This window comes from Bacillus sp. FSL R5-0576 (genome assembly GCF_038004765.1).
Lineage (GTDB): Bacteria > Bacillota > Bacilli > Bacillales > Bacillaceae > Bacillus > Bacillus subtilis.
Map to the genome: position 1 here is coordinate 305,685 of NZ_JBBORU010000001.1, position 115,343 is coordinate 421,027.

119 protein-coding genes, 3 pseudogenes and 1 riboswitch (2 of these 123 cut by a window edge) are annotated in these 115,343 nt (G+C 45.2%); of the genes and pseudogenes, 91 read left to right on the forward strand and 31 right to left on the reverse strand.

Annotation, left to right across the window (positions count from 1 at the left end):
* The 4 genes and pseudogenes from bsdC to NX903_RS01535 form a co-directional block, all read left to right on the forward strand.
* Positions 1-1,038, forward strand: partial view of a phenolic acid decarboxylase BsdC gene (gene bsdC / locus NX903_RS01520; protein WP_086343450.1) — the 3' portion only. The gene continues 384 nt to the left of window position 1, outside the view; 1,038 of the gene's 1,422 nt are visible here — the last part of the coding sequence; its start codon lies off the left edge, out of view; the stop codon is at positions 1,036-1,038.
* A gap of 16 nt (positions 1,039-1,054) precedes the next feature.
* On the forward strand, positions 1,055-1,282 hold the full coding sequence (gene bsdD, locus NX903_RS01525) for a phenolic acid decarboxylase subunit BsdD (protein WP_010886405.1): 228 nt from the start codon (positions 1,055-1,057) through the stop codon (positions 1,280-1,282).
* Positions 1,279-1,743: a pyridoxamine 5'-phosphate oxidase family protein gene (locus tag NX903_RS01530; RefSeq protein WP_080010607.1), complete on the forward strand. Its 465-nt coding sequence runs from the start codon at positions 1,279-1,281 to the stop codon at positions 1,741-1,743. The genes bsdD and NX903_RS01530 overlap by 4 nt, the downstream gene beginning before the upstream one ends.
* A 65-nt stretch (positions 1,744-1,808) precedes the next feature.
* Positions 1,809-2,655: pseudogene (locus NX903_RS01535) on the forward strand (alpha/beta fold hydrolase).
* 40 nt (positions 2,656-2,695) lie between these two features.
* Here the strand turns inward: NX903_RS01535 and NX903_RS01540 are convergent.
* A complete protein-coding gene (locus tag NX903_RS01540; protein WP_086343451.1) occupies positions 2,696-4,174 on the reverse strand; it encodes a peptide MFS transporter in 1,479 nt (492 codons plus the stop codon).
* Between the two features lie 279 nt (positions 4,175-4,453).
* Between NX903_RS01540 and NX903_RS01545 the strand changes: the two genes are divergently transcribed.
* Complete coding sequence (locus tag NX903_RS01545; RefSeq protein WP_086343452.1) at positions 4,454-6,208, forward strand: right-handed parallel beta-helix repeat-containing protein; 1,755 nt, start codon at positions 4,454-4,456, stop codon at positions 6,206-6,208.
* 14 nt (positions 6,209-6,222) lie between these two features.
* On the opposite strand, the gene NX903_RS01550 is transcribed toward NX903_RS01545, so the two are convergent.
* Positions 6,223-6,444 (reverse strand): hypothetical protein, encoded by a 222-nt coding sequence (locus NX903_RS01550; RefSeq protein WP_015252828.1) that lies wholly within the window; start codon positions 6,442-6,444, stop codon positions 6,223-6,225.
* Positions 6,445-6,569: 125 nt separating this feature from the next.
* On the opposite strand from NX903_RS01550, the gene gerKA reads away from it, so the two are divergent.
* From gerKA to gerKB, 3 genes are read left to right on the forward strand one after another with little or no spacing between them, the layout of a single operon-like run.
* Positions 6,570-8,204: a spore germination protein GerKA gene (gerKA, locus tag NX903_RS01555; protein ID WP_086343453.1), complete on the forward strand. Its 1,635-nt coding sequence runs from the start codon at positions 6,570-6,572 to the stop codon at positions 8,202-8,204.
* The gene (gerKC, locus tag NX903_RS01560; RefSeq protein WP_049141361.1) at positions 8,194-9,417 is read left to right on the forward strand and encodes a spore germination protein GerKC; all 1,224 of its coding nucleotides are present in this window, start codon (positions 8,194-8,196) and stop codon (positions 9,415-9,417) included. Before gerKA ends, gerKC begins: the two co-directional genes overlap by 11 nt.
* Positions 9,418-9,441: 24 nt before the next feature.
* Positions 9,442-10,563, forward strand: a complete 1,122-nt coding sequence (gene gerKB / locus NX903_RS01565; protein ID WP_049141363.1) for a spore germination protein GerKB — start codon at positions 9,442-9,444, stop codon at positions 10,561-10,563.
* 104 nt (positions 10,564-10,667) lie between these two features.
* Here the strand turns inward: gerKB and NX903_RS01570 are convergent, their stop codons facing one another.
* Complete coding sequence (locus NX903_RS01570; protein WP_015382762.1) at positions 10,668-11,348, reverse strand: ABC transporter ATP-binding protein; 681 nt, start codon at positions 11,346-11,348, stop codon at positions 10,668-10,670.
* A gap of 15 nt (positions 11,349-11,363) precedes the next feature.
* Entirely contained in the window at positions 11,364-12,824 is a 1,461-nt protein-coding gene (locus NX903_RS01575; protein ID WP_015382763.1) for an ABC transporter permease, read from the reverse strand.
* 212 nt (positions 12,825-13,036) lie between these two features.
* On the opposite strand from NX903_RS01575, the gene yclJ reads away from it, so the two are divergent.
* The 4 genes from yclJ to phrC all read left to right on the forward strand — a co-directional run bounded on the left by yclJ (position 13,037) and on the right by phrC (position 16,546).
* Positions 13,037-13,720 (forward strand): two-component system response regulator YclJ, encoded by a 684-nt coding sequence (gene yclJ, locus NX903_RS01580; protein ID WP_003246532.1) that lies wholly within the window; start codon positions 13,037-13,039, stop codon positions 13,718-13,720.
* On the forward strand, positions 13,707-15,128 hold the full coding sequence (gene yclK, locus NX903_RS01585) for a two-component system sensor histidine kinase YclK (protein WP_086343454.1): 1,422 nt from the start codon (positions 13,707-13,709) through the stop codon (positions 15,126-15,128). The genes yclJ and yclK overlap by 14 nt, the downstream gene beginning before the upstream one ends.
* A gap of 163 nt (positions 15,129-15,291) precedes the next feature.
* Positions 15,292-16,440, forward strand: coding sequence for a response regulator aspartate phosphatase RapC (gene rapC / locus NX903_RS01590; protein ID WP_086343455.1), 1,149 nt, complete (start codon positions 15,292-15,294; stop codon positions 16,438-16,440).
* Entirely contained in the window at positions 16,424-16,546 is a 123-nt protein-coding gene (phrC, locus tag NX903_RS01595) for a phosphatase RapC inhibitor PhrC (RefSeq protein WP_003224994.1), read from the forward strand. Before rapC ends, phrC begins: the two co-directional genes overlap by 17 nt.
* A 97-nt stretch (positions 16,547-16,643) precedes the next feature.
* Here the strand turns inward: phrC and NX903_RS01600 are convergent, their stop codons facing one another.
* From NX903_RS01600 to NX903_RS01610, 3 genes are all read right to left on the reverse strand, one after another.
* A complete protein-coding gene (locus NX903_RS01600) occupies positions 16,644-16,733 on the reverse strand; it encodes a YjcZ family sporulation protein (RefSeq protein WP_015482794.1) in 90 nt (29 codons plus the stop codon).
* A gap of 81 nt (positions 16,734-16,814) precedes the next feature.
* Positions 16,815-16,928: a YjcZ family sporulation protein gene (locus NX903_RS01605; protein ID WP_014478831.1), complete on the reverse strand. Its 114-nt coding sequence runs from the start codon at positions 16,926-16,928 to the stop codon at positions 16,815-16,817.
* A 152-nt stretch (positions 16,929-17,080) separates the two neighbouring features.
* Positions 17,081-18,445: an aspartate kinase gene (locus NX903_RS01610; RefSeq protein WP_086343456.1), complete on the reverse strand. Its 1,365-nt coding sequence runs from the start codon at positions 18,443-18,445 to the stop codon at positions 17,081-17,083.
* Between the two features lie 384 nt (positions 18,446-18,829).
* Between NX903_RS01610 and yclN the strand changes: the two genes are divergently transcribed.
* Genes yclN through yclQ form a run of 4 tightly spaced genes read left to right on the forward strand, consistent with a single transcriptional unit; the run spans position 18,830 to position 22,447 of the window.
* Positions 18,830-19,780 carry a petrobactin ABC transporter permease YclN gene (gene yclN, locus NX903_RS01615; RefSeq protein WP_014475804.1) on the forward strand — a complete coding sequence of 317 codons (951 nt, stop codon included), beginning with the start codon at positions 18,830-18,832 and terminating at the stop codon, positions 19,778-19,780.
* On the forward strand, positions 19,773-20,720 hold the full coding sequence (gene yclO, locus NX903_RS01620) for a petrobactin ABC transporter permease YclO (RefSeq protein ID WP_003246705.1): 948 nt from the start codon (positions 19,773-19,775) through the stop codon (positions 20,718-20,720). Before yclN ends, yclO begins: the two co-directional genes overlap by 8 nt.
* On the forward strand, positions 20,714-21,472 hold the full coding sequence (yclP, locus tag NX903_RS01625) for a petrobactin ABC transporter ATP-binding protein YclP (RefSeq protein WP_086343457.1): 759 nt from the start codon (positions 20,714-20,716) through the stop codon (positions 21,470-21,472). Before yclO ends, yclP begins: the two co-directional genes overlap by 7 nt.
* Positions 21,473-21,493: 21 nt before the next feature.
* Entirely contained in the window at positions 21,494-22,447 is a 954-nt protein-coding gene (yclQ, locus tag NX903_RS01630) for a petrobactin ABC transporter substrate-binding protein YclQ (protein WP_014478834.1), read from the forward strand.
* 46 nt (positions 22,448-22,493) lie between these two features.
* Here the strand turns inward: yclQ and NX903_RS01635 are convergent, their stop codons facing one another.
* The 4 genes from NX903_RS01635 to NX903_RS01650 all read right to left on the reverse strand — a co-directional run bounded on the left by NX903_RS01635 (position 22,494) and on the right by NX903_RS01650 (position 26,028).
* Complete coding sequence (locus NX903_RS01635) at positions 22,494-23,912, reverse strand: MDR family MFS transporter (RefSeq protein WP_086343458.1); 1,419 nt, start codon at positions 23,910-23,912, stop codon at positions 22,494-22,496.
* A gap of 19 nt (positions 23,913-23,931) precedes the next feature.
* On the reverse strand, positions 23,932-24,810 hold the full coding sequence (locus NX903_RS01640) for a TetR/AcrR family transcriptional regulator (RefSeq protein WP_003246592.1): 879 nt from the start codon (positions 24,808-24,810) through the stop codon (positions 23,932-23,934).
* A 164-nt stretch (positions 24,811-24,974) separates the two neighbouring features.
* Positions 24,975-25,724: an oxygen-insensitive NADPH nitroreductase gene (gene nfsA, locus NX903_RS01645; protein WP_003234479.1), complete on the reverse strand. Its 750-nt coding sequence runs from the start codon at positions 25,722-25,724 to the stop codon at positions 24,975-24,977.
* A 16-nt stretch (positions 25,725-25,740) separates the two neighbouring features.
* Positions 25,741-26,028 (reverse strand): putative quinol monooxygenase, encoded by a 288-nt coding sequence (locus tag NX903_RS01650; protein ID WP_003234477.1) that lies wholly within the window; start codon positions 26,026-26,028, stop codon positions 25,741-25,743.
* Positions 26,029-26,167: 139 nt separating this feature from the next.
* Here NX903_RS01650 and NX903_RS01655 point away from each other — a divergent pair, with 139 nt between their 5' ends.
* On the forward strand, positions 26,168-26,482 hold the full coding sequence (locus tag NX903_RS01655) for an ArsR/SmtB family transcription factor (protein ID WP_003234476.1): 315 nt from the start codon (positions 26,168-26,170) through the stop codon (positions 26,480-26,482).
* A 1-nt stretch (position 26,483) separates the two neighbouring features.
* Here the strand turns inward: NX903_RS01655 and gabR are convergent, their stop codons facing one another.
* Positions 26,484-27,923 carry a MocR-like transcriptional regulator GabR gene (gene gabR / locus NX903_RS01660; protein WP_086343459.1) on the reverse strand — a complete coding sequence of 480 codons (1,440 nt, stop codon included), beginning with the start codon at positions 27,921-27,923 and terminating at the stop codon, positions 26,484-26,486.
* Positions 27,924-28,028: 105 nt separating this feature from the next.
* On the opposite strand from gabR, the gene gabT reads away from it, so the two are divergent.
* From gabT to gdh, 4 genes are all read left to right on the forward strand, one after another.
* Positions 28,029-29,339, forward strand: a complete 1,311-nt coding sequence (gabT, locus tag NX903_RS01665; RefSeq protein WP_046160059.1) for a 4-aminobutyrate--2-oxoglutarate transaminase — start codon at positions 28,029-28,031, stop codon at positions 29,337-29,339.
* A gap of 68 nt (positions 29,340-29,407) precedes the next feature.
* Entirely contained in the window at positions 29,408-30,796 is a 1,389-nt protein-coding gene (gabD, locus tag NX903_RS01670) for a succinate-semialdehyde dehydrogenase (RefSeq protein ID WP_015382777.1), read from the forward strand.
* Between the two features lie 122 nt (positions 30,797-30,918).
* On the forward strand, positions 30,919-31,782 hold the full coding sequence (glcU, locus tag NX903_RS01675; RefSeq protein WP_026009827.1) for a glucose uptake protein GlcU: 864 nt from the start codon (positions 30,919-30,921) through the stop codon (positions 31,780-31,782).
* A 19-nt stretch (positions 31,783-31,801) separates the two neighbouring features.
* Positions 31,802-32,587 carry a glucose 1-dehydrogenase gene (gene gdh / locus NX903_RS01680; protein WP_014475815.1) on the forward strand — a complete coding sequence of 262 codons (786 nt, stop codon included), beginning with the start codon at positions 31,802-31,804 and terminating at the stop codon, positions 32,585-32,587.
* A 44-nt stretch (positions 32,588-32,631) separates the two neighbouring features.
* Here gdh and NX903_RS01685 read toward each other — a convergent pair whose 3' ends face one another.
* The 3 genes from NX903_RS01685 to ycnK are packed head-to-tail and all read right to left on the reverse strand — an operon-like array spanning position 32,632 to position 35,491.
* Positions 32,632-33,246, reverse strand: coding sequence for a YcnI family copper-binding membrane protein (locus tag NX903_RS01685; protein WP_014475816.1), 615 nt, complete (start codon positions 33,244-33,246; stop codon positions 32,632-32,634).
* Between the two features lie 12 nt (positions 33,247-33,258).
* Positions 33,259-34,884, reverse strand: a complete 1,626-nt coding sequence (gene ycnJ, locus NX903_RS01690; RefSeq protein ID WP_003246637.1) for a copper transporter YcnJ — start codon at positions 34,882-34,884, stop codon at positions 33,259-33,261.
* Between the two features lie 34 nt (positions 34,885-34,918).
* Positions 34,919-35,491, reverse strand: a complete 573-nt coding sequence (gene ycnK, locus NX903_RS01695; RefSeq protein WP_086343460.1) for a copper uptake transcriptional regulator YcnK — start codon at positions 35,489-35,491, stop codon at positions 34,919-34,921.
* A gap of 164 nt (positions 35,492-35,655) precedes the next feature.
* Between ycnK and NX903_RS01700 the strand changes: the two genes are divergently transcribed.
* From NX903_RS01700 to sipU, 6 genes are all read left to right on the forward strand, one after another.
* Positions 35,656-36,009, forward strand: a complete 354-nt coding sequence (locus tag NX903_RS01700) for a hypothetical protein (RefSeq protein WP_003234445.1) — start codon at positions 35,656-35,658, stop codon at positions 36,007-36,009.
* A 172-nt stretch (positions 36,010-36,181) separates the two neighbouring features.
* A complete protein-coding gene (locus NX903_RS01705; RefSeq protein WP_038428364.1) occupies positions 36,182-37,618 on the forward strand; it encodes a PTS mannitol transporter subunit IICB in 1,437 nt (478 codons plus the stop codon).
* A 24-nt stretch (positions 37,619-37,642) separates the two neighbouring features.
* On the forward strand, positions 37,643-38,074 hold the full coding sequence (locus NX903_RS01710; RefSeq protein WP_003246714.1) for a PTS sugar transporter subunit IIA: 432 nt from the start codon (positions 37,643-37,645) through the stop codon (positions 38,072-38,074).
* Position 38,075: 1 nt separating this feature from the next.
* Positions 38,076-39,197 carry a mannitol-1-phosphate 5-dehydrogenase gene (locus NX903_RS01715; protein WP_086343461.1) on the forward strand — a complete coding sequence of 374 codons (1,122 nt, stop codon included), beginning with the start codon at positions 38,076-38,078 and terminating at the stop codon, positions 39,195-39,197.
* Between the two features lie 90 nt (positions 39,198-39,287).
* Complete coding sequence (locus tag NX903_RS01720) at positions 39,288-40,352, forward strand: tartrate dehydrogenase (RefSeq protein ID WP_003234436.1); 1,065 nt, start codon at positions 39,288-39,290, stop codon at positions 40,350-40,352.
* Between the two features lie 133 nt (positions 40,353-40,485).
* Positions 40,486-41,049 (forward strand): signal peptidase I sipU, encoded by a 564-nt coding sequence (gene sipU / locus NX903_RS01725; protein ID WP_024573243.1) that lies wholly within the window; start codon positions 40,486-40,488, stop codon positions 41,047-41,049.
* Positions 41,050-41,117: 68 nt separating this feature from the next.
* Here the strand turns inward: sipU and NX903_RS01730 are convergent, their stop codons facing one another.
* Positions 41,118-41,726, reverse strand: coding sequence for a dienelactone hydrolase family protein (locus tag NX903_RS01730; protein WP_086343462.1), 609 nt, complete (start codon positions 41,724-41,726; stop codon positions 41,118-41,120).
* Between the two features lie 85 nt (positions 41,727-41,811).
* On the opposite strand from NX903_RS01730, the gene NX903_RS01735 reads away from it, so the two are divergent.
* A complete protein-coding gene (locus tag NX903_RS01735) occupies positions 41,812-42,204 on the forward strand; it encodes a 3-hydroxyacyl-ACP dehydratase FabZ family protein (RefSeq protein ID WP_003246580.1) in 393 nt (130 codons plus the stop codon).
* Positions 42,205-42,236: 32 nt separating this feature from the next.
* Here the strand turns inward: NX903_RS01735 and NX903_RS01740 are convergent, their stop codons facing one another.
* Positions 42,237-42,401, reverse strand: a complete 165-nt coding sequence (locus NX903_RS01740) for a hypothetical protein (RefSeq protein ID WP_032678934.1) — start codon at positions 42,399-42,401, stop codon at positions 42,237-42,239.
* Between the two features lie 132 nt (positions 42,402-42,533).
* Between NX903_RS01740 and NX903_RS01745 the strand changes: the two genes are divergently transcribed.
* From NX903_RS01745 to NX903_RS01785, 9 genes are all read left to right on the forward strand, one after another.
* Entirely contained in the window at positions 42,534-43,283 is a 750-nt protein-coding gene (locus NX903_RS01745; protein WP_003234424.1) for a phosphoglycolate phosphatase, read from the forward strand.
* A 205-nt stretch (positions 43,284-43,488) separates the two neighbouring features.
* On the forward strand, positions 43,489-44,262 hold the full coding sequence (gene pxpA / locus NX903_RS01750; protein ID WP_003234423.1) for a 5-oxoprolinase subunit PpxA: 774 nt from the start codon (positions 43,489-43,491) through the stop codon (positions 44,260-44,262).
* A gap of 14 nt (positions 44,263-44,276) precedes the next feature.
* On the forward strand, positions 44,277-45,491 hold the full coding sequence (locus NX903_RS01755; RefSeq protein WP_003234422.1) for an NRAMP family divalent metal transporter: 1,215 nt from the start codon (positions 44,277-44,279) through the stop codon (positions 45,489-45,491).
* A gap of 23 nt (positions 45,492-45,514) precedes the next feature.
* On the forward strand, positions 45,515-46,288 hold the full coding sequence (locus tag NX903_RS01760) for a putative hydro-lyase (RefSeq protein WP_010886407.1): 774 nt from the start codon (positions 45,515-45,517) through the stop codon (positions 46,286-46,288).
* 44 nt (positions 46,289-46,332) lie between these two features.
* Positions 46,333-47,055 carry a 5-oxoprolinase subunit PxpB gene (gene pxpB, locus NX903_RS01765; protein ID WP_086343463.1) on the forward strand — a complete coding sequence of 241 codons (723 nt, stop codon included), beginning with the start codon at positions 46,333-46,335 and terminating at the stop codon, positions 47,053-47,055.
* A gap of 2 nt (positions 47,056-47,057) precedes the next feature.
* Entirely contained in the window at positions 47,058-48,065 is a 1,008-nt protein-coding gene (gene pxpC / locus NX903_RS01770) for a 5-oxoprolinase subunit PxpC (RefSeq protein WP_080351493.1), read from the forward strand.
* 15 nt (positions 48,066-48,080) lie between these two features.
* On the forward strand, positions 48,081-48,833 hold the full coding sequence (locus NX903_RS01775) for an IclR family transcriptional regulator (RefSeq protein ID WP_014478857.1): 753 nt from the start codon (positions 48,081-48,083) through the stop codon (positions 48,831-48,833).
* 63 nt (positions 48,834-48,896) lie between these two features.
* On the forward strand, positions 48,897-49,538 hold the full coding sequence (lipC, locus tag NX903_RS01780; RefSeq protein ID WP_024572562.1) for a spore germination lipase LipC: 642 nt from the start codon (positions 48,897-48,899) through the stop codon (positions 49,536-49,538).
* A 172-nt stretch (positions 49,539-49,710) separates the two neighbouring features.
* The gene (locus NX903_RS01785; RefSeq protein WP_003240256.1) at positions 49,711-49,956 is read left to right on the forward strand and encodes a YczI family protein; all 246 of its coding nucleotides are present in this window, start codon (positions 49,711-49,713) and stop codon (positions 49,954-49,956) included.
* Between the two features lie 5 nt (positions 49,957-49,961).
* Here the strand turns inward: NX903_RS01785 and NX903_RS01790 are convergent, their stop codons facing one another.
* Positions 49,962-50,249, reverse strand: a complete 288-nt coding sequence (locus tag NX903_RS01790) for an antibiotic biosynthesis monooxygenase family protein (protein ID WP_003234413.1) — start codon at positions 50,247-50,249, stop codon at positions 49,962-49,964.
* A 150-nt stretch (positions 50,250-50,399) separates the two neighbouring features.
* Between NX903_RS01790 and pbpC the strand changes: the two genes are divergently transcribed.
* The 4 genes from pbpC (at position 50,400) to NX903_RS01810 (ending at position 57,402) form a co-directional block, all read left to right on the forward strand.
* The gene (gene pbpC / locus NX903_RS01795; RefSeq protein WP_086343464.1) at positions 50,400-52,406 is read left to right on the forward strand and encodes a penicillin-binding protein 3; all 2,007 of its coding nucleotides are present in this window, start codon (positions 50,400-50,402) and stop codon (positions 52,404-52,406) included.
* Between the two features lie 100 nt (positions 52,407-52,506).
* Entirely contained in the window at positions 52,507-53,409 is a 903-nt protein-coding gene (locus tag NX903_RS01800) for an aldo/keto reductase (protein WP_024572564.1), read from the forward strand.
* Between the two features lie 185 nt (positions 53,410-53,594).
* On the forward strand, positions 53,595-55,679 hold the full coding sequence (gene mtlR / locus NX903_RS01805; protein WP_032726506.1) for a mannitol operon transcriptional activator MtlR: 2,085 nt from the start codon (positions 53,595-53,597) through the stop codon (positions 55,677-55,679).
* Positions 55,680-55,890: 211 nt separating this feature from the next.
* Positions 55,891-57,402: a class I adenylate-forming enzyme family protein gene (locus NX903_RS01810; RefSeq protein ID WP_021481731.1), complete on the forward strand. Its 1,512-nt coding sequence runs from the start codon at positions 55,891-55,893 to the stop codon at positions 57,400-57,402.
* A gap of 19 nt (positions 57,403-57,421) precedes the next feature.
* Here NX903_RS01810 and NX903_RS01815 read toward each other — a convergent pair whose 3' ends face one another.
* Positions 57,422-58,018, reverse strand: coding sequence for a class I SAM-dependent methyltransferase (locus tag NX903_RS01815; RefSeq protein ID WP_172401332.1), 597 nt, complete (start codon positions 58,016-58,018; stop codon positions 57,422-57,424).
* Positions 58,019-58,173: 155 nt separating this feature from the next.
* Between NX903_RS01815 and NX903_RS01820 the strand changes: the two genes are divergently transcribed.
* The 5 genes from NX903_RS01820 to amj all read left to right on the forward strand — a co-directional run bounded on the left by NX903_RS01820 (position 58,174) and on the right by amj (position 62,005).
* Positions 58,174-59,034, forward strand: a complete 861-nt coding sequence (locus NX903_RS01820) for an SDR family oxidoreductase (protein ID WP_086343465.1) — start codon at positions 58,174-58,176, stop codon at positions 59,032-59,034.
* 15 nt (positions 59,035-59,049) lie between these two features.
* Positions 59,050-59,553: a D-lyxose ketol-isomerase gene (gene lyxE, locus NX903_RS01825; RefSeq protein ID WP_003234400.1), complete on the forward strand. Its 504-nt coding sequence runs from the start codon at positions 59,050-59,052 to the stop codon at positions 59,551-59,553.
* 85 nt (positions 59,554-59,638) lie between these two features.
* A complete protein-coding gene (locus NX903_RS01830) occupies positions 59,639-60,190 on the forward strand; it encodes a GNAT family N-acetyltransferase (protein WP_086343466.1) in 552 nt (183 codons plus the stop codon).
* Between the two features lie 77 nt (positions 60,191-60,267).
* Positions 60,268-60,690 (forward strand): pyridoxamine 5'-phosphate oxidase family protein, encoded by a 423-nt coding sequence (locus NX903_RS01835; protein WP_003234396.1) that lies wholly within the window; start codon positions 60,268-60,270, stop codon positions 60,688-60,690.
* Positions 60,691-61,195: 505 nt separating this feature from the next.
* Complete coding sequence (amj, locus tag NX903_RS01840) at positions 61,196-62,005, forward strand: lipid II flippase Amj (RefSeq protein WP_003234394.1); 810 nt, start codon at positions 61,196-61,198, stop codon at positions 62,003-62,005.
* A 44-nt stretch (positions 62,006-62,049) separates the two neighbouring features.
* On the opposite strand, the gene NX903_RS01845 is transcribed toward amj, so the two are convergent.
* A complete protein-coding gene (locus tag NX903_RS01845; protein WP_014478869.1) occupies positions 62,050-62,340 on the reverse strand; it encodes a DUF3817 domain-containing protein in 291 nt (96 codons plus the stop codon).
* A gap of 184 nt (positions 62,341-62,524) precedes the next feature.
* Between NX903_RS01845 and lrpC the strand changes: the two genes are divergently transcribed.
* From lrpC to NX903_RS01910, 13 genes and pseudogenes are all read left to right on the forward strand, one after another.
* Complete coding sequence (gene lrpC, locus NX903_RS01850; protein WP_003246585.1) at positions 62,525-62,959, forward strand: transcriptional regulator LrpC; 435 nt, start codon at positions 62,525-62,527, stop codon at positions 62,957-62,959.
* Positions 62,960-63,023: 64 nt separating this feature from the next.
* Positions 63,024-65,207: a DNA topoisomerase III gene (locus tag NX903_RS01855; protein WP_086343467.1), complete on the forward strand. Its 2,184-nt coding sequence runs from the start codon at positions 63,024-63,026 to the stop codon at positions 65,205-65,207.
* Positions 65,208-65,409: 202 nt separating this feature from the next.
* A complete protein-coding gene (locus NX903_RS01860) occupies positions 65,410-66,498 on the forward strand; it encodes a lipoprotein YdaJ (protein ID WP_086343468.1) in 1,089 nt (362 codons plus the stop codon).
* A complete protein-coding gene (gene epsK / locus NX903_RS01865) occupies positions 66,479-67,330 on the forward strand; it encodes a cyclic-di-GMP receptor EpsK (protein ID WP_086343469.1) in 852 nt (283 codons plus the stop codon). The genes NX903_RS01860 and epsK overlap by 20 nt, the downstream gene beginning before the upstream one ends.
* Positions 67,331-67,340: 10 nt before the next feature.
* Positions 67,341-69,050, forward strand: coding sequence for a DUF2334 domain-containing protein (locus NX903_RS01870; RefSeq protein WP_086344566.1), 1,710 nt, complete (start codon positions 67,341-67,343; stop codon positions 69,048-69,050).
* Positions 69,043-70,305, forward strand: a complete 1,263-nt coding sequence (locus NX903_RS01875; RefSeq protein ID WP_003246697.1) for a glycosyltransferase family 2 protein — start codon at positions 69,043-69,045, stop codon at positions 70,303-70,305. Before NX903_RS01870 ends, NX903_RS01875 begins: the two co-directional genes overlap by 8 nt.
* A gap of 5 nt (positions 70,306-70,310) precedes the next feature.
* The gene (locus NX903_RS01880) at positions 70,311-72,422 is read left to right on the forward strand and encodes a cellulose biosynthesis cyclic di-GMP-binding regulatory protein BcsB (RefSeq protein ID WP_086343470.1); all 2,112 of its coding nucleotides are present in this window, start codon (positions 70,311-70,313) and stop codon (positions 72,420-72,422) included.
* A 134-nt stretch (positions 72,423-72,556) separates the two neighbouring features.
* A riboswitch (cyclic di-AMP (ydaO/yuaA leader) is annotated at positions 72,557-72,700 on the forward strand.
* A gap of 192 nt (positions 72,701-72,892) precedes the next feature.
* A complete protein-coding gene (kimA, locus tag NX903_RS01885; RefSeq protein WP_021481720.1) occupies positions 72,893-74,716 on the forward strand; it encodes a potassium transporter KimA in 1,824 nt (607 codons plus the stop codon).
* A 58-nt stretch (positions 74,717-74,774) separates the two neighbouring features.
* Positions 74,775-75,215: pseudogene (locus tag NX903_RS01890) on the forward strand (NUDIX hydrolase).
* A 63-nt stretch (positions 75,216-75,278) separates the two neighbouring features.
* Entirely contained in the window at positions 75,279-77,003 is a 1,725-nt protein-coding gene (locus NX903_RS01895; RefSeq protein ID WP_086343471.1) for a pyruvate oxidase, read from the forward strand.
* A gap of 234 nt (positions 77,004-77,237) precedes the next feature.
* A complete protein-coding gene (locus tag NX903_RS01900; protein WP_014478873.1) occupies positions 77,238-77,603 on the forward strand; it encodes a hypothetical protein in 366 nt (121 codons plus the stop codon).
* A gap of 44 nt (positions 77,604-77,647) precedes the next feature.
* Complete coding sequence (locus NX903_RS01905; RefSeq protein WP_128737519.1) at positions 77,648-78,241, forward strand: DUF5819 family protein; 594 nt, start codon at positions 77,648-77,650, stop codon at positions 78,239-78,241.
* An 8-nt stretch (positions 78,242-78,249) separates the two neighbouring features.
* Positions 78,250-79,212 carry a hypothetical protein gene (locus tag NX903_RS01910; RefSeq protein WP_063336086.1) on the forward strand — a complete coding sequence of 321 codons (963 nt, stop codon included), beginning with the start codon at positions 78,250-78,252 and terminating at the stop codon, positions 79,210-79,212.
* Positions 79,213-79,627: 415 nt separating this feature from the next.
* Here NX903_RS01910 and NX903_RS01915 read toward each other — a convergent pair whose 3' ends face one another.
* The 4 genes from NX903_RS01915 to NX903_RS01930 all read right to left on the reverse strand — a co-directional run bounded on the left by NX903_RS01915 (position 79,628) and on the right by NX903_RS01930 (position 82,268).
* On the reverse strand, positions 79,628-79,894 hold the full coding sequence (locus NX903_RS01915; RefSeq protein WP_009966591.1) for a hypothetical protein: 267 nt from the start codon (positions 79,892-79,894) through the stop codon (positions 79,628-79,630).
* 103 nt (positions 79,895-79,997) lie between these two features.
* Positions 79,998-81,275, reverse strand: a complete 1,278-nt coding sequence (locus tag NX903_RS01920; RefSeq protein ID WP_003234364.1) for an Nramp family divalent metal transporter — start codon at positions 81,273-81,275, stop codon at positions 79,998-80,000.
* A 229-nt stretch (positions 81,276-81,504) separates the two neighbouring features.
* On the reverse strand, positions 81,505-81,762 hold the full coding sequence (locus NX903_RS01925) for a GlsB/YeaQ/YmgE family stress response membrane protein (protein WP_003246519.1): 258 nt from the start codon (positions 81,760-81,762) through the stop codon (positions 81,505-81,507).
* Between the two features lie 77 nt (positions 81,763-81,839).
* On the reverse strand, positions 81,840-82,268 hold the full coding sequence (locus NX903_RS01930) for a DUF2188 domain-containing protein (protein WP_144486924.1): 429 nt from the start codon (positions 82,266-82,268) through the stop codon (positions 81,840-81,842).
* Between the two features lie 117 nt (positions 82,269-82,385).
* Here NX903_RS01930 and NX903_RS01935 point away from each other — a divergent pair, with 117 nt between their 5' ends.
* The 4 genes and pseudogenes from NX903_RS01935 (at position 82,386) to NX903_RS01950 (ending at position 84,531) form a co-directional block, all read left to right on the forward strand.
* Positions 82,386-83,204: an EcsC family protein gene (locus NX903_RS01935; RefSeq protein ID WP_086343472.1), complete on the forward strand. Its 819-nt coding sequence runs from the start codon at positions 82,386-82,388 to the stop codon at positions 83,202-83,204.
* Positions 83,205-83,332: 128 nt separating this feature from the next.
* Positions 83,333-83,704, forward strand: a pseudogene (gene gsiB, locus NX903_RS01940) (glucose starvation-inducible protein GsiB).
* A gap of 132 nt (positions 83,705-83,836) precedes the next feature.
* Positions 83,837-84,178 (forward strand): cupin domain-containing protein, encoded by a 342-nt coding sequence (locus tag NX903_RS01945; protein WP_017697014.1) that lies wholly within the window; start codon positions 83,837-83,839, stop codon positions 84,176-84,178.
* Complete coding sequence (locus tag NX903_RS01950) at positions 84,172-84,531, forward strand: YdbC family protein (RefSeq protein ID WP_024572056.1); 360 nt, start codon at positions 84,172-84,174, stop codon at positions 84,529-84,531. The genes NX903_RS01945 and NX903_RS01950 overlap by 7 nt, the downstream gene beginning before the upstream one ends.
* Before the next feature lie 36 nt (positions 84,532-84,567).
* Here the strand turns inward: NX903_RS01950 and NX903_RS01955 are convergent, their stop codons facing one another.
* Positions 84,568-85,389, reverse strand: a complete 822-nt coding sequence (locus NX903_RS01955) for a manganese catalase family protein (RefSeq protein WP_024572055.1) — start codon at positions 85,387-85,389, stop codon at positions 84,568-84,570.
* An 84-nt stretch (positions 85,390-85,473) separates the two neighbouring features.
* Positions 85,474-86,526: a C4-dicarboxylate TRAP transporter substrate-binding protein DctB gene (dctB, locus tag NX903_RS01960; protein WP_086343474.1), complete on the reverse strand. Its 1,053-nt coding sequence runs from the start codon at positions 86,524-86,526 to the stop codon at positions 85,474-85,476.
* Positions 86,527-86,595: 69 nt separating this feature from the next.
* On the opposite strand from dctB, the gene dctS reads away from it, so the two are divergent.
* The 8 genes from dctS (at position 86,596) to NX903_RS02000 (ending at position 95,125) form a co-directional block, all read left to right on the forward strand.
* Positions 86,596-88,203: a two-component system sensor histidine kinase DctS gene (gene dctS, locus NX903_RS01965; protein ID WP_086343475.1), complete on the forward strand. Its 1,608-nt coding sequence runs from the start codon at positions 86,596-86,598 to the stop codon at positions 88,201-88,203.
* Positions 88,193-88,873 carry a two-component system response regulator DctR gene (gene dctR, locus NX903_RS01970; protein ID WP_014478888.1) on the forward strand — a complete coding sequence of 227 codons (681 nt, stop codon included), beginning with the start codon at positions 88,193-88,195 and terminating at the stop codon, positions 88,871-88,873. The genes dctS and dctR overlap by 11 nt, the downstream gene beginning before the upstream one ends.
* Positions 88,874-88,993: 120 nt before the next feature.
* Entirely contained in the window at positions 88,994-90,259 is a 1,266-nt protein-coding gene (gene dctP / locus NX903_RS01975) for a C4-dicarboxylate transporter DctP (protein ID WP_014475862.1), read from the forward strand.
* Between the two features lie 148 nt (positions 90,260-90,407).
* The gene (locus NX903_RS01980) at positions 90,408-91,460 is read left to right on the forward strand and encodes an AI-2E family transporter (RefSeq protein ID WP_003246523.1); all 1,053 of its coding nucleotides are present in this window, start codon (positions 90,408-90,410) and stop codon (positions 91,458-91,460) included.
* A 276-nt stretch (positions 91,461-91,736) separates the two neighbouring features.
* A complete protein-coding gene (locus NX903_RS01985; protein ID WP_024572052.1) occupies positions 91,737-92,663 on the forward strand; it encodes an ABC transporter ATP-binding protein in 927 nt (308 codons plus the stop codon).
* Positions 92,656-93,423: an ABC transporter permease gene (locus NX903_RS01990; RefSeq protein ID WP_015715273.1), complete on the forward strand. Its 768-nt coding sequence runs from the start codon at positions 92,656-92,658 to the stop codon at positions 93,421-93,423. Before NX903_RS01985 ends, NX903_RS01990 begins: the two co-directional genes overlap by 8 nt.
* A gap of 94 nt (positions 93,424-93,517) precedes the next feature.
* Positions 93,518-93,853: a hypothetical protein gene (locus NX903_RS01995; protein WP_003225151.1), complete on the forward strand. Its 336-nt coding sequence runs from the start codon at positions 93,518-93,520 to the stop codon at positions 93,851-93,853.
* A 129-nt stretch (positions 93,854-93,982) separates the two neighbouring features.
* Positions 93,983-95,125, forward strand: a complete 1,143-nt coding sequence (locus NX903_RS02000; protein ID WP_086343476.1) for an acyl-CoA dehydrogenase family protein — start codon at positions 93,983-93,985, stop codon at positions 95,123-95,125.
* A gap of 27 nt (positions 95,126-95,152) precedes the next feature.
* Here NX903_RS02000 and fbpB read toward each other — a convergent pair whose 3' ends face one another.
* Both fbpB and NX903_RS02010 read right to left on the reverse strand, forming a co-directional pair.
* Positions 95,153-95,332 carry a Fur-regulated basic protein FbpB gene (gene fbpB / locus NX903_RS02005; protein WP_072592579.1) on the reverse strand — a complete coding sequence of 60 codons (180 nt, stop codon included), beginning with the start codon at positions 95,330-95,332 and terminating at the stop codon, positions 95,153-95,155.
* Positions 95,286-95,450, reverse strand: coding sequence for a Fur-regulated basic protein FbpA (locus NX903_RS02010; protein ID WP_014478893.1), 165 nt, complete (start codon positions 95,448-95,450; stop codon positions 95,286-95,288). The genes fbpB and NX903_RS02010 overlap by 47 nt, the downstream gene beginning before the upstream one ends.
* A gap of 246 nt (positions 95,451-95,696) precedes the next feature.
* Between NX903_RS02010 and NX903_RS02015 the strand changes: the two genes are divergently transcribed.
* A complete protein-coding gene (locus NX903_RS02015) occupies positions 95,697-96,569 on the forward strand; it encodes a cation diffusion facilitator family transporter (protein WP_086343477.1) in 873 nt (290 codons plus the stop codon).
* A gap of 14 nt (positions 96,570-96,583) precedes the next feature.
* Here the strand turns inward: NX903_RS02015 and NX903_RS02020 are convergent, their stop codons facing one another.
* Positions 96,584-96,904 carry a thioredoxin family protein gene (locus NX903_RS02020; protein ID WP_003234326.1) on the reverse strand — a complete coding sequence of 107 codons (321 nt, stop codon included), beginning with the start codon at positions 96,902-96,904 and terminating at the stop codon, positions 96,584-96,586.
* Positions 96,905-97,057: 153 nt separating this feature from the next.
* Between NX903_RS02020 and NX903_RS02025 the strand changes: the two genes are divergently transcribed.
* The 5 genes from NX903_RS02025 to NX903_RS02045 all read left to right on the forward strand — a co-directional run bounded on the left by NX903_RS02025 (position 97,058) and on the right by NX903_RS02045 (position 103,597).
* Positions 97,058-98,143 carry a D-alanine--D-alanine ligase gene (locus NX903_RS02025; RefSeq protein ID WP_086343478.1) on the forward strand — a complete coding sequence of 362 codons (1,086 nt, stop codon included), beginning with the start codon at positions 97,058-97,060 and terminating at the stop codon, positions 98,141-98,143.
* 71 nt (positions 98,144-98,214) lie between these two features.
* Complete coding sequence (locus tag NX903_RS02030) at positions 98,215-99,588, forward strand: UDP-N-acetylmuramoyl-tripeptide--D-alanyl-D-alanine ligase (RefSeq protein WP_086344568.1); 1,374 nt, start codon at positions 98,215-98,217, stop codon at positions 99,586-99,588.
* 401 nt (positions 99,589-99,989) lie between these two features.
* Positions 99,990-101,474, forward strand: a complete 1,485-nt coding sequence (gene cshA, locus NX903_RS02035) for a degradosome RNA helicase CshA (protein ID WP_003246685.1) — start codon at positions 99,990-99,992, stop codon at positions 101,472-101,474.
* A 172-nt stretch (positions 101,475-101,646) separates the two neighbouring features.
* The gene (locus NX903_RS02040) at positions 101,647-102,126 is read left to right on the forward strand and encodes a PH domain-containing protein (RefSeq protein ID WP_003234318.1); all 480 of its coding nucleotides are present in this window, start codon (positions 101,647-101,649) and stop codon (positions 102,124-102,126) included.
* Positions 102,116-103,597, forward strand: coding sequence for a PH domain-containing protein (locus NX903_RS02045; RefSeq protein WP_017697005.1), 1,482 nt, complete (start codon positions 102,116-102,118; stop codon positions 103,595-103,597). Before NX903_RS02040 ends, NX903_RS02045 begins: the two co-directional genes overlap by 11 nt.
* Before the next feature lie 196 nt (positions 103,598-103,793).
* Here NX903_RS02045 and NX903_RS02050 read toward each other — a convergent pair whose 3' ends face one another.
* Positions 103,794-104,393: a rhomboid family intramembrane serine protease gene (locus NX903_RS02050; RefSeq protein WP_042977090.1), complete on the reverse strand. Its 600-nt coding sequence runs from the start codon at positions 104,391-104,393 to the stop codon at positions 103,794-103,796.
* A 94-nt stretch (positions 104,394-104,487) separates the two neighbouring features.
* Here NX903_RS02050 and acpS point away from each other — a divergent pair, with 94 nt between their 5' ends.
* From acpS to NX903_RS02120, 14 genes are all read left to right on the forward strand, one after another.
* On the forward strand, positions 104,488-104,853 hold the full coding sequence (gene acpS, locus NX903_RS02055) for a holo-ACP synthase (RefSeq protein ID WP_014475874.1): 366 nt from the start codon (positions 104,488-104,490) through the stop codon (positions 104,851-104,853).
* Between the two features lie 165 nt (positions 104,854-105,018).
* Positions 105,019-106,035, forward strand: coding sequence for a LolA family protein (locus tag NX903_RS02060; RefSeq protein WP_003234282.1), 1,017 nt, complete (start codon positions 105,019-105,021; stop codon positions 106,033-106,035).
* A 114-nt stretch (positions 106,036-106,149) separates the two neighbouring features.
* Complete coding sequence (gene alr, locus NX903_RS02065; protein WP_017697002.1) at positions 106,150-107,319, forward strand: alanine racemase; 1,170 nt, start codon at positions 106,150-106,152, stop codon at positions 107,317-107,319.
* A gap of 115 nt (positions 107,320-107,434) precedes the next feature.
* Positions 107,435-107,716 (forward strand): type II toxin-antitoxin system antitoxin EndoAI, encoded by a 282-nt coding sequence (gene endB, locus NX903_RS02070; RefSeq protein WP_003225183.1) that lies wholly within the window; start codon positions 107,435-107,437, stop codon positions 107,714-107,716.
* Positions 107,717-107,720: 4 nt separating this feature from the next.
* Positions 107,721-108,071, forward strand: a complete 351-nt coding sequence (gene ndoA, locus NX903_RS02075; protein WP_003156187.1) for a type II toxin-antitoxin system endoribonuclease NdoA — start codon at positions 107,721-107,723, stop codon at positions 108,069-108,071.
* Positions 108,072-108,185: 114 nt separating this feature from the next.
* The gene (rsbRA, locus tag NX903_RS02080; RefSeq protein ID WP_009966610.1) at positions 108,186-109,010 is read left to right on the forward strand and encodes an RsbT co-antagonist protein RsbRA; all 825 of its coding nucleotides are present in this window, start codon (positions 108,186-108,188) and stop codon (positions 109,008-109,010) included.
* A gap of 4 nt (positions 109,011-109,014) precedes the next feature.
* Positions 109,015-109,380: an RsbT antagonist protein RsbS gene (gene rsbS, locus NX903_RS02085; RefSeq protein WP_003225190.1), complete on the forward strand. Its 366-nt coding sequence runs from the start codon at positions 109,015-109,017 to the stop codon at positions 109,378-109,380.
* A 3-nt stretch (positions 109,381-109,383) separates the two neighbouring features.
* Complete coding sequence (gene rsbT / locus NX903_RS02090) at positions 109,384-109,785, forward strand: serine/threonine-protein kinase RsbT (protein ID WP_003246640.1); 402 nt, start codon at positions 109,384-109,386, stop codon at positions 109,783-109,785.
* Between the two features lie 11 nt (positions 109,786-109,796).
* Positions 109,797-110,804 (forward strand): phosphoserine phosphatase RsbU, encoded by a 1,008-nt coding sequence (gene rsbU / locus NX903_RS02095; RefSeq protein ID WP_003234295.1) that lies wholly within the window; start codon positions 109,797-109,799, stop codon positions 110,802-110,804.
* Positions 110,805-110,872: 68 nt separating this feature from the next.
* Positions 110,873-111,202 (forward strand): anti-sigma factor antagonist RsbV, encoded by a 330-nt coding sequence (gene rsbV / locus NX903_RS02100; protein WP_014475877.1) that lies wholly within the window; start codon positions 110,873-110,875, stop codon positions 111,200-111,202.
* The gene (rsbW, locus tag NX903_RS02105) at positions 111,199-111,681 is read left to right on the forward strand and encodes an anti-sigma B factor RsbW (RefSeq protein ID WP_021481702.1); all 483 of its coding nucleotides are present in this window, start codon (positions 111,199-111,201) and stop codon (positions 111,679-111,681) included. The genes rsbV and rsbW overlap by 4 nt, the downstream gene beginning before the upstream one ends.
* Positions 111,647-112,435, forward strand: coding sequence for an RNA polymerase sigma factor SigB (gene sigB / locus NX903_RS02110; protein ID WP_003246715.1), 789 nt, complete (start codon positions 111,647-111,649; stop codon positions 112,433-112,435). Before rsbW ends, sigB begins: the two co-directional genes overlap by 35 nt.
* Positions 112,435-113,034: a phosphoserine phosphatase RsbX gene (gene rsbX / locus NX903_RS02115; protein ID WP_003234303.1), complete on the forward strand. Its 600-nt coding sequence runs from the start codon at positions 112,435-112,437 to the stop codon at positions 113,032-113,034. Before sigB ends, rsbX begins: the two co-directional genes overlap by 1 nt.
* 108 nt (positions 113,035-113,142) lie before the next feature.
* Positions 113,143-115,302, forward strand: coding sequence for a Tex family protein (locus NX903_RS02120; RefSeq protein WP_024572530.1), 2,160 nt, complete (start codon positions 113,143-113,145; stop codon positions 115,300-115,302).
* 9 nt (positions 115,303-115,311) lie between these two features.
* Here NX903_RS02120 and cmpA read toward each other — a convergent pair whose 3' ends face one another.
* Positions 115,312-115,343 carry the 3' end of a cortex morphogenetic protein CmpA gene (gene cmpA, locus NX903_RS02125; protein WP_003225207.1) on the reverse strand. It continues 82 nt past the right edge of the window, so the window shows 32 of its 114 coding nt (coding positions 83-114); its start codon lies beyond the right edge, outside the window; it ends in the stop codon at positions 115,312-115,314.

Sequence of the window (115,343 nt, forward strand, 5' to 3'; positions counted from 1 at the left end):
TTCAGAATTAACCAAGGTGATGGAGGCTACTATTTAGACAAAGCGTGTGTCATTTCCCGTGATCTTGAAGACCCTGACAACTTCGGCAAACAAAATGTCGGCATTTACAGAATGCAGGTCAAAGGAAAAGACCGTCTCGGCATTCAGCCTGTCCCGCAGCACGATATTGCAATCCATCTGCGCCAAGCTGAAGAACGCGGCATCAATCTTCCGGTCACTATTGCGCTCGGCTGCGAGCCGGTCATTACAACGGCGGCATCGACTCCGCTTCTCTATGATCAATCAGAATACGAAATGGCAGGTGCGATTCAAGGCGAACCATATCGCATCGTCAAATCAAAGCTGTCTGATCTGGATATTCCGTGGGGCGCTGAAGTGGTGCTTGAAGGTGAGATTATTGCCGGAGAGCGCGAATATGAAGGGCCGTTCGGTGAATTCACAGGCCATTATTCCGGCGGACGCAGCATGCCGATTATCAAAATTAAACGCGTCTATCACAGAAACAATCCGATCTTTGAACATTTATACTTAGGCATGCCTTGGACAGAATGCGATTACATGATCGGCATTAACACATGCGTGCCGCTTTATCAGCAGTTAAAAGAAGCGTATCCGAACGAAATTGTGGCAGTGAACGCCATGTACACACACGGTTTAATCGCGATTGTTTCCACAAAAACCCGCTATGGCGGATTTGCGAAAGCGGTCGGCATGCGCGCACTCACAACGCCGCACGGACTCGGCTACTGCAAAATGGTCATTGTCGTTGATGAGGATGTCGATCCATTCAACCTTCCGCAGGTCATGTGGGCGCTTTCGACCAAAATGCATCCGAAACACGATGCGGTCATCATTCCGGACTTATCTGTCCTGCCGCTTGATCCGGGATCCAATCCATCAGGAATCACTCACAAAATGATTCTTGACGCCACTACACCGGTTGCGCCGGAAACAAGAGGCCATTATTCACAGCCGCTTGATTCTCCGCTAACAACGAAAGAATGGGAACAAAAACTAATGGACTTAATGAATAAATAAGGAAAGGATGTTCGAAATGCATACATGTCCTCGATGCGACTCAAAAAAGGGAGAAGTCATGAGCAAATCGCCTGTAGAAGGCGCATGGGAAGTTTATCAGTGCCAAACATGCTTTTTTACATGGAGATCCTGTGAACCGGAAAGCATTACGAATCCCGAAAAATACAATCCAGCGTTTAAAATAGATCCAAAGGAAACAGAAACAGCAATTGAAGTTCCGGCGGTGCCGGAACGAAAGGCTTGATCCGCGTGAACAGTATGTCAGACCGTCTCTTTGAGCTGCTTGACGGGAGATGCCTGAGTGAGAAGCAGCATGAGGCCTTCGTTCTGCAAACAGTATCAGAGGATGGCTGGCCGCATGCCGCTATGATCAGTGCAGGTGAAATTATCGCGCTGAGCCGAACTGATATCCGAATCGCTCTGTGGAAAAACACAATGACTTCGGCCAACATCCTTCGCACAGGAAAAGCACAGTTCACGGCATGGTGGAAGGGAGCGGCCTATTATGTAAAGCTTGAATGCGCGCCTTTACCGCCTTTGAAAGATGCCGAATATGAAAGAGACCGTTTTTCCTGCCGCATCGTTTCAGTGAAGGAGGACGTTGCGAAATACGCTGATTTGACTTCTGGTGTCCGTATACAGCTTCACAGCCCTGAAGAGGTGCTGAGCAGATGGGAAAAGACCCTGGAAGATTTAAAGCGGTAATATCGATAGCCTGACGCCATGCGTCAGGCTTTTTTTATATAATGAAAACAAAGGGGGCGTGAGAAATGGAACGTGCGGGGATCTGTCACTCGGACGGCTTTGATTTAGCTTATCGAATTGAGGGCGAGGGCGCACCCATCCTTGTGATCGGGAGTGCGGTTTACTATCCGCGCCTTTTTTCCTCAGATATCAAACAGAAATATCAATGGGTCTTTGTCGACCATAGGGGATTTGCTAAGCCTAAGCGGGAGCTTCGTGCGGAGGATTCGGGGCTTGATGCCGTCTTGGCTGATATCGAAAGGATGAGAGCATTTCTTCAGACTTGAGGATGTTACTATCCTGGGACATTCCGGGCACGCTTTTATGGCTTTAGAGTATTCCAGGACATATTCCAAACAAGTTCGGAAGGTGGCGCTCTTCAATACTGCGCCTGATAACAGTGAAGAAAGACAGCGAAAAAGCGAATCATTTTTCATGGAAACAGCCAGTCTTGAGAGAAAGAAACGCTTTGAAAAAGACATCGCGAATTTGCCGCAGGACATCGAAAAAGATCCTGAAAGGCGCTTCGTGCACATGTGTATCCGCGCTGAAGCGAAAAGCTTTTATCAAGAGCGGCCGCATGCTGCTGCCTTATGGGACGGTGTATTCACGAATATGCCGATCATGGATGAATTATGGGGCAAAACATTTGCCCGGCTTGATCTTATTCAGCGGTTAGCTGATGTTCGTATGCCGGTGTATATCGGATTAGGGAGATATGATTATTTGGTTGCGCCTGTTGCGCTATGGGATGCTGTTGACGGTTTATATCCCCATGTGGATAAGGTTATTTTTGAAAAGAGCGGCCATCAGCCGATGCTGGAAGAACCGGAAGCCTTTGATCAAAGCTTCAGCAAATGGCTGGATCAATAAAAAAACAGCCCGCAGATCAAAATCCGCGGGCTGTTTCTGATTATAAGACCCCTTTCATCGCGCGTTTGATAACCGGCGAGAGCAGCAGGAGAATGCCGCCAAGAACGATAGAAATCAAACCGATGGTGCCGAAGTACATTGTTTCAGGAATTTTATCAAACAATCCGGCTACTTGGGCATTGATCGCTTGGGCTGCTGCGTTCGTCAGAAACCACATACTCATTGTCTGTGCAGAGAAGGCAGCTGGGGCCAGTTTCGTTGTCACGGATAAACCGACTGGAGACAGGCACAGCTCTCCAAGCACGACAAGCAGGAAGCTGAGAACGAGCCAAAGCGGGCTTACGAGTGCTTCTTTTCCTTGCATAGCAGGGAATACCATAATGATAAATGACAATCCGGCTAAAATAATTCCGATTGAGAATTTAACTGGTGTAGACGGCTGGCGTTTGCCAAGCTTCATCCAGAGCCATGCGAATATTGGCGCAAAAATGACGACAAACAATGGATTTAATGATTGGAACCAAGATGACTGAAGTTCGAATCCGCCCAATGAAAGTTTTATGCGTTCATCAGCGTATACCGCAAGAATGGTCGCTCCCTGTTCCTGAATGGCCCAGAACATGACAGCACCGATAAACAAAGGAACGTAAGCGGCAAGACGGGATTTTTCTGTTTTGTCCGCTTTTTTGCTTGTAAACATGATGATGAAATAAATGACAGGAATCAAAATACCGAGAATACTTACAAGGTCGATAAAACGCTTGATCGTCAGCACGCCTGTTTGTACAGAGATCATCACTGCGATCGCCACGATGATAACACCGATTCCGGTGCCAATCGCAGATTTTTTAGACAGCGGATTCGGCACATTGGAACCTGCAAGCCCGAGGTTTTTCTTTCTTGTCAAAGCAAATACGATAAGTCCGAGAAGCATTCCGACCGCGGCAGCTCCGAAGCCGAGATGATAGTTGTACTTCTGTCCGAGTGTTCCGACAATTAACGGCGCAAGTAAACCACCGAGGTTAATCCCCATGTAGAAAATACTGAAACCTGAGTCGCGGCGCGGGTCTTCTTTCGTGTAAAGATCCCCAACCACGCTTGAAACGTTTGGTTTTAATAAGCCTGTTCCGACAATGATAAGCACCATGCTGATATAGAATGCGATCGCGCTGCCCGGATAGGCGAGTGCAATGTGGCCGAACATAATGAATATGCCGCCGTAAAACACGGTGTTTGCGGTACCGAATACCCGGTCAGCGAGCCATCCGCCAATAATGGTGGACATGTATACGAGTGATCCGTAAATCGACATAATGGCAACCGCAGTGCCCTTGTCAAAGCCGAGCCCTCCGTTTACCGTCTCTGTATACAAATAGTAAAGTAAGATTGCTCTCATTCCATAGTAAGAGAAACGCTCCCAAAATTCGGTGAAAAATAGTGTAAATAGTCCTCGCGGGTGACCAAAGAACCCTTTTTGCGGGACGCTTTTAATGATACTTTCGTTATCAATCGAAGCCATGTCAGCCAAACCCTTTCTAAAAAAAGTGTATTATAAAAATCATATTCTTATATAATACTTGTGTCAATATAATTTATACTCATTTCAAATAGTTCCATAATGGAAAAATTATAAATACCTAAAAATAGTGATTTTCTCCTAATTTTTATACTCTTTATCGTGAGATTTTCTTACACAACTATTCCTTTATATTTTTTTAATAAAATTTTAGAGAAATGTACAAGCAGATCGGGCCTTTGTGAGTAACATGATAGTAATCATAGAGAAGGAGGCTCGCAATTGGCTGAATTCATATTAAATGCAGCGGATTTCGGTGTTCCTGGAGATGGTAAAACGGATTCGACAGAACGGATTAATCAGTGCCTCAGTACAGCTGTTTCGAAAGGCTATCATACTGTCTGGTTTCCAAAGGGAACATATTTAATAGACGCAACGCTTGGCGGAGATCTTAATCAGAGGTTTCGAAACGCGGGGATCATTGTTCCCGGCAACCTTGAGATTATGATGGACCCCGAATGTATCATGAAAGTGATACCGAATAGTTCGTGGGGTTATTCCGCATTTTATGTAGGCAAGCAAGAGAATATAACTATTTCCGGAGGACAAATTATCGGCGAACGGGATGAGCATACGTATGTCTCGGCGGGGATAAGGTCAACCCATGAATGGGGCTTTGGCATATGTATTGAAGGATGCTCGAATGTTGTCATTGATGATGTGAAAATTTCCGATTTTACCGGCGATGGGATCATAGTCAGCCCAAGGGGATTAAAGACCAATCAAGATTATCGAACGTCAGAGCAAATTATCATCCGCCGCTGTGAGGTTCGGCGGTCGAGGAGAAATAACATTTCCATTACCGGATGTGACATGGTCACGGTGGAGGAATGCTTGATTGAAGATGCCGGAACGGGGAATGGAACAGCCCCGAAATTCGGAATTGACATTGAAGGATATGGCGAAGGTGACGTTGATTATGAGGAACCGATTAATGTATCAATTCGCAATAACCACTTTGTTGGAAACGTTTCAAGTTCTGTGACCAATTTTAACGGGTATGGCATTTTAATAGAAGGAAATCACTCTGACAATACAATCAGCTACGGATATGGGACGCAAACAGTGATCAAGGGAAATATACTGAGGCGCCCTGAAGACGCGGCGGCTGCGCCAAGAGTCGGGATAACCGGACTCGGTGTATCACAAGGAAAAGAGACCAGTGATGCAGTGATCGCTGGCAACCTCATTACCGGATTTTCAACTGGAATTGATGTCAGGGGAAAGAGCGTTCTTGTGACGAACAACAAAATCAGCAACTTTGAAAACACAGGGATATTGGTTTATCAGTCTTCCGACGTAAAGGTAGACGGAAACCAAATTCAAAACGGACTGTCTGAAACAAGGCGCAGCATCGGTCTTCGCGCAGTGCTGTCAGATGACATCGCTTTTCTGAATAACTGTCTCATTCAAGTCGTTGACGGTGTGAACGTTTCCGGCGGAAATATGATCATTAAAGATAATCTCCTGAGAAAATTCAGCCGGGGCATTTGGATTGCTCAAGGGAACGCGGTGATTGAAGGGAATATACTGAATCCTGACGCGTTTGAAGCAGTGCCGGAATCATATTCTGTTTCCGTCACAAACAATGCCGGCGCCATCATCAAAAACAATACATTTAAAGAGTTCAAAAATTACCCCATTTATTGCTCCACAAGTGCGAAAACCTCAATTATCGGCAACCACTTAGAGAGATCTCCGCTTTTGGTCACCATCTATATCAGCGCCGGTGTGCATGAGATTTTTGATAATACCATTTCAGTCAACAGAACAGCCGGGAATCCGATTGTGATTTATATCAATGGCTCTGCAGGCTCTATCGTCTCAGGAAACACCATCAATAACCTCTCCGCGGGCACTGCGACAGCTATTCAAACAAACACGTCAACCAACTCCAAAATCATCGGCAACCGCATTTTTAAAGGGACAATCAACAAACACAGCAGTGATGCAATAGACGGCAATATTATCGTCTGAAAAAAGCGCCCCCTCTAGGGGTTCTTTTTTTTCGATTTATAGATCACGTACATTTCTCTCACAAGTACTAAAACAAAAAATAAAATTACAACCCATTCCGCAAATGTTGTCATCTTAAAGCTGGACATATTGTTATAAACGGCTTTTGTTAAACTGAACCCTTGAAGCATGTCCATCAATACAGAAATAGCTAATAAACAAATTAATATGACTCCAGTCACGCCCAATATCTTCATGCTTCATCATCCTCCGCTTTTAGTGTCTATCGTTGGCGGAGAAGTTATACCGCATCTAACCCTAATGCATAATCTCAATTTTAAAAGGAAGAATATGAGAAAACGACAAGGAAAGGTATTTGTGTATGCCTTTATTTTCTAAGCGAAAGAACAATACCGATTCAAAAGACAAGCAGAATACAGACGAAAGGAACCAGGAACAGCAGCAAGAAAAAGAAAGGCCGGTTCTCATTTCTCCAAGTTTGGCAAAGAATATAGCGGAAACGAAAAAGGAAGTCGGAAGCAGCTCTGACGTCATCATTCGCGAGATTAAAATCGGGGAGCAGGATCATGTCCACCTAGCTGTTATCTATATTGCTGGGCTGGTCGATAATAACACGATCCATGAGTCGTTAATTGACCCATTGGTACAGGATGAGTCTATCCAGAATACTCATGCGATCCAGCAAATTCTTGAAAAAACGCTCCCGCTGGGCGGGGTGAAAGCGGAAAAGAGCTGGGACAAGCTTTTTTCCGAGTTAATGCTCGGCAATGCGCTCATTTTTGCTGATGGCCATGATGAAGCTTTGATTTGCAGCACTCAAGGGGGAGAGCAGCGCTCCATCCAAGAGCCGAGCACCCAGGTGTCATTCCGCGGTCCGCGCCAAGGGTTTACAGAGTCTCTGCAAACCAATATTTCCATGATCCGGCGATACATTAAAAATCCGAATTTATGGGTTGAAAAAATGAAAAAAGGTTCTGTTACGAATACGGATATCGCTCTCATGTACATTCAAGGAATATGCGATGAAAAGGTGCTGAAGGAAGTGAAGCAGCGCCTGGAAAAAATAGATATTGACAGTATTTTGGAATCTGGATATATTGAGCAGCTGATTGAAGATGAAACCTTTACGACGTTTCCGACTATGTATCATACAGAACGCCCTGATGTAGTAGCGGGTAATCTGTTAGAAGGAAGATTCGCGATTATTGTGGACGGAACACCGTTTGTGCTTATTGCCCCGGCCTTATTTGTCCAGTTTTTTCAGTCTGTTGAGGATTATTATTCGCGTTTTGACATTGCGACAAGCATAAGAATTCTTCGTGTTTTAGTCTTTTTCATTTCGCTTGTGGCTCCGGCTGTATACGTGGCAGCCACGACGTTTCATCAAGAAATGATACCGACTCAGCTGTTAGTGGTCATTGCGGCCCAGCGGGAAATTGTCCCGTTTCCGGCTGTTGTGGAGGCGCTGACGATGGAGGTTGCTTTTGAGATTCTGAGGGAAGCGGGATTCAGGCTGCCCCGGGTTGTTGGCTCGGCAGTGTCAATCGTAGGCGCGCTCGTAATCGGCCAGGCTGCCGTACAGGCTGGTATCGTCTCTCCGGCAATGGTGATTATCGTGGCACTCACCGCGATTGCGAGCTTCGCAACACCGGCGTTTGCAATGGCGATTTCAGCCCGGCTTATTCGGTTTATTTTTATTATTGCCTCAGCTGTTATGGGTTTTTACGGGCTGATTTTAGGGATCATTATGATGTTTGTCCACTTATGCAGTCTTCGTTCATTCGGCGTTCCATATATGTCGCCGCTTGCACCCTTTTCTTCACAAGGCGTAAAGGACGCGCTTTTCCGGGTTCCGTGGTGGGCCGATGAAAAAAGGCCGGAATCGGTCAGCAAGGAAGATAAGGTGCGGCAGGGGCAAGATCAACGCCCAGAGCCGGCCGCTTCACGAGGAATGGTGAACAAAGATTTGGAAGAAGGGGATCAGAATGGTACGTAAATGTCTATTAGCCGTTCTCATGCTTTTGAGCGCCATTGTGCTGCCCGGCTGCTGGGATAAGAGGGAGCTGACGGATCTTGCGATTATCTCGGCGATTGGCATCGATCGGACAAACGACAGCAACTACGTGCTGCATCTTCAAATTATCAATCCAGGAAATGTTGCCGGCGGCCTTCAGGGAGGCGGTGCTGGAGACAGGCCGCCTGTATATGTCTATTCGATTGAAGGTAACAATATAACGGAAGCACTCAGAAAAGCCTCCATGAAGGTATCACGGCGGCTTTATTTTGCCCATACCAATCTAGTCGTGATCAATGAAAAGCTGGCAAAAGAAGAAGGTTTGGATTTTGTATTAGATAATCTTGACCGGGACACAGAATTCAGGACAACAGCAACCTTCGTCGTTGCCCATAAAACAAAAGCAGAAAATATTGTGAAAATCCTGACGCCAATTGATAAAATTCCATCAAATAAAGTCAATAAAACCTTGGATTTCACGGAGGCGCAATACGGGCGGGTGGTCAAAACCAATATTCAGGACGTTTTGAAAACACTTGCCGCCAACACTATGGCACCGGTCATCCCCGGATATATGATGATTGGTGACGATAAAAAAGGAGTCAGCATGGAAAACACGCAGGCGACTGACCCGAAAGCCATTCTTCAGGCAGATGGTCTGGCGGTTTTTGATAAGGCAGGATATTTAAAGTATTGGCTGGAAGATGATGAAAGCGTGGGGGCAGTCTGGCTTATGAATAAGATCCAGCATACGTTTATTAATGCTGACTGGGGCAAGACGAAGGATGCGGTCAGCTTGCAGGTTACCCATCAAGATACAAAGCTGGTACCGAAAATGCGGAACGGACGTCCGTACATCCATGTGAAAGTGTCGGTTGAAGGTATTATTGATGCTGTCAAATACCCTTTCCAATTGTCTGATCCCAAGGTGCTGGCCGCTATTGAAAAAGCGCTCAACAAAGAGCTTGAAAAGGAAATCAGCCATACTGTGAAAAAGATTAAGAAGAATAAAATAGATTTTATCGGTTTTGGTGACACGATATATAGAAAGTATCCGGAGCAGTGGGAGAAAATGAAGGACACATGGGACAAAGAATATTTGCCCGAACTGCCCATCGATGTGAAGGCCGAGACGTATATCAGAAGGACGGGATTGCGAAACGATCCGATCAAACACCAGTTTAAAGATGATTAGGTCTGAAGAAAGGGGAAGTGACAGATGGAAAAAGCCAGAATAAGCATAAGGCAGCTGTTTGTCATGATTATCATTTTTGAACTGGGCAGCTCCTTATTGATTACACCGGGATCAATGGCGGGCAGGGATGCTTGGATAGCAGTTTTATTAGGCTGTGCGATCGGACTGTTTCTTTTCTATTTGTATCAAGGCATTTATCAATGTTATCCGAATTCTTCTCCGAAAGAATATATGGATGATATGCTGGGAACCAAGCTGAGCTGGCTGTTTTCATTTCTCTATATATTGTACTTTGCCTATATTGCCGCAAGGGTGCTGCGTGACTTTGGAGAAATGCTGCTGACGTTTGCTTATCATGATACACCTATCATTATTGTAAATGCTTTATTAATGGTAGTAAGCATATATGCCGTAAGAAAAGGAATTGAAGTACTCGCACGCGCTGCCGAACTTCTTTTCGGGGTCATGTATTTACTGGGCGCGATCGGGCTCGTGCTGATTATTGTCTCAGGCACTATAGACCCGCACAATTTAAAGCCGGTTTTGGCAAACGGTATTTCTCCTATCCTTCACTCTGTTTTCACGCAGACCATGTACGTCCCATTTGGTGAAGTCGTTTTATTTGTGATGATTTTCCCTAACCTGAATGACAGAAAAGATGTGAAAAAAATGGGGATGATTGCCATGGCTATTAGCGGATTGGTTGTGGCGCTCACCGTGGCGATTAATATCATCGTGCTTGATGTTGATCTTACACTCAGATCCCAGTTCCCGCTTTTAAGTACGATTCAGACAATCAAGGTCGAAGAATTTTTAGACCGGCTCGATGTCTTTTTTATGCTGGCGCTGATCATCGGCGGCTTCTTTAAGGTCAGCCTCTACTTATATGCCACTGTGGTTGGGACATCTACGCTCTTTAAGGAAAAGAATCCCTCTCAATTGGCTTATCCGATGGGATTGGGCATCTTAATCCTTTCTTTAACGATCGCAACTAACTTTTCAGAGCACTTGAACGAAGGCTTGAACGTGGTGCCGCTGTATATTCATTTGCCTTTTCAATTATTGTTTCCGCTCTTTCTGTTTATTGTGGCTGTTTGGAAAAAGAAACGAAGAGAGAAGTCAAAAGGGACAGGAGCAAAGGAATGATAAAAAGAGCGGGGGGATGCAGCCGCCGCTCTTTTTATGTTCACTTCTATATAAAAGGGGGATATAGGGTGCGCCCCTGTCTGCACTGGCAGAGGCGCGTTTTGTTATACCACTGCGACGTTTTCCTTCACAGTAAAGCTTCCTCTTGAAAGTCTGATATTGATGTCTGACACTTTTGCAATTTGTTCATCGTGCGTCACCATAATGACGCATTTATTTTCCTTGTGCGCCAGATCCTGAAAGAGCCGTACGATCTCTTTTGATGTGTCCTCATCAAGGTTTCCGGTCGGTTCATCGGCTACGATAAGATCCGTGTCACAGCAGAAAGCCCTTGTAATTGATACCCGCTGCTGCTGTCCGCCGCTCAGTGTGAGCACTTTTTGCCGGGCTTGTTTTTCGTTGATGCCAACCTTCTGCAGCATGTCAAGCGCATATGATTCTTTGTTCTTTTCTTTAGATCCTGTGATTTCCATAGCGGTTGTGACGTTCTGCAAAGCCGTCATATACGGGAGCAGGTTGTACGCCTGAAAGACGATTGATACATATTGATTTCTGAAATTGGTTAAGCCGATTTTAGAAACCGCTTTTCCGTCGTAAAGGATGTTTCCTTCTTTTGGTGCGTCAAGTCCGCCTGCCAGAGACAGGAAAGTGGTTTTCCCCGTCCCTGATGTGCCGACGATTGTGTAGAATTTTCCTTTTTGAAAGCTGATGTTAATATCCTGAAACAATGGCTGGCTTTTGTCTTTATACCAGTAGCCGACTTGTTGAAATTCTAATAAGCTCATAGGTTCCGCCTCTTTCTATTCCTGTTTTGTCAATATCGTTTTCGGATGAAGCCGCAGTACTGAAATTGACGGCAGCAATGTTGCAATGATTGCGATTAGGATGCCGATCCCGCCCAGAATAAGCATGTCGTTCATAGAAACCGCGACGTTCAGTGAATCGATAACGTCCACGTTTGATGAACTGTGGCCGAACATTCCGCCGCCCATGCCGCCACCGCCGCCGGGCATTTGTCCGCTTGCGGTTTGCGTTGAATCGGTTGATGAACTGATTTGCTGGGATAAAAGCTGATTTCCAAGCTGATTTGCGACGAGATTTCCCGTCACAGATGCAAGGCCGATAGCGATAACGGCCACAATCAGAATCTCAGTCAAGAACTGTCCAATCAATTTCCATCGTTTTTCACCGATGGCCATTAACACGCCCATTTCGTATTTGCGCTCCCTGATTGACATCATGACAATCAGGCCAAGAATGACGGCGCCTGCCACTGATACAAGATACACCACGTTTTTAGAGAAAGAAGCCACATTTTCAATCGGTCCGACCATTTGCTGGTAAAGCTGATCGTTTGTATTCAGTGTGTACGTATCGAAGTCTATTGATGTTTTCTTCGCTGCTTTTACGAAAGCATCCATATTTTTCGCGTCGTCCATATAGTAAACAGCTGAGTCAATCGTATTTTTATAGTCGTCGCCTTTCAGCGCCGCTGTTGCTGTGTAAGGCGTATAAAGCTTGTTATAAGGGTTTAAGAAAGAGAAATTTTGGGCTTGGTCATCGCCTGAAGATGTTGTTTTATAAATACCGACGATCTTCAGCTTTACCGTCGTATCTTCATCTGTTGCTGATTCAATTGTGATCGAATCGCCAACGCTCAAATCATTTTCTTCCGCTAAAGTTTCGTTGATCACTGTTACTTTTTTGCCGACATCTGATTTTGTAATCGCGCGTCCGTCTGTGATTTTTGAATCTCCGTCAGAGAAATCATCGACTAACGCTGTGCTGATGACACCTTCAATCGAAAGATCGGCTTGAACCATTTGCGGTCCGCCTTGTCCGCCGCCTTGGCTGTTTTTAGCGTTTGAGCTTGAACTGCTGGAGCTGGAATCACTTGAACTAGAGCTTTCAATCGCATCAAAGTTTCCCGCGTTGGCTGAAGCTGATGTGGTGTAATTGTAGCTCTTCACATGATCAAGCGCTGCAAGCTTATTCGCATCAGACACTTTGATCGGTGTGGATTCGAAGCTGCGTTTTTCACCGCTGTCCTGCTGTTTTTCCATTTGCTTTTGGCGGTCAACCTGTAGTGTCACGCTTCCGCCGAGTTCCTGTCTGGCCAGTTCGCTTGATTTTTGTGCTGCCGACTGGATGGTGAGGCCTGATAGAACAAAGACACATATGACTGTAAACACAAATAATTGCAATAATGTTTTTCCCTTTTTAGCCTTCATATTCCAAAAGGCCCGTTTGATAAAGTTCATTTATGTTCCTCCGTATAGGTACTTTGATTGATAAGGCCGCCTCTGGGGCGGGCTTGCTTGTTGATAAATTAATAGTAGTCCAAAGGTATGAAAAAAATATGAACAATCTATTTCTAGTTGATGAAATAAAAACTAACAATTGTGAAACGCAAAACCTTCTGTTTAAAATGGTGCTATTATATAAAAAAGCATCAAAACAATCGGAGGATATAATGAAAATATTAATGATAGAAGATAATGTTAGTGTATGTACGATGACGGAGATGTTCTTTTTTAAAGAAGGTTTTGAAGCGGAATTCGTTCATGACGGGTTAGAAGGGTACCAGCGTTTTACGGAAGAAAATTGGGATCTGATCATTTTGGATATCATGCTTCCATCTATGGACGGCGTGACCATCTGCAGAAAAATAAGAGAGACAAGCACGGTGCCGATTATCATGCTGACTGCCAAAGACACTGAATCAGATCAGGTCATCGGCTTTGAGATGGGGGCGGACGATTATGTCACAAAGCCGTTCAGCCCGCTGACATTGGTTGCCCGCATCAAAGCCGTCATCAGAAGATATAAGGCGACAGGCAAAGCGGTTATTGATGAAGATATGATCGAAACGGAATGCTTTACCATTAATAAGAAGACGAGAGAAGTATTATTAAACGGAGAGCCTGTAGAAAATCTCACGCCGAAGGAATTCGATCTGCTTTATTACCTTGTCCAAAATCCGCGGCAGGTGTTCTCAAGAGAACAGCTGCTTGAGCAGGTATGGGGCTATCAATTTTATGGAGATGAGCGAACAGTTGACGTTCATATCAAACGGCTGCGGAAAAAGCTTGCCAGCGAAGACAAGCCTTTCTTGTATACTGTGTGGGGAGTAGGGTATAAATTTGATGAAGATTAAATATTTATATCAGCTGCTGCTAAGCCACATCAGCATTTTGATTTTAGCGTTTGTCATTATCATTTCTCTGTTTTCCCACTTTGTGAAAGAATTTGCCTATCAAAACAAAGTAGAGGAATTGACGTCATATGCGGTGCAGATCGCAAATGAATTCCAAGCCGGCCAGGTGGACATGCGCAGGCTCTATCCTTATCAGGACATTTTAAGCACAAGAAAGACGCAATTTATCATCTTTAATGAAGAGCAGCAGCCTTATTTTCTTCCTGAAGGCTTTCATCACCCACCAAGGGAACAGCTGAAGAAATCAGAATGGAATAAGCTGAAAAAAGGGCAGACTGTCATGATCAGGGCAGATGGCCGTTTTGATGATGAAGTGTCCCTTGTGGCGCAGCCTATATTTGTTCAGAACGAATTTAAAGGCGCCGTTCTGCTGATTTCTCCGATCAGCGGTGTTGAACAGATGGTCAATCAGGTCAACCTCTATATGTTTTACGCTGTGATCAGCACGCTTGTGATTACGATTCTTGTGAGCTGGCTTCTGTCCAAATTCCATGTCAAGCGGATTCAAAAGCTGAGAGAAGCGACAGATAAAGTGGCTTCCGGCGATTATGACATCCATTTGGAAAACAGCTACGGGGACGAAATCGGCGTACTGGCGTCTGACTTTAATATCATGGCGAAAAAACTAAAGCAGTCAAGGGATGAAATCAATCGCCTTGAGAAGCGGAGAAGGCAGTTTATCGCTGACGTGTCACATGAATTAAAAACACCGCTGACGACGATCAACGGTTTGGTTGAAGGGCTGAACAGCCATACGATTCCTGAGGATAAGAAGGATAAATGCTTCTCGCTGATCAGTGAGGAAACGAAGCGCATGCTGCGGCTCGTAAAAGAAAATCTGGATTATGAAAAAATCAGATCCCAGCAAATTACCTTGAACAAGCTAAACGTTCCTCTGATCGAGGTGTTTGAAATCGTGAAAGAGCACTTGCAGCAGCAGGCGGAAGAAAAACAAAACAAGCTGATGATCCAGGTAGAGGATCACGTCATCGTACATGCCGATTATGACCGGTTCATTCAAATTCTCGTCAACATTACGAAAAACAGCATCCAATTTACGAAAAACGGTGACATTTGGCTGCGCGGAATGGAAGGTTATAAAGAGACGATTATTGAAATTGAAGACACGGGTATCGGCATTCCAAAAGAGGATATTGAGCATATTTGGGAGCGATTCTATAAAGCAGATATTTCAAGAACGAACACGGCATACGGTGAATACGGACTCGGTCTCTCGATCGTCAAGCAGCTTGTTGAAATGCACCAGGGCACAGTAGAAATCAAGAGTGAAGAAGGGAAAGGCACAAAGTTCATCATCCGCCTTCCTTTAACGGCAAAACAGCAATAGCATACAGGGCGGCGGCATCATCTGATGGAGCCGCCTTTTTTGCACACCGCTTCGGTTTATTGCGTGCTCCCGAAAACAAAGATTGCGTGTTTTTCGGGTTGGGACGGTCTATAAACATGATAAAATATGACATAAACAGTTTTTGATGGGAGAGGGTGAAGGAATGAAGAGCGGGGTAATTCCTTCTTCAGCGGTCGGTCAAAAAATTAACGAGTGGTACAGATATATCCGGACATTCAGCGTGCCGGATGCCGAAGTGTTAAAAGCTGAAATCCAGCAGGAACTGAAACACATGCAGCATGATTCCAACTTGCTGCTTTATTATTCACTAATGGAATTCCGGCACCAGCTTATGCTGGATTATCTTGAGCCGTTAGAGAAATTAAATATCGAAGACCAGCCAAGCCTGTCTGAATTATCAAGAAACATTGACAGCAACCAGGCAGATCTCAAAGGGCTGCTCGACTATTACGTGAATTTTTTTCGCGGGATGTATGAGTTTGATAAGCGGGAATTTATTTCTGCCATTACATACTATAAACAGGCGGAGAAAAAGCTCTCCTTTGTCGCAGACCATATTGAACGGGCTGAATTCTATTTTAAAATCGCGGAAGCTTATTATTATATGAAGCAAACGTATTTTTCATTGATTAATATAAAAAACGCCTATGAAATTTACGTGGAGCAGGAAACCTATAATGTGAGAATCATTCAATGCCATTTCGTGTTCGGGGTCAACCTGATGGATGAAAGAAATTTCGAACAAGCCGCACGCCATTTCAAATTGGCGCTCAATATGGCCCAAGCGGAACAAAAAGCCCAGCTGGTCGGAAGAGCATACTACAATCTCGGATTATGCTATTACAATCAAGACCTTCTAGGCCCTGCCATTGATTACTTTGAAAAAGCGGTCTCCACGTTTGAAAGCAGCAGGATCATCAATTCTCTCCCGCAAGCCTATTTTTTAATCACCCTGATTTATTATAAACAGGGAAAACATGATAAAGCTTCGGAATATCACAAGCGGGGCTATGAATATGCTAAAGAAACAGACGATGCAGACTATGCCGTAAAATTCGAGTTTTTGCAATCCCTATATCAGGATCAGCCCAATGAAGAAGGAATCGAACGATGTTTCCAATACTTAAAAAATAAAAATATGTACGCTGATATAGAGGATTTAGCCCTAGAAGTAGCAAAATATTACTATGAACAGAAATGGTTTAAACTGTCTGCTTCCTACTTTCTACAAGTTGAAGAGGCAAGAAAACAAATACAAAGGAGTGAAGGTTTGTATGAAATTGAAATCTAAGTTGTTTGTTATTTGTTTGGCCGCAGCCGCGATTTTTACAGCGGCTGGCGTTTCTGCTAATGCGGAAGCACTCGACTTTCATGTGACAGAAAGAGGAATGACGTAAGAACAAGCCCCTTCTCATTTGCGAGAAGGGGTTTTTCTTTTCAAAAACACCGCAAGACATAGTCTTGCGGTGCCGCCTTCATGGAGATTACGTTTATTTAGTAGCCTCCTACAAATGCAGTTCCCACAATGATCAAGAGGATAAATAACACAACAATCAAAGCGAAAGAAGTTCCGTAACCTGACATTTTGTGCACCTCCTTGCGAGATTGCTTCAGCAAATGCTGCAAAACCGTGGCGGACAGGGTCCCGCAGAGACGGTCAGCAGCTTAGTAGCCGCCAACAAACGCAGTCCCTACGATAATTAAAAGAATAAACAATACAACGATTAAAGCGAAAGAACTGATGCCGCCGTAACCGCCGCCGTTAGAGTATCCTGACATAAGGTTTCACCTCCCTATGAAGGATACTATAAGATATGCTGAACCGATCCATTTGGCAGGGATAATAGTGGACAAGAGAAAAAATGAACAATTCGGCTATATGAAGGTGATATAAAAAATAGCGGGCGCTGCCGCCCGCTATTTATGTACGATTAAGAGATTAATACGCCCGCGAAAAATTCCTGGTATAACGCTTGAACGGCTTTTCTTTCTTCGGCTTCTTTTACGCCAAACATCATGCTCACTTCAGAAGACCCCTGATTGATCATTTCGATATTCACCTGTGCCTCTGATAATGCTTTGGCGGCTCTTGCCGTTGTACCGACATTGTGGCGCATCGCTTCCCCTACAACCATAATCAGGGCGAGATGATGCTCCACGATGACTTCATCGGCATGCAAATCCTCTTCGATCCGTTTGATGACGCTGCGTTCAGTGGCGGCATTCATTTGCCCCTGCCGTAAAATGATCGTCATGTCATCGATTCCCGAGGGAACATGCTCATACGTCAAACCATGCTCCTCCAGGATTTGAAGGGCTCTGCGGCCAAAACCGATTTCTCTGTTCATGAGATATTTGCTGATATAAATGCTGCAAAAACCGGTGTCGCTGGCAATGCCGACGACAGGCCCGTTTGTGTTATCCCGCTTGCTGACGACGCGGGTGCCTTCGGCTGAGGGGTTGTTCGTATTTTTGATCTGAACAGGAATCCCCGCTCTGAATGCCGGAATGAGCGCTTCATCATGAAACACTGAAAAACCCGCGTAGGACAGCTCCCGCATCTCTCTATATGTCAGCTCGCTGATTTCCTTTGGATTCTCAACGAAGGACGGATTGACAGAATACACAGCGTCTACGTCTGTAAAGTTTTCGTACAAATCGGCTTGTAGTCCGTTGGCAAGAATCGAACCGGTAATATCAGAACCGCTCCGTGAGAATGTGATCACATCGCCATCCTTGCTGAATCCGAAAAAACCGGGAAAAATGATGAGTCCGTCACGTTCCCGAAGACGATAGAGGTTTTGATAGGATTCAGGAAGAACTTGCGCGTTGCCGGGTTCATTTGTCACAAAGAGGCCGGCATCCTTCGGGTTTACATACTCCGCTTTGACGCCTTTATAGCGGAAATAAGCGGCGATCAGCTTGGCATTGTTATCCTCTCCGCTGGCCTTGACTGCGTCAAGGTATTGTTCGGGATTGCTTTTATCTCCTTCTAAAAGCGTAAACAGATCATCTCTGATTTTTTCGATAATGCCTTGCCCCAGCTGAAGCTCAGTGGCGATGAGAGCGTACCGTTCCACAACCGCTTCCGCCAGTTCAGGTGCGCTGCCTGATGCCAAATATTGTTCTGCACATGCGATTAAGAGATCAGTCACTTTCGTATCCTCGGCATAGCGTTTTCCCGGAGCTGAAACGACTACAGCTTTCCGTGCCGGGTCTGAGGTAACGATGTGAAACACCTTGTCAAGCTGGGCGCCTGAAGCAAGTGAGCTGCCTCCGAATTTAACGACCTTCATGTTTACATCTCCTAATGTTTAAAATTTTCACACAAATTTAGTATTTATTATCTCTCTTTCAGTACTGTAAATCAAGGGGGAATTTCTTTCTGGAGAGAACATTTGTATTTTTCACAAGGAATAATGTCAGGTTTGCTGACCGTATGCCTGCGTTATAAAGATAAATATGGTAAACAGCCTAACGTTTTGGGATGGAAAATGGTTAGAATGATTAGTAAAATGGATAAATGACTAGGTTAATATTTTTAAAGAATATTGACTAACCCTAGAAAAATGGTAATATGTAAATGATAATGATAATCAATTACTATATGGCCATATTGTTTTGAGTCCTTGCGGAGTAGGAGATACGTTCTTTTTGCTGTAAGGATGTAAGGAGGCAGCATGAAGCTACGTTACTTATTTATTCTACTTATCATATTAGCAGTCACATCTGTATTTATCGGTGTAGAAGATCTGTCGCCGCTTGATCTCTTCGATTTAAGCAAACAAGAGGCGTCAACGCTGTTTGCAAGCCGTTTGCCGCGATTGATCAGCATTGTCATCGCGGGATTAAGCATGAGCATCTGCGGTTTGATTATGCAGCAGATTAGCAGAAATAAATTCGTGTCACCGACGACGGCGGGCACGATGGATTGGGCGAGGCTCGGCATTTTAATTTCCTTGCTGCTGTTTACATCCGCCAGTCCTTTAATCAAAATGCTGGTCGCGTTTGTCTTTGCCCTTGCAGGAAATTTTCTGTTTATGAAAATCCTTGAAAGAATCAAGTTTAACGACACCATCTTTATTCCGCTTGTCGGTTTAATGCTCGGGAATATCGTCAGTTCAATCGCGACATTTATCGCATATAAATATGACTTGATCCAGAATGTGTCATCATGGCTGCAGGGAGACTTCTCTTTAGTCGTGAAAGGAAGATACGAGCTTCTTTATCTGAGTATTCCGCTCGTCATCATTGCCTATGTGTATGCGGATAAATTCACATTGGCCGGTATGGGTGAAAGCTTTTCTGTCAACCTCGGCCTCAAGTACAAACGGGTTGTGAACATCGGGCTCATTATCGTGTCCCTGATCACGTCTCTTGTCATTTTGACTGTCGGTATGCTGCCGTTTCTCGGTTTAATCATCCCGAATATTGTATCGATTTACAGAGGAGACAATCTGAAGAGCAGCCTGCCGCATACTGCGCTGTTAGGAGCGGTGTTTGTGCTGTTTTGCGATATACTGGGCAGAATCATTATCTTCCCTTATGAAATCTCGATTGGCCTGATGGTCGGAATCATCGGCAGCGGCATTTTCCTGTTTATGCTGTTAAGGAGAAAAGCCTATGCGTAACCAGATGAAAATAGCTTTGCTCGTTGGTTTAGCCATTGTATGTATTGGCTTGTTTTTGTTTTATGACTTAGGCAATTGGGATTACACCCTGCCGAGACGAATCAAAAAGGTCGCAGCCATTGTGCTGACTGGGGGAGCGATTGCGTTTTCGACCATGATCTTTCAAACGATTACGAACAACCGCATCCTGACGCCGAGCATTTTGGGCCTTGATTCTCTCTACATGCTGATTCAGACTGGCATTATCTTTTTGTTCGGTTCTGCGAATATGGTCATCATGAATAAAAACATCAACTTTATCATCTCTGTTCTGCTGATGATACTGTTTTCTCTTGTTTTGTATCAGATCATGTTCAAGGGTGAGGGGAGAAATATCTTTTTCCTTCTGCTTATCGGAATCGTGTTTGGCACGCTGTTCAGCAGCCTGTCTTCTTTTATGCAGATGCTGATTGATCCGAACGAGTTCCAAGTTGTGCAGGACAAGATGTTTGCCAGCTTTAACAATATCAATACGGATTTGTTATGGCTCGCGTTCATCATCTTCCTGCTGACAGGCGTTTATGTCTGGCGTTTTACAAAATTTTTCGATGTGCTGTCGCTCGGACGCGAGCACGCCGTGAATTTGGGCATTGACTACGACAAAGTGGTGAAGCAGATGCTGATCGTGGTTGCGATTTTGGTTTCTGTTTCAACAGCGCTAGTCGGGCCGATTATGTTTTTAGGCCTTCTGGTCGTCAACCTGGCGAGAGAATTCCTGAAAACATATAAGCATTCATACTTAATCGCAGGCTCCGTTTTCATCAGCATCATTGCGCTGGTCGGAGGGCAGTTTGTGGTTGAGAAAGTGTTTACCTTCTCAACGACGCTGAGCGTCATTATTAATTTTGCCGGCGGGATTTATTTTATCTACTTGCTGTTAAAGGAGAATAAATCATGGTAGAGGTCAGAAATGTAAGCAAACAATATGGCGGGAAAGTTGTTCTTGAAGAGACGTCAGTCACGATTCAAAAGGGCAAAATCACCTCGTTTATCGGTCCTAACGGCGCCGGCAAAAGTACGCTGCTGTCTATCATGAGCCGCCTGATCAAAAAGGATTCCGGCGAGATTTACGTAGACGGACAAGAGATTGGAGCATGTGACAGCAAAGAGCTTGCCAAGAAAATGAGCATTTTGAAGCAGGCGAACCAAATCAATATCAGGCTCACGATCAAAGACCTCGTTAGTTTTGGCAGGTTTCCGTACTCACAGGGCCGGCTGACAGAGGAAGACTGGGTTCATATCAACCAGGCGCTCAGCTATATGAAGCTGGAAGACATTCAAGACAAATACTTGGATCAGCTGAGCGGCGGACAGTGCCAAAGGGCATTTATCGCCATGGTCATTGCCCAGGACACAGATTATATTTTTCTGGATGAGCCGCTGAACAATCTGGATATGAAACACTCAGTTGAAATTATGAAACTGCTGAAACGGCTGGTAGAGGAGCTTGGAAAAACGATCGTCATCGTTATTCACGATATCAATTTTGCTTCAGTCTATTCTGACCATATCGTCGCTTTGAAAAACGGCCGAATCGTAAAAGAAGGACCACCTGAAGAAATGATAGAAACATCAGTGCTTGAGGAAATCTACGATATGACCATCCCGATTCAGACGATTGATAATCAAAGAATAGGTGTCTATTTTTCTTAATATATAGAAGAGGTGAAGAGCATGAAAAAGTTCGCATTACTATTCATCGCTTTGGTGACGGCAGTTGTGATTTCTGCATGCGGAAACCAAAGTACAAGCAGCAAAGGTTCTGATTCTAAGGAAGAACAAATCACGGTGAAACACCAGCTGGACAAAAACGGAACAAAAGTACCGAAGAGCCCTAAAAAAGTTGTCGTATTTGACTTTGGAAGCTTAGATACATTAGATAAACTTGGACTTGATGATAAAGTAGCGGGACTGCCGAAACAAGCCCTTCCTAAATATCTGTCCAAATTCAAGGATGACAAATATGCTGACGTCGGAAGCTTAAAAGAGCCAGACTTCGAGAAAGTGGCAGATTTAGATCCTGACTTGATCATTATCTCAGGAAGACAATCTGAGTCTTACAAAGAATTCTCTGAAATTGCGCCGACAATTTACCTTGGCGTAGACACAGCGAAGTATATGGAATCATTTAAGTCTGACGCAGAAACAATCGGTAAGATCTTCGATAAAGAAGATGAAGTGAAGGATGAACTCGCAAAAATCGATCATTCAATCGCAGATGTAAAGAAAACGGCTGAAAAGCTTAACAAAAACGGTCTCGTCATCATGGCGAACGACGGGAAGATCAGCGCATTCGGTCCTAAATCAAGATACGGCCTGATCCATGACGTGTTCGGCGTCACACCGGCTGATAAAAACATCAAAGCGTCTACTCACGGACAAAGCGTTTCTTACGAGTACATTTCAAAAACAAACCCGGATTACCTGTTTGTCATTGACCGCGGTACAGCGATCGGTGAAACATCATCTACTAAACAAGTCGTTGAAAATGATTATGTGAAGAATGTAAACGCAGTGAAAAATGATCATGTCGTCTACCTTGATTCTGCTACTTGGTACTTATCAGGAGGCGGTCTTGAGTCTATGGCACAAATGATCAAAGAAGTGAAAGACGGTTTAGAAAAGTAAAACCAAAAAGAGCCTCCGCTAAATAGCGGGGCTCTTTTTTTGTTAATCAGCGTGCCGGCTGCTGTTCGGCAGGGCGCTGAGGTTTCTTTAATGTGAATGAGAGAAGGAAGCCGACAAGTGCAATGACGGCAGCCACTATAAAAGCGGCGTTCATGCCGTGCAGGGCGGCGTGCTTCACATTTGTCGTGCCTGCATGTGCGGCCTGGTTGCTCATCACGGAAACCAATAGTGCGGTTCCGATCGAGCCGCCGACTTGGCGAATCGTGTTGTTCATCGCAGTTCCGTGCGGAATCAAGTGGCGCGGCAGCGCGTTGATTCCGGCTGTTGTCACTGGCATCATGATCATGGCGGTACCTAAGAGACGAACGGTGTATAAAACGACAATCCAAGCGAGTGACGTATGGTCAGTCAGCTGCATAAACGGCAGAGATGTCAGGAAGATGATGCAGAAACCGGCAATCGCCAGCCCTCTTCCGCCGACACGGTCAAAAATTCTGCCGATAATCGGCGACATAAAGCCCATCACAACGGCTCCCGGAAGGAGCATAAGCCCTGTATCAAAAGCTGTGACGTCTCTGACATTTTGTGTATAAAGCGGCAGGATGGTTTCCGTACCGATCAATAATGCAAAGACGAGGGTTCCCAGCAGTGTTGTTAAGCTGAAAACGCCAAACGTGAAGACGCGGAATTCCAGCATCGGTTTTTCAAGCTTCATTTGTCTTGTGATAAACAAGAGCAGCGCGATGACACCCACCAGCAGTGAAATCAAGACGGTTGAACTGGACCAGCCATAAGAGCCGACGCTTGAGAAGCCGTACAGAAGGCCGCCGAACCCAAATGTTGAAAGGATGACTGATAAAATATCAATCTGTGTTTTTCTTAAAGTCGTCACGTTTTTCATCAGGATGCTGGCAAGAATCAAATCAATCACAGCAAACGGAAGAATAATATAAAACAATGATCTCCAAGAGAAAGCTTCGACAGCCCATCCGGAAAGAGTCGGTCCGATCGCAGGCGCGAATGAGATGACCAATCCGACCATACCCATAGCCTGGCCGCGTTTTTCAATCGGAAAGATTGTCAGGAATACAGTCTGCATGAGCGGCATCATAATGCCGGCTCCAGCCGCTTGAATGATACGCGCTGTCAGCAGAACCGGGAAGTTCGGCGCGAACGCTCCGACGACTGTTCCGGCAGTGAAAATGCTCATTGCTGTGATGAGCAGCGCCCGGCTTGTGAATTTCTCAATTAAAAACGCGGTAATCGGAATTAAAATCCCGTTAGTTAACATAAATGATGTGGTCAGCCATTGTGCTTGGTTGGCATCGACATTGAAATCCCTCATGATATGGGGAAGTGCGGTAATCAACAATGTCTGGTTCAAAATCGCCACAAACGCTCCGGCTAACAAAATGCCGACAATGACAGAACGGTTAAAAGGTTTTTGTTCAATACTTTTGTTCAATACATATCCCTTCTTTTCTCTAAGTAATTAACAGTGTTTTTAACATGGAAACGGGCTGTGTTAAAACACCGGTTTGTTCCAGATAGCCAATCAGTGATTTGAGTAAAAAAGCGCGGGGTTCTTCCTTCTTCGCTTCTTCCTCCAGCATGGCAGCTGCGGATGTCAGTTCATCTACGTCATAGTCCGCGGCGGACAGGGAAGAGATGCCTTTATGTAATTCCTTCAGGCTTTCCGATAATAGGACTGATTTATCCTTTGGCTTGTAGGAGGATGCTGAATGAATATAAAGCTCGATGGCTTCGGGCGGAAGAAGAGACTGGCGGGTTTCCCTGTTTTTGATAATCTGATTGAGGGTGCTGATGATAAACTCTGCGATCGGGTCAAGCTCAAGCGGTTTTTCCTCGATTTTGATCAGCATTAAAAACTCACGCATCATGCCGTGAAGAATGATAACCAAATCCCACACAAACGGGAGAATGGTTTCTCCATACGCCTGGATCAGCGAATCGCGGTGCCAGCAGATAATCGTCGATCTGGTCTGATGGATATGCTGTTTGACCCGGTCATTGTGCAGCTTGGGGTTTCCGTAGGTCAGCATATTGAAAAACTGCTGATTCCGCCTGAAGCCCTCCAGTTCCATTTTGACCTTTTGCGTCAAACGCTCCTCCGGTGTAAGTGCGGTATTTTCCTGAAGTCTTGAGGCCGCGGCCACCATTTGCTTCTGGTTAAATGACAGCAGCTCCAAAAGCAGATCTTCTTTAGATTGGAACAGCTTATATATCGAAGCTTTTGACATCTTACATTCTTCTGCGATCGCCTGCATGGAAACCGACGTAAAATCCTTTTCCGAAAAAAGCTTTCGCGCGGCTAACAAGATATCTGTTTTTTTATCAAGCATCTCATGGCTTCCTTCTTTCTTGAACATTAGAAAACCCATTGGTTCACAGAAAACCAATGAGTAACTATGAAAAAAATTTTACCAAATAAACAAAATAGAAGTCAATGGATTTTAACCGGGTAAATGAAAGGCCTGCCGGAAAATCCGACAGGCCGAATAAGAGCTTATTTTTCAACTTTAAATCCTTGTTTTTCAAGCATTTCACGGATGTGCGGATAGTACAGGCGCTCATAGTAGGAAGCGATGCTCTGTGACCAATTTCTTGTTTCTTTTCCGTTTGTCCGTTTATTCATGTATTCAGACATCTGTTCGTCGTATGCCTGAATGTGAGACGTCAGCTCATCCTGATTCAAATAAGTTTCCTGATGATTGACAGCTTCCTGCGGCAAGCGCGGTTTTTTCGCTGAACGGTCGGCAGGATGCCCAATGACAAGGCCGGATAAAGGGAACACGTATTTTGGAAGCTCAAGCAGTTCGATCAGCTCTTGAGGGTTTCCGCGAACCGCACCGATCGGAACTGTGCCAAGTCCGAGTGACTCAGCCGCTGCTGTTGCTGTGCCGAGGGCAATACCAGCGTCTACTGCGCCGACAAGAACAGATTCCAATCCATTTGTGATTTCCATTTTGAAATCATGCAGATCTTCAAGCGCAATTTTGGCCCGGTTGAAATCTGCGCAGAACAGCAGGAAAACAGGAGCTTGATCGATCCATGGCTGGCCGCCTGCCAGTTCGGAGATTTTCTTTTTGCGCTCTTTATCCTGGACTGTGATCACAGTCACTTGCTGTCCGTTGATAGAAGAAGGGGCTGATTGCACCGCTTCAATGATTTGGTCCAATTGCTCCTGAGCTACAGGCTCATCTGTGTAGCTGCGAATCGAGCGGTGGTCTGTTAAAGATTTAATCACTTCATTCATATGAGACACCCTTCCTTTACTCGCTAAGCTCTGTGCGGACAACATCAAGAGGAGCGCTCAGCAGTTCTTTTCCTTTTGCGACAAACCCTTGGAAATGTGCAGTTTCGTTATGGAATTTCATTGCCGCTTCATCTTTCCATTTTTCAAGCATGACAAATGTATTTTCTTCGCCTACTTTTTCGAATAGGTCGTATTGCGCGTTGCCTTCCTCAGCTCTTGAATGCTGAACAAGTGATTGAGCCTCGCTCAAAAATTCCTCGCGTTTTTCTGGTTTTACTTTGATGTAAGCTTGTAATACGATCATGTAAATCTCCTCCGTCGTTATGCGAATTTATTGTTCGAATTTCATCGAACTAAATGTAACATGTATTCTAAATGAGGTAAAGGAAAAACCCTTAAATAGTAAAATTGTCATTCTAATTGTTGTGTGATACATTTGTGTCATGAACATTCCAAACCATCCAGAAACAGAAACATTGCAGCTGACAAAGGTTCTTCATGCACTTAGTGATCCGCTTCGTTTAGAGCTCGTCAAGCAATTAGCTGAAGCAAAAGAAAAAACGTGCAGCACCTGTGCAGATGTGCAGGTTGCCAAATCGACTTTGTCGCATCATTTTAAAGTTTTGAGAGAATCAGGCATCGCTCAAGTTCGGATAGAAGGAAAGCGCCGGTATTATTCGCTTCGCGCTGAAGACCTTGAAAAGGCATTTCCGGGCCTGCTTGAAGCCGTGCTGAATGTAGACCAGGACCGCTGGTGAATCAATCCCCTGTAACGGGGATTTTTTTATGTCCGTAAACAGCTTTGAAAAGCCGCTGCACACCCTCCTGAATATCTTCTTCCTTCAGCCGTGCAAAGCCGATAATGAGAGCAGGCCTGCCCGTTTGCCGCTTGTTTTCCTTCAAGTTAAATCGGCTCATTCCGAATATTTCAAGCTGCAGCCCGGCAGCATGTGACAGGATGTCTTGTTCGGTGCGCCTGGTATCAAATTCGGTAACAAAATGCAGCCCCGCATTTGCCCCTTTTACGGTAACCTCTCCGCTGAACTCTGCTTCTAAAGCGGTGATCAGGCGTTCTCTCTTTTCTTTATAATGCTGCATCATTTTTTTTATATGCTTCTGATATTCACCAGACTCGATAAATTCCTGCAGGGTGAGCTGTGTAAGTGATGAGCAAGTCTGCAGATCATAGCCCCGCTGTTTGTATGCCCTCAACAGCTCAGGCGGCAACACCATATAGCTGATCCGCAAGCCGGGGAGAAGGGACTTTGAAAAGGTTCCCATATAGATGACATTTTGAAAACGGTCGAGGCTTTGCAGCGCCGGAATACTGTCTACATCATATGTGAATTCACTATCATAATCGTCCTCAATGATATATCGGCGCGGCTCCTCGGCTGCCCAGTTCAGCAGCTGAATTCTTCTGGATACAGGCATAATCGTTCCGGACGGAAACTGATGCGACGGGGTGGTCACCAGCACATCTGGCTGCTGTCTGGTGATTTCAGCAATCGACATGCCCTTTTCATCCAGCATGATCGTCTTGACTTGTTTTCCGGCATTCTTCAAAAGCTGATACATGCGCCTGTAGCCAGGCTCCTCCATCGCATACACGGCTTCATTGGGTAAAAGCTCAGTCAACAGCTGCATGAGCACCTGTGTGCCTGCCCCTATGATCATTTGTTCCGGCCTGCATTTTACACCCCTCGTCAGGGAAATGAGCCTCGTAATGGCCGCTCTCACTTCATATATCCCTTGCGGATGTGACATATCGCCGAGCGTGCGGTATGAGCGGGAGGCCGCTTTTTGCTCGCAGCGGAACCAGCTTTTGATCGGAAAATGGTCTGTATCGGAACTCATGTGTGAAAACGATATCCAATCGCTCTGGTCGATGTGAATCTCTTTTAGATCATCCGGCAGTGCAAATGGAGGGTGCTCCTCGGCGGAAAACATGTCTAGTTCCTCCACGAAGAAACCCTTTCGTTCAATGGCGTACAAATACCCCTCAGCCAGCAGCTGCTGATAGGCTGAATTCACTGAATTTACGCTGACCTTGAGATTTTCAGCCAGCTCCCGCTTGGAGGGAACCTTCGAGTGCGGCAGCAGATTGCGGCTGAGGATTTCTTTTTTCAGCTTTTGATAAATTTGCTGATAGATATAATCGGCTTGTTCTGAACGATCGAGTGTAATCGTGATATCCATTTGTATTTTCTCCTTCTGATACCATCAAAAAGTTATAATTGGTACTTTTCATCATACCAAAGAGAAGTCAGAATGATAAGAAAATACCGACAGGGGGATATTCACATGAGTCAAACAACAGCAAGCATCACAACTGCACAATGGCAGCAAAAACGGGATCAATTTGTGTCAAAAGGTGTGAGCAACGGCAACCGCAGTCTGGCGGTCAAAGGAGAAGGGGCCGAGCTGTACGATCTGGACGGCCGGAGATTTATTGATTTTGCAGGCGCCATCGGCACGTTAAATGTCGGACATTCGCATCCGAAGGTGGTTGAGGCTGTGAAGCGGCAGGCAGAGGAGCTGATTCATCCTGGCTTTAATGTCATGATGTACCCGACTTATATCGAGTTAGCCGAAAAACTGTGCGGCATTGCACCGGGCAGCCATGAGAAAAAAGCGATTTTTCTTAACTCAGGGGCAGAAGCGGTCGAAAACGCTGTGAAAATCGCCAGAAAGTATACAAAGCGCCAAGGCGTTGTCTCGTTTACACGCGGGTTTCACGGGCGCACGAATATGACGATGAGCATGACAAGCAAGGTAAAACCTTATAAATTCGGTTTCGGGCCTTTTGCGCCAGAGGTTTATCAAGCGCCGTTCCCTTATTATTATCAGAAGCCGGCCGGCATGAGTGATGAAAGCTATGACGATATGGTCATTCAAGCATTCAATGATTTCTTTATCGCTTCAGTGGCGCCTGAAACGGTGGCGTGTGTCGTGATGGAGCCGGTGCAGGGAGAAGGCGGGTTTATTATTCCTTCGAAACGGTTCGTACAGCACGTCGCTTCATTCTGCAAAGAACACGGCATTGTTTTTGTTGCTGATGAAATCCAAACCGGCTTTGCCAGAACTGGCACTTATTTCGCAATTGAGCACTTTGATGTAGTGCCCGATCTGATCACGGTTTCTAAATCGCTTGCGGCAGGCCTGCCATTAAGCGGTGTGATCGGGCGTGCGGAAATGCTTGATGCGGCAGCGCCAGGGGAGCTGGGCGGCACGTATGCCGGCAGCCCGCTCGGCTGCGCGGCGGCTTTGGCAGTCTTGGATATTATCGAAGAAGAAGGACTGAATGAGCGATCTGAAGAAATTGGCAAAATCATTGAAGACAAGGCGTATGAGTGGAAACAAGAATTCCCGTTCATCGGTGACATCCGCAGACTCGGGGCGATGGCCGCAATCGAAATCGTCAAGGATCCAGACACGCGTGAGCCTGATAAAGCAAAAGCAGCAGCGATCGCGGCCTATGCGAATCAAAACGGATTACTTTTGCTGACAGCGGGAATTAACGGTAATATCATCCGCTTTTTGACACCGCTCGTCATTTCAGACAGCCTTTTAAATGAAGGGCTCAGCATCTTGGAGGCTGGCCTGCGAGCTTAATCATTGGAAAGAAAACGGCTGGGTCTGCTATCATTTTAAGTAATCATGAAAAGAAAGGAATGTTCAATATGCCAGATCAATTAACGGTCTACAACCCGGCTACGGGCGAGGAGATCAAAACGATTCCTCAGCAATCAGCCACAGAGGTAGAAGAAGCCATTGAACGTTCACATCAAGCGTTTAAAACGTGGTCTAAAACATCAGCGAACGAAAGAGCGTCTCTTTTGAAAAAATGGTATGAACTGATTGTTGAACATAAAGAAGAGCTTGCAGATTTAATTACGAAGGAAAACGGAAAACCCTATCAGGAAGCAGTCGGCGAGGTACTATACGGCGCAGGCTATATCGAATGGTTCGCAGAGGAAGCGAAGCGTGTGTACGGAAGAACGGTCCCGGCCCCGACAACTGGTAAACGAATTGTTGTCACACGCCAGCCGGTCGGCCCCGTTGCTGCTATCACGCCCTGGAATTTCCCGAATGCGATGATTACACGCAAAGCGGCGCCTGCTCTTGCCGCCGGCTGTACATTTATCATCAAGCCGGCGCCGGACACACCGCTGTCTGCTTATGAACTGGCGCGCCTAGCATATGAAGCGGGCATTCCGAAGGATGTTCTTCAGGTTGTGATCGGCGATGGAGAAGAAATCGGAAATGTGTTCACAAGCAGTCCGAAAATCCGCAAAATCACGTTCACAGGCTCAACACCTGTAGGGAAAATCCTTATGAAAAACAGCGCGGACACCGTAAAGCACGTCTCAATGGAGCTCGGCGGACACGCCCCGCTGATCGTAGATGAAGATGCGGACATTGACCTTGCCGTTGAACAGGCGATGGCGTCCAAATACCGAAACGCCGGCCAAACCTGCGTATGTGCCAACCGCCTGATCGTTCATGAATCCATTAAAGATGAATTTGCTGCGAAACTGAGCGAGCAAGTGTCTAAGCTGAAAGTCGGAAATGGACTTGAGGAAGGCGTCAATGTCGGCCCGATTATCAACAAACGAGGCTTCGAAAAAATCGTCAGCCAAATAGATGATGCGGTTGAAAAAGGCGCGAAAGTTATTGCTGGGGGCACATATGACCGAAACGATGACAAAGGGTGCTACTTTGTGAATCCGACAGTGCTCACCGATGTCGATACGTCCATGAACATCATGCATGAGGAAACATTCGGCCCGGTCGCCCCGATCGTCACGTTTTCTGATATTGATGAAGCGATTCAGCTTGCCAACGATACACCGTATGGCTTGGCTGCTTACTTCTTCACAGAAAACTACCGCCGCGGCATCTATATTTCCGAGAATCTAGAGTATGGCATTATCGGCTGGAATGACGGCGGACCGTCAGCTGTTCAAGCGCCATTCGGCGGAATGAAAGAAAGCGGCATCGGCCGTGAAGGCGGTTCAGAAGGTATCGAGCCGTACCTTGAAACAAAATATTTGTCCATCGGTTTATAAAAGAATGCACGCTCCTGAGAGCTGCCGGATTTTCCGGCAGCTCTTTTTGTGTTCCGGCGAATAATCACAACAATTCCAGCCAAAATAACAGCAAATACATTTTGAAAGAAGGTTCCCCAACAATGGATTTATTATTGGCTCTTCTCCCGGCTTTGTTTTGGGGGAGCATTGTTCTCTTCAATGTGAAATTAGGCGGCGGGCCGTACAGCCAGACACTGGGAACGACGATCGGGGCGCTCATTGTTTCTATCGTTATTTACTTTTTTGTTCAGCCCGTTCTGTCCCTTCGCATTTTTATTGTTGGAATCGTATCCGGCTTATTTTGGTCACTTGGACAGGCCAACCAGCTGAAAAGCATTCAATTGATGGGCGTGTCGAAAACAATGCCGATTTCCACAGGAATGCAGCTCGTTTCCACCTCGCTGTTCGGTGTGATCGTGTTCCGCGAATGGTCAACACCGATTGCGATTACGCTTGGCGTTCTCGCTTTGATCTTTATCATTGTGGGAATCATTCTCACGTCCTTGGAAGATAAGAATGATAAAAAAGAGGGCGAGCCAAGCAATTTGAAAAAGGGCATTTTGATTCTCCTTGTTTCGACTCTTGGTTATTTGGTTTATGTAGTCGTGGCTAGATTATTCAATGTGTCCGGCTGGTCCGCGCTGCTGCCACAGGCAATTGGCATGGTGGTCGGGGGGGTAGTTTTAACCTATAGGCACAAACCCTTTAACAAGTATGCGATCAGAAATATTCTCCCAGGGTTAATCTGGGCAGGCGGAAATATGTTTTTGTTTATTTCTCAGCCGCGAGTCGGCGTTGCAACGAGCTTTTCCCTTTCACAAATGGGAATTGTCATTTCTACGCTCGGTGGCATTTTCATCCTGCGTGAAAAGAAAACGAAACGCCAGCTTATAGCAATTGCGATCGGGATTATCCTGATTATTGCCGCCGCCGTATTCTTAGGAATCGCCAAAACAAATTCATAACAAATGGAGGAGGATGTATATGTATCCGGATTTAAAAGGAAAAGTCGTCGCTATTACAGGAGCTGCTTCAGGGCTCGGAAAGGCAATGGCCATTCGTTTCGGCAAGGAGCAGGCAAAAGTGGTCATTAACTATTATAGTAATAAGCAAGATCCGAACGAGGTAAAAGAAGAGGTCATCAAGGCGGGCGGTGAAGCTGTTGTCGTCCAAGGAGATGTTACGAAAGAGGAAGATGTAAAAAATATCGTGCAAACGGCAATCAAGGAGTTCGGCACACTCGATATTATGATTAATAATGCCGGTCTTGAAAATCCTGTGCCGTCTCACGAAATGCCGCTCAAGGATTGGGATAAAGTCATCGGCACGAACTTAACAGGTGCCTTTTTAGGAAGCCGTGAAGCGATTAAATATTTCGTAGAAAACGATATCAAGGGAAATGTCATCAACATGTCCAGCGTGCATGAAAGGATTCCGTGGCCGTTATTTGTCCACTATGCAGCTAGTAAAGGCGGAATTAAGCTGATGTCTGAAACGTTGGCTTTGGAATACGCGCCGAAGGGCATTCGCGTCAACAATATCGGGCCAGGTGCGATCAACACGCCAATCAATGCTGAAAAATTCGCTGACCCTAAACAGAAAGCAGATGTAGAAAGCATGATCCCGATGGGCTATATCGGCGAACCTGAGGAAATTGCCGCAGTGGCAGTGTGGCTTGCTTCGAAGGAATCCAGCTATGTTACAGGCATCACGTTGTTTGCGGACGGCGGAATGACGAAATATCCTGCTTTCCAGGCAGGCCGCGGTTAAACATAAAAAGCGACCCAGACATGACATCTGGATCGCTTTCTTTATTAGGCACGCTTTTTCTTTACAAGTGCTGCTACAGATAAAATAATGGCAGCCGCAGACAGCACAATCGCTGTAATGTCTAGAGCTGAAGAACCTGAGTTTTCGGAATCGTCTTCTGTTTTCGTGGCCCCGTGCTCATCTGTCACTTGTTTTGCAGACGTGATGTTTGTAATGGAATGAGGTGTATCGGCATCCTCGTCACCTGTCCACTCAACAATGCTGCCGTCTTTGTAATATTGGTATGCGTCCCAAGCAGCTTCCTCCGCTTTGTCAGGGTTTTTGGCAACAAAGGTAAACTGCTGGAACTGTCCTTCCTGAATGCCTCCGTCAGTCGCCTCCCATGTCACGGACACTGATTTGTCATCATGTTTTTGAGTGGAAACCTTCCAGCCCGGAATTGGCTCATATTGCTGGAATTCAACATCCTTCGGCATTTTGAGGACAACCTTCGTTGTCGGCAGATTTTTCTCTGAAGGAACCTTCATTGTATACGTTTCCCAAGAGCCTGCAGCAGACTCAGCCGGTTTTACAGAAACATGCGCGCTGGCAGGGGCCGTAAAGAATAAGAGGGAGCCGACAATAGCCGGACATAGTGTCAATGCGATTTTTTTCAACAACGTAAACACTCCTTAATTGGTCTTTGTAAACATGATATTGATTTCGTTAAAGTCGCCGGTCAGGCCGTGGACTTTGATCTTCCAGTTTCCTTTTTCATTAATCGACAGGTTTTGATCCTGGAAGACGCCTTTTGTTTTTTCTTTTAATGTAAAGGTGCTTTTGTTTTCGCTGCCTGACAGACCTGTTTTATAAACGGTTAACGTGATTTGCTGGATGTTTTTCACGGGATCTCCGTTATGGTCGGTGACACGCAGCTCAAAAACATTTTTTCCGGGCTGGTTTGGGCTGATGCTGAGAGAAACGCTTTGTCCGTTCTCAATTGCTTTGGTTTGGTAGAACGGTTCCGGCGCTGGCTCAGGCGGGCTTGGCAGGCTTGTAAACACGGCCGCTGTGATCAATACAGCGATGCCGATTGCCCACTCCGCTTTCAACGTTCGGCTGATTCCTGTGCGGCGCTGCTTTCTGGTAAGCAGAAAATGAATTGCGCCTAAGACCAGCATGAAAACAAACAGCCCGCTTTTCACTAAAAGAGCTTGGCCATACGCTGTATGGAACAGTGAATCCATTGAACGAATGATGAAAAATCCATTGAGCAAGCCTGAAAACAAAATGACGCCGACTGCAGTGAGCGCCCATGGAGAGAACCGTCTGACCGTCTCCCACGCGAGCGTTTTGTCAGGCTGCCTCCATTCTTTTGAGAGCAGCAAAACGAGTGCCGCTATTCCGCCGACCCAGATGGAAGCGGAAGTTAAATGAAGGAAATCCATCAAAATGCCGACCGTTTTTTCTTCAACGACAGCAGCATGCCCGGTAAACGCCTTGGCAAGCAGGAGACCGAAAAAGAAAATGAGCGGCGCTGTCCAATAGCCAAAGGATGAAAAGCGGTTTTTCCGTATCGCAGGAATTACAGACAGTGCGAGCAGCACGAACAGCGCGGCCTGTATGATCCAAATGGAGCCGCCTGCTGTCTCAAACAGTGTTTCTCTGATGTAGCCCGGCTGGAATGCGCTGCCCCAGCCGCCGCCTGCGTTCGCTTTTGTCTGAATCGGAAGCTGAAGCAAAAGCGCCAGCCCCAATGCTGCGATCGAGCCGGTCAGGATACGTCTCGTCCGTTTGACGAGCTGTTCTGATTTCCCTTTATACCAGAAAAGATGGAAGAAAACCGTTCCGATAAACAGAGATAAGGCTGTATACAGAATCGCGCGATCTGCTGCTGTTCCCGGATTCAGAGCTGAATCGGCTGCTTTTTGGCTGCTGAATCCGCCATCCGCTTTCCCGATACTGAATGGAATGACGCCGGAAACAGGATGCCCGTCCGCGGATACGGCATTCCATTCCGCTCTGTACACATCTTTAGGCAGATTCTTCTTCAGCTTCACTGTCATGATGTGATGATTATCTTTTTTGATTTCAGTCTTGTCCGTATCCACACGGTCGCCGTTTGAATTATAGACTTTAATGTAATGAAACCCTTCTTCAACCGGTTCATTAAATTCGATTTCCACCTGTGCAGGGGCGCTTTTTAATTCGCTGTTTTCCCCAGGTGAAGATTTGACAATATAGGCGTGAGCAAAGCTTGTTTTCGGCAGGAAAACAAGAAAAAGCAGAAGGATGATCCACCATCTGTTTCGCTTCATCACTCAGACACCACCTTCCGCTGTATGTGTTGTGTTATTTCTTGGTGCAGGTGCAGCGTTTCTTTCGGTCTTGAAGCATGTCTTCCAGCGCTTGGTCGAAAGTGCGGACGGCTCCGCCGAATCCTTTTTGAAATCGTTCGGCATGGTCAAGTGTCGCAAACGGAATGGCCTGCGGCTGGCAGCAGTGCAGGTTTAATTCAGCATTTACGACGAAATAAGCCGAACCGGCACTGACGGTTGTCTGTAACAGAAAATCTCTGCAAATCAAGTGTGAAACCTCTTCCGTTTTATCCGCGTAACGCAAAAACGCGCAATGTGCGCAGCATAGCTGTTCAATGTCTTGGTTTACCGTAATCAGCTGAACCGAATGAGCTTGATTGACGGGCTTCAAGCAATAGCTGCACATATGATCCGTTTGAGGTGTTCGGGCGGGGAGCGTGATGCCGCCGGCCGTTTTAATGACCTCATTTGACTGAACCAGCTGATTGACATCTCTGTATACCGTCATTTCCGAAACGCCAAACCTTGCGCTGATGTCAGAAATTCTGAGCGCGCCTTCTTCTTTCAGCCACTTCAGTATGTGTTGTTGTCTATTAATCGGAAGCATTCATACACCCTCTTCATTAAGATCTATTTAAGCGTAGAGGATTTTAGAGACAGAGACAAGTAAGCTGATGATAAAAAATGTGAAAATATGTTGAACAGCAACAAAACGAAACAGAAGGGACTCTGGTATAATAGACATATGGAATAGAAAGTGAGGAATACCCTATGAAAGAAACACCATGCCCGAACTGCGGCAAACCTTTGACAGGCGACATGGTCAGATCATCAAATGTGCCTTGTCAATTTCGCTGCGGACACTGCCGGGAACGGCTTTATGAATATAAAGTATCAGCTCCGATTATGCTGGTATCATTAGCGGCCATCGTGCTGCTCATTTATCTTTTGCTGCTCCTCCGCAATGCGGCAGGTTCAATGCTGCCGGCTGTACAGCACGTGCCAATGGCTGTTTTTGCGCTTGTGTGCGCCTATCCCGTTTTTATTGTGAGTGAGCGAATGATCGCAAAGTACGTGATTCAAAACGGCAACATTATTTATAGAGGAAAGAGAAAAGGCTCCTGAAACCAGGAGCCTTTTTATTTTTAAAAAATTGTCACAGTCATGTGCCAAAGTCCTCTTTACTTTCAATTGTATAGGGACTGTAAGCGTTTTAACATAGAGACAAAGGGAAGCATCATTCTCTGAACATATTTTTGCACCTTACAGCGACAAACAAAACAGGGAGGGTTTATATATGCAGCAGCAAGAACAGCAGCAAGGCGGCATGAAAGTGAAAGTGCAGCGCTTTGGGAGTTATTTGAGCGGAATGATCATGCCGAATATCGGCGCGTTCATCGCGTGGGGTATCATTACCGCGCTGTTTATTCCGGCAGGATGGTTTCCGAATGAACAGTTGAACACGCTGGTCAGCCCGATGATTACGTATTTATTGCCGCTTTTGATAGCGTATACAGGCGGAAAAATGATCTACGACCACCGCGGCGGAGTTGTCGGAGCGACAGCGGCAATTGGGGTGATTGTCGGATCGGATATTCCAATGTTTTTAGGCGCAATGATTATGGGTCCGCTTGGCGGATACCTCATTAAACAGACTGATAAATTATTCAAGGATAAAGTCAAACAAGGCTTTGAAATGCTGATCAACAACTTTACGGCAGGGATTGTCGGCGCGGCTTTAACGATTCTCGCGTTTTACGCCATCGGCCCGGTTGTCCTGACGCTAAATAAATTGCTGGCGGCTGGTGTGGAAGTCATTGTACACGCGAATTTACTGCCGATAGCCAGTGTTTTTGTAGAACCGGCGAAAGTGTTGTTCCTCAACAACGCTATTAACCACGGAATCTTAAGCCCGATCGGAATCGAGCAAGCATCCCAAACAGGAAAATCAATTCTGTTTTTAGTAGAAGCAAACCCTGGACCGGGGCTCGGCATTTTGCTGGCGTACATGTTCTTTGGCAAAGGATCTTCAAAATCAACGGCTCCCGGTGCGGCGATCATCCATTTCTTCGGCGGGATTCACGAGATTTACTTCCCGTACATTCTGATGAAACCGGCCCTGATTCTCGCAGCCATTGCCGGCGGAGCAAGCGGACTCTTAACGTTTACGATCTTTAATGCCGGACTTGTCGCGGCAGCGTCACCGGGAAGCATTATTGCATTGATGGCAATGACGCCAAGAGGAGGCTATTTCGGCGTATTGGCGGGCGTGTTGGTCGCTGCAGCTGTATCGTTCATCGTTTCAGCAGTGATCCTGAAATCCTCAAAAGCAAGTGAAGAAGACCTGGCTGCCGCAACAGAAAAAATGCAGTCCATGAAGGGGAAGAAAAGCCAAGCAGCAGCTGCTTTAGAGGCGGAACAAGCCAAAGCAGAAGAAGCGTCTGAGCTGTCTCCTGAAAGCGTGAACAAAATTATCTTTGCGTGTGATGCGGGAATGGGATCAAGTGCCATGGGGGCATCCATCTTAAGAAACAAAGTGAAAAAAGCGGAGCTTGACATCAGTGTGACCAACACGGCCATTAACAATCTGCCAAGCGATGCGGATATTGTCATCACCCACAAAGATTTAACAGACCGCGCGAAAGCAAAGCTGCCGAACGCGACGCACATATCAGTGGATAACTTCTTAAACAGCCCGAAATACGACGAGCTGATTGAAAAGCTGAAAAAGTAATCTTATAGAAAGAGAGTGATACTCATGCAAGTACTCGCAAAGGAAAATATTAAACTCAATCAAACGGTATCATCAAAAGAAGAGGCCATCAAATTGGCAGGCCAGACGCTGATTGACAACGGCTACGTGACAGAGGATTACATTAGCAAAATGTTTGAACGTGAAGAAACGTCTTCTACGTTTATGGGGAATTTCATTGCCATTCCACACGGCACAGAAGAAGCGAAAAGCGAGGTGCTTCACTCTGGAATTTCAATCATACAAATTCCAGAGGGCGTTGAGTACGGAGAAGGCAACACGGCAAAAGTGGTATTCGGCATTGCGGGTAAAAATAATGAGCATTTAGACATTTTGTCTAACATCGCCATTATCTGTTCAGAAGAAGAAAACATTGAACGCCTGATCTCCGCTAAAAGCGAAGAAGATTTGATCGCCATTTTCAACGAGGTGAACTGACATGATCGCCTTACATTTCGGTGCGGGAAATATCGGGAGAGGATTTATCGGCGCGCTGCTTCACCACTCCGGCTATGATGTGGTGTTTGCGGATGTAAACGACACGATGGTCAGCCTCCTCAACGAAAAAAAAGAATACACAGTGGAACTGGCGGAAGAGGGACGTTCATCGGAGATCATTGGCCCGGTGAGCGCTATTAACAGCGGCAGTCAGACCGAGGAGCTGTACCGGCTGATGAATGAGGCGGCGCTCATCACAACAGCTGTCGGCCCGAACGTGCTGAAACTGATTGCTCCGTCTATCGCAGAAGGTTTAAGACGGAGAAACGCTGGAAACACACTGAATATCATTGCCTGCGAAAATATGATTGGCGGAAGCAGCTTCTTAAAGAAAGAGATATACAGCCATTTAACGGAAGCAGAGCAGAAATCCGTCAGTGAAACGGTAGGTTTTCCGAATTCTGCCGTTGACCGGATCGTCCCGATTCAGCATCATGAAGCCCCGCTGAAAGTATCGGTTGAACCATTTTTCGAATGGGTCATTGATGAATCAGGCTTTAAAGGGAAAACACCAGTCATAAACGGCGCACTGTTTGTTGATGATTTAACGCCGTACATCGAACGGAAGCTGTTTACGGTCAATACCGGACACGCGGTCACAGCGTATGTCGGCTATCAGCGCGGACTCAAAACGGTCAAAGAAGCAATTGATCATCCGGAAATCCGCCGTGTTGTTCATTCGGCGCTGCTTGAAACTGGTGACTATCTCGTCAAATCGTATGGCTTTAAGCAAACTGAACACGAACAATATATCAAAAAAATCATCGGTCGCTTTGAAAATCCTTTCATTTCGGACGATGTGACCCGCGTAGCGAGGTCACCTCTCAGAAAACTGGGAGAAAATGATAGACTTGTAGGCCCGGCAAAGAAAATAAAAGAACCGAATGCACTGGCGGAAGGAATTGCCGCAGCCCTGCGCTTCGATTTCACCGGTGACCCTGAAGCGGTTGAACTGCAAGCGCTGATCGAAGAAAAAGGATACAGCGGCGTACTTCAAGAGGTGTGCGGCATTCAGTCCCATGAACCGTTGCACGCCATCATTTTAAAGAAACTAAATCAATAACCGACCACCCGTGACACAATGTCACGGGCTTTTTTTACTATCTCGCAATCTAGTATAATAGAAAGCGCTTACGATAACAGGGGAAGGAGAATGACGATGAAACAATTTGAGATTGCGGCAATACCGGGAGATGGAGTAGGAAAAGAGGTTGTAGCGGCTGCTGAGAAAGTGCTTCATACAGCGGCTGAGGTACACGGAGGTTTGTCATTCTCATTCACAGCTTTTCCATGGAGCTGTGATTATTACTTGGAGCACGGCAAAATGATGCCCGAAGATGGAATACATACGCTTACTCAATTTGAAGCGGTTTTTTTGGGAGCTGTCGGAAATCCGAAGCTGGTTCCCGATCATATATCGTTATGGGGACTGCTGCTGAAAATCCGGAGGGAGCTTGAGCTTTCCATTAATATGAGACCCGCCAAACAAATGGCGGGCATTACGTCACCGCTTCTGCATCCAAATGATTTTGACTTCGTGGTGATTCGCGAGAACAGTGAAGGTGAATACAGTGAAGTCGGCGGGCGCATTCACAGAGGCGATGATGAAATCGCCATCCAGAATGCGGTGTTTACGAGAAAAGCGACAGAACGTGTCATGCGCTTTGCCTTCGAATTGGCGAAAAAACGGCGCAGCCATGTGACAAGCGCCACAAAGTCTAACGGAATTTATCACGCGATGCCGTTTTGGGATGAAGTCTTTCAGCAGACAGCCGCTGACTATAGCGGAATCGAAACATCATCTCAGCATATTGATGCGCTGGCCGCTTTTTTTGTGACGCGTCCGGAAACGTTTGATGTCATTGTGGCGAGCAACTTGTTCGGTGATATTTTAACCGACATCAGCTCAAGCCTGATGGGAAGCATCGGCATTGCGCCTTCTGCGAACATCAATCCATCCGGCAAATATCCGTCCATGTTTGAACCGGTTCACGGCTCAGCTCCTGACATTGCCGGACAGGGCCTTGCCAATCCGATCGGCCAGATTTGGACAGCGAAGCTGATGCTCGACCACTTCGGAGAGGAAGAATTGGGGGCGAAAATTCTGGATGTAATGGAGCAAGTGACTGCCGACGGCATCAAAACACGCGACATTGGGGGACAAAGCACAACGGCTGAGGTCACTGATGAAATCTGTTCGCGCTTAAGAAAGCTCTGATGAATCAGGCCGGGGCAGATGGCTGCCCCGGCCTGTCCATTTCCTTACGAAAATTTCCACGAAAGTCTAACCAAGCAGTTCCAAATGCTGTATAATAATTTGGAATTCTTAGGAAAGCATCGGGTGAAGGAAGTTGAATGCAAAAACAATCACGTTAAAGAAAAAAATAAAAATCAAAACGATCGTTGTACTCAGTATTATTATGATCACAGCTCTCATTTTTACGATCAGATTGGTGTTTTACAAGCCTTTTCTTATTGAAGGATCATCAATGGCCCCAACGCTTAAAGACTCAGAAAGAATTCTGGTTGATAAAGCAGTCAAATGGACTGGCGGGTTTCACAGAGGCGACATCATAGTCATTCATGACAAAAAGAGCGGCCGCTCATTTGTCAAACGTTTAATCGGTTTGCCTGGTGACAGCATTAAAATGAAAAATGATCAGCTATACATAAATGATAAAAAGGTGGAAGAACCATACTTAAAGGAATATAAACAGGAGGTCAAAGAGTCGGGTGTAACCTTAACAGGTGACTTCGAAGTTGAGGTTCCTTCCGGTAAATATTTTGTGATGGGAGATAACCGTCTCAATTCACTGGATAGCAGAAACGGAATGGGCATGCCTTCTGAAGACGATATCATCGGTACTGAATCTCTCGTCTTTTATCCATTCGGTGAGATGAGACAGGCAAAATAAAACGCAATGCAACAAAGAACATGGAACGTACGGAACCAAAACACGCGATAATAAAGCACTGTAAGCGTTTAAAAAATTTCTGATGAAACGGGGCGGAGCCGTTTTTCCGCCCCGTTTTTTATGATAGAAAGCGTTTTGAAGAAAAGGGCCCTGTTGAAATAAACAGAATCAGGATTGGCGAAGCCGTGAAGCGCATCGAATTGGTAAATCTCAAGATGGGTATGCTGTTTTTCCCGCAGTTTTTTGATAAGAAGCGCTACGTCAAACGACGGCTCATAATTAGGGAAAAACAATAGGACCGGGCAGGCTGGCACGTGATGAAGAGAGTCGCGTATCCGGGAACCGTAATAACAAACCGATCCGCTCACCTCAGGCATACTGCTGCATTTCCATGCGATAGTAGCCCCCACGCTGAATCCAATCACAAAGATGTGCCGTCCGGCGTTTTGTCTGATCACATTCTGGATGATGGTTTCTCCCGTTTTCAGCCGTTCGTGTTTTGTAAATTGTTCGTATGCCGTTTTTTTTTCTTGCAGTGTGTAGACTTCATCCTCGCCGAGCAGGTTGGGCGTCAACACATCATATCCAGCCATTTTGATCAGCCGGCCCATCTTTTTCATATGGCTGTTTACACCGTATATTTCGTGTACGAGAATGACAAGCGGTTTTGGGGACATAACGGCCTCCTTTTGTGTTTTTTCCATTATATCCTATCGTTTCACTTTAGGCTGAGATATAATGGTCAAAAAAAGGAGATATAAAATGAACTCATTATCTTTGCCTCACCGCTATCCATTTTTGTTTATTGATGGCGTGACGGATAGCGAGCCCGGCAAACATGCGGCAGCTTATAAGCTGATTAGTGAGAACGACTGGTTTATCACTGATACGCAAACAGAAATGCCGTTTTCACTTGTGATTGAAGCGCTTGCGCAAACCGCGGCTTTTACAGGAATTACAGATGAGAACAGCTTGGGATTATTGTCTTCGGTGAAGAAAGCGGAAAAGCTGGGAGAAGCTGTGCCTGGTGACCGGCTTGATCTTACGTTTGAAGTCACGCGCAATCGGCGCGGGTTTGTGTTCGGACATGCCAAGGCATCAGTTGGAGAGCAGCCTGTTGCTGAAGCTGAAATCGGCATCTATATTGAAAAATGAAAAAAACCCTTCACAACATTTTGTGAGGGGTTCTATTTTGTGTCGTAATCCCGTTCGCTTTGAGAGTTATCTCTTTGCTGGCGTTTGTGTTTTTCATCATTCATATTTTCCTTCAGCTCTTCATTAGGAATCGGATCGGTTAAGTCGTTGTGCTCGGGGTTTTCATTTGGTTTGTTTTGCTGTTTTCTTTCTGTCATGTTTGATCACCTCACCGTTTGTTTTCCTCTTATCCGTTCTCCTCAAACATAGGAAATCGCTTTTTTGTCCCGCTGGGTATAATGTATTAGAATAGAGAGAAGCACAACAAAAAGATAAAGAGAGGTACATATATGTCTGTTCAAAGAGAAGATGTAGATATCAAGCTGATCGCAATTGATATGGATGGTACACTGCTGAACGATGAGCAGCTGATCTCGGATGAAAACCGCAAAGCCATTCGTGAAGCGGAGGATAAAGGTGTGTATGTGGTGATCAGCACGGGCCGGACGCTGATGACGTGCCGGGAGCTGGCGGAATCGCTAAAGCTGTCATCCTTTCTAATCACGGCAAACGGCAGTGAAATTTGGGATTCGAATTTTAATTTGGTGGAACGGAAGCTGCTTCATACGGACCATATTCAAATGATGTGGGATTTGCGGAATAAGCACAACACTAATTTCTGGGCTTCTACGGTGAATAAAGTATGGAGAGGCGAGTTTCCGGAAAACATAACGGATCATGAATGGCTCAAATTCGGCTTTGACATTGAGGATGACGATATCCGAAACGAAGTGCTTGAGGAGCTGAGAAAAAACAAAGAGCTCGAAATCACAAATTCAAGTCCGACAAACATTGAAGTCAACGCGCTTGGCATCAACAAAGCTGCAGCCCTTGCCAAGGTTACGGAAAAACTCGGCTTTACAATGGAGAATGTGATGGCGATGGGCGACAGCCTTAATGACATTGCGATGATCAAAGAAGCGGGTCTTGGCGTCGCAATGGGCAATGCGCAAGACATCGTAAAAGAAACGGCTGATTATATCACGGATACAAATATTGAGGATGGTGTCGCTAAAGCGATTCGCCATTGGGTACTATAAAAAAAGAGAGTCCTAAGATGGACTCTCTTTTTTAGTTTGGCAGGTTTTATTCTGGGACCATGGTAGGTTTTCTGACAAAAGTATTTCACAAACTGATATGATTCACTTATAATGAAATAAAGTTCAAAAATTCGGAATAGTCGTTCCGAATTTCGGGACAATAAATGACATAAAGCATATCGTTTGCTTTGGCAGGAGGGATTCTGTGTTTCAGATTGATTTAAACTGTGATTTAGGAGAAAGCTTCGGAGCCTACAAGATAGGCCTTGACCAAGATATTTTAGAGTATGTGACATCAGCGAATATCGCATGCGGATTTCATGCAGGAGATCCTAGTGTTATGCGAAAAACCGTCGCGCTTGCAGCAGAAAGAGGCGTGAAAATGGGTGCGCATCCGGGCTTGCCGGATTTACTCGGTTTTGGGCGCCGCAATATGGCGATTTCTCCTGAGGAAGCGTATGATCTTGTCGTTTATCAAATTGGCGCGCTCTCTGGCTTTCTAAAAGCAGAGGGACTTCACATGCAGCACGTCAAGCCGCATGGCGCTTTATACAATATGGCGGCAGTCGATCAAAAACTGTCGGATGCTATCGCGAAAGCTGTCTATAAGGTTGATCCCGGCCTGATTCTTTTCGGTCTTGCTGAGAGCGAGCTTGTAAAAGCGGGAGAACGGATCGGACTTCAGACCGCAAATGAAGTGTTCGCCGACAGAACATACCAATCGGACGGCACGCTGACACCGCGCTCCCAGCCGGACGCACTCATTGAAAGTGATGATGCCGCCGTCACCCAGGTCATCAAAATGGTGAAAGAAGGGGCGGTCAAATCTCAGCAAGGACATGATGTGTCATTAAAAGCAGATACAGTCTGCATTCATGGAGATGGAGCCCATGCGCTGACATTTGCGCAAAAAATCAGAAAACAGCTCAAAGCGGCTGGAATTGAAGTGACAGCTATTTCAGAACAGAGGTCAACATAAAGGAGGAACAATAGATGGAGCAGCAGAAAAAGACAGCAGGAAAAAAAGCGGGCAGCTGGTCATTGCTGATGGGCGCCGCCTTTTTAATGGCGACATCAGCAATCGGACCGGGTTTCCTCACCCAAACCGCAACATTCACAAACACACTCGCAGCAAGCTTCGGTTTTGTCATCTTAATCTCTATTATTTTAGATATTTTCGCCCAAACCAATGTGTGGCGCATCATCGCAGTTTCTGGAAAACGAGGTCAGGAAATTGCGAATATGGTGCTTCCCGGACTGGGGTATTTCATCGCCATTCTCGTCGTGCTTGGCGGACTAGCTTTTAATATTGGGAATATCGGAGGGGCCGGGCTGGGGCTTCAGGTGCTGTTCGGCATTACACCTGAAACAGGCGCTTTAATCAGTGCCGTTATTGCCATTTTGATTTTTGTCATCAAGGAAGCAGGAAAAGCGATGGACCGTTTTACGCAAATCGCGGGGTTCGTGATGATTATTTTAACGGTCTACGTTGCGGCGACGACAGCTCCTCCGGTCGGACAGGCAGTCGCAAATACATTCGTCCCGGAACACATCAGCATATTTGCCATTGTCACCCTAGTGGGCGGAACCGTCGGCGGTTATATCACATTTGCCGGAGGACACCGTTTGCTTGATGCCGGAATTAAAGGGAAGGAATCCATTCCGCAGGTGACAAAAAGCTCGGTTGTCGGCATTTTAATTACATCTGTCATGCGTATCGCTCTTTTTCTTGCGGTTCTAGGCGTTGTATCGAAAGGCCTGCACATCGATGAAAGCAACCCGGCGGCTTCTGTTTTCAAGCTGGCTGCTGGAAATGTCGGTTATAAAATTTTCGGATTGATCATGTGGTCTGCGGCGATTACGTCTGTTATTGGAGCAGCCTATACATCTGTTTCATTTTTTAAAACCTTTTCTCCAAAAATTGAAAAGAATTCACGCGGTATTATTATCGGATTTATTGTGGTTTCTACGTTAGCTTTTGTCACAATCGGCCAGCCTGCGAAGATCCTCGTCCTTGTCGGTTCACTGAACGGCTTAATTCTGCCGATTGCGCTCGGAACGCTGCTTGTTGCCGCCTACAAGAAAAACATTGTCGGTGATTATAAGCATCCGCTTTGGCTGACAAGCACAGGCGCGCTTGTAGTGATTGTAATGGCAGTTATGGGAATCTACACGTTATGTACACAACTTCCTCAATTGTGGAGCTGATATAAGTGGAGCAATTAAACAAAATGGCGCCAAAGGATGTACGCGCCCTGATACGAGAGGGGAAAATAAACGGGCCGACCGCAGGCATGTCCGGCGGCTACGCCCAAGCGAATCTTGTGGTTTTGAAAAAGGACCTTGCGTTTGATTTTCTGCTGTTTTGCCAGCGAAATCAAAAGCCCTGCCCCGTGCTGGATGTGACTGAAGCAGGTTCGCCTGTGCCGTCTCTGGCTGCGCCTGATGCTGATATCAGAACGGACTTTCCGAAATACCGTATTTACAGGCACGGTATCTTAACGGAAGAAGTATCTGATATTACGCCATACTGGGAGGACGATTTTGTCGGCTTTCTGATCGGATGCAGTTTCTCCTTTGAACAGGCACTGATCAATAATGGGATAGCTGTCCGGCATATTGATGAGGGGACAAACGTCTCAATGTATAAAACGAATATCGATTGTGTTCCGGCGGGGGCGTTTCACGGACAGATGGTTGTCAGCATGAGGCCGGTTCCTGAGCGGCTGGCTGTACGTGCCGCACAAGTGACTTCGCGTTTTCCGGCTGTGCACGGAGGGCCGATCCATATTGGCAATCCGGGAGCAATCGGGATTCGCGATCTCGGGAAACCGGATTTCGGAGATGCCGTTTCCATTCGTGACGGCGAGGTTCCTGTTTTTTGGGCATGCGGGGTGACCCCGCAAGCCGTGGCTATGAATGTAAAGCCTGAAATGGTCATCACACATGCGCCGGGGCATATGCTCATCACAGATATTCGAGACGAGTCGCTTGCGGTGCTGTAGCCTCTCGTCATCCTGATGAACGAGAATTAAAAGAGGTGAGAAAGATGACTGTACGATATCAAATCGAACAGCTCGGTGATTCTGCAATGATGATCCGATTCGGAGAAGAAATCAATGAACAGGTCAACGGCATTGTCCATGCAGCGGCCGCTTATATAGAAGAACAGCCATTTCCGGGATTCATTGAATGTATTCCGGCTTTTACAAGTCTAACCGTATTTTATGATATGTATGAAGTGTACAAGCATTTGCCTCAAGGCATAAGCTCACCTTTTGAGAAGGTCAAGCGCGATGTCGAAGAGCGGCTGGTAGAAATAGCCGAAGACTATGAGGTCAACCGCCGCATTGTAGAAATTCCCGTCTGCTATGGCGGTGAATTCGGTCCGGATTTAGAAGAGGTGGCGAAGGTCAATCAGCTGTCACCGGAGGAAGTAATCGACATTCATACAAACGGTGAATATGTGGTATATATGCTTGGCTTCGCGCCCGGTTTTCCTTTTCTAGGCGGGATGTCAAAACGCATTGCAGCTCCGAGAAAATCATCACCAAGACCGTCGATTCCCGCAGGTTCGGTCGGTATTGCGGGATTGCAGACAGGCGTTTATCCGATTTCAACGCCGGGCGGCTGGCAGCTGATCGGCAAAACGCCGCTGGCTCTTTTCCGGCCGCAGGAAAACCCGCCGACATTGCTGCGGGCGGGAGATACTGTGAAATTCGTTCGCATCTCAGAAAAAGACTATCACGCCTATAAGGAGGAGTCCAATTGAGCATGAAAGTATTAAAGCCCGGACTGCTCACAACGGTTCAGGATATAGGCAGAACGGGTTACCAAAAATACGGCGTTCTGGCCAGCGGCGCTATGGACACGGTTTCACTGCGCATTGCCAATCTGTTGATAGGAAACGGCGAAAATGAAGCAGGTCTCGAAATAACGATGATGGGGCCCGGTCCGTCGTTTCATTTTTCAAAACAGACACTGATTGCTGTGACAGGGGCGGACTTCACGCTGCTTATTAATGACGAGGAAGCGCCTTTATGGAAGCCTGTGCTCATCAAGGAAAACAGCACGGTCAGCTTTGGCCCCTGCAAACTCGGCAGCCGTGCTTATTTGGCGGCAGCCGGCGGCATCGAGGTGCCTGCCGTCATGGAAAGTAAAAGCACATACGTCAGAGCAGGCATCGGCGGACTTCATGGCAGAGCGCTTCAAAAAGAAGATGAACTGAACATTGGAGAGATGTCAGCTCTTTCGCAAACCATCCTTTCCCGCTTAAGTTCGCAGCTTGGAAAACAGGGATTTGCAGCACCGAAGTGGTCAGTCAGCCGCGGCAGATTTCTGCCATTGAAGAAGAATCCCGTCATTCGGGTGCTGGAAGGAAAGCAATTTGCCTTTTTCACAGAAGAATCAAAAACGCGTTTTTATCAAGAAGCATTTCGTGTCACGCCGCAGTCTGACCGTATGGGCTACAGGCTCAAAGGAGAACCGCTCGAACTGAAGGCCCCGCTTGAGATGGTGTCGGAAGCGGTTTCATTCGGAACAGTTCAGGTGCCGCCTGACGGCAACCCGATTATCCTGCTTGCAGACCGGCAGACGACTGGCGGCTATCCGAGGATCGCGCATATCATATCCGCTGATCTTCCGATTGTTTCCCAAATCATGCCGGGTGAGCACGTCCAGTTTGAGCCTGTATCCCTTCAGGAAGCAGAAGCGCTTGCGATTGAACGGGAACAGCATATAAAAGAACTGAAAACGAGAATAAAGATGGAATGGCTGACATAGCAAAGGGGATGCATGATGCAGAATAAAAACAAAACCGTAGTCAAATCTATGGCGCTGCTCAATTTGTTTTTGCATAAACCAAGCCTAACCTTAAGTGAACTGGTGTCGCTGACGGGAATGCCGAAGACCTCTGTTCACCGGATGGTCAGCTCTTTGGAGGAAATGGGGTTCCTCAGTCGGGATGCGTCCGGCGCTTATTCGCTGGGATTGGTGTTTTTGGAATTCGGACAGCTTGTCGCTGACAGACTGGATATCAGAAAAATAGCGAAACCGGTGATGGAAGAGCTGTGCCGGGAAGTGGATGAAGCCGTGCAGTTGATCATGAGGGACGGCAATGAAGCGATATACGTTGAGAAAATAGAAGGGACACAGACTGTGCGGCTGTATACGGCGATTGGCAGGCGTTCCCCCCTATACGCGGGAGCGTGCGCCAGAAGCATTCTGTCCTTTCTTCCCCGTGAAGAAATCGAAGCATACATCAAACAAACCGAGCTCATTTCGATTGGCTCCGGAACGATTACCGATCCCGAAAAACTGCTTCAGGAGATTGATGCCTCTGTGCAAAATGGCTATACTGTCAGCTATTCAGAGCTCGAAAACTATACGGCGGCGATCGGCGCCCCGATCTTTAACCATAAGCGCCAGGTGGCAGCCGGCATTAGCATTGCAGGCTTTGAAGCGAGATTTACAGAAGACAGGCTGCCCTATTTAACAGAAAAGGTGAAGGACGCCGCTTTACAGATTTCAAGAAAAATAGGATATACATAAGTAGCCAATCTTTTCTCTGCTGCGTACATTAACGTATCGACGTTCAAGAGTGGAGGAAAGAACATGATGCTTCGATATACAGCTCTGGGCGATTCCTTGACGACAGGGAGAGGCTCGGGGCTGTTTTCACCCGGCTTCGTCCAGCGTTTTGGGGACATGATGGAAGCTGACTTGAAAACAAGAACGGCAATAAACATATTTGCCAGATCAGGCCTGAATACAGAAGAGATTTTGGGACTCCTGTCATATCCCTATGTGCAAAAATGCATTCGAGATGCTGATATGATAACGATCACAGGGTGCGGAAACGATCTCATCGATTCGGTCTTAGCCTACCAAACCTCTAAGGATGAAACGATTTTCAGCCGTGTATCCGCCCATTGCCATGAGAATTTTGAAAAGATGATTGCCAAAATCGCCGAGATCAAAGGAGAAAATCCTTCCCCGTACGCCATCCGAGTGTTCAACTTATACAATCCGTTTCCCGGCATTGAAATCGCCGGCAAATGGATCACATCCTTTAATTCACATTTAGAAACACTTGCATCAGCACCCCATGTCAAAATCGCAGATGCCTATAGCATCTTCAAAGGCAAGGAGCGGGAATATCTGTCCTTTGACGGTGTCCATCCGAACTGCAAAGGCTATCAAGCGATGGCTGAAGCCGTTCACAAGCTAGGCTATAAAGAATTATCAGTTTCATAGAAAACGCGCCTCATGACAGGCGCGTTTTGTATGTGTGATCGAAATATTAAAAGAAACTTAAAATTCCCTTTCTTCTGTTCTACAGACAAACAAAGTGCGCTAGAATAATGGAGGACGTAGGCAAATATAGCCATAACGTTCAATATTTCGTATATAAGGAAGGATGGTCCTTTTGTTTCGGATTTTTAAAATGTCTTTTGCGGTTATCATTATTATACTGGCGCTTATTGCTTTTAACTATACGGAACACACCTCTGTTATCCAATCGGTCATGCTCGTCTTTCTTGGTGCGGTCATGTTTATGCAGGGACTTGAAGAGCGCAAAAAAGAAAATGACGGCTCAGGCGCTTTTAATATTTATACCGCCGTTTTTGTATGGTCTGTCTCCCTTATCGGTTTTACACTTCATATTATATAAATCTATTACACATCCTGAAAATGCTCGACCGTCGGGAACGGGGTATAGAACCGATGAAGCAAGGCTTTCCACTCTTGATACTCTGAAGAACCGCGAAAGCCTTCCGTATGGTCCTCAAGTGTTTCCCACTCCACAAGAAGCAGATATTTATGCGTTTCCTCCATGCATTTTGATAACGAGTGAGTGATATAGCCCTTCATGCCGGAAATAATCGGCGCCGCTTGCCGGAATGCATCCTCAAACTCTTGTTCAAGGCCTTCTTTAATGTGAAGCATTGCTGCCTCTCTGACCATGCTATCCCTTCTTTCTGTCTTTTCAAATAGTCTACAGCAAACGATAGGAGATTTCTGCAAAATCGGTGAACTTTTCCTTCATTTTCAAAAAAATCTTGCACGCACCAATTCAATTAAGAGAAAATAACAAGTGGAAGGCAGGGGAAAGTCATGTTAAAAAAGTGTATTCTACTAGTATTTCTATGCGTCGGATTGATTGGGTTAATCGGATGCTCCAAAACAGATTCACCAGAGGATCGCATGGAAGCATTCGTGAAACAGTGGAACGATCAGCAATTCGATGACATGTATCAAAGCCTGACTAAAGATGTCAAAAAAGAAATCTCCAAAAAAGATTTCGTCAACAGGTATAAAGCCATCTATGAGCAGGCCGGCGTAAAAAATTTGAAAGTCACTGCGGGAGAAGTAGATAAGGACGATCAAGACAACAAGACAATGAAACATATCCCGTATAAAGTCAGCATGAACACAAATGCCGGCAAAGTCAGCTTCAAGAATACTGCTGTGCTGAAATTAGAAAAAACAGATGACGAGGAGTCATGGAATATAGATTGGGACCCATCGTTTATTTTCAAGCAGCTGGCTGACGACAAAACCGTGCAAATTATGAGCATTGAACCGAAACGAGGCCAAATTTACGATAAAAATGGAAAAGGTTTAGCTGTCAATACAGATGTTCCGGAAATTGGAATTGTTCCCGGAGAGCTTGGCGATAAAAAAGAGAAAGTTATAAAAGAACTCGCCAAAAAACTTGATTTGACTGAAGACGACATCAAGAAAAAGCTGGATCAAGGCTGGGTAAAAGACGATTCGTTTGTGCCGCTCAAAAAGGTCAAGCCTGACCAGGAGAAGTTAGTTTCTGAAGCGACGTCATTACAAGGCGTAACAAGAACGAATGTCAGCTCCCGCTACTATCCGTATGGCGAAAAGACAGCCCATTTGACAGGCTATGTCCGCGCCATTACAGCGGAAGAACTGAAGAAAAAGAAAGAAGGAACGTACAGCGATACGTCTAACATCGGTATCGCCGGACTTGAAAATGTGTATGAAGACAAGCTAAGAGGCACAACTGGCTGGAAAATCTACGTGCCGCAAACCGGGGAAGTCATCGCTGAAAAGAAAGCAAAGGACGGCGAGGATCTTCACCTCACAATTGATATCAAAACGCAAACGAAGCTGTATGATGAACTGAAGAATGACAGCGGGGCGGCAGTCGCCCTGCAGCCGAAGACAGGCGAAACACTCGCCCTTGTCAGCGCGCCTTCCTACGATCCAAACGGATTTATTTTCGGCTGGAGCGATAAGGAATGGAAAAAGCTAAACAAAGATAAAAACAATCCGTTTTCAGCGAAATTCAATAAGACATACGCGCCAGGTTCTACCATTAAACCGATTGCGGCTGCTATTGGAATCAAAAACGGCACCCTTAAAGCCGATGAGAAGAAAACAATCAAAGGCAAGGAGTGGCAAAAAGATTCGAGCTGGGGCGGCTATTCAGTGACACGTGTTTCTGAGAGACTTCAACAAGTCGATTTGGAAAACGCCCTTATTACGTCAGACAATATTTATTTTGCCCAGAATGCGCTTGATATGGGAGCGGACACCTTCACAAAAGGCTTGAAGACATTCGGTTTTTCAGAGGACATTCCGTATGAATTCCCGATCCAGAAATCGTCTATTGCAAATGACAAGCTTGATTCAGACATTTTGCTTGCGGATACAGGCTATGGACAAGGGCAAATGCAAATGTCTTCGCTTCACTTGGCAACTGCTTACACGCCATTTGTTGACAATGGAGACCTTGTCAAACCGACGCTGATCAAAAAAGATTCACAAACAGCTGATGTTTGGCACAAGCAAGTGGTCACCAAGGAAGGAGCGGCAGACATTACAAAAGGTCTGAAAGGCGTTGTGGAAGATGAGCGCGGATCAGCGTATCAGCCTGTCGTGAAAGGAATCACAGTGGCCGGGAAAACAGGAACAGCCGAGCTGAAAACATCAAAAGATGATAAAGACGGCACGGAAAATGGCTGGTTTGTCGGCTACGATTACAAAAACAAAGACCTGCTTGTCGCCATGATGATCCAAAATGTGCAGGACCGCGGCGGTAGCCACTATGTCGTTGAGAAAGCGAAAAAGCAATTTCAATCGAATTAAAATGTCTTTTTAAAAGGAGCGAAAGGAAAAAGGGGATCTGAGGCCGAATGAACTAGTAAGGGGCAAAACCCGGTTTATACAAAGAAAAGAGGGATTTTGCATGCAGCGTATTCAATTGGCGGAGGATCTTCAATTTTCAAGAGTCATACACGGGCTTTGGCGGCTGAATGAATGGAACTATTCAGATGCTGAACTTCTAAGCCTCATTGAATGGTGTATCGATCACGGCATCACGACCTTTGATCATGCGGATATTTATGGAGGCTATACGTGCGAAAAGCTGTTTGGAAACGCCCTTGCCCTTTCGCCTGGATTAAGAGAAAACATAGAGCTGGTCACAAAATGCGGTATCGTTCTTGAATCGCCTGAACGGCCCGCTCACAGATCGCATCATTATAACACAAGCAAATCGCATATTTTGGCATCCGTTGAGCAATCGCTTATGAACTTAAGGACGGATTATATTGATGTGCTGTTGATTCACAGACCGGACCCGCTCATGGATCCGGAGGGGGTAGCAGAGGCGTTTCAGGCCTTGAAATGCTCTGGCAAGGTCAGGTACTTTGGCGTTTCAAATTTTAAAGATCACCAGTATCGGATGCTGGAATCGTATTTGCCTGAGAAGCTTGTGACCAACCAGATTGAGCTTTCCGCATACGAATTAGAAAATATGCTCGACGGCACTTTGAACCTGTGCCAGGAAAAACGGATTCCGCCGATGGCTTGGTCGCCTCTGGCAGGCGGCAAAGTATTCACTGAAAACACGGATAAAGACCGACGTGTCCGCACGGCGCTTGAATCCGTCCAAGGGGAAATCGGCGCCGCTTCATTGGACGAGGTCATGTACGCATGGCTGTATACGCATCCGGCCGGCATCATGCCGATTGTCGGAAGCGGAAAGCGCGAGCGGATTTCCGCCGCGATAAATGCGTTGTCATACAAGCTTGACCAGGATCAATGGTTCCGCATTTTTACAGCCGTACAGGGTTACGATATTCCATAAAAAGCATCAGCTTACCAGCTGATGCTTTTTCAATATTGTCACACCGCATAGTGCCAAATTACCATTTATAAGTGATTGATTCTTGCTTGAAAGCGTTTTATATTAAAAGGAAACCTCTCTATATCCTCTACTGCATCTCCTTGCGACTTCATCCGCACATCAAGATAGTCTAGGAGGTCTTTTTTATGTATATGACTGCCAGAGAACAAAAGCTGTTAAAGCACTTATTATTACAAAACAGATATATAACCGTAACTGAGCTTGCTGAGCTGATGCAAGTCAGCACGAGAACCATTCACAGGGAACTCAAATCAATTAAACCGCTGATGGAAACCGTGGGGCTTACGTTAGATAAACAGCCCGGTAAAGGGTTGAAAGCAGTGGGAAGTCCCGAAGATAAACAAAAGCTGCTTACTGATTTATCATATGAACAGCATGAATACAGCGCCGACGAACGGAAACTGCTCATTCTTTGTTCGTTATTAGAGTCTCAGGAGCCCGTCAAACTGTACACGCTTGCTCATGATCTCCAGGTGACGAATGCCACGGTCAGCTATGACTTAGATGAGCTCGAGAAGTGGATTTCTCCCTTCGGACTGACACTGATCCGCAAAAGAGGTTTTGGCATCCAGCTTATAGGGCCGGAGAATGCGAAACGGAAAATTGTCGGCAACTTGATTGTGAACCGTCTCGACATCCAAATGTTTTTGGAAGCGGTTGAATTAAACATCAAAGGAAAAACCGATTCTTCAGAGAAAATGTTCGGGGTTGTCAGCAAAGGTGAGCTGTTAAAAATGGAGCGCATCTTATTTCAGCTCAAAGAAAAAATCGCTTTTTCATTGTCCGACAGCTCCTATATAGCGCTCGTCGTCCATCTGACGTATGCGATCGAACGAATTAAGCTTGGGGAAACTATCACCATGGAGCAAAATGAGCTTGAGGAACTGAAGAATGCGAAGGAATACAGCTCCGCTCTTGAAATCGCGGGTGAGCTTGAACGTGCCTTCGGCGTGACGATTCCAGAGGCGGAGGTCGGCTATATTACAATCCACCTTCGAAGCGCCAATCGAAAATACAAAACAGAATACAAAGCGCAGGAAATTGAGCTGGAAACAGCCCTGCAAACAAAGCGGCTCATTGCTTTTATTTCAGACAAAATCAGAATGGATCTGACGAAAAACTACTCTTTATATGAAGGCTTGATTGCCCATTTGGAGCCGGCCGTCAGCCGCATAAAAGAAAATATTGAGATATACAATCCGATGAAGGAACAGATCAAGCGCGATTATTTTCTGCTTTATATGGCGATCGAAGAAGGCGTCGAAAAGTATTTTCCGGGCATGTCCTTTTCTGATGATGAAATCGCTTTTATCGTTCTTCACTTTGGCTCGGCTCTTGAAATCAAAAAAGAAGAAGCAAAAGTGAAAGCGCTTGTCGTCTGCTCAAGCGGGATCGGCTCCTCGAAAATGCTTGCCTCCAGACTGAAAAAAGAGCTGCCGGAAATTGAATCGTTTGATATGTCATCCCTGATCGAGCTAAAGGGGAAGGATGTTCAAGCCTATGATATGATTGTGTCCACTGTACCGATTCCTTATGAAAACATTGATTACATCATGGTCAGCCCACTATTAAATGAGGAAGACGCAAACCAGGTCAAGCAGTATATCAAGCGGAAGATTCCCCTTATTCTTAACAAAAAAAGAAGCCCGAAGGAAGAAGCGCAGCAAGCTGATGTACCTGACATGCTAGAGGCGGCGGAAAGCATAGGGCGGTATATGGAAGTTATCCAAGATGTTCTGCGCCATTTTACGCTAGCTCAACTCAAAACAAACCCGGACCATAGCATGCTTTTGCTAGAGCTTTTTCAACAGCTGAAGAAGGATGGCCTGATCCGTAATCCGGAAAAAGCCGCGGTTTGCCTGGCTGAGCGGGAGAAACAAGGGGGATTGGGAATCCCCGGAACAAACATGGCGCTTTATCATCTCAAAAATGATGAAATCGTCCTGCCTTTTTTCAAAATGTTTGATCTCAGCACCTCCTATGAAGTGGATGGCATGGACGGAAATACCCTCAGGATGACACGCATCCTCGTCATGATGGCGCCTAACTCATTATCTGCTGAAGGCTCGGAGATTTTAAGCGCGATCAGCTCGGCAATTATCGAGAGCGGAGAAAGCATGGCGGGGTTTCAGGAAGAAGGAGAACAAGAATTGTATCAGCGGTTAAACCGCATATTTTTCACATGGATGAAAGAAAAAAACATACTGTAATCCTGCATGGCACACGTCAAAAATTTGGCGTGTGTTTTTCTTTGGACGGGGAACAAAATAAGAAAATGTGGGACTATTTTATCATTCAGTATTGGAATAATTCCAAAATGAAATAGTTTTACAAGTTATCTTTTTTGGGTTAAAATGGGTGAGGTAAGGAAGAAAATCTAACAAATTATTGAAGATTCAAGAGAATATAGGAGATGACGATATGGAAACATTACAGCATCTGATTCTGCATGACATGCCGAATAGCGAAGATATAGAGGCTGTAAAAAGCGGAGACCATACACTGACATATAAAGGTTACCGTAAACGGATTAATCAGCTGGCGAATGCCATGCTTCAAAAAGGAATTCAAAAGGGCGACCGTGTTGCATTGCTTTGCAAAAACGGCCATCCCGCCTCAACAGTTATGTTCGCCGCACTTGAAATAGGTGCTGTTGTCGTACCTGTCAGCTGGCAGCTGAAACCATATGAAATGACAGGCATTTTAAAAGCAAGTGAACCGAAAGCAATGTTTTACGGAGCGGAGTTTAAAGAGACACTAGATGAAGTTCTTCCTGAATTGTCCTCACTGTGTGTAACAATGGAAACAGGAACAGCTTACGAAACATCTGCTGAATTTGAAGCGCTGTTTGCAGGTCCTGATCATTTGCCAGAGACGGAAATGGTTTCCCCTGATGATACAGCACTTCTGATGTTTACATCTGGAACAACGGGTAACCCGAAAAGATGCATGATTACACATGGCGGCATATACAGATACGTTAAAAAATCCAACAGCTCAATAGCACGCATGAAGGGCCTTCGTTTTCTCGCGTGCCATCCGATTTATCATACGAGTGCGCTCATTTGCATCATGCTTGGAACGTTTGCAGAAACAACCTTTGTGTTTACAAAGGATCAAGATCCTGTTCACATGCTGAAGGTCATTGAAGAAGAGAAAATTCAGACCGTGATGGCTCTTCCTGTGTTCTACACGTATTTGCTTGAGGCGTGGGAAACGCACCAAACTGACTTATCTTCGCTTGTTATTTTAATGACAGGCGGAACAAAAGTGCCGAGCAGCCTAATCCGCCGCTATCTTGATATTGGCATTCCGCTTGCGCATGGCTATGGAAGTACTGAGGCTTGGGGCATCAGCACATGGACGCCTGATATGGGAATGGATAAAGCGGCATCTGCAGGAAAACCTGTGGCAGGTGTTAAAGTCAAAGTGGAAGATCCTCTGACTGGAGAAGAACTTCCTCAAGGACAAATCGGCGAAATCGTTGTTCATACTCCATTCTTATTTAAAGGCTATGAAGACAATCCTGAAGCAACAGCGAAAGTGCTGCAAAATGGATGGTTTAGAACCGGAGATTCAGGATATGTAGATGAAGATGGCTTTATTTTCATCACGGGACGCTACAAGGATGTCATTATTTACGGAGGCGATAACGTCTATCCTGATCAGGTTGAAGAAGTTATCCAGCAGATCCCGGGAATCCTTGAAACGGCTGTGGTCGGTATTCCAGACCCGCTTTACGGTGAAAAACCGAAAGCTTTTATCGTGAAAAATGGCGGCCAGCGCATCACGGAAGAGGATGTCATCGCATTTTGTAAAGAACGCCTGTCCGCTTACAAAATACCTGAAGTTGAATTTGTTAACGAACTGCCGAAAAACAACCTTGGCAAGGTGAAAAAAGACGTCCTGCGCAATCAGGCTGTACATTCATAAAAGAAGAAGCCCGTCCACTTTATGTGGCGGGCTTCTTTGCAGTTGCACAGACGGAAAGCTCAGGCTTAATGTTCTTAAATTCTATATCAATGTCTTCGAAGCCGGCTGCTTTAAAGTCAGCATTCATCTCTCTTCCAAATGATTTGGTTTTCTCAGGACTGGCATCCGCTTCCCGCGGCTGCATCGTAATGGCTGCTTTGCCGCCTGGCTTTAATGCCCGATAAATCTGTTTCATGCCTTTTGTTTGGTCATTCCAAATGGTGTAGTTGTTAACGGAAATCACTTTATCATAAAACGAGGCGGGGAGAGGAAATGTCTCGATGCTTCCTTGTATCAGGCGTACGCCCTTTGGTTTCACTCTGCGGGCGGCCAGCTTCAGCATGGCCTCTGACACATCAATCCCATGAAGATGAACATCCTTCTCGCGTTTCAGCATCTGCTGCATGCAGTATCCCGGGCCAAACCCGACTTCTAAAATGCTGTCCCCGCGCGTGATACCCAGCTGATTGATTGTCCACTGATTCAGTGTTTGATTTTCAGCAGCCATGATGTACCCGGCAATCATGCCGATGACGCCCTTTGGCCTGCTGAATCTTCTAGAAAGCATGTTAATCATTCAGCAACCAACCCCCTTTTTGAGTTAATTTCCTCCCAGCGTTCCATGTGAAACATTTTTCTGATAAAGCAATGCGAAGGTGCCAAGCCATGTTTATCCATAGAGTGTGTGAGGTACACAACAAATAGACATGAAAACAAAGGAGGAGAATCATCATGGCAAATTATCCAAAAGAACTGCCGGCACAAACTCAAAGTCGCCAGCCGGGAATTGAAAGCGAAATGAATCCAAGTCCGGTGTATGAGTACGAGGATTATAAAGGAGCAGACAAATTAAAAGGAAAAGTAGCTCTTATTACAGGCGGCGACAGCGGGATCGGACGCGCGGTTTCCGTCGCTTACGCAAAGGAAGGCGCAGACATCGCCATTGTGTATAAGGATGAGCATGAAGACGCTGAGAAGACGAAGAAACGTGTTGAACAAGAAGGCGTAAAATGCCTGCTGATTGCTGGTGACGTAGGTGAAGAGGAATTCTGCAATGAAGCGGTTGAAAAAACGGTCAAGGAACTAGGCGGCCTTGACATCCTTGTCAACAATGCAGGTGAACAGCATCCGAAGGAAAGCATCAAAGATATTACGAGCGAACAGCTTCACCGCACATTCAAAACAAATTTTTATTCTCAATTTTATTTGACTAAAAAAGCAATTGATTACCTGAAAACGGGCAGCGCCATCATCAATACGACATCCATCAACCCGTACGTAGGGAACCCGACACTGATTGATTATACAGCGACAAAAGGGGCGATCAACGCCTTTACAAGAACAATGGCGCAGGCGCTTGTTAAAGACGGCATCCGTGTAAATGCAGTCGCGCCGGGTCCAATCTGGACGCCACTAATCCCAGCTACGTTCCCTGAAGAAACAGTTGCTCAATTTGGGCAAGATACGCCGATGGGCCGTCCTGGACAGCCTGTTGAGCACGTCGGCTGTTATGTGCTCCTGGCATCAGATGAGTCCTCTTACATGACAGGACAGACCCTGCATGTTAACGGCGGAAACTTTGTGACGACATAAGAGGGAGTGAGACATATGGGCATCACGAAAGAAGAAGTGAACAGCTACTATCAAAAAGCAGGGATTGTATTAACGGACGAGGAAGTAGACCAAATCCAGCTGATGGATTACGGCTTAGGAAAAGAAAGAAAAGTCGGGCTCCAGCTCTTCGTCTACGTCAATACAGACCGTTATTGTTCAAAGGAATTGGTGCTGTTTCCGGGACAGACTTGCCCGGAACACCGCCATCCGCCGGTCGACGGCCAGGAAGGCAAGCAGGAGACCTTCCGCTGCCGCTACGGAAAAGTGTATCTTTACGTAGAAGGAGAAAAAACGCCGCTTCCAAAAGTTCTCCCTCCTCAGGAAGACAGAGAACACTATACGGTCTGGCACGAAATTGAGCTAGAACCGGGCGGGCAATATACAATCCCACCGAATACAAAGCATTGGTTCCAGGCCGGGGAAGAAGGTGCCGTCGTGACGGAAATGTCATCGACGAGCACGGATAAACATGATATCTTTACCGATCCAAGAATATAAGGATGGGCTTAACAGCCCATCCTTTTTGTATTGAAAAAAACAGAATCATCGCTATAATGGTTAAAAAAGGAAAGAGGGCGAGGCAATGTTCACTTGCAAGGTAAATGAGCACATCACCATCCGATTATTGGAGCCGAAGGATGCGGAGCGGCTGGCCGAACTCATTATCCAAAATCAGCAGCGGCTTGGCAAGTGGCTGTTTTTTGCGGAAAATCCAAGCAGCGCTGAAACGTACCGAGAAACAATCATTCCAGATTGGCGGCGCCAGTATGCCGACCTGAACGGCATTGAGGCGGGGCTCCTTTATGACGGCAGCCTATGCGGCATGATCAGCCTGCATAACCTTGATCAAGTGAATCGTAAGGCGGAAATCGGATATTGGATTGCCAAAGAATTTGAAGGGAAAGGCATTATTACAGCTGCCTGCCGAAAACTCATTACGTATGCTTTTGAAGAGCTTGAGCTGAATCGTGTGGCGATCTGTGCGGCTGTCGGAAATGAAAAAAGCAGAGCGGTTCCGGAGCGGCTCGGGTTTCTAGAGGAAGGCAGTGCACGGGACGGCTTATACGTAAACGGCAGGCATCACGACCTCGTCTACTACAGTCTGTTAAAGCGTGAATGGGAAGGCGAAAAATAAAGAGCACACTTTCTTGTTTAAATCTTCCCCGGATGTGGAAAAGTAACAGCGGAGACGTTAAAAAGGAGTGATTCGAGATGAATCAGCAAGACATTAAACAAAAAGTGCTTGATGTTCTAGATCACCATAAAGTAGGTTCGCTCGCAACAGTTCAAAAGGGCAAACCGCATTCCCGCTACATGACTTTTTTCCATGACGGGCTGACGATTTACACACCGACAAGCAAGGAAACTCATAAAGCGGAAGAAATTGAGAACAACCCCAATGTCCACATTTTATTAGGCTATGATTGTGAAGGTTTTGGCGACGCATATGTCGAAGTTGCCGGAAAAGCCAAAATCAACAATTCGGCAGAACTCAAGGACAAAATATGGAGTTCCAAATTAGAGCGCTGGTTTGACGGCAAGGATGATCCGAATCTGGTGATTCTTGAAATTGAACCGGAGGATATCAGATTAATGAATGCCGGGGAGAAAACACCGGTCTCACTCGAACTATAAAAAATTTGTGTTTTCAAGGGCGATATGTTATTATGAATAGCTAGTAAGAAAAATAAGCAAATAAAAAAGAAAGTAAACTTCTTTTTTCTGTTTTGAGAGAGAAGCTTACCGCTTCCCAAGCAGCATAACCAGCTGCCCTTATTCTTTTCCTTCATAACAAATCGCCCCTAACGATGAGATGGAAAAAAGACTTTTTTGTTTTACAATTCACACCGGCGCGGCTTCGGAGCCGCAGTGACGATTGAGAGGTAGGGCTTTCGTTGTCTTGTGTTCAAGAAATTTCCATGGTGTTTACTTTCCAGAATGATTCTTCGGAACAATGCTTTATGAATCTAACCCGCCTGACTTGGCGGATGATATAATCTTTATTTGCGTATAGAAAAGAATAAGACAAACCGCCCGGCGTACGCCGGACGGTTTTTTTATTGCAAAAAACACATCGTACTGAAACCTCCTTGTCTTCATTCCAGTCTTATCTCTAGGATGAAATTGGAGGAAGAATAACGTGCATGTCATTACAACACAAGTACTTTTTATTTTTTGTTTTTTATTGCTGATTCACTCGATAGAAACTTTAGCCTATGCCACAAGGCTTTCCGGGGCCCGCGTTGGATTTATTGCGTCCGCGCTTTCTCTGTTTAATGTCATGGTCATCGTATCCAGAATGTCGAACATGGTGCAGCAGCCCTTTACCGGGCATTTAATTGATGATGCTGGAAAAAACGCACTGGCGATTGTAGGGGAGCAGTTCCGCTTTTTAATTTTCGGATCGACAGTCGGCACCATTTTGGGCATTATCCTGCTCCCGTCTTTTGTCGCTCTTTTTTCACGGGCGATTATTCACTTGGCAGGCGGCGGCGGCTCCGTTTTTCAAGTATTCCGAAAGGGATTCTCGAAACAAGGATTCAAAAATGCCCTTTCCTATTTGCGTCTGCCGTCTATTTCATATGTAAAAGGATTTCATATGCGCTTGATTCCGAAGCGTTTGTTTGTCATCAACATGCTGATCACATCGATTTATACGATTGGCGTGCTTTCGGCTTTATACGCAGGCCTTCTGGCGCCGGAGCGCAGTACGACAGCCGTCATGGCTTCGGGTTTGATCAACGGAATTGCGACCATGCTGCTGGCCATTTTTGTTGATCCTAAAGTATCCGTTCTAGCTGATGATGTGGCAAAAGGAAAACGAAGCTATATCTATTTAAAATGGACCTCTGTCACAATGGTCACATCAAGGGTGGCGGGCACACTCCTCGCCCAGCTCATGTTTATTCCGGGGGCCTACTATATCGCGTGGCTGACAAAGTGGTTTTAATAAAAAAGGCTGGATCATAAAAATCCAGCCTTTTTTGCGTTCCCTTATTTATATTTCCTTAATCCGCGGTCGTACAAAAAATTTCCGAATGGGACGAAAGCGGCGACGAAGCCGGCAGCTGACCATTTCAGCGGCCATTTGACAGAGAAGGTTGCATAAGCCAAGACAAGCAAATACAAAATGAACAACCCGCCGTGAACCGAACCGACAATTGTCACCGCAAGCGGAAGGCCTGCCCAATATTTAAGCGGCATAGCGATGAACAACAGGATTAAGAGTGACATTCCTTCAATAAAACCCATCGTGCGAAGTCTTCCGATCGGCGTTTGCAGCATAAATCGCCCTCCTTGTGGACACGTTTTCATTTTATACTATAAACAATCTGGGGGGGCATATGACAGCTTTCAAAAAATGTTCAGAAAACATTCATTTTTACATGCCTTTTCTAGGGAACTGTACTTGTCATTTACAAAGATACCCGAGATAATGTGTACAAAATCAAAAAAGAAGGATGTTGAAATGAAACTTGACCAGATTGATCTGAATATCATTGAGGAGCTGAAGAAGGACAGCCGTTTGTCGATGAGGGAATTAGGCAGAAAAATTAAGCTGTCGCCACCATCTGTAACAGAACGGGTAAGACAGCTTGAATCGTTTGGCATCATCAAGCAATACACGCTGGAGGTCGACCAGAAAAAACTGGGGCTTCCCGTTTCCTGCATTGTGGAAGCAACCGTTAAAAACGCGGATTACGAGCGGTTCAAAAGCTATATTCAAACATTGCCGAATATTGAATTTTGCTACCGGATTGCGGGTGCAGCCTGCTATATGCTGAAAATCAATGCCGAAAGCCTCGAAGCGGTAGAAGATTTCATTAACAAAACATCGCCCTACGCGCAAACCGTCACTCACGTCATTTTCTCAGAAATTGACACGAAAAACGGGCGCGGTTAGAGAGTGCCGCGCGAAGTCTGTTATAATAACAGGATGAGCGTGAAAGAAAGAGAAGTGATCAAGCATGTCAAAAACAGTTGTATTAGCTGAAAAACCTTCAGTCGGCCGGGATTTAGCCCGGGTGCTGAAGTGCCATAAAAAAGGAAACGGTTATCTCGAAGGCGATCAATATATTGTGACCTGGGCTTTAGGCCATTTGGTGACGCTTGCTGATCCGGAAGGCTACGGAAAAGAATTTCAATCATGGCGCCTAGAGGATCTGCCGATTATCCCAGAACCCTTGAAGCTTGTGGTGATAAAAAAAACCGGAAAGCAGTTCAATGCAGTCAAATCCCAGCTTACCCGTAAAGACGTCAATCAGATTGTCATCGCGACTGACGCAGGCCGGGAAGGTGAGCTTGTTGCGCGCTGGATCATTGAGAAAGCGAATGTCCGAAAACCAATCAAGCGGCTGTGGATTTCATCTGTGACGGATAAAGCGATCAAGGAAGGTTTTCAAAAGCTGCGCAGCGGCAAAGAATATGAAAACCTGTACCATTCTGCCGTCGCCAGAGCGGAAGCGGATTGGATTGTGGGGATCAATGCCACCCGTGCACTTACCACAAAATTCAATGCCCAGCTCTCATGCGGGCGTGTGCAGACTCCGACGCTTGCCATGATTGCAAAGCGCGAGGCAGACATTCAAGCGTTTACGCCCGTTCCGTATTACGGCATCCGTGCTGCAGTCGACGGCATGACGCTGACGTGGCAGGATAAGAAATCAAAGCAGACGAGAACGTTCAATCAAGATGTAACAAGCCGTCTGCTAAAAAATCTCCAAGGAAAGCAAGCGGTCGTAGCTGAGCTGAAAAAAACAGCGAAAAAAAGCTTTGCGCCTGCGCTTTATGATTTAACGGAGCTGCAGCGTGACGCCCACAAGCGCTTCGGTTTTTCTGCTAAAGAAACGCTTTCTGTACTGCAGAAGCTATATGAGCAGCATAAGCTCGTCACATATCCGCGGACGGACTCTAGATTTTTATCCAGTGACATCGTCCCAACGTTAAAAGACCGTCTGGAAGGCATGGAAGTAAAACCGTATGCCCAATATGTCAACCAAATTAAAAAACGCGGCATTAAATCTCATAAAGGATATGTCAATGACGCGAAGGTGTCAGACCACCACGCGATTATCCCGACCGAAGAGCCGCTCGTTCTCAGCAGTCTGAGTGATAAAGAACGAAAGCTGTATGACCTGATTGCGAAACGTTTCCTGGCTGTATTAATGCCTGCATTCGAATATGAGGAAACAAAGGTCATCGCAGAAATCGGCGGAGAAACCTTTACGGCGAAAGGCAAAACCGTGCAGTCGCAAGGGTGGAAAGCCGTTTATGATATGGCGGATGAGGATGATGAGCAGGAGGATGACAGAGACCAGACACTTCCTGCGCTTCAAAAAGGCGACACACTTGCCGTCCGCACGTTAACGGAAACAAGCGGCCAAACGAAGCCGCCTGCCCGCTTTAATGAAGGGACCTTGCTGTCAGCGATGGAAAACCCAAGCGCATTTATGCAAGGAGAAGAAAAAGGCCTCGTCAAAACGCTTGGAGAAACAGGCGGCCTCGGCACGGTGGCAACGCGTGCCGACATTATTGAAAAACTGTTCAACAGCTTTTTAATCGAGAAAAAAGGCCAAGATATTTTTATCACATCTAAAGGAAAACAGCTCCTGCAGCTTGTTCCGGAGGATCTGAAATCACCGGCCTTAACAGCAGAATGGGAGCAAAAGCTGTCTGCGATCGCGGCCGGCAAATTGAAATCGGCTGTTTTTATTAAAGATATGAAGGCTTACGCTCACCAAACGGTAAAAGAAATCAAAAACAGCAGCCAAACCTTCCGACATGACAACATCACGGGAACGGCATGTCCGGAATGCGGCAAAATGATGCTGAAAGTAAACGGCAAACGCGGGACGATGCTCGTGTGCCAAGATCGTGAATGTGGAAGCAGAAAAACGATTGCCCGAAAAACAAACGCCCGCTGCCCAAATTGCCATAAAAGAATGGAGCTTCGCGGCCAAGGCGAGGGCCAAACCTTTGCGTGTGTGTGCGGTCACCGTGAAAAGCTCTCTGTATTTGAAAAACGAAAAAACAAAGACAAAGCGCGTGCTACCAAACGGGACGTATCCTCTTATATGAAAAAACAAAATAAAGATGAGCCGATTAACAACGCGCTGGCAGAACAGCTGAAAAAACTCGGTTTGGATAAATAATAAAAAAACCTGTGCCTATCGCACAGGTTTTTTTAGTGGACTTAGGTCCTGTTTTCTTAATGTTCAAAAAGGGGAAAAAAAGCTAGCAATCTGCATTTTTTTCTTTTATAGTAAATGTACTTTGTAACATGGCAGTCATATTTTCGTCTATAACTATTTGTGAGCGTCTGATTTGCTTCAGGCGACAAAGGGGGATTTGCCTGTGAGGCATGTACTAATTGCTGTCATCTTATTCTTCTTATCTATCGGACTTTCCGCAGGGTGTGCTGAAGCTGGAAACAAGACCCAAAATCAGTCGGCGACAGAAGTGAATGCCAGCCCGCTCCAGCCGGCGGAATATTTCATCTATCACAATTTAATGAATGACAAAGGGCTGATCAAAACCGATTTTTCAGACCAGCCTTCTTACTTGTCGGAATCTCTCGGCCTGTGGATGGAGTTTCTGCTCAGCAAAAATGACGCACCGCATTTCCAGGATCAATATCAGCATCTGACTGATTCATTTCTGATGAGCAATCACTTGGTGACGTGGAAGATTCAAAATGGCCAAGCGAGCGGGACGAATGCGCTGATAGATGATATGAGAATTATGCTGTCTCTTGACCAAGCCGCCGCAAAATGGGGCCGCAGCGACTACGCGCAAACGGCTAGGGATATCGGCACGTCTTTGAAGACATACAATATGAACAATGGGTTATTTACAGACTATTACGACTCACAGGCCGCTTCAAAGGATGTGACGCTTTCATACGTCATGCCTGACGCCTTAGCTGTCTTAAAGAAGAATGGAATCATAGACGAAGACACAGAACAGCGGAATGCCAATGTTCTCTATTCAGCTCCTTTAAAAAATGGCTTTCTGCCGAAGACATACAGCTCGGAGACGAAGGAATACACATATGATAGTGAAATCAACCTGATTGATCAGCTTTACGCTGCTTGGCATTTGCCGGAAGGGGATGAAAAAGCATCTGTTTTAGCGGACTGGATCAAGCAGGAATTTCAGAAAAACGGAAAGCTGTACGGGCGGTATTCGGCAGATACGAAGGAGCCTGCCGTCCAATATGAGTCTCCATCCGTATATGCCTTAGCCGTATTGTTTTTGACAAAACAGCATGAAAACAGTTCTGTCATCAAAGCCATATATGACAGAATGAATGACTTTGAAATTCATGATCCGGTGAAATCGTATTATGGAGGCTATATGAGCGGCACTCAGACGCATTCATTTGACAATCTGCTGCCGCTGTTAGCCGAAAGGAAGCTTTTTAATGAAAATATCATTCAGTGAATCACAAAAATTATTTGCTTATTTTTCAGGGCTCATCGCGGCCCTGTCTTTGTTTATTTATTATGTGTCAGCCCAGCAATCAGAAGGTGCTCTGATCCTTTGCATCACATTTGGCGTCATCGCCGCAGGCATCTGGTTCGGCCCGATTTACGCGCTGGCAGTGACCTTAATCGTACTCTTTGTTCTCGGCACCTTAATGATGTTTTTCCAGACTGGACAGACATCGCTCTTTCCGGCTGAGGAAGGGCTGCGAATGCTTGTTGTGTGGGGAATCGCGCTTTTGCTGTTTTCTTTTATTTCTGGAAGAATCCACGATATTACAGCAGAGCTTCGGCGCTCAATAACACGGCTTCAATCCGAAATTAAAAGCTATGTTGCTGTTGACAGAGTGACCGGATTTGATAACAAGCAAAGGATGAGGCTGGAGCTTTCAGAAGAAATCAAGCGGGCGGAGCGCTATGGCAATTCTTTTGTTTTTTTGCTGCTGCATATGCATTATTTCAAAGAGTTTAAGTCTTTGTACGGTGAAAAAGAAACGGACCGCCTCTTCCAATATGTCAGTCAGCAAATCAGGACAAGCGTTCGGGAAACGGATAAGAAATTCCGTCCCTCTGATGAGCGTATCGGGATCGTGCTGACGCACACGCCTGCTGAACATATGCCGGCAGTTCTGACTAAGCTGAAGAAACAATTGGATACATATCAGCTGGAAAATGGAAAGTATGTGTCGCTTACGTTCCACGTTTGCTATTTGCCCTACCGCAACGATATCAAAACAGCTGATCAATTTTTAGAAGAACTGGAAAACGAGATGATGATGAATGAACTATAAAGGAATCACATTGCCATGCGTCATGATGCTTCTATTTTTAGCTATTGCGTCTTTTCCCGTTTCTGCGCAAGCGAAAGATCAAGATGCCGGCATTCTCATCATCTACTCAACCTTGGACGGCAAAGAGTCGTCACAAGTCAAAATGCTCGATTTGCTTGCGGGCCACTTTACATCCCATGTGACAGTCAAAAAAGATTCAGACGTTGAAGCATCGGATTTCAAAGGGAAAGACCATGTGATTTATTTCGGCCAAACGAAAAGAAAGCTCAGCAAAAAATTGCTGTCTCTGATCAGCGGCGTAAAAAAACCGGTTGTCGCCATTGGCTATAACGCAGGCCAAATCAGCCAATTTTCCGGGCTTTCATTAGCCCGCAAAGAAAATGTGTTTCAGGTTCACAGCAGGTCGGAAAAGGCCGATGTGTCTCTGGAAAGCGGGCTTAACGTGCTGAGTGTATCAGGCCTGAAAGGAACGGCGCTTTACACCTTCAAAGCCGATGACGGCACAACGCATTCTTTTATATGGAAAACAAAAAAAGGGAATGTGTACATTGGATTAACAAATTTGTTAAATGACAATTTGATCGTGGCGAAACAGCTCAGAGAAGCTTTCGGAGAGAAGGCGGGGACGACGTTATTGTATTTGCGTCTCGAGGATATCAGCCCGATGTCTGATGAAAAATTGCTGCTTCAAGCCGGTACATACCTGCATAAGCGGCATATTCCTTTTATCCTGGCGGTCATTCCGGTTTACTTGAATCCGGAAACAGGCGACAAAGTGTATTTGTCTGATCAACCGAAGATGGTCAAGGTGCTGAAGAAGCTGCAAAGCATGGGCGGCAGTATCATTGTTCACGGCTATACTCACGCTTATCGCTACAGTGAAACAGGAGAGGGCTTTGAATTTTGGGATGCAAAGGCGGATCAGCCGATTACATCCGGAAATGCCGAAGACCCCCCGTCCATTTTGGAGAAAGAACAGGACTTCCCGAACGAACAAGCCTATCACAGCTATCTCGAACCATTTCGGGAAAAGGAAGAAACGTATACAAAACAAAAACTGACGCGTGCCATTGAGGATTTGACATCATCGGGTCTTTACCCGCTGGCGTTTGAAGCGCCGCATTACACGATGTCCGATTATGGCTATCAAATCGCCTCGCAGTATTTTACAAGCATTTTCGGCCAGGTCCAGCTCAGCAGCACAACATGGAAAACATCCGGTGCACCTCCGTTTGTGACTGCTCCTTCGATGTTGCACGGAATGACGCTTTATCCGGAAACGATCGGCTTTGTCGACACATCAAAGCAAAACCCGATCGGTGAGATGGAGGAGCACATCTCCCAGATGATTGATTTTGAAGGCGGAGTAGCCGGAGGATTTTATCACCCGTACCTCGGGATGAAATATCTGCCGGAGCTGGTTGATCAGATGGAACGCATTCCAGACAGTGAATGGCTTGATTTAAAGAAAACGAAACAAACCGTCAAAACAGACAAAGTGGAAATTCATACAAGCGGTGACGGAACGATTCAGGTGAAAAACGGCGTAAGCGCCATTGACGAGTTTTTCGATCATCATCGCCAAACCCCTCTGGAAAAGGCGTTATGGATTCTCTCCGCTGTTGTGCTCTTATTTGTCATCATGTTTGTCAGTTATACGTTTTACTTGAGAGCCACATTGAAAAAACGAATTTTTAAGGAGAGAAGAAGCCTTGGGTAATACGCTGTTCTTTATCTCGCTAAGTTTAATATGGGTTATGCTTCTCTACCACATGTTCCTCATGCAGGGCGGGTTTCGCCACTATATGACCTTCGAACGGAATATCCCGAAGTGGAGAGAAAATATGAAGGAACTGCCGAAGGTCAGCGTCCTCATCCCGGCGCATAACGAAGAGGTTGTGATTCGGCAGACGCTGAAGGCCATGGTCAACCTTTATTATCCGAAGGACCGGCTGGAGATTATCGTCGTTAATGATAATTCATCAGACCGGACGGGTGATATCGTCAATGAATTTTCCGAGAAATACGATTTCATCAAAATGGTGATTACGAAGCCGCCAAATGCAGGAAAAGGAAAATCCTCTGCACTTAACTCGGGTTTTGCCGAATCGAACGGCGATGTGATCTGTGTGTATGACGCCGACAACACGCCTGAGAAAATGGCTGTGTATTACCTTGTGCTCGGCCTGATGAATGACGAAAAGGCAGGCGCCGTGGTAGGGAAATTCCGCGTCATCAATGCGGCAAAGACGCTGCTGACGAGGTTTATTAATATCGAAACGATCTGTTTTCAGTGGATGGCCCAGGGAGGCAGATGGAAGTGGTTCAAAATCGCCACGATCCCAGGCACCAACTTCGCGATCCGCAGAAGCATTATCGAAAAGCTCGGAGGCTGGGATGACAAAGCGCTCGCTGAGGATACTGAGCTGACCATCCGGGTATATAATCTCGGCTATCACATCCGCTTTTTCCCTGCCGCCATCACGTGGGAGCAGGAACCGGAAACATGGAAGGTATGGTGGCGCCAGCGCACCCGATGGGCGCGCGGCAATCAATATGTCGTGCTCAAATTTTTGGCGCAGTTTTTTAAGCTGAAACGAAAACGGATTATCTTTGATTTGTTTTATTTTTTCTTTACGTACTTCCTGTTTTTCTTTGGCGTGATCATGTCAAATGCGATTTTTGTAGTGAATTTGTTTTATGATTTGCATTTGTCTGTTGGATTTTTGGCAATGATTCTCTGGATTTTGGCGTTTTTCTTATTTATGACAGAGGTCATGATTACGTTGAGCATTGAAAAAACAGAAATGAACAAGCAAAACTTTTTTATCGTATTTCTCATGTACTTCACATACTCGCAGGCATGGATTGTGCTTGTTATCTACTCTTTATTCGTAGAAATCAAGCACCGTCTATTCAAGCAAGAGGTCAAATGGTACAAGACAGAACGATACAATCAACATAAAAGCGGGTGACCTTTTTGAAACAAATAATCATTTTTCTCACAAGCTTCATGCTGCTGGCGATGACTGGACAAACGGCTCTTGCCAAAGACCTACAGGTCAGCGGTTCGCTCCTCGGGAAAAGCAGCCAAGAACAAGCCAAACAGCAGGTGCTGACAAGCGAGCTGATTACACTGTATGGATCAAAAGACAGCGCAGAGCTGACGTATCAGATCCCGGCAGGCGCCTCTTCGGGCAATCAGCAATTGGTAATCGAATACGAGGCATCAAATCTTTTAATTTCTCCATCATCGTTAACGGCTGTCATTGATGATGAACCGGTCAAGACGTTAAAGCTTGATGGTGATTCCAAACGGAAAACAGTGAAGCTGAATCTGAATAAAAGCCAGTCTGCGCAAGGCTATCACAACGTATCGCTGAAATTCTACGGCGTAATGAAAGAGGGCGTGTGCGTCAGACAGGATACATCAGGCAACTGGATCAAAATTTATCCGGACAGCCGGCTGACACTTGCTGACAGCAGTGAAGCGAAGGGAACGTCGCTGGACCATTATCCGTATCCTTTCGCCCAATCTGGAAATACAGCGGAAGAAACAGCTATCGTCATTCCGGATAACCCAAGTTCAGCAGAAATAGAAGCTGCTGTTAAAACAGAAGGCTATTTGAAAACGGTGGACAGCAGTATCAGTATTGCGTATGTCACGGAATCTGAACTGAAAAAAATCGATAAGCCGACGATTGTTATCGGCGTGGACAAGCATTGGAACGGCAAAGTGAAAAAACTGTTGAAACAAGCCGGGCTACAGGCAAAAGGAGAAAACCTTCTGCTTGCGGAGCGGGTGCTGAAAGCAGAGGGCAAACAGCAGCCGGTTCTGTTTGCGCAAGCGGCGTCCGAGGACGCGCTCACTAAAAAAATCAGCGTGATGACAGATCAGACATATACAGGCCAGCTCAGCGGCGATACACTTTCAATCAGCAAGCTTCAGCAGACTGAAAAAAAAGAAAGCGATAAGCTGACCCTTGAGAATTTTGGAGCGGGTGATATCACAATTGGAGCCGACAAAACATCTTCAGCACATTATTTTTATCCGGCTTCGGCTGTTTTAGATGAAAACCAATCGGCGAAGCTGTCGCTTAAACTGAAAAAGTCTGAAACGATTCAGGCCTCAACGGCTGAAAACGAGTCAGCCTCTCAGGCTGCAGAACTGAAAGTGATGATCAACGGCCAGCCGCACTCGGTCCGGCTTGATGAATTAGGAAAAGAAGATAAAAACGGATTCTATCATGTCAAAGTGAAAGTGGACCCTAAGCTGCTGCAAAAAAACCGCTACATTGATATTCAGTTCGTCACGACCGGTTTAAAGGAAAACAACCCTTGTAACACCACTGATGAAGAAAAGTGGGTTTTTATCGATAAAAACAGTACATTATCATACGCCATCAAAGGCATGTCCCCGTCAGCGGATTTTCAAGAGTGGCCGCTGCCTTACGCCGGAAACCAGGATCAAACAACGTTAATCGTGCTTCCTGACACCGTAAGCCAATCGAAGCTAGAGGAGCTTTCTCTCGTAACAGAATCCTTTGGCAGCGAAGCACAGCATTCATATACGGTAAAGAAATCATCTGACGTTACAGCAAAGGATGCGAAAGGACGAAACCTCATTTTCATAGGGGGGATCAATCAATTTTCTCTTCTGAAGGAGAAATCATCAGATCTGCTTGTGCCGCAGGAAAAGAACGGCTCGTTTGATGTATCTAGTTTCGAGATGCTAAATGAGACGACAAAACAAGTGGTATTTACCCAAGCATCGGTTTGGGATTCACGCTATACAATGGCTGTCTTTGCACCGTCAAAAGGAGATGGCGCGGCTGTCACAAAAGAGATCATCAGTTATCTGAACAGCAACGATGAGTCGGCAACCGTCCTTAATGAAACAAATAGCCAGCAGGTGTTTACAAACCACCAGCAGCTCAAATCGGAAACAAACAGTTCCGATGCAGAACAACCAACACAGGATCATAGCCAGAAATGGATGTATATTGGTGTGCTGGCACTCATTATGGTGATTGCGGCAGTGTTCATTTGGATTGCCGTAAGACGCAGAAAAAGAAAGACAGATACAGAATAAAACAGAGGCGATTTTAGCCTCTGTTTTTTATTTTTGGTAAGTAAATTCCATTTGTGGAACCTGTCATTTTATTTTTTTCTCTCAGCCAATAAGCCTCTTTACAACGTGCGGGAACGGGAGTATGATCTCTTTTAGAAAACAAATCGCTTAATCTGAAATCAGAGCGGGGGACCCAATAGAACGGCTTTTTGCCGTTGGGGTGAATCCTTTTTAGGTAGGGCTAACTCTCATATGCCCGAATCCGTCAGCTAACCTCGTAAGCGTTCGTGAGAGGAGATGAATGAAACCTGTGTTCGATGTTATGGCACAGGGGCATCCGTTTGCCTCTGTGTTTTTTGTTGTTCATTTTTGAATGCAAATCGCATACAGAGACATCATAGCAGAAAGGACTATCATCAACATGTGAGAGCAAGACACTGATGTTTTATTGTTTTAATTGAAAAATGAGAAATTAAAAGGGGAAGACATCGATGTATCATTCAATCAAACGTTTTTTGATTGGGAAACCACTAAAATCCCAAGCAGCTGGAGAGCAAAAACTGACGAAATTAAAAGCCTTGGCTATGCTTTCCTCAGATGCGCTGTCATCTGTCGCATATGGGACAGAACAAATTCTAATCATTTTGGCAACAATCAGTGCAGCCGCATTTTGGTACTCCATTCCGATTGCGGTTGGCGTTCTCATCTTGCTGCTCGCACTGATTCTTTCATACAGGCAAATTATTTACGCTTATCCGCAGGGCGGCGGGGCGTATATCGTTTCTAAAGAAAATCTCGGTGAAAAACCGGGATTGATTGCGGGCGGTTCATTGCTTGTTGATTATATTTTAACAGTAGCGGTAAGTATTTCCGCAGGCACGGATGCCATCACGTCAGCCTTTCCTGCATTGCATGATTATCATGTGCCGATCGCTATTTTTCTCGTGTTAGTGATTATGATTTTGAACCTGCGCGGGCTATCGGAATCGGCATCGATTCTTGCCTATCCGGTTTACCTGTTTGTGGTGGCGCTTTTGGTTCTCATTGCAGTCGGGTTGTTTAAACTCATGACGGGGCAAATTGACCAGCCAGCCCATCATACACCGCTCGGCACACCTGTAGCCGGCATTACGCTGTTTTTGCTGCTTAAGGCTTTTTCCTCCGGATGCTCAGCGTTGACCGGGGTTGAGGCCATTTCTAATGCGATTCCTGCATTCAAAAACCCGCCTGCGCGAAACGCGGCAAGAACGCTTGCGATGATGGGGATTTTGCTGGCGATTCTGTTTTCCGGCATCACGGTTCTCGCGTACGGGTATGGTACGGCGCCGAAACCTGATGAAACAGTGGTTTCACAAATTGCGTCCGAAACCTTTGGGCGGAATGTGTTCTACTATGTCATCCAAGGTGTCACATCGCTTATTTTGGTCCTTGCGGCAAATACGGGATTTTCAGCCTTCCCGCAGCTTGCCTTCAACCTGGCGAGAGACCAGTATATGCCGCGAATGTTTACTGTCAGGGGCGACCGCTTAGGCTTCTCAAATGGGATTATCTTTTTAGGCTTTGCCTCCATTGTTCTCATTATCTTATTCGGAGGACAGACGGAGCACTTAATCCCGTTATATGCTGTGGGCGTATTTATTCCATTTACGCTTTCACAAACCGGCATGTGCATGAAATGGATCAAGCAAAAACCAAAAGGCTGGATCGGAAAAATGCTGATCAACTCCTGCGGCGCTCTGATATCGTTTATGGTTCTATCCATTCTGTTTGTGACGAAGTTTAATGTCGTATGGCCTGTGTTAATCTTTATGCCTATCGTCGTTTTGCTGTTTTTTGCGATTAAAAATCACTATACAGCGGTTGGTGAACAGCTTCGCATCGTAGACAAAGAGCCGGAAGAAATCAAAGGCACCGTTGTGATTGTGCCTGTGGCCGGTGTCACCACCGTCGTGCAAAAATCGATTCACTATGCGAAATCACTGTCCGATCAAGTGATCGCCGTTCACGTGTCATTTGACAGAGAACAGGAAAAGAAATTCGAAAAACGCTGGGAAGAGCTTAATAACGGAGTGCGTCTCGTTACGCTTCACTCCTCGTACAGAAGCCTTGTCCATCCGTTTGATAAGTTTTTGGAAACAGTTGAGGCAAAAGCGAAGAAGGAGCAGTTTTCCGTTATGGTGCTGTTTCCGCAATTTATAACGAAAAAACGCTGGCACACCATCCTTCACAACCAATCGGCCTTCCTCCTCAGAGTCCGGCTGTTCTGGAAAAAGGACATAATGGTTGCCACACTGCCGTATCATTTTAAAAAGTAAAGCTCTAGGACCAAGGGAATCACCTTGGTCCTTTTTTGTTGGAAAAGGAGGTATGGCGGTGTATACACAAGGTGCTTTTGTGATCGTATTGAACGAAAGTCAGCAAATTCTGCTGATGAAACGAAAAGATGTCCCTCTATGGGATTTGCCGGGCGGCAGGGTTGATCCCGGGGAATCGGCAGTGCGGGAGGTATTGGAAGAAACGGGATACAATGTAGCGCTTTCTGCGAAAATAGGTGTTTACCAAAGGCCAAAGTTTCAAGATGAACAGCATGTGTTTTTCGGAAGCATAACAGGCGGACAAGCAGTGGCTGACGGCACAGAGACAGCGGGATTAAAGTAGGTTTCCCCGGAGCGTTTGCCGCTTTTTATGGTGCCGAACCGAAAAAGGCAGATCAATGATTTCAAGAATGGCGCTCAAGATGTAAATGTCACCGTCAAGGATAGAGGATTGCTCGCGGCGATCGACCTGTTGAAAAGAAGACTGGGCAAGCGATAAAGGTCTCCGGGTTTTAAAGCCTTTCTCCTGTGGTATTGAAAAAAGGAAAAAGGAGGATACGTTATGGCACACAAAACTGCAGGACAAGCAATGACAGAGCTGCTTGAGCAATGGGGAGTTGATCACGTATACGGCATCCCCGGAGACAGTATAAATGAGTTTATTGAAGAATTAAGACACGAAAGAAATCAACTGAAGTTCATTCAAACTCGCCATGAAGAGGTAGCGGCACTGGCAGCCGCGTCTGAAGCAAAACTCACCGGCAAGATCGGAGTCTGTCTGTCAATCGCAGGGCCGGGAGCGGTGCACTTATTAAATGGTTTATATGATGCTAAAGCCGACGGCGCCCCTGTGCTGGCGATTGCAGGACAGGTTTCTTCTGGCGAAGTCGGACGGGACTATTTCCAGGAGATCAAGCTGGAGCAAATGTTTGAGGACGTGGCCGTGTTCAACAGAGAGGTACATAGCGCGGAATCACTTCCGGATCTCTTAAATCAGGCGATCAGGACCGCCTACAGCAAAAAAGGCGTTGCGGTATTGAGCGTGTCAGATGATTTGTTTGCGGAGAAAATCAAACGGGAGCCCGTGTATACTTCACCAGTGTATATTGAAGGGAACCTTGAACCGAAAAAAGAACAGCTCGTCACCTGCGCCCAATATATTAATAACGCTAAGAAGCCGATTATCCTGGCAGGGCAGGGAATGAAAAAGGCGAAACGGGAGCTCTTAGAATTTGCGGACAAAGCCGCCGCTCCGATCGTTGTTACACTCCCGGCAAAGGGTGTTGTTCCCGATAAGCACCCGCATTTTCTCGGCAACCTCGGGCAAATCGGAACAAAGCCGGCTTACGAGGCAATGGAGGAATGTGATTTATTAATCATGCTCGGAACGTCATTCCCATACCGTGATTATTTGCCTGATGACACGCCGGCGATACAGCTCGATTCAGACCCGGCGAAAATCGGAAAACGGTATCCGGTGACAGCGGGCCTTGTCTGCGATTCGGCTCTCGGCCTGCGCGAATTGACAGAGTATATTGAACGCAAGGAAGACAGAAGATTCCTGAATGCCTGCACAGAACATATGCAGCATTGGTGGAACGAAATTGAAAAAGATGAGACAGAGGCAACAACACCGCTTAAACCTCAGCAGGTCGTGGCACGTCTTCAGGAAGCGGCAGCCGATGATGCGGTGCTCTCTGTAGATGTCGGCACTGTGACAGTCTGGATGGCGCGTCATTTCAAAATGAACGCGAACCAGGATTTCATCGTTTCCAGCTGGCTTGCGACAATGGGCTGCGGCCTGCCGGGAGCGATTGCAGCAAGCTTGTCCGAACCGGAACGCCAGGCGATCGCCGTCTGCGGTGACGGGGGATTTTCCATGGTCATGCAGGACCTTCCGACCGCCGTCAAATATAAGCTCCCGATCACAGTCGTCATTTTAAACAACGAAAATCTCGGCATGATTGAGTACGAGCAGCAGGTCAAAGGCAATATCGACTATGTCACAAAACTTCAAAATGTCGACTATGCCGCATTTGCAGAAAGCTGCGGAGCAAAGGGCATCAAAGTGACCAAAGCGGAAGAGCTTGCGCCGGCTTTCCATGAGGCGCTGCACTCTGACCAACCGGTCGTAGTGGATGTCATGATTGGAAACGAACCGCCGCTTCCTGGCAAAATCACCTACGGGCAGGCGAAAGGCTTTAGCAAGTACATGCTGAAAAACTTCTTCGAAAACCAAAAATTTGAAATGCCGTCACTGAAGAAAAGTTTGAAACGGTTATTTTAGTGAATATAACTAAGGGTTATTGGGATAACTCCCAATAACCCTTTTAATTAAATTGAAAAACCTATTTTTAGATTTAGATGTCGACTCATAGGATCATAGATGTATTGTAAGAAAGTGTTTACATATAAAAAAATGATATGTTATTATGTCCTTGTATTTCCATTTTTTTAAAAAGGAGGAACTATAAGGCTAAGTGTTTCGGTCGATAAAAATAAGTATAAGGGGAATTAGATTATGAAAAAAAAGTTATTTAGTACAATTTCAATAGGGGTATTAGGAGTAACATTTTTTGCGAATTCTTATACAACGCAAGCTGCACCAGAGCATATTAAACAGGTAAAACATATTGAATTAAATACTGGTGAAGATGAATACACAACAAAAAATGCATTTGCTGCTGGAGTTGCTGCCGGTATTGTTAGTGCAGCAGTTTATGATGGCATTAAAGCCGCTGGAAATTGGTTGGGAAAACAAGCAAACAAAGCTAATGCACAATCTATATATAGTGCAGCTCCTGCTAGAAAATATGCATGTTATATAGTGAATCCTCAAGATCACAAGGATATTGATATTTCAGAAGTTGCGGAATTTGGTAGGTAAAAAGGAAGGGGCCTCCCTTCCTTTTCAAATGGAGGTTGTATAATTTGAAGACAAAGAGGAAATATAATTTACTTGTTTTGTTCCTTTCTTTATTAGTAGTATTCCATACAATAATAATGATAATGTATAACTTGCCGTTAAATCCTGTTAACTTTAAGCATGAGAAATTAATTTCAACGTATATGAATCCATTATTTACTCAAAACTGGCAATTATTTGCCCCAGATCCGGTAAGCACAAATAACAATATTATCTGCAGGGGGGTCTTTACAAATAATAAAGGACAAAAAGAATATACTGAGTGGATAGATATTACAGAAAGTTATAATGCAGATATTAAAAACAATTTATTTTCACCAAACAGATTAATGAAAACTGCGCTTTCTGGTGCTGTCTTTGAGGTTCAACCGTATCTAAAGCTGAATGATAAAAAGAAGAATAAACAATTAATTGAGAACGAATACATCCGAATTATATCTAGTATAGCTGTGAAAAAAATAGAGAGAAGTAAGAAAGTAAAATTAGAATCATTAGATGTTAAGTTGTCTATAGAATCGTTTCCTGAGTATGGAAAGAAGGGGAAGTCAAAATTTAATGTACAGCAGTTCCCCCATATCAATTTACTAACAAAGGAATGAGATTTAATTTGAAAATTATTTTAAATAAGTTCAGAAATTTTAATCATTTAATGTCAAATAAAATGCATTATTTAATAGGTTCAAGCATCTTAAGGATATTTATTGGATTACATATTATGTTTACTTATTTAATTCACTTTGCTCAAAGGAATGAAATATGGGGACCTAATGCTTTTTATTCATTTGAAAAATGCTTTGAAGCTTATGGTTTTACTTCTCTATATCTTTTTAGTGACTCACAGTTATATTTTGAGTTTATTTTTATAAGTGGAATAGTCATTAATACTCTGTATATATTAGGGTATAAAATGAGAATAGTCAGCATCATAAATTTTATTTGGGTTTGGTCTTTATATCAAAGGAATCCTTATATACATGACGGTGGTAATAATATTCTTATTCTTATTATGTTGTATCTTATTTTTGCATCCTTAGGTGAGTTTTTTACTATTCATACTGAATCCCGTTCGAAAGAAAAGTCTAAAGTTACTATTATTATTCACAATTTCTCAGTGATGATTTCAATGATTCAAGTGTCTTTACTTTATTTTTTTGCGGGCTTTAACAAAGCGCAAGGAAAAATGTGGACCCATGGGACCGCACTTTACTATATACTACAGGTTGATGAATATAGTATAAACAAAGGGTTTACAAATCTCGTTATTGATAACCCTTATCTTCTAGTATTAGGAACATACTCAGCATTGTTTCTCCAGCTAATGTTTCCAATATTAGTTTGGAATAGGTATTTTAAAATTCCCCTGCTTATAGGTTCAATTCTTTTTCATTTATCTATAATTATATTTATGGGTCTTCTTCAATTTGGTGTTATAATGATAGCCCTTGATTTATTGTTTATAACGGATACGGAGTATAGGAAATTGTACAAGTTTTTATCACGAATTTATGATAAGTTTAAACTGAAGTTTAGGAATATTTTCAACCAAAAGTTAAGAAATCCCACCATTTAAAATATCGTTTAAATGTTAATGTCAGACTGTTATAATCATTATGTCTTTTCAATCCAATTTAGGGGGAAGGGGTTTTATGTTTGATTACATTAAGATTATTATTTATTTAATCGGATCAATTGGAATGATCTACGCTTGTTATCACGATTATAACTATGCAAAAAAAGGACAAAATGACAAGTGCATATTTTTCAAAAATAAACGATTAAGTGGAGTAGTGCTATTTTGTTATTTGTTTTTATTTTTAGCTAATCTTAAGGACTTCTTGTTTTTGTTAATTAACACGAAATAAATACAATTGTATAGTTAAAAGACTGTCGATGTGAGTCGGCAGTCTTAATTTTACCTAGTCAATTATTTTCGTCCTTGTATGTTTATTCTTATCAAATCTTACAGACTTCTTCTCATAATAGGGTTATTTTTCTTTTTTCTTCAGCCCGAAGAAAAAAGGAAAAGCAGAACCGACCAAGAAGGTGCCGAATAAAAACATGCCGCCGATAAACACGTGGAAATTTGTGTGTCCGGCCGTAAACGCCGTGATTAGGGAAATGATACTGAGCACGATCATGGCAATGCCGGGCGCGACTCTCATTTTTCCCTTGGATTTATGGGCAGCAACAGAACATAAAATGCCGATAACAATAGGAACAATCCACAAATAAAACAGAATAAATACTGACATCATCAAAACTCCGATTTTTCTTCTATCATAACAAATTTCTGTCAAAAAGGGTATCAATGAGCTTTTGTGAAAAAATAAAAACCGGCTTTAGAAGCCGGTTTTTTTATCGAAACGTATCTACAATTAAAAACACATTCAAAGCAACGATCAATACAGCAATCAGCCAAGACACCACTGTGATCCATTTGGCGTTGATCAGAGATCCCATGATCCGTTTATTGCTTGTAAACATAATAAGCGGAATGAGGGCAAAGGCGATCCCGAAGGACAGCACGACCTGGCTCAGTACGAGAGCGGTCGTCGGATTAACACCTGACGCGATGATCAAGATCGGCGGAATGATCGTGATAAAACGCCGTACATACAGCGGAATGCGGTAGTTGATAAATCCTTGCATAATCACGTCGCCTGAAAGTGTGCCGACAGACGAACTGGATAGACCGGCAACGAGCAGCCCGATCCCGAATAAAGCCGCAGACATAGGGCTGACAAGATGTCCGAATTGCTGAAATGCGACGTCGAGATCCTCAACAAACAGGCCGTTTTTGAAGAATAATGCGGCAGCCACAATCAGCATACTTGCATTAATAGCCCCTGCAATCAGCATCGCTATTAAAATATCAATAAATTCAAATCTAAAGATTTTTTTCCGTTCTGCATCAGTTTTGCCAACCACCCGCCGCTGTGTAAGGGCAGAGTGTAAATAAATGGCGTGCGGCATAACAGTTGCGCCAAGAATACCCGCTGCAAGAAGCACACTGTCAGTGCCATGAAACGCCGGGACAAAAAGGCCCTTCATCACTGACACGGCATCAGGCTTTGCGAAAAAGGTCTGCAGCGCAAAGGCGATCACGACCACAAACAGCATACCAGCAATACCGGCTTCAAGTGAGCGATAACCGCGGCGCTGAAGCTCCAATATCGCGAAAGAACCGATCGCAGCTATAATAGACGCTTCAAGCATCGGAATGCCGAACAGCAAATACAGTCCCAGAGCCGCTCCGATAAATTCCGCCAGATCAGTTGCGATAATGACCAGCTCGCCCTGAATCCATAATCCGATCGAGACAGGCTTCGGGAATTCTTCACGGGCAACCTCAGGCAGATTTTTGCCTGTCGCAATACCGAGTTTGGCGGATAGGGATTGAATTAAAAGGGCCATGATATTAGAAAATAAGATCACCCATAAGAGCATATATCCGTATTTAGAACCCGCCGAAATATTCGTTGCGAAGTTGCCGGGATCAATATAGGCAATGGCTGCTATAAATGCAGGGCCGAGAAAAGGGAGCAGCCCTCTGAATCCTCTGATTTTCCCGTCAAGCGCATCTTGGACGGCTTTGGAACGGGGAGATTGTGCTGTGATGTCCTTGTTCATCATGTCTCACCTGAATTCTGTTTGTTTTTGCCGTACAACAAAGAGTTTCCTTAAGGCAAATTATTTTATCTACATCATATGACCATCCCGGTTTCTTGTCAACCGAAAATGTTCAAAATACACTTCTGAATTTTTCCCTGTTATGTAACATGATATGTAGGGATTCGGGATAAGGTCCCATATAAAAAGACATCGTTTCAGTTCGAAACGATGCCTTCTGTATCTAATGAGTCTAGGCTTCCTTCCGCAGCCCGCGGAATATAAGGCCCAGCAAGAATACGAAGATGGCTGCCCCGATGATGGCCGGGAAAATAGCAAAGCCGGCGAGGCTCGGTCCCCATGTGCCAAGAAGTCCGTGCCCAATCCAAGCGCCGATCAGCCCGGCAATCATAGAGCCGAAAATTCCTCCCGGCAGCCGGTTTCCTACAATGGCGCTCCCAATTAATCCGATAACAATAGCAACAACTAATGAAACCAAAAAGCTAAGCATCATGATCACCTCTCATAAATGATTTACCAATCAATAACCGCTCCTGATCATTTCGAAACACCTAAAAGCATATTCCTTTATGATCCTGTTTTAATCTTTCTCTGCACACTGCCGTCAGCTAAATGAACAATGACCTCAGTGCCTTTATGCGCCGCGATTTCCTTTGCATCCTTGATTTCAGACACGCGTTTGGCGCCCTCGGCTTTGACTGCCCAGCCTTTTTTATGCTTAATAACATGTTCTGCTTTGTTCATGAGCTCGGAGCCGCTGCCGCTGCTTGGATCAGCATCGCGTTCTGTCTCATCATCATGCGTCAGGAAATCATCAATTTCATCTGTAGAGGCGTTTTCCGCCCATTCCTTCGCTTTGCTTGTCGCAATTGGAATCGCGCGCCCTTCCTCATAGCCTTCATCAATCATCGCATTCGCAATGTCTATCGCCTTTTTTCTCACCGGCTTCTCAAGATTTTTTAATGAAGCAGGATAATCCTTCATCGACCAAGGCATGTCCATCACTCCTTTTCCTTTTATAAAAATGGTACCCGCAGGTGAAAAATAAAAACGCATCCGAAAAAATGAAGGTATACTATATAGTAGAAAAAACGGAAGGGAAGTGCGGATTGGGTGCCAACAGAACGAAAAGAAGACTTACATCAGCAATTAAAAGAGATAGAGAAATGGGAAAAAGATCAGCAAAAAGTCTGGTTTTGGGAAAAGCTCAGCCGTCTCCCGTTTCAGCTGCTGGACAAGCTGACACCGGAATTCATCCAGAAAAAGATCGGCAAGCTCTTGGATGAGGTCGGCAGCTTTGTTCAAACAGGCGGACAGTACCTGACATCTGAAAAACAGATTATCAGGATGTTTCAAAAGAAACTGCCGGAGGAGATCTTTGAATCGCTGGAGGACGTCCGGAAAGCGCCTCTTCCTGTCATGGATGAAATTGCGGAAGGAATGGGCAAAAACAGAACCAACGCAGCAACCGTTCAAGGCGCGACAACCGGTGTGGGCGGCGTGTTTACGCTGGCGGCAGACATTCCGGCAGTGCTTGGCTTATCACTAAAAACATTACAGGATATCGCAGTCGCATACGGCTATGACCCAAAGGAGAAAAAAGAACGCGTCTTCATTGTGAAATGCCTGCAGCTGACGTCGGCTGATGTTGTCGGCAAAAGATCGATTTTGCAGGAATTAAAACACTACGATCAAGACCGTACATATAAGAATGTCGCTTCTCAAATCCAAGGCTGGCGAGAAGTCGTTTTGGGCTATCGAGACACGTTTGGCTGGAAAAAACTTTTCCAGATGGTGCCGGTTGCCGGAATGGTTTTTGGCGCCGCTGCCAATCGCTCAACATTAAACGACATTACCGAGACAGGCATGATGCTGTACAAAAAGAGGCGCATTCTTGAACGACTGAAAGAAACAGAACGAGAGATGGAATAGTAGAAAGCAGACGGACACCGCGATCCGCCTGCTTTTTTTAGTGGAAACATACCCAATGTGTTTTGTTTGTTTAAAAGAATTGTGAGCGGGAATACAACAACCAACACCAATTAAAGGAGGAATTCAAAATGGCAGACAATAACAAAATGAGCAGAGAAGAAGCAGGTAGAAAAGGCGGAGAAACAACAAGCAAGAACCATGACAAAGAATTCTATCAAGAGATTGGTCAAAAAGGCGGAGAAGCCACCAGCAAAAACCATGACAAAGAATTCTATCAGGAAATCGGCGAAAAAGGCGGAGAAGCCACTAGCAAGAACCATGACAAAGAGTTCTATCAAGAAATCGGTGAAAAAGGCGGAGAAGTCACTAGCGAAAATCATGATAAAGAATTCTATTAAGAAATCGGCCGAAAAGGCGGAGAGGCAACAAGCAAAAATCATGATAAAGAATTCTACCAAGAAATTGGCTCAAAAGGCGGAAACGCCCGCAACAACGACTAATCAAAAGCATAAAGGCAGACAACCTGTAAATAAAAAAGCGATCCGGCACATCAGCTGGATCGCTTTTTTTTTGGAATCTTCTCAATTTATGCCACTATTGCGATACAATAAGTGAAAAAGGGGTTTTCGCTAATGTCCAAGATGCAAAACTTGCTCGCCATCGCAAATGAAGTCAAAGAAAAGCACGCCAATTTTTCAATCTCAGAGGTCAACGACCACTGCGTGCGCCTTGCGGTGTTTACGGGAGAATATGACTGGCACCATCACCCTGACTCAGACGAATTGTTTATTGTTCTTGAAGGGGAGCTGCTGATCGATTTTAAGGACAAAGAAACCGCGGTGCTCAAAGCAAATGACAGCCTGCTGATCCCGAAAGGCACGGTTCACCGCACACGCTCTTACGTCAGAACGGTAAATCTCTGTGTGGAGCATAAACAAGCCAAAACCGTCATCATAGAGGAGCAGCCATGCTAATCAAAAAGATGATATGTGAAGTAGACGCTGCAAACGCTGAAGCATTTGCAAAAGCGCAGTCACAGTGGGGAGCATTATCGCATATAAGCGGCTTTATCAAACAGGCCGGCGGCTGGCGAAAAACGATAGACGAGCCGCTCACCGCAGAAATCATCAGTGTATGGGAAAACAGAGAAGCCTATGATCATTTTATGGAGAACGAACATGACAGCATATACGAGGAAAACGATCAGAAGGCTGTAATTCTTTCGATAGAGGTGACGGTGTACGAAGAGGATAAACCGTTCGTTCACGATCTGTTACATAACCCCGATATCCGGTACGAACCAAACTGGACGGTTCTGAAGGCATAATCAAAGCCCAAAACATCATGTTTTGGGCTTGTCTCTTTACTCGCGTCCCGGAAGTGTATTATGAACATAAGGCGGTGCTGGTTTTAACTCCGGTTTTTCTCCAAACGTTTTTGCCTCTTTCACATATTCAAAGGCTTCTCCGTCCGGCGCTTTTTCATTTAGCCAGTTTTGCTTGGCGCTTTCTTCGCCTTCAGAGAAATTGATAAGCTGATGTGAGAACTCTTGTTTTTCGAGCGCTTTCGGGAAGGTACCCGGCACAACCGGACCTTCCTGTGCTTCTAATTCTTTAATGGCGGCAAGCCATTGATTCTGGTGCATTGTGTCACGCGCCAGCAGGAAGCTGAGCATATCTTTGACGCCTTTGTCATCCGTCATTTCAAACAGGCGTGCGACCTGCAGACGGCCCTGTGATTCTGCATTCAGGTTGGCGCGGAAGTCTGCCAGCAGGTTTCCGCTTGCTACGATATAACCGCCGCTCCAAGGTACGCCTGTACTGCTTTCCGGCATGGCGCCAAGTCCTGATACAATCGCATGGTGAGGGTTCATGCCGCCCAGGATGGAGCCGATGACCGGATCTTCAGCAGCTTTTTCCTGCTGATCAAGAGGGGCATCCTCAAGAAGTCTGGCAATCATCGTTGCGATCATTTCAACATGCCCGAGCTCCTCAGTTGCCGTATCCATCAGCAAGTCCTTGTATTTTTCATTTCCTCTTGTGTTCCAGCCTTGAAATAAGTACTGCATGGCAACTGAAATTTCTCCGAATTGCCCGCCTAAAATTTCTTGCATTTTTTTAGCGAATAATGGATCTGGACGATCTGGTTTAGCAGGATGCTGCAGCATTTTTGTGTGCTTAAACATGTACCCATCTCCTTTTTCGTTTATCTCTTTTTATATTTCCGATCAATAGAAAGATAAACGAAAAACAGCGTATCGAGATGGGAACTATGAATCTTTTCGCAGCTCCAACAGTTCCCGGATCAGCTCCCGGCCAAAGATGGGCTCATACTGCCGATAAACAGGGTCAAGACGCTTCATCCATTCTTGTTTCTCTTTATCTGACAGCTCATAAATATGTATAGCAGAATTCTTTTTGATTTCTTCCAGCTGCTCCTTGTTCATTTGTTCGGCATACGTTTCATTCCACTCCGTCGTCTCCTTCATCGCTTCAGTCAAAATGCGTCTTGTTTCTGGTGTTTGCGCCTTCCAGAAGTGTTCATCAGTCATGACAGCGTAGCCGAGGTAACCGTGGCTGCTTATTGTCAAATAGTCCTGAACATTATAAAATTTTTTAGAATAGATGTTTGAAATTGTATTTTCTTCGCCATCGACTACATTGTTTTCTAACAGCTGAAAGGTAGAATTGAAGGATTCCTGATGAGGTGTTGCGCCAAGCAGCTTGAACTGATCCTCAATCACATCGCTTTGCATAATGCGCAGATCCTGCCCTTTTAAATCATCCGGTGTTTTGACCGGCCCTTGATTTGTTGTGATTTGCTTAAAGCCGTTCGTCCAATAGGCCAGTCCTTTTAATTGTTTTTTCTTTAGAGAATCAAACAGCTGTGTGCCGATGCTTCCGTTCAGCCCTTTTTTGACGGCATTGTAATCTGTAAATGCATACGGCAGATCAAGCACTCCCCATTCAGGCGAGAGCATGCCGAGCTTCGATGTGGAGGGGGCGATAAATTGAACATCGCCGTTTTGCAATGCTTCAATTTCTTCAATGTCCGAGTACAGGCTTCCATTCGGAAATACTTCTATTTTTATTTTCCCGCCTGATTTTTCGTTCACCAGATCAGCGAATTTATTGGCGGCCAGCCCTTTTGGCGTATTTTCAGCAACCACGTGGCTGAATTTAAACACGATTTGATCCTGCAGGCCTTCCTGGTCGTCATCATAAACAATCTTTTTATTGCCTGTATGATCATGGAATCCGATAAATAAAGCGGTTGCAATTCCAGCGATCATCAGTGCGAGACATGCAAGCAAACTCTTCATGAAAAGCCCTCCCCTATGTTAAGGATAATGGGGGCAATGACATTCGTAAAGACCTGAAAGGAGAAGCTGATGAACAAAAAGAAGCTCTCAATCCGTTGGAAAATCACGATCTTATCCTATATACTCGTCATTTTCTCCTTTTTGATCGGCGGCATTGTGCTCATCGGCAACATTCAGCATACAGAGGAGCGGGAGCTGAAAAAGCGGCTGATGAATACGGCCCGGACGGTGTCAGAGATGACAGAAGTGAAAGAAGCCTTGGCGCGAAAAAAACAAACAGAAGCTGTTCGCCATGCGGTTGAAAAAATCAGGATGATTAATGAAGCAGACTATATTGTCGTCATGGATATGAATCACATCCGATATACGCATCCTGTCAGCACAAGCATTGGCAAGAAATCAGAAGGTGCAGACGAGGAGGCAGCGTTTGCGGAGCACATTTATTTCTCTGAAGCAAAGGGCGAGATCGGCACGGCGGTTCGCGCTTTTTATCCGGTTAAGGATCAAGACTTGAACCAAATAGGCGTGGTGCTTGTCGGAAAAACGCTGCCGGGGATCGCTGACATCCTGCTTCATTTAAAGCGTGATATCGCATTCATCGTTGTGCTGACACTCGGCTTCGGCCTTGCTGGTTCCTTTTTGCTGGCCCGCCATATCAAAAAACAAATGTTTCAGCTTGAACCCCATGAGATTGTCCGAATGTATGAAGAACGGACAGCGACGTTTCACTCGATGAATGAAGGGGTGATCGCCATAGACAATCGTCTCATCATTACGATTTTCAATGAAAAAGCGAAACAGATCTTTGAAGTGCAGGGGGATCTGATCGGCAAGGTGATTTGGGAGGTTCTCAAGGATTCGCGCCTGCCCGAAATCGTGGAGCGGAACAAAGCGGTTTATAATGAAGAAATTCGTGTCAGCGGAAAAGTCATCATGAGCAGCAGAATTCCGATCGTCATGAAGAAAAAAGTGATCGGCGCCGTTGCGATTTTTCAGGACAGAACGGAAGCGGCCAAGATGGCAGAGGAATTGACTGGTGTCAGAAACTTTGTGGAGGCGCTCCGTGTCCAAAACCATGAGCATATGAATAAGCTGCACACGATCGCCGGTCTCATCCAGCTGGGGAAATCTGAAAAAGCCTTGCAGCTTGCGTTCCAGGCGTCAACTGAGCAGGAAAATGTGACTGAATTTCTGCACCGCTCGATTCAAAATGACGCTGCGGCAGGCCTTCTATTAAGTAAAATCAGAAGGGGAAGAGAGCTCGGCATTGCTGTTCATATAGATGAAAACAGCAGTCTTCAGCAATTTCCCGAGCATGTTGATCAGCATGATATTGTCGTGCTTTTGGGGAATCTGATTGAAAATGCCTTCGGCTCATTTGAAACCGTTCAATCTGAAGACAAACGAATTGACATTAGTATCGAACAAACGGATGATATCCTTGCTATTTTAATAGAAGATAACGGCTGCGGAATTGATCCGGCACATATGCCTCGCCTTTACGACAAAGGTTTTACGGTCAATAAAACTGGCGGCACAGGCTATGGCCTGTATCTAGTGAAACAAATCATAGACAAAGGATCGGGCACGATAGAAGTTGATTCACATGCGGGGCAGGGGACATCTTTTTCTATCGTTTTTCCAATGAAGGGGGAGGAAGCACAGCATGGCTCGTAAAGAATGGAAGGTTCTGCTCATTGAAGACGATCCGATGGTTCAAGAGGTCAATAAGGATTTCATTACAACTGTTAAAGGCGTTACTGTCTGTGCAACGGCAGGAAACGGAGAGGAAGGCATGAAGCTGATTAAAGAAGAACAGCCGGATCTCGTCATTCTCGATGTGTACATGCCGAAAAAAGACGGCATCAAGACCTTGCAGGAGATCAGAAAGCAAAAGCTTGAAGTGGATGTCATTGTCGTCTCCGCTGCAAAAGACAAGGAAACGATCTCACTCATGCTGCAAAACGGAGCGATTGACTATATCTTAAAGCCGTTTAAGCTTGAGCGAATGAGACAGGCGCTCGAAAAGTACAAGCAATATAAACAAAAAATCGAAGCGAATGATACGCTGTCCCAGGAACAGCTCGATGCGATCCTGAATATTCCGCAGCAGGCCGTACAGGATCTGCCGAAAGGGTTGAATCACTTCACGATGAATGAAGTCACTGCTTTTTTGAAACAGCAAACCGCATCCCTTTCTGCTGAAGAGGTCGCCAAGGCGCTCGGCATCGCCAGAGTGACAGCCAGACGATATCTTGATTACTTAGAAAAAACCGGGATCATCAAATTGGACGTTCAATACGGCGGAGTCGGCCGGCCGGTCAACCGCTACGTGTTAAAAGGATAAACCTGAGACCAAAAAGACCAAAATGTCCGTTATGATCATAAACTTCCCCAGACGTTATGAAAACGCTATCATTCTAGTGAGAAAGACACAAAAGGCGAATAGGACAGGGGGATGAAGGATATGAAACTGTTTAAAAATTTAACAGTTCAGGTCATAACCGCGGTCATCATCGGGGTCATTGTCGGGCTGGTCTGGCCGGATGTCGGCAAAGAAATGAAACCGCTTGGCGATACATTTATCAACGCTGTTAAAATGGTGATCGCACCAATCATTTTCTTCACAATCGTTCTCGGGATTGCAAAAATGGGCGATATGAAGAAGGTTGGAAAAGTAGGGGGAAAAGCGTTTATCTATTTCGAGGTTGTCACTACCCTCGCACTCATTATCGGTTTATTTGTCGTCAATATTATGAAGCCGGGTGCGGGTCTTGATTACAGCAAGCTTGAAAAGGGAGATGTATCACAATACACGCAAAATGGCGGTCAGGGAATCGACTGGATTGAATTTGTTACACACATTGTTCCATCCAACATGGTTGATGCCTTCGCAAAAGGGGACATTTTGCAGGTCTTATTCTTTTCTATTCTTTTCGGAGTGGGTCTTGCGGCATTAGGTGAAAAAGGAAAAAGCGTCATTGATTTCTTCGACAAGGTTTCTCACGTTTTTTTCAAAATTATCGGCTACATTATGCGCGCCGCGCCAATCGGGGCATTCGGGGCGATGGCGTATACAATCGGACACTTCGGGCTCGATTCCATCAAACCGCTGGCAAGCTTAATGATGTCTGTTTATATTACGATGTTCCTGTTCGTATTTGTTGCTTTAAATATCATCTGCAAGCTTTACGGATTCAGCCTGTGGAATTACCTTCGCTTCATTAAGGATGAGCTTCTGATCGTGCTTGGCACAAGCTCTTCCGAATCGGTGCTTCCGCGTATGATGGATAAAATGGAGCGCTACGGCTGTTCCAAATCAGTTGTCGGGCTAGTTATTCCGACGGGCTATTCGTTTAACCTCGACGGCACATCCATTTATTTATCAATGGCGACTGTCTTTTTGGCACAGGTGTTTGGAGTAGACCTCAGCATCGGCCAGCAAATTACGATTATCCTCGTTCTGATGCTGACATCGAAGGGAGCGGCAGGTGTGACGGGAAGCGGATTTATCGTCCTTGCCTCAACGCTGTCAGCGCTGCAGGTCATTCCGCTGGAGGGGCTTGCACTCCTGCTCGGGGTCGACCGTTTCATGAGTGAAGGAAGAGCCATTGTGAACCTGATTGGAAACGGAATCGCCACGATCATTGTTGCCAAAAGCGAAAATGAATTTGATGAAGCAAAAAGCGTAGAGGCTGTTGAAGGCATGAAAAAAATGAAAACAGCAGTCTGAAAAAAGAACGGCCCATCCATGGGGCCGTTTTTTTAATTGTTTAAGAATTATTAAGGTAAGGACAGAGACCTCAGCATTTTTTTGTTATATAATTTACAAATGGATACTATATTGAATGAAGGACGTTTGTCCTAACAGGAGTGTATAAATGGCCGCTTTAGTTAAATTTTTTCAGCACCCGGGAGTAAGGCGTTTCTCCATCTTTGTCGTGTTAACTGGTGTGTTATATCTATTTAAGAGCATGATTAACTTAATATTGCTTACCTTCATTTTCACATTTCTAATGGATCGTTTGGAGCTTGTCGTGCGGCAGTTTGTAAGCCAGTTCTTCCGCGTGAGCCAGCGGGTTGTCATTACGTTTCTTTACATGTTGCTGGCTGTGCTGCTTACAGTCGGGGGCTTTGTGTTTTATCCGGTCGTCGCCGCACAGATCCAGCAGCTGGTTAAGCAGATTAAACATATTGCGTATCACCCTGACAGCATCCCTTTCTTTGATGAGATCACCAGTGTCTTCGGAGATATTAACATCAGTTCATATGTCAAAGAGGGCTTCAATGTAGTGTATACGTATCTGGCCGATATCAGCACATTCGGCTTGCAGGTCGTGATGGCGCTCATTCTCAGCATGTTTTTCTTATTTGAGAAAAAACGGCTTTCTGAATTCATGGCGAAATTTAAAACGAGCAAACTGAGGGTCTTTTATGAGGAAATTGCTTTTTTCGGAAGCAAATTTGCAAGAACGTTCGGCAAGGTGCTCGAGGCTCAATTTATCATTGCGCTCGTCAACTGTATTCTGACGTTTATCGCGCTTTGGATTATGCATTTTCCGCAGCTGTTTGGGCTTTCGATTATGGTGTTCTTCCTTGGGTTGATCCCTGTAGCAGGCGTCGTCATTTCCCTGATTCCGCTCAGCATTATCGCCTACAGCACTGGCGGCGGAATGTATGTGCTCTACATTGTCCTTGTCATATTCGCCATTCATGCGATCGAAACATATTTCTTAAATCCGAAGCTGATGTCGGCGAAAACAGAGCTGCCAATCTTTTTCACCTTCACTGTACTCATTTTTTCTGAACACTTTTTCGGCATTTGGGGTTTAATTATCGGGATTCCGATCTTTGTGTTTCTCCTTGATATTCTGGATGTCACCAACAAGGAAGATAGGTCTAAAGGACCCCGAGAGAATAGCGATAAAAAGTAGTTTAAAATCGAATAATGAGTGTGCCTCGATCTGCCGGCCTGCCTGTTCAGGGCATGAGATTAAGATTCGGAATCGGCGCTTGATATTGCTTCGCACAGTGGTGAACACAACAGGTGACAATGCCTGTCATCAGTACAGAAACTGAAAAGAACAAACAGTCGGAGCAAACGCTCATCATCGGTTTAACCAAACATTTGGAAGCAACAAATGCTATAATACAAACAGTGCCTAATGTTGGGCACTGTTTATTTTTTGTCGAAAAAGGAGGAAGGCTTTATGGCTGAGCCGATTTTACATATTGAAGGCCTCGATAAAAAGATTGGGTCTAAACAGATTTTAAAACAGATCAGCATGGACGTCATGGAAGGTGAAATCATCGGCCTTCTCGGTCCGAATGGTTCCGGAAAAACAACACTCATCCGTATCATCGTCGGGCTGTTGAAACAAAACAGCGGAAGCGTGACAATCAGCGGATTCCAGCATGATACAGAGTTTGAAAAAGCGATGGAAGCGGTTGGAGCGATCGTTGAGAACCCTGAGTTCTATCCGTACCTGACAGGCTGGGAAAACCTCAAGCACTTTGCGAATATGCACAAAAAAATAGCGGATGAACGGCTTGATGAAGTGGTGGAGCGTGTCGGGCTGACGTCAGCGATTCATGATAAGGTGAAAACCTATTCCCTTGGGATGCGCCAGCGTCTGGGAATCGCCCAGGCAATTCTTCACCGGCCGAAGCTTCTCATTCTAGATGAACCGACAAACGGCCTGGATCCTGCGGGGATGAAGGATTTTCGCGATCATATTAAAGAGCTCGCAGAAATGGAAGGAACAGCTGTCCTGTTCGCCACTCATTTATTGCGGGAGGTTGAAGACTTGTGCGACCGTGTCATCATCATTCAAAAAGGTGAGATCAAAGCGGAAGTCAGCTTACAAGGAACTGATCAAACCACAGAAAAAGCGATTATAGAAGTGCAGCCGCAAGAAAAAGCGCTCAATTGGCTGACAGGCAATCAATATCAAGCTGAGAGCCAAGACGGGACGATTGTAGTTGAGGTGGCAAAAGAAAACATACCGGAGCTGAACCGATCACTTGTCGGACAAGGTCTGAATGTATTTTCCATTACCCCTTACACACAGTCACTGGAAGACGAATTTATAAAAGCGACAACAGCTCATCAAGAGGAGGGAGAAGAGCTTGTCTAAATTGATTTGGAATGAACATATGAAACTTTTTAATCGGAAGGTCACTTTGGTTTCCCTTATCCTGATGGCTGTCTTTCAATTCTTCATGGCATTGATCATTAAACGGATTGTCATCAGTGCCGGAACAGATGAAAACTTCATCGGCTATTTATCGTATACACCGAGCCTGAACATTTTGCTGCAGGCTTTAACGATCGTAATTGCAGCAACAATTGTTTCGATGGAATTTGATAAAAAGACGATCAAATTTTTGCTCATTCGTCCGGTTAAACGCCAAAAGGTCTTTTGGTCAAAATTAATCACAGTCGTGATGGTCAGCTTCTATTTGTATCTGGCATACTACATTCTCGCATTATTATTCGGTCTCGTGTTTTTTGGCACATCGGTGACTGCGGAATCAAAGACATTGCTGGTCAACACCTTGGCGCTGATCGGGTCAAACTGGCTTGAAGCTGTAATGATGGGATTATTCGGGCTGCTTTGTTCTTCGCTGTTCCGCAACAGCGCGGTAGCAGTTGTTGTTTCTTTTGTCGTTTTATACGGAGCGAGTACACTTGTTCAGCTCATGAAGTTGTTTGAAAACAAGTGGGGCAGCTTTTTGCTTTTTGCGAACACTGACTTTACGCAATACAGAAGCGGAGAGACAGCGTTGTTTTCAGGCATGACGCCATTGTTTTCAATTGGAATTCTCATCATACATGCCATATTCTTCATCGTTGTTGGCTGGTGGTGCTTCTGTAAACGGGATGTTCGGGTCTAAAGGCAAGGAATGACATTTTTGTGAAAAAGCTCACGTAAATCAATATCATTTGATATTTTGGTTTATACTAAAGGTACTGACGGAGGTGTCTCGATTGAGGAACTTTATTACCGCTTTACCGATCGTATTGCTGCTTGGATTCTCATTTGTGTCATTCATGTTTCAGTTTGAACATCTTGTTTATTTCAGGCTCGCGCTTGGGTTGTTTTCTCTCGTGGGACTGTACATGATATATAAAATGAAGACGGGCATCCGCTATTTTATCATCTATCTGTATGCCAGCTGGATTGTGTTGGCCGCAGTGACCGCTTTTGAAGAGCCGATTTTCTCAAGCTTTTTCTTTGGCGGCCTGGTGATGACGATGGGTTACCTGACATATATGCTGATTTATCTCGGCATGAAACAAGACCGGGATGCAAATCCTGTGTAATCGCGCTGTTCCCTTGGGGAACGGCGTGTTTTTCTATACTGGACAAAAAGATTAACAGTTGCGGAAAAATGGCAGGAAATCTATAATACATATTAAATTTATCGGAATTAAAACTTGGGGGGCTGCCGGATGTCATTATTTATACAAAACGATCAACAGCGGCAATGGATGGAGAAAATCGGACGGATTGCGGATGAATTTCAGCAAACAGCTGCTGAAGATGACGAACAGGGACGTTTTCCTGCAGAGAAAATACAAAAACTGCGTGATGCTGGGTATACAGCATTAACATTGCCGGCATCTCATGGCGGAGGGGGCATTTCTGTTTACGATATGCTCCTGTTTCAAGAACGGCTTGCACGGGGAGATGCTCCGACGGCTCTTAGCATCGGCTGGCATTTGAGCGTGATCGGGGAGCTTGGAGAAGGCAACAGCTGGGATGAAGACGTATTTGCATTTGTTGCCAAGGAAGTCCAGAACGGAGCTGTCATTAACAGGGCGGCGACTGAAGCGAAAACCGGAAGCCCGACAAGAGGAGGGCGTCCCGGTACACACGCCGTCAAAAAGGATGGCAAATGGGCAGTGAACGGGAGAAAAACCTTTACGACGATGTCTCAAGCACTGGATTATTTTTTAGTAACCGCATGGATTGAAGACAAACAAACAACAGGCGTGTTTCTCATTCATAAAGATGATCACGGCTTGTCGATTGAAGAAACGTGGGATATGATGGCGATGCGGGCGACTGGGAGCCATGACCTTGTACTGAACGAAGTCATGCTTGATGAGAATAAGCTGGTGGAACTGCTTCAAGGGCCTCGCGGAGCTAAGCCGAATGGCTGGCTGCTTCACATTCCAGCGATCTATCTTGGTGTTGCTCAAGCTGCTCGTGACTATGCAGTGCAATTTGCATCTGAGTATTCTCCAAACAGCTTGAATGGACCGATCAAGAATGTCCCGGCCGTACAGCAAAGAACAGGCGAAATGGAGCTTGAACTGCTCAATGCCAGACACTTTCTTTTCCATATCGCTCAATTGTATGACGATCCGGAGCGGCGTCCACACTTGACAAGCGAGCTCGGTGCGGCTAAGCATATCGTCACAAACGCTGCGCTGTCTGTTGTTGATAAAGCGATGAGAATTGTCGGGGCCAAAAGCCTGGAACGAACCAACCCGCTTCAGCGCTATTACCGTGATGTGCGCGCCGGTCTTCACAACCCGCCGATGGATGACGCCGTGATACACAAGCTGGCGGCTGAAGCGTTTGAGTGATAAAAAAAAGAGCCTTACCGGCTCTTTTTATGTATTGTTTTGCTCCTGCAGATTTTTTTGATGCTTGCGGTCGATCCTGTCATAAATAACGTTCATCAGCTTTGGATTGCCCATAATCGCCTCTTTGTTTTCCTGGATCAGCTGTTGGTAAGTTTTCACTTTACGCTTCGGCATGCTCCGGCGCCCTCCTGACATGGTTGTATTCACTTTCTAACTCCGTCAGCGACAATTCATACAGATGACGCTTTGACTTTTTGTATATACCATTCTGTATTAACAGATGAATGAGCTGTTTTTTTCTGATTTCTGCAGACTGAGGTGTCATTGTGTCACCAACCTCCAATCAAACGATATTGATAATCATTATCAATTAACTTCAGTATACATTGTCCGCAATCGCCTGTAAAGATGAAAACAGTCCTATTCTTGGCCAATTTACAAACATTCAACAAATCGACAAAAAGTTTCCCGGGCAATAATTTGCTGTCGAAATATTCCGCTTCATTGAACGCGTCCTGCTATTTTTCATGTTTTGAACCATACTATGTAATAGAATGGAGGCTGGTATTCAATGGAGCGGACAGAAAATCTGAAAAAGGGAGAAAAAGGGGCGCTCCTCAATATTTTTGCATATGTCATCCTTGCTGTTGTAAAGCTAGTCATCGGGATTCTATATCATTCTGAAGCGCTGAGAGCAGACGGGTTAAATAATGGAACAGATATTGTTGCGTCAGTAGCAGTGCTGATAGGATTGCGGATTTCTCAAAGACCGGCTGACAGCGATCATCCATACGGCCATTATCGGGCTGAAACAATTTCGTCTCTTGTTGCGTCTTTTATTATGATGGCAGTCGGCATTGAAGTGTTAATCGGCGGAGGAAAAGCGATTGCGGGCGGCACAACGGAAACGCCAAATCTTATCGCGGCATGGACGGCGTTAGGCAGTGCTGTGTTTATGTATGGCATCTATTTATATAACAAAAGGCTGGCGGCGTCCATTAAAAGCTCTGCCCTGATGGCAGCGGCAAAGGACAGCAGGTCAGACGCTTTTGTAAGTGCCGGCGCGTTTATCGGTGTTTTTTCGTCCCAGCTGAAGCTGCCGTGGATTGATCCGGTAACGGCTTTTATCATCGGCATCATCATTTGCAAAACTGCGTGGGATATCTTTAAAGACGCTTCACATTCCTTAACAGACGGTTTCTATTTAAAAGATCTTGAGCCTTACAAACAGACCGTCGGCAGGATCGAAAATGTGCATCGTCTAAAGGATGTGAAAGCGAGGTATTTAGGCAGTACAGTTCATATCGAGATGGTGATTACGGTTGATCCGAAGCTTACAGTAGAAGAAGGCCATGGAGTGGCGGATGAAGTAGAAGACAAAATAAAACATGAACACGATGTCACTCATGTTCATGTTCATGTAGAGCCTGACGACATAAAATAAGGCTGTTTAACGAATTAGCTTATATGTTCAGATAAAAATTCAGTCACTTCTTCAGGCGTTTTGGCATTGGCGCTGTGAAGGTGAGCTGTTTTTTCACCGTTCTTAAAAATAAGCAGGCTGGGAATGCCCATTACTTGGTATTTTTCAGCCAGGTCAGGAAGCTCGTCCTTATTCAGCTCATACCAATCGTTTTGATTGTATTCTTCCAAAATATCGCCGATGAACATATTCATGCGTGTGCAGTCTGGGCACCAATCAGCATAAAACTTTACAATGATTTCTTTATCGGATTGAATCAGTTCATTAAATTGTTCGTTTGTTGTGATTTTTTTCATATGTCACATCTCCTTTTCAATGCCATTTTAATATAAAATAAAAAGGAATTACATACAAATGCATTCAACATCAGCATGCCCAAAAATAATTAGATCATTTTCCGGTGAAAATGATAAGATAGTAAAGATGAATTGTAGTGGGGGGAGTATCCATTGAAAACAAGTCTAGGATTAGTGTACGGAGGAAAGTCGGCAGAACATAATGTTTCCCTGCAGACGGCTCTGGCTGTAATCAAAGCGCTAAATACTGAGAAGTTTGATATACATCCGATTTATATAACAGAAAAAGGCGAATGGGTAAGAGGCGCCCGTTTAACTGAGCCTGTTTCAAATGTGAAAATGCTTCAATTTGAGCAAGGAGGCAGTGCTTTTTCTCCAGCTGCCTTGAACCAGGAGATGTTTCCGCAGGAAGCGTCACAGCAAAATGAAGCCATCGACGTCGTATTCCCGCTCCTCCACGGACCGAATGGAGAAGACGGTACGATCCAGGGAATGCTCGAGCTGTTGAACATTCCTTATGTCGGCAACGGAGTGCTTGCTTCCTCAGCTGGCATGGATAAAGTTGTCATGAAACATTTATTTGCGCAGGCTGGCCTTGCTCAGGCTAAATACGCAGCTTTCCTTAAGAAAGACTGGACTCGTTCTTCGAAAGAATGCTGCGAGCAGGTTGAACAGGAATTAGGCTACCCTTGCTTCGTAAAACCGGCTAACCTCGGCTCAAGTGTCGGAATCAGCAAATGCCGAAACCGTGAAGAACTGCAAAAAGCGTTTGAGCTTGCTTTCCAATATGACCGCAAAGTCGTCGTCGAAGAAGGCATTAACGGCCGCGAGATCGAAATCGGCGTTCTTGGAAATGACGATCCTAAATGCTCTGTTGTGGGAGAAATCGCACCGAAGACAGATTTCTACGATTACAAAGCGAAATATGAGGATGGAGATACTGATCTGATGATTCCGGCGATTGTGTCTGATGAGGAGTACGCAACAATCAGTGATATGGCGATCAAAGCGTTTAAAGCGATCGACGGTTCAGGACTCGTCAGAGCGGACTTTTTCCTGACAGCTGACGGCGAAGTTCTGATCAATGAAGTCAACACAATGCCTGGCTTTACACCTTTCAGCATGTTCCCGCTGCTCTGGAAAGAAGCCGGAGTGGAATATGCTGACCTGATTGAACAGCTTGTGGAGCTTGCAAAAGAACGCCACGCTGAAAAACAATTGATTAAGCATACATTCTAATGAAGAAGGACACTGCCGGTAAAAGGGCAGTGTTTTTTCCCGTATATACAAAAGAAAGAGAGGGACCTTACTTGATTAAGCGAACAGTAAAAAACATTGCCGAAATGGTTAAAGGCACACTAACAAATCCGCAATATGAACAAACAGTCATTCATGGAGTGGCAACCGATACAAGAAAACTGGAACAACATCAGCTCTTCATTCCGCTGAAAGGGGAACGTTTTGACGGCCACACTTTTGTGGAACAGGCTTTTGAAGCTGGTGTAGCGGCTGTTCTTTGGGATCGGTCAGAACCAAATCCGCCCGAGAATCACGCCGTCATTTTAGTGGACGATACCCTTACCGCACTTCAGCAGCTTGCAAAAGCCTATTTGCAGGAGCTTGGCACGCGTGTCATCGGAGTAACTGGAAGCAATGGCAAAACGACAACAAAAGATATGATTCACGCCGTACTGGGGACCAAGTACCGTGTCCACAAAACTGGAGGAAACTTCAATAATCATATCGGTTTGCCGCTGACAGTTTTAGCGATGCCTGAAAATACGGAGATCGCCGTATTGGAGATGGGAATGAGCGCCAAAGGAGAAATTGACCTCTTGAGCCGCCTGGCAAACCCGGATGCGGCAGTGATTACGAATATCGGCGAATCGCATATGCAAGACCTCGGCTCTAGAGAGGGCATCGCGGAGGCGAAGCTTGAAATCATTAACGGGCTTAAAGAAGACGGAGTGCTGATTTATATCGGGGACGAACCGCTTCTTCAAAATGCATACAGCTGCCAGACGAAAACGTACGGGACGGGAGCGCATAATGATTATCAGCTTCAGGATGTCAGCCAGAGTGAGGAAGGAACCCATTTTACAATCAAAGGGATAGAAAACACGTTTTTTATTCCGATACTCGGCAAGCACAATGTGATGAACGCCATGGCAGCGATTGCTGCAGGGGCTTATTTTGGCATCGCGCCTGAGGATGCGGCAAAAGGACTGAGCGGCCTAAAGGTAACCGGGATGAGACTTGAACTCATCAAAACAGAAAGCGGCCTTTCGATAATCAATGACGCTTATAATGCGAGCCCGACTTCCATGAAAGCTGCAATTCAATTGACAGAAAGCCTCGAAGGCTACGGCAAAAAAATGCTCGTGCTCGGTGATATGCTTGAGCTCGGCGATCTTGAAGAAACGTTCCATAAAGAGTGCGGCGCTGTGATCAGCCCTGAGAGAATTGACCGCGTCTTTACGTACGGAAAACTGGGAGCTTTTATCGCGGAAGGCGCCCTGAAACACTTTGAGAAAGACCGCGTCAGCCATTACACTGAGAAAAAAGATCTCCTCCAAGCTGTGAAGGAAAACGCATCAAAAGGCGATTTGATTTTATTCAAAGCGTCCAGAGGTATGAAGCTTGAAGAAATCGTTAAAGATTTAATAGAGAGCCCGCTTTCATAAGAAAATATTTTGCGAAAAAACGCATATTGCATCATAAAATAACATGATATGCAAACACTAATGTATGCCGGCCGAAAATTATGTATATCTGGCCGGCTGCGGCTATGATACAATATATATATAGGTTATTTCGCGATACGAACATATTCGTCCGGACTTTTCATCGTGACCCGAAGTTCTCCGCTGGATTCTTGGGAGCGGATGGAGCAGCAGCCGGCATATTCGAGATGCCGATCTGCTTCTCATCTTATTGAAAAACAAATAGTGTAATGGTAAGATAAAACTTAAAGTAATTCGGGCTTTGTATACGGATGGATCCTGTCCTTCTTGTCTAAAGGGCAGTTTTATAAGTGGTAAATCACGACATTACTGAAACAGCAATTAGAAGGAGTTTGAATAATTTGACTATAACGTTTCAAGATTTTAATTTAAGTTCTGATCTCATGAAAGCAATTAATCGTATGGGATTTGAAGAAGCAACACCGATTCAGGCACAAACGATACCGCTCGGACTTTCAAATAAAGACGTCATTGGACAAGCGCAAACAGGTACAGGTAAAACAGCTGCGTTTGGTATACCCCTTGTTGAAAAAATTAACCCCGAGTCTCCTAATATTCAAGCAATCGTAATCGCGCCAACCCGTGAATTAGCCATTCAAGTATCTGAAGAATTGTATAAAATCGGACAAGATAAACGTGCGAAGGTTCTTCCTATTTACGGCGGACAGGATATTGGACGGCAAATCCGGGCGTTAAAGAAGAATCCGAATATTATTGTCGGAACACCTGGCCGTCTTCTTGACCACATCAACCGCCGCACAATTCGTTTAAACAACGTAAATACCGTTGTAATGGATGAAGCGGATGAAATGCTGAACATGGGATTCATTGACGATATTGAATCTATCCTTTCAAACGTGCCAAGCGAGCATCAGACACTTCTGTTCTCTGCCACAATGCCTGCGCCGATCAAACGCATTGCAGAGCGCTTCATGACTGAGCCGGAACACGTAAAAGTAAAAGCGAAAGAAATGACGGTTTCTAACATTCAGCAGTTCTATTTGGAAGTGCAAGAACGCAAAAAATTCGATACACTGACTCGTCTTCTTGACATTCAGTCTCCTGAGCTTGCGATCGTATTCGGACGTACAAAACGCCGTGTCGATGAACTGGCTGAAGCCCTGAACCTTCGCGGATATGCAGCTGAAGGTATTCACGGTGACTTAACGCAGGCGAAACGTATGGTTGCGCTTCGTAAATTTAAAGAAGGCGCAATCGAAGTTCTAGTCGCAACTGATGTTGCAGCTCGCGGACTTGATATCTCAGGTGTTACACACGTATACAACTTCGACGTGCCTCAAGATCCTGAAAGCTACGTTCACCGTATCGGAAGAACGGGCCGTGCAGGAAAAACAGGTATGGCGATGACGTTCATTACACCGCGTGAGAAAAGCATGCTTCGCGCAATTGAACAAACAACAAAACGCAAAATGGACCGCATGAAGGAGCCTACACTTGATGAAGCGTTAGAAGGCCAGCAGCAGGTTACTGTTGAACGTCTTCGCACAACAATCAGTGAAAACAACCTGAACTTCTACATGACAGCGGCAGCTGAGCTGCTTGAAGATCATGATGCAGTAACAGTGGTTGCGGCGGCTATCAAAATGGCTACAAAAGAGCCAGACGACACACCGGTTCGCTTAACAGACGAAGCGCCGATGGTCAGCAAACGCTACAAGAACCAGCGCTCTTCTAAACGCAGAGACGGTCAAGGCGGCGGCTACCGCGGCGGAAAAGGGAAAAGCAACAACCGTTCTTCCTATGACAAAAAGCGTTCAAACGATCGCCGTTCTTCAGGTGACAGACGCCAGAAAAAATCTTACTAATTTGATCGATTCAGAGCCCAAAACATGATGTTTTGGGTTTTTTTATGTTCGCGATTTGTTATTCAGCAAACTTTCAGCTGACGGAAGCCATTTTTCTCTGTATGCTTAAGAATGAAACCTTTCTGTAAAAGAGACGTATAAGTAACGACGAAAAAAAGGGAGGTAGGTATTTTTGAGAGAGCAGCCAAAAAACCAAATCAGTCCAGACGGATTAAAGGTTTGGCGACTTCAAGAGATCATCATATCCGCTGTTTGCTTGCTTATTGTCATTGCAGTTGCAGTGTTAAGCTATTATTTTCATTGGCCGTACTGGATCAGCGGCGTGCTCGGCGCAGTTTGGCTGCTGGGATCGATTGTGACGGTCTTTATCATTCCGAAGGTCCGTCATAAGGTGTGGCGATATGAAGTCCATGAACATGAAATAGATATTCAGTCAGGTATTTTTGTGGTGACACGTGTGATTGTTCCGATGGTCAGAGTTCAGCACGTCGATACGTCACAAGGGCCATTATTAAAAAAATACAACCTGGCAACGGTGAAAATTTCCACGGCCGCGACCGTTCATTCGATCCCCGCTTTAGAGATGGAGGAAGCGGATCGGCTGAGAGACTCCATTTCCCGTCTGGCGAGGGTGACTGACGATGATGTCTGAACCGAAACGCCTGCACCCGGCAGCAGTCATTTTGAATTTATGCCATACCATTATTCAAACGATAAAAAATATCATTCTGCCATTCTTTTTTGTGTATATTGTCAATTCAAACCATACTGTCCGTTTTTACGGAGCCATTGCGCTCGGTGTGCTGTTCATCTGGCTTGTAGCGGCAAGCATTATCAAATGGAGAAGGTTTACCTATCGAATTGAAGATGATGAATTTAGAATCGAAGAAGGCTTATTTGTTACGAAAAAGCGATACATATCGATTGATCGGATTCAAACAATGAATACGAGTGCGGGCCTTGTCCAGCAAATCTTTAAGCTTGTGAAGCTGCAAATTGAAACAGCAGGCGGAGGCAAGGAGGCAGAAGCCGTTCTTTCTGCTATTTCTGTTGAAGAAGCGGAACGCATCAAAGAAGCTGTCTTTAAGAAAAAAGCGCAAAGACGAGAAAATGAACTTGATGAAGAACGGCTTGAAGCTGAAGAGGAGTTGGTTCCGGCCGTTGAGGTGCAAGAGCACTATCGCATGAACGCGAAAGAATTGCTCATGGCCGCTTCTACCTCCGGCGGAATCGGAGTCATTATCTCCGCTGTATTTGCACTTATTTCCCAGCTTGATGAAGTGCTGCCAATGGATTGGTTATTTGATAAATTTTCCTTCCTTCAGCACGCCAGCATCGGTATTTACGCGGTACTGATTTTTATCGGTTTATTTATCGCCTGGATTTTCAGCATCGCGGGCATGATGTTTAGATACGCGAACTTTCAAATCATAAAAAAAGAGCAGGAACTTGTGATTTCAAGGGGAATTATTGAAAAACATCAAGTCACGATTCCATTGCGAAAAATACAAGCCATTAAAATCAAAGAAAATATCATTCGCCAGCTTTTCGGCTTTGTAACGGTGTCCATCGTCAGCGCAGGAGGCGGCGACCGGGAAAAAGAAGAAGGCGCTTTGACCATTCTCTTTCCAATGATTCATAAAAAAAAGCTTCCGCACATGCTCCGAACATTTACGCCGGAATATACGCTGGAAGAAAACTGCCGCCGCCTGCCGCGGCGCGCGTTGAAACGCTATTTGTTCCGTTCTGTCATTTTTTCACTCTTTTTGATCATTCCGTTATGTATCTTCTTTCAGCCATGGGGCTATCTGTCAGCCATCCTGCTGCCGATAGAGTTGCTCTTCGGCTATCTCGCGTATAAAGAGGCTGCATGGACGATCAACGGGGACCGTCTTCAGCTGACGTCTAGATTTATAGGCAGAACAACCGCCATTGTACTGAAAAAACGAATGCAGGTCTGCAAGTTCAGCCAATCCTATTTCCAAAAGAAAGGCCGCTTGTATACCATTTCTACTTCGGTGAAATCATCGAGCCATATGGAAGAATTAACGGTGAGGGATGTAGGTGAAGAGGATGCAGCCTTCATTTTAAACTGGTACTCATATGAAAAAGCGGACGGTTAATACCGCCGCTCCAGCGTGTCGGCAAACCCTCGCATTCGTTGTCAGGACTGCGCTTCGGTGCTCACGAATGAGAACATTCGCTCCGCTCCTATGCTCGTCCTTCCTAGACTTCAAGGGTTTTCAATCACGCTGAAAAGATGACAAAATCCTAAAATGAAAACCATTTTAGGATTTTGTCAACAATCTGAAGCGACGGTTAATACCGCCGCTCTTTTTTTTGCACGCATAAAAACGAAAGAAGAAGCCCGCCGCATAGTCCAAACAGATGGGCCATCATGTTAATATTGGAGTTGATAAACGACATGAGAACGGCAAATGCGAGCAGTGTGATGATCATTTTGGAATGCTCCTGCCCTATTAGCTCATTGCGAAAAAGAACCATAAACAGGTACACGCCGAATAGCCCGAAAATTGCGCCTGAAGCACCGACATGCACGTAATCAAGCGGCTCTGTAATATAAGTGCCGATATTGCCGATGATGCCGGAGCCGGCGTATACAAGAAGGAAACGCGCTTTTCCCAGCATGCGTTCCAAAGCCGGGGCAAATAAAAAGATGGACATGGAATTAAACAGCAGATGTGTGAAACCGGCGTGCAGCAAAATTGGTGTGATCAGCCGCCACCATTCACCGTTTGCGACACCTAGATTATAGCCTGTGACGGTATCCCTCCATAACACGACTGAATGGGCAGGAAGTGAAAAAAACAGCCAGAGAACAGCTTGCAAAGCCAATATAAAGGTGACAACGGGGTAAAGCCTGATAAACGTTTGAAAATTTTCAGTCCGTATAAACATTCCGAGCCCCTTTTCTTCATTTTGGTATATCTATAGTAACACGTTTATGAGACAAACCATTTAAATAGTACGTACGCAAAGGAGGTTATCATACATGATTTACGGCATTGGGCTGGACATTACCGAGCTTAAACGGATCGCCTCTATGGCTGGACGCCAGAAAAGGTTTGCCGAGCGGATTTTGACGCGAAGCGAGCTTGACCAATACCATGAGCTTTCTGAGAAAAGAAAAATCGAATTTCTCGCGGGCAGATTCGCGGCAAAAGAAGCTTTCTCGAAAGCATTTGGCACCGGCATTGGGAGGCAGCTCAGCTTTCAGGACATTGAAATTAGGAAAGACCAAAATGGCAAGCCCTATATCATTTGCACGAAACTGAGCCAGGCTGCCGTTCACGTATCGATCACTCATACAAAAGAATACGCTGCCGCGCAGGTTGTGATTGAAAGGTTGTCAAGCTAGTCTGCATATTAGGGAAACCCCACTCATATATTTGATAGTGCATTAAGGGAGACAAGTTGTTTGAGGCTTTTATGGTACGCATCTGTTCTGCCTAAACGTGTACCGAGCGTACCGTTAAAGTCAAACAAGCGATTTCTTCCTTTTACATCAATTGAGAAAAAGGGGTTGAAAAAGGTGAGAAAAAGCTTTGTTTTGCTTTTAACGGGACTGCTTGCTGTTCTTATTCTTTCTGCCTGCGGGCAAAAAACACAGCAAGATATTGTGGCCGGGTTAGATGAAAAGGCGAAAGAATACACCTCGTACAAAGCAAAAGCGAAAATGACCATCGAGACAGGGAGTGAGCCTCAAGTATACAATGTGGAAATCTGGCACAAAAAGCCGTCTCTGTACAGGGTTTATTTAGAAAATCCGAAAAAGGACCAAAATCAAGTCATTTTACGAAATGAAAACGGAGTATTCGTTCTCACGCCGTCTTTAAATAAGAGCTTCAGATTTCAAAGCGATTGGCCAAACAACAGCAGCCAGGTTTATCTGTTTGAATCGCTCGTAAAGGATGTTCAAAACGATTCGGATGCAGTTTTCACAGCGAAAGAAAAGAAATACGTATTCGAAACAAAAACAAACTATCAGCATAACAAAATGCTGCCGACGCAAGAAATCACATTTAACAAAAAAGATATGAGCCCGTCATCTGTCAAAGTGATGGATACCGACCGGAAAGTGATGGTCAAAGTAGAATTCAGCAGCTTTGAATTTAATAAACAATTTGATAAAGAATCATTTGATGAAAAGAAAAATATGACCCTTTCTCAAATGGATGTCGCCACAAGCGCGAAGCCTTCCGATACATTTGCGGTCAAAACGCCGCTGGAACTGCCGCTTGGCGTCAAGCTGCTTGAAGAAAAAGATATATCTACTGAAGACGGGAAGCGCATCATCATGACGTACGGAGGAGAAAAATCATTTACGTTAATTCAGGAAAAAGCCCAGATTGCCAAGGCTTCCTCCTCCGTTACGCTGAACGGCGAACCGGTAAATCTCGGCTACACCATCGGCGCCCTGTCGGATGCATCATTATCATGGACATATGACGGCGTAGATTACCTTCTCTCTTCTAAAGATCTTTCTAAAGAGGAAATGGTGACAGTAGCGAAAAGCATGCAGGGACAATCATCGAAATAACCGCCAAAGGCCAAACATGATTTGGCCTTTTTTTCGTTAGACATCGTTTCCCTTTAGCCTTTAATTTTAGTATGATATGTAAATGATATTGAATAAAAGCTAGGAAGTGTCGTAATGAGCACAAAACCTTTTTACAGAGATACGTGGGCGGAAATTGACTTGTCCGCGATAAAGGAAAATGTCAGCAATATGAAAAAACATATCGGTGAACATGTCCACCTGATGGCAGTTGTGAAAGCAAACGCCTACGGGCATGGTGATGCAGAAACAGCAAAGGCTGCTCTTGACGCAGGTGCTTCATGCTTGGCGGTGGCCATTTTGGATGAAGCGATTTCACTGCGCAAAAAGGGCTTGAAGGCACCTATATTGGTGCTTGGCGCGGTTCCCCCGGAGTATGTGGCAATCGCTGCCGAGTATGACGTGACCTTAACGGGTTATTCTGTTGAATGGCTTCAGGAGGCAGCCCGCCACACGAAAAAAGGTTCTCTTCATTTTCATCTGAAGGTCGATACGGGGATGAACAGGCTTGGTGTAAAAACAGAGGAAGAAGTTCAGAACGTGATGGCCATTCTTGACCGCAACCCTCGTTTAAAGTGCAAAGGGGTATTTACCCATTTTGCGACAGCGGATGAAAAAGAAAGAGGCTATTTCTTAATGCAGTTTGAGCGTTTTAAAGAGCTGATTGCTCCGCTGCCGTTAAAGAATCTGATGGTCCACTGCGCGAACAGCGCCGCCGGACTCCGGCTGAAAAAAGGCTTTTTTAATGCAGTCAGATTCGGCATCGGCATGTATGGCCTTCGCCCGTCTGCTGACATTTCGGACGAGATACCGTTTCAGCTGCGTCCGGCATTTACCCTGCATTCGACGCTGTCACATGTCAAACTGATCAGAAAAGGCGAGAGCGTCAGCTACGGAGCCGAGTACACAGCAGAAAAAGACACATGGATCGGGACGGTGCCTGTAGGCTATGCGGACGGCTGGCTCCGACAATTGAAAGGGACTGACATCCTTGTGAAGGGAAAACGCTTGAAAATTGCCGGCAGAATTTGCATGGACCAATTTATGGTGGAGCTGGATCAGGAATATCCGCCGGGCACAAAAGTCACATTAATAGGCCGGCAGGGGGATGAATATATTTCCATGGATGAGATTGCAGGAAGGCTCGAAACCATTAACTATGAGGTGGCCTGTACAATAAGTTCCCGTGTTCCCCGTATGTTTTTGGAAAATGGGAGTATAATGGAAGTAAGAAATCCTTTATTGCAGGTAAATACAAGCAATTAACTTACCTAAATGGAGAATTCATAAAACAGCTTTGCTTGAAGAGTGAATAATGGTATCATTATCACTGGATGGATAAAAGAGTCGTATCCGTAAGTTTGGTGGAGGTGTATGTTTTTTGTCTGAATCCAGCGCAAGAACCGAAATGAAAATCAGCTTGCCCGAAAACCTAGTAGCTGAATTGGATGGTGTAGCGATGCGGGAGAAACGAAGCAGAAACGAACTGATATCACAAGCAGTGAGAGCGTATGTCAGCGAACGAACAACTCGTCACAACCGTGATTTGATGAGACGCGGCTATATGGAAATGGCGAAAATCAACCTGAATATTTCTTCTGAGGCTCACTTTGCGGAGTGCGAGGCTGAAACGACAGTTGAGCGCTTAGTCAGCGGAGGATAATCATTTGATTGTGAAACGCGGCGATGTTTATTTTGCTGATTTATCTCCTGTTGTTGGCTCAGAGCAAGGCGGGGTGCGCCCGGTTTTAGTGATCCAAAATGACATCGGAAATCGCTTCAGCCCAACTGCTATTGTTGCAGCCATAACAGCACAAATACAGAAAGCGAAATTACCAACCCACGTCGAAATCGATGCAAAACGCTACGGTTTTGAAAGAGATTCCGTTATTTTGCTGGAGCAAATTCGGACGATTGACAAGCAAAGGTTAACGGATAAGATTACTCATCTGGATGATGAAATGATGGATAAGGTTGATGAAGCCTTACAAATCAGTTTGGCACTCATTGATTTTTAGACATATTTGCAGGTTGCTCAAATAGAGCAACTTTTTTTGTTTTCAAAAAACATAAACGATATAATAGTGAAATAACGAAAAAATATGTTGTTTTTTATTGGGAGGTAAGCGAATTTGATGTCGAATCAGACTGTATACCAGTTCATTGCCGAAAATCAAAATGAACTGCTCCAACTGTGGACTGACACACTAAAAGAATTAAGCGAGCAAGAATCCTATCAGCTGACTGACCAAGTGTATGAAAATATATCTAAAGAATATATCGACATTCTGCTGCTGTCTGTTAAGGACGAAAACGCTGCTGAAAGCCAAATCAGCGAACTGGCGCTTCGAGCGGTCCAAATCGGACTGTCTATGAAGTTTTTGGCTACTGCACTTGCTGAATTCTGGAAGCGTCTCTACACGAAAATGAATGATAAGAGATTGCCAGATCAAGAGAGCACGGAATTAATCTGGCAGATTGATCGCTTTTTCAGCCCGATTAACACAGAAATTTTTAATCAATACTCAATCTCATGGGAAAAAACAGTATCCCTGCAAAAAATCGCGCTGCAAGAGCTGTCTGCGCCGCTTATCCCGGTGTTTGAAAATATCACTGTGATGCCTCTTGTCGGAACAATTGATACTGAACGCGCGAAACGAATTATGGAAAATCTTCTTAATGGCGTTGTCAAACACCGTTCCCAAGTCGTGCTGATTGACATTACAGGTGTCCCTGTCGTCGATACGATGGTTGCCCATCATATTATTCAGGCATCAGAAGCAGTAAGGCTTGTCGGAGCAAAATGCCTGCTGGCCGGAATCCGCCCGGAAATTGCTCAAACCATCGTCAATTTGGGGATTGATTTATCCCAAGTTATAACTAAGAATACCCTGCAAAAAGGAATTCAAACAGCATTGGAAATGACGGATCGAAAAATCGTTTCATTGGGGGAATAACATTTTGAGACATCCGAAAATCCCGATCTTGAAACTGTATAATTGCTTATTAGTGTCCATTCAGTGGGAACTTGATGACCAAACAGCATTAACCTTTCAAGAAGACTTATTAAATAAAATATACGAAACAGGTGCTAACGGAGTCGTCATTGACCTGACATCTGTGGATATGATTGATTCATTTATCGCGAAAGTGCTGGGCGACGTCATTACAATGTCTAAGTTAATGGGGGCTAAAGTCGTCTTGACCGGCATTCAGCCTGCTGTGGCAGTGACGCTGATTGAACTTGGAATCGCACTTGAGGAAATCGAAACTGCGCTCGACTTAGAGCAGGGGCTTGAGACATTGAAGCGGGAATTGGGGGAATAGCGAATGAACGACCAATCCTGTGTAAGAATCATGACAGAATGGGATATTGTGGCCGCCAGACAGTTGGGACGAAACGTTGCGAAAGAACTGGGTTTCGGCACGGTAGACCAGGCTAGAATTACAACGGCTATTTCAGAATTAGCCAGGAATATTTATTTATATGCCGGCAAAGGGCAGATTGGAATTGAACAGGTCGCAGACAGAGGAAAAAAAGGCCTGAAAATTATAGCGGAAGACCAAGGGCCGGGAATTCCTGATATCCGAAAAGTCATGGAAGACGGGTTTTCAACGTCTGGAGGACTTGGTGCGGGACTTCCCGGGGTCAAAAGGCTGATGGATGAATTCAGCTTAAATTCCGTAGCGGGGGAAGGAACAGAGATACAAGCCATCAAATGGCTTCGGTAGGAGGTAAGAACGTGGATTTTAGGGAGGTTATTGAGCAGCGGTATCATCAGCTGCTTAGTCGATATATAGCCGAATTAACAGAAACATCTTTATATCAAGCCCAAAAATTCAGCCGAAAAACAATCGAGCACCAAATTCCTCCGGAAGAAATCATCAGCATTCACAGAAAAGTGCTGAAGGAGCTGTATCCAAGTCTCCCGGAAGATGTGTTTCATTCGCTGGATTTTTTAATAGAAGTCATGATTGGCTATGGAATGGCTTATCAGGAGCATCAAACCCTTAGAGGGATACAGCAGGAAATCAAATCAGAAATTGAAATCGCGGCAAATGTCCAGCAGACGCTGCTCGGAACTAAAGTTCCTCAGGAGGAAGCGCTGGATATCGGCGCCATCAGTGTTCCCGCTAAACAGATGAGCGGTGATTACTACCACTTTGTCAAAGACAAGGAATCCATCAATATCGCAATCGCGGACGTGATCGGAAAAGGCATTCCAGCGGCTTTATGCATGTCCATGATTAAATACGCGATGGACTCTTTGCCGGAAACGGGCATACACCCTTCTCAAGTGCTGAAAAATTTGAATCGTGTTGTTGAACAAAACGTTGATGCCAGTATGTTTATTACGATGTTTTATGCGAATTACAATATGGACAAGCATCAATTTACATATGCTTCAGCGGGACATGAACCGGGATTCTATTATTCTCAAAAAGACAACACGTTTTACGATTTAGAGGCCAAAGGACTCGTTCTCGGCATCTCGCAGGACTATGACTACAAACAATTCGATCAGCATCTGGAAAAGGGCGATATGATTGTTTTATTTTCTGATGGCGTCACAGAATGCAGAACGGAAAACGGTTTCTTGGAGCGTCCTGATCTGCAGAAGCTCATTGAGGAACATATGTGTTCCTCCGCGCAGGAAATGGTCAAAAACATTTATGACAGCCTCCTCAAATTGCAGGATTTTCAGCTTCACGATGATTTTACGTTAATTGTTTTGCGGAGAAAGGTTTAACGTCTGCCAGACGAGGGTATAAAGCAACTAGTGATTAGTGATTTGAAGGAAAATTTGAGGTGATACGAATGAATATAAATGTTGATGTGAAGCAAAACGAGAATGATATACAAGTAAACATTGCAGGAGAAATTGATGTCTACTCAGCCCCGGTGCTCAGAGAGAAGCTCGTTCCTCTGGCAGAACAAGGAGCTGACTTAAGAATTTGCCTGAAAGATGTCAGCTACATGGACAGTACCGGATTGGGCGTTTTTGTAGGGACCTTTAAAATGGTGAAAAAACAAGGCGGTTCGCTGAAACTTGAAAATCTTTCTGACCGGCTGATCCGACTGTTTGACATTACAGGCTTGAAGGACATCATTGATATTTCTGCAAAGTCAGAAGGTGGAGTGCAATGAAGAATAATGTTGATTACATCGAAATGAAAGTGCCGGCCCAACCTGAATATGTTGGAATTATAAGACTGACGCTATCAGGGGTCGCAAGCAGAATGGGCTATACGTACGATGAAATTGAAGATTTGAAAATCGCAGTCAGTGAAGCGTGCACAAATGCGGTTCAGCACGCTTACAAAGAAGATAAAACTGGGGAAGTGTCAATACGATTCGGTGTGTTTGAAGACCGTTTAGAGATTATTGTGGCGGATGAAGGAGACAGCTTTGACTTTGATCAAAAGCAGCAGGATCTAGGGCCGTACACACCTTCGCACACAGTTGATCAATTATCAGAAGGAGGGCTCGGTCTATATTTAATGGAAACGCTCATGGATGAAGTCAGAGTGCAAAACCACTCCGGCGTCACCGTAGCGATGACAAAGTATTTAAATGGGGAGCGAGTTGATCATGACACAACCATCAAAAACTACGAAACTAACTAAAGATGAAGTCGATCGGCTCATAAGCGATTACCAAACAAAGCAAGATGAACAGGCGCAGGAAACGCTTGTGCGGGTGTATACAAATCTGGTTGACATGCTTGCGAAAAAATACTCAAAAGGCAAAAGCTTCCACGAGGATCTCCGCCAGGTCGGCATGATCGGGCTTCTAGGCGCGATTAAGCGATACGATCCTGTTGTCGGCAAATCGTTTGAAGCTTTTGCAATTCCGACAATCATCGGTGAAATTAAACGTTTCCTCAGAGATAAAACATGGAGCGTTCATGTGCCGAGACGAATTAAAGAACTGGGTCCAAGAATCAAAATGGCGGTTGATCAGCTGACCACTGAAACACAAAGATCGCCGAAAGTCGAAGAGATTGCCGAATTCCTCGATGTTTCTGAAGAAGAGGTTCTTGAAACGATGGAAATGGGCAAAAGCTATCAAGCTTTATCCGTTGACCACAGCATTGAAGCGGATTCGGACGGAAGCACCGTCACGATTCTTGATATCGTCGGATCACAGGAGGACGGATATGAGCGGGTCAACCAGCAATTGATGCTGCAAAGCGTGCTTCATGTCCTTTCAGATCGTGAAAAACAAATCATAGACCTTACGTATATTCAAAACAAAAGCCAAAAAGAAACTGGGGACATTCTCGGTATATCTCAAATGCACGTCTCGCGCTTGCAACGCAAAGCTGTGAAGAAGCTCAGAGAGGCCTTGATTGAAGATCCCTCGATGGAGTTAATGTAATGATCCAGGTTGAAGAAAACGAGCATATTCAAACTCTAGTATATCAACTGAATAAAGAAGGGAAATCAATTTGCGGTGACAGCTTTTTTATGAAAGCTGATGATAAGGAGTTAATTTGCGCGGTTGCTGACGGACTGGGAAGTGGATCACTTGCTAACGAATCCTCTGCAGCCATCAAAGACTTAGTGGAAAACTATGCGAATGAAGACGTAGAAAGCATTATCGAACGCTGTAATCAGGCGATGAAAAACAAAAGAGGCGCTACAGCATCTATCCTGAAAATCAATTTTGAGCAAAGGCAGTTTACGTACTGCTCTGTCGGAAATGTACGGTTTATTCTGCATTCCCCGTCTGGTGAAAGCTTTTATCCTCTGCCGATTTCGGGCTATTTATCAGGCAAGCCGCAAAAATACAAAACGCACACCGCCACCTATGAAAAGGGTTCAAAGTTCATTATACATACAGATGGACTCAACGTACCTGATATCCGCTCCCATTTGAAAAAAGGCCAATCGGTAGAAGAAATATCGAATTCGCTGAAAATGTATACGACATCGAGAAAAGATGACCTGACCTATATTCTTGGACAGCTGTCCTAAGAGAATAAGAACAAGAAGAAGCTGGAATACCGGCTTCTTTTTTTTATGTGTTTTTTTCGGTTTTTGATACACTAGAGAAAGAACGACAAAATTGGAGGCTTTGGTTACATGGAAACGTCAGCCCTTTTAAAACAGCAAATTGCGAAAGAAATAGGTTTATCACAAAAACACGTTGAAAGTGTCATCCGCCTGCTTGAGGACGGCAATACAGTCCCGTTTATTGCCCGGTATCGAAAAGAGCAGACGGGTTCAATGGATGAGGTTCAGATTCAGACGATTTCTGAACGCTGGCAATACATACAAAACCTGAATCAGCGAAAAGAAGAAGTCATCAGGCTGATTGCAGAGCAGGATAAACTGACAGATGATCTAAAACGTAAAATCGAGCAATCGGTGAAGCTTCAGGAAGTGGAAGACCTTTACCGCCCTTATAAGCAAAAGCGTAAAACAAAGGCGACAGTCGCCAAAAGCAAAGGCCTTGAGCCGCTTGCCGACTATATCCTGACACTTCCCCAAGATGATCGTCTGGCAGCAACTGCAGACCAATACATCAGCGAAGAAAAAGAAGTGTTCACACGAGAAGAAGCGATTGAAGGCGCCAAGCACATTATTGCGGAACAAATCTCAGACGAGCCGACCTTCAGAAAGTGGATTCGCCAGGAAACCTTCAAAAGAGGAACCATTAAGTCTGCAGCCGGAAAGTCGGCAGACACCGATGAGAAAAATGTGTATGAAATGTATTACGAGTATGAAGAGCCAATTGCAAAAGTTGTTCCGCATAGGGTGCTGGCAATGAACCGCGGCGAAAAAGAAGACATTTTAAAGGTAGCGATTGAACCGCCTGCGGATCACATTAAGGCGTATTTAGAAAAACAAATCATCAAAAATCGCTCAACATCCGTAAGAGAGATTTTGCAGGAGACAATTGAAGACAGCTATAAAAGGCTGATCCAGCCGGCAATCGAGCGTGAAATCAGGAAAGAGCTCTCAGAAAAAGCTGATGAACAGGCGATTCATATTTTCTCAGAGAACTTGAGAAAGCTTCTTTTGCAGCCGCCAATGAAAGGCAAAACCGTTCTCGGTGTTGACCCAGCCTTTCGAACTGGCTGTAAGCTCGCTGTGTCAGATGAGACCGGAAAAGTCTTGAAAATTGATGTGATCTATCCGCATGCGCCAGTCAACAAAACAAAAGAAGCCCATGAAAAAGTGAAAAAGATTCTTGAGCAGTATCAAGTCGAGATGGTGGCGATCGGAAACGGCACAGCATCCAGAGAAACAGAGCAATTCATCGTCAATGTACTCAAAGACATGCCGCGCAAAATTTATTATGTGATCGTCAATGAAGCGGGAGCAAGCGTCTATTCGGCTTCAGAGCTTGCCAGAGAAGAATTCCCTGACCTTAAGGTTGAAGAGCGCAGTGCCGTGTCTATTGCGCGAAGACTTCAAGACCCGCTCGCGGAGCTCGTTAAGATCGATCCGAAGTCTGTTGGTGTCGGACAGTATCAGCATGACGTCAGCCAAAAACGCTTAAATGAATCTCTGCGGTTTGTCGTCGAAACTGTCGTAAACCAGGTGGGAGTAAACGTCAACACAGCCTCCGCCGCGCTGCTTCAATATGTAGCTGGATTATCGAAGTCTGTAGCAGGCAACGTTGTCAAAAAACGTGAGGAAATCGGAAAGTTTTCAAATCGAAAGGAACTGAAGGACATCCCAAGGCTCGGTGCGAAAACCTATGAGCAATGTATCGGTTTCTTAAGAGTGCAGGAAGGGACAGAGCCTTTGGATAGAACAGGCATCCACCCGGAAAGCTATAAAGAAACAAAAGCGCTTTTGAAAAAACTCGGACTTTCAACAGAACATATCGGCACGGCGGAATTGAAGGACAAAATCAATCAGCTGGCGCTTTCTGAAACGGCAAAAGAGCTGGGAATCGGCGAAATCACTCTGAAAGACATTTGTGAACAGCTGACAAGGCCGGAACGCGATCCGCGCGATGAGGTGCCTAAGCCTTTGCTGAAAACAGACGTCCTTCAGCTGGAAGATTTGAAAGAGGGAATGGAACTGCAGGGCACCGTGCGCAATGTAGTGGACTTCGGAGCGTTTGTTGATATCGGAGTCAAACAAGACGGGCTTGTGCATATCTCAAAACTGAGCAATCAATTCGTCAAGCATCCTCTTGATGTCGTATCTGTGGGCGATATCGTGACAGTTTGGGTTGACGGCGTAGATGTACAAAAAGGCAGAGTATCGCTGTCTATGGTAAAATAAAAGCACTGCTTACGAGCAGTGTTTTTTCCTATAGAAATACC

What these genes read in the sequence shown, in the direction of transcription:
- bsdD (WP_010886405.1), top strand. Translation starts at nt 1,055, where the DNA reads ATGCATACATGTCCTCGATGCGACTCAAAAAAGGGAGAAGTCATGAGC.
- NX903_RS01540 (WP_086343451.1), bottom strand. Translation starts at nt 4,174, where the DNA reads ATGGCTTCGATTGATAACGAAAGTATCATTAAAAGCGTCCCGCAAAAA.
- NX903_RS01550 (WP_015252828.1), bottom strand. Translation starts at nt 6,444, where the DNA reads ATGAAGATATTGGGCGTGACTGGAGTCATATTAATTTGTTTATTAGCT.
- gerKA (WP_086343453.1), top strand. Translation starts at nt 6,570, where the DNA reads ATGCCTTTATTTTCTAAGCGAAAGAACAATACCGATTCAAAAGACAAG.
- gerKC (WP_049141361.1), top strand. Translation starts at nt 8,194, where the DNA reads ATGGTACGTAAATGTCTATTAGCCGTTCTCATGCTTTTGAGCGCCATT.
- gerKB (WP_049141363.1), top strand. Translation starts at nt 9,442, where the DNA reads ATGGAAAAAGCCAGAATAAGCATAAGGCAGCTGTTTGTCATGATTATC.
- NX903_RS01570 (WP_015382762.1), bottom strand. Translation starts at nt 11,348, where the DNA reads ATGAGCTTATTAGAATTTCAACAAGTCGGCTACTGGTATAAAGACAAA.
- NX903_RS01575 (WP_015382763.1), bottom strand. Translation starts at nt 12,824, where the DNA reads ATGAACTTTATCAAACGGGCCTTTTGGAATATGAAGGCTAAAAAGGGA.
- yclJ (WP_003246532.1), top strand. Translation starts at nt 13,037, where the DNA reads ATGAAAATATTAATGATAGAAGATAATGTTAGTGTATGTACGATGACG.
- rapC (WP_086343455.1), top strand. Translation starts at nt 15,292, where the DNA reads ATGAAGAGCGGGGTAATTCCTTCTTCAGCGGTCGGTCAAAAAATTAAC.
- phrC (WP_003224994.1), top strand. Translation starts at nt 16,424, where the DNA reads ATGAAATTGAAATCTAAGTTGTTTGTTATTTGTTTGGCCGCAGCCGCG.
- NX903_RS01600 (WP_015482794.1), bottom strand. Translation starts at nt 16,733, where the DNA reads ATGTCAGGTTACGGAACTTCTTTCGCTTTGATTGTTGTGTTATTTATC.
- NX903_RS01605 (WP_014478831.1), bottom strand. Translation starts at nt 16,928, where the DNA reads ATGTCAGGATACTCTAACGGCGGCGGTTACGGCGGCATCAGTTCTTTC.
- NX903_RS01610 (WP_086343456.1), bottom strand. Translation starts at nt 18,445, where the DNA reads ATGAAGGTCGTTAAATTCGGAGGCAGCTCACTTGCTTCAGGCGCCCAG.
- yclN (WP_014475804.1), top strand. Translation starts at nt 18,830, where the DNA reads ATGAAGCTACGTTACTTATTTATTCTACTTATCATATTAGCAGTCACA.
- yclO (WP_003246705.1), top strand. Translation starts at nt 19,773, where the DNA reads ATGCGTAACCAGATGAAAATAGCTTTGCTCGTTGGTTTAGCCATTGTA.
- yclP (WP_086343457.1), top strand. Translation starts at nt 20,714, where the DNA reads ATGGTAGAGGTCAGAAATGTAAGCAAACAATATGGCGGGAAAGTTGTT.
- yclQ (WP_014478834.1), top strand. Translation starts at nt 21,494, where the DNA reads ATGAAAAAGTTCGCATTACTATTCATCGCTTTGGTGACGGCAGTTGTG.
- NX903_RS01640 (WP_003246592.1), bottom strand. Translation starts at nt 24,810, where the DNA reads ATGCTTGATAAAAAAACAGATATCTTGTTAGCCGCGCGAAAGCTTTTT.
- nfsA (WP_003234479.1), bottom strand. Translation starts at nt 25,724, where the DNA reads ATGAATGAAGTGATTAAATCTTTAACAGACCACCGCTCGATTCGCAGC.
- NX903_RS01650 (WP_003234477.1), bottom strand. Translation starts at nt 26,028, where the DNA reads ATGATCGTATTACAAGCTTACATCAAAGTAAAACCAGAAAAACGCGAG.
- NX903_RS01655 (WP_003234476.1), top strand. Translation starts at nt 26,168, where the DNA reads ATGAACATTCCAAACCATCCAGAAACAGAAACATTGCAGCTGACAAAG.
- gabR (WP_086343459.1), bottom strand. Translation starts at nt 27,923, where the DNA reads ATGGATATCACGATTACACTCGATCGTTCAGAACAAGCCGATTATATC.
- gabT (WP_046160059.1), top strand. Translation starts at nt 28,029, where the DNA reads ATGAGTCAAACAACAGCAAGCATCACAACTGCACAATGGCAGCAAAAA.
- gabD (WP_015382777.1), top strand. Translation starts at nt 29,408, where the DNA reads ATGCCAGATCAATTAACGGTCTACAACCCGGCTACGGGCGAGGAGATC.
- glcU (WP_026009827.1), top strand. Translation starts at nt 30,919, where the DNA reads ATGGATTTATTATTGGCTCTTCTCCCGGCTTTGTTTTGGGGGAGCATT.
- gdh (WP_014475815.1), top strand. Translation starts at nt 31,802, where the DNA reads ATGTATCCGGATTTAAAAGGAAAAGTCGTCGCTATTACAGGAGCTGCT.
- ycnJ (WP_003246637.1), bottom strand. Translation starts at nt 34,884, where the DNA reads ATGAAGCGAAACAGATGGTGGATCATCCTTCTGCTTTTTCTTGTTTTC.
- ycnK (WP_086343460.1), bottom strand. Translation starts at nt 35,491, where the DNA reads ATGCTTCCGATTAATAGACAACAACACATACTGAAGTGGCTGAAAGAA.
- NX903_RS01700 (WP_003234445.1), top strand. Translation starts at nt 35,656, where the DNA reads ATGAAAGAAACACCATGCCCGAACTGCGGCAAACCTTTGACAGGCGAC.
- NX903_RS01705 (WP_038428364.1), top strand. Translation starts at nt 36,182, where the DNA reads ATGCAGCAGCAAGAACAGCAGCAAGGCGGCATGAAAGTGAAAGTGCAG.
- NX903_RS01710 (WP_003246714.1), top strand. Translation starts at nt 37,643, where the DNA reads ATGCAAGTACTCGCAAAGGAAAATATTAAACTCAATCAAACGGTATCA.
- NX903_RS01715 (WP_086343461.1), top strand. Translation starts at nt 38,076, where the DNA reads ATGATCGCCTTACATTTCGGTGCGGGAAATATCGGGAGAGGATTTATC.
- NX903_RS01720 (WP_003234436.1), top strand. Translation starts at nt 39,288, where the DNA reads ATGACGATGAAACAATTTGAGATTGCGGCAATACCGGGAGATGGAGTA.
- NX903_RS01730 (WP_086343462.1), bottom strand. Translation starts at nt 41,726, where the DNA reads ATGTCCCCAAAACCGCTTGTCATTCTCGTACACGAAATATACGGTGTA.
- NX903_RS01735 (WP_003246580.1), top strand. Translation starts at nt 41,812, where the DNA reads ATGAACTCATTATCTTTGCCTCACCGCTATCCATTTTTGTTTATTGAT.
- NX903_RS01740 (WP_032678934.1), bottom strand. Translation starts at nt 42,401, where the DNA reads ATGACAGAAAGAAAACAGCAAAACAAACCAAATGAAAACCCCGAGCAC.
- NX903_RS01745 (WP_003234424.1), top strand. Translation starts at nt 42,534, where the DNA reads ATGTCTGTTCAAAGAGAAGATGTAGATATCAAGCTGATCGCAATTGAT.
- NX903_RS01755 (WP_003234422.1), top strand. Translation starts at nt 44,277, where the DNA reads ATGGAGCAGCAGAAAAAGACAGCAGGAAAAAAAGCGGGCAGCTGGTCA.
- NX903_RS01760 (WP_010886407.1), top strand. Translation starts at nt 45,515, where the DNA reads ATGGCGCCAAAGGATGTACGCGCCCTGATACGAGAGGGGAAAATAAAC.
- pxpB (WP_086343463.1), top strand. Translation starts at nt 46,333, where the DNA reads ATGACTGTACGATATCAAATCGAACAGCTCGGTGATTCTGCAATGATG.
- pxpC (WP_080351493.1), top strand. Translation starts at nt 47,058, where the DNA reads ATGAAAGTATTAAAGCCCGGACTGCTCACAACGGTTCAGGATATAGGC.
- NX903_RS01775 (WP_014478857.1), top strand. Translation starts at nt 48,081, where the DNA reads ATGCAGAATAAAAACAAAACCGTAGTCAAATCTATGGCGCTGCTCAAT.
- lipC (WP_024572562.1), top strand. Translation starts at nt 48,897, where the DNA reads ATGATGCTTCGATATACAGCTCTGGGCGATTCCTTGACGACAGGGAGA.
- NX903_RS01790 (WP_003234413.1), bottom strand. Translation starts at nt 50,249, where the DNA reads ATGGTCAGAGAGGCAGCAATGCTTCACATTAAAGAAGGCCTTGAACAA.
- pbpC (WP_086343464.1), top strand. Translation starts at nt 50,400, where the DNA reads ATGTTAAAAAAGTGTATTCTACTAGTATTTCTATGCGTCGGATTGATT.
- NX903_RS01800 (WP_024572564.1), top strand. Translation starts at nt 52,507, where the DNA reads ATGCAGCGTATTCAATTGGCGGAGGATCTTCAATTTTCAAGAGTCATA.
- mtlR (WP_032726506.1), top strand. Translation starts at nt 53,595, where the DNA reads ATGTATATGACTGCCAGAGAACAAAAGCTGTTAAAGCACTTATTATTA.
- NX903_RS01810 (WP_021481731.1), top strand. Translation starts at nt 55,891, where the DNA reads ATGGAAACATTACAGCATCTGATTCTGCATGACATGCCGAATAGCGAA.
- NX903_RS01815 (WP_172401332.1), bottom strand. Translation starts at nt 58,018, where the DNA reads ATGATTAACATGCTTTCTAGAAGATTCAGCAGGCCAAAGGGCGTCATC.
- NX903_RS01820 (WP_086343465.1), top strand. Translation starts at nt 58,174, where the DNA reads ATGGCAAATTATCCAAAAGAACTGCCGGCACAAACTCAAAGTCGCCAG.
- lyxE (WP_003234400.1), top strand. Translation starts at nt 59,050, where the DNA reads ATGGGCATCACGAAAGAAGAAGTGAACAGCTACTATCAAAAAGCAGGG.
- NX903_RS01830 (WP_086343466.1), top strand. Translation starts at nt 59,639, where the DNA reads ATGTTCACTTGCAAGGTAAATGAGCACATCACCATCCGATTATTGGAG.
- NX903_RS01835 (WP_003234396.1), top strand. Translation starts at nt 60,268, where the DNA reads ATGAATCAGCAAGACATTAAACAAAAAGTGCTTGATGTTCTAGATCAC.
- NX903_RS01845 (WP_014478869.1), bottom strand. Translation starts at nt 62,340, where the DNA reads ATGCTGCAAACGCCGATCGGAAGACTTCGCACGATGGGTTTTATTGAA.
- lrpC (WP_003246585.1), top strand. Translation starts at nt 62,525, where the DNA reads ATGAAACTTGACCAGATTGATCTGAATATCATTGAGGAGCTGAAGAAG.
- NX903_RS01855 (WP_086343467.1), top strand. Translation starts at nt 63,024, where the DNA reads ATGTCAAAAACAGTTGTATTAGCTGAAAAACCTTCAGTCGGCCGGGAT.
- epsK (WP_086343469.1), top strand. Translation starts at nt 66,479, where the DNA reads ATGAAAATATCATTCAGTGAATCACAAAAATTATTTGCTTATTTTTCA.
- kimA (WP_021481720.1), top strand. Translation starts at nt 72,893, where the DNA reads ATGTATCATTCAATCAAACGTTTTTTGATTGGGAAACCACTAAAATCC.
- NX903_RS01895 (WP_086343471.1), top strand. Translation starts at nt 75,279, where the DNA reads ATGGCACACAAAACTGCAGGACAAGCAATGACAGAGCTGCTTGAGCAA.
- NX903_RS01900 (WP_014478873.1), top strand. Translation starts at nt 77,238, where the DNA reads ATGAAAAAAAAGTTATTTAGTACAATTTCAATAGGGGTATTAGGAGTA.
- NX903_RS01915 (WP_009966591.1), bottom strand. Translation starts at nt 79,894, where the DNA reads ATGTCAGTATTTATTCTGTTTTATTTGTGGATTGTTCCTATTGTTATC.
- NX903_RS01920 (WP_003234364.1), bottom strand. Translation starts at nt 81,275, where the DNA reads ATGATGAACAAGGACATCACAGCACAATCTCCCCGTTCCAAAGCCGTC.
- NX903_RS01925 (WP_003246519.1), bottom strand. Translation starts at nt 81,762, where the DNA reads ATGCTTAGCTTTTTGGTTTCATTAGTTGTTGCTATTGTTATCGGATTA.
- NX903_RS01930 (WP_144486924.1), bottom strand. Translation starts at nt 82,268, where the DNA reads ATGCCTTGGTCGATGAAGGATTATCCTGCTTCATTAAAAAATCTTGAG.
- NX903_RS01945 (WP_017697014.1), top strand. Translation starts at nt 83,837, where the DNA reads ATGTCCAAGATGCAAAACTTGCTCGCCATCGCAAATGAAGTCAAAGAA.
- NX903_RS01950 (WP_024572056.1), top strand. Translation starts at nt 84,172, where the DNA reads ATGCTAATCAAAAAGATGATATGTGAAGTAGACGCTGCAAACGCTGAA.
- NX903_RS01955 (WP_024572055.1), bottom strand. Translation starts at nt 85,389, where the DNA reads ATGTTTAAGCACACAAAAATGCTGCAGCATCCTGCTAAACCAGATCGT.
- dctB (WP_086343474.1), bottom strand. Translation starts at nt 86,526, where the DNA reads ATGAAGAGTTTGCTTGCATGTCTCGCACTGATGATCGCTGGAATTGCA.
- dctS (WP_086343475.1), top strand. Translation starts at nt 86,596, where the DNA reads ATGAACAAAAAGAAGCTCTCAATCCGTTGGAAAATCACGATCTTATCC.
- dctR (WP_014478888.1), top strand. Translation starts at nt 88,193, where the DNA reads ATGGCTCGTAAAGAATGGAAGGTTCTGCTCATTGAAGACGATCCGATG.
- dctP (WP_014475862.1), top strand. Translation starts at nt 88,994, where the DNA reads ATGAAACTGTTTAAAAATTTAACAGTTCAGGTCATAACCGCGGTCATC.
- NX903_RS01980 (WP_003246523.1), top strand. Translation starts at nt 90,408, where the DNA reads ATGGCCGCTTTAGTTAAATTTTTTCAGCACCCGGGAGTAAGGCGTTTC.
- NX903_RS01985 (WP_024572052.1), top strand. Translation starts at nt 91,737, where the DNA reads ATGGCTGAGCCGATTTTACATATTGAAGGCCTCGATAAAAAGATTGGG.
- NX903_RS02000 (WP_086343476.1), top strand. Translation starts at nt 93,983, where the DNA reads ATGTCATTATTTATACAAAACGATCAACAGCGGCAATGGATGGAGAAA.
- NX903_RS02010 (WP_014478893.1), bottom strand. Translation starts at nt 95,450, where the DNA reads ATGACACCTCAGTCTGCAGAAATCAGAAAAAAACAGCTCATTCATCTG.
- NX903_RS02015 (WP_086343477.1), top strand. Translation starts at nt 95,697, where the DNA reads ATGGAGCGGACAGAAAATCTGAAAAAGGGAGAAAAAGGGGCGCTCCTC.
- NX903_RS02020 (WP_003234326.1), bottom strand. Translation starts at nt 96,904, where the DNA reads ATGAAAAAAATCACAACAAACGAACAATTTAATGAACTGATTCAATCC.
- NX903_RS02045 (WP_017697005.1), top strand. Translation starts at nt 102,116, where the DNA reads ATGATGTCTGAACCGAAACGCCTGCACCCGGCAGCAGTCATTTTGAAT.
- NX903_RS02050 (WP_042977090.1), bottom strand. Translation starts at nt 104,393, where the DNA reads ATGTTTATACGGACTGAAAATTTTCAAACGTTTATCAGGCTTTACCCC.
- acpS (WP_014475874.1), top strand. Translation starts at nt 104,488, where the DNA reads ATGATTTACGGCATTGGGCTGGACATTACCGAGCTTAAACGGATCGCC.
- alr (WP_017697002.1), top strand. Translation starts at nt 106,150, where the DNA reads ATGAGCACAAAACCTTTTTACAGAGATACGTGGGCGGAAATTGACTTG.
- rsbT (WP_003246640.1), top strand. Translation starts at nt 109,384, where the DNA reads ATGAACGACCAATCCTGTGTAAGAATCATGACAGAATGGGATATTGTG.
- rsbV (WP_014475877.1), top strand. Translation starts at nt 110,873, where the DNA reads ATGAATATAAATGTTGATGTGAAGCAAAACGAGAATGATATACAAGTA.
- rsbW (WP_021481702.1), top strand. Translation starts at nt 111,199, where the DNA reads ATGAAGAATAATGTTGATTACATCGAAATGAAAGTGCCGGCCCAACCT.
- sigB (WP_003246715.1), top strand. Translation starts at nt 111,647, where the DNA reads ATGACACAACCATCAAAAACTACGAAACTAACTAAAGATGAAGTCGAT.
- rsbX (WP_003234303.1), top strand. Translation starts at nt 112,435, where the DNA reads ATGATCCAGGTTGAAGAAAACGAGCATATTCAAACTCTAGTATATCAA.
- NX903_RS02120 (WP_024572530.1), top strand. Translation starts at nt 113,143, where the DNA reads ATGGAAACGTCAGCCCTTTTAAAACAGCAAATTGCGAAAGAAATAGGT.